This is a genomic window from Pelagibacterium xiamenense (genome assembly GCF_021166475.1).
In the GTDB taxonomy this organism is placed as follows: Bacteria; Pseudomonadota; Alphaproteobacteria; order Rhizobiales; family Devosiaceae; genus Pelagibacterium; species Pelagibacterium xiamenense.
On record NZ_JAJOYS010000002.1, the window covers coordinates 1 to 111,953 of the forward strand.

Consider the following 111,953-nt stretch of genomic DNA (forward strand, 5'->3'; position numbering starts at 1 on the left):
CGAGCTCCAGAAGCTCCTCGTCGTCGACCTGGTCGACCTTGTTCAGGAACACGACAAGCGCCGGAACGCCAACCTGGCGCGCCAGAAGGATGTGCTCGCGCGTCTGCGGCATCGGGCCGTCAGCCGCCGAAACCACCAAGATCGCACCGTCCATCTGCGCCGCGCCGGTGATCATGTTCTTCACATAGTCGGCGTGGCCCGGGCAGTCCACGTGCGCATAGTGCCGCTTCTCGGTCTCGTATTCCACGTGCGCCGTCGAAATCGTGATCCCGCGCGCCTTCTCTTCAGGCGCCTTGTCGATCTGGTCGTACGCCGAGAACGTCGCGCCCCCGGTCTCCGCCAGAACCTTCGTGATCGCCGCTGTCAGGCTCGTCTTGCCATGGTCAACGTGACCAATCGTGCCAATGTTGCAGTGCGGCTTGTTACGTGAAAACTTTTCCTTGCCCATCGCTCACAACCAGTAGGAGTTGAAACTGCTGCGGCGTTTAACTGCTTGAGGTCGGAGAAACAAGTGCTTTTTGGGCACACCGCCAAACGACGTCGTCAAGGGGAGGCCAGGAGGCGGAGATACATCTTCACTCCCCGCCCTCGCCCGGCCGTTAGTCGATGAGGCGGGCGTTGCGCTCACCGTCGACTGAGAAATAGGGGCACTGGATAACGACCGTAATGTCATCGAAATCCCTGTCGGTCCAGGCATAGTCCCGCCAAGAGCCCGAAGCACCGGTTTGTCCCGGAGGACGGTCTTCCCAGCCATAGTACATATACTTGGTCTCGCTCTCGGTGGATTCACAGACTCCCGAAGCCCGTTCGGGTGTGCGGCCGGTTCCTTCCGGCACCACGCCGCCGGCGCTCACTTTCGTACATTCGTCAACCGTATCGCAGAGCACGGTCTCCACAATATCCACCGGCAGGTTGGAGTCGGGATGACGCAGGCCCTCATAGTCTTCGACGCCGTCATCGGTGAAGACGGTATCGGTATAGTAGTTGAACCGGCCCGTATGCCTGTCGCCCTCATTGTTCGTAGGGCTGCCGCTGTCCCAGAACTGCGGCGAATGTCGTGCAAATCGCACATTCTCAAGACGGAAGCTCAAATGCGAGCCATCCTCACAGTTCGGCATGAAATACCGGTAGGTCCGGTCGCCTGTACCCGCCCCGCTCTCCAACCTCCAGATGCCCTGCTCACGGCCATCGAGGCCCTCCTCGTAGGTCGCGATGACTTCGGCATACTCTGCAGCAAGGTAGGGGTCTTTTGGGGGGTCGTCGATACGGTCCTCTTCGTCGACCCCCAGGTCTGCGATAAATTCCGATCCGCCATTATCGGCAATCGGTACCATTTGCGTGCGTTTGGGCCGGTCGGGGTCACCCTCCGGCCGGTCTTCCCAATAGCAATACATCCAGAGCCGATTGTAGTCGCCGGCCTCACTATCGAGAAAGGTACTGACCGGCGCCCCGCGCTTCTCCACGGGCTCGATCAGCCGTGCCGTTGCCGCTACCGCCACCGCCTGGGTATCGGGTATTCCCGGCATCAGCTTGATGAAGGCAAGCGGCACATCGGCGCGCGCGGCAACCCGATAGTCAATCTCGTTCAGACACTCGCCCACCACGAGCACGTTGTCCGCCCATCTTCCATCGTACTGCGCGGCCATGGCGGCGTCGAAAACCGGCTCCCAGAGGTCATTGGGCACCAGACAATCTTCGAGATCGTCCGTGGTCACTCCCACCAGCGCATTGAGCGCCGCCGCATCGACCTGCGCCTGGAGGAAGTCGTGCACGTGCTTGATCCGCACATAATCAACGGCCCAGCCCGCCATGGCAATGAACGGTATCGCCATCAGCGCGAAGATGACGGCAACGACGCCCTGTTCATCGGTCCGGAAATTCGCCATTCAATGCGCCCCGCAAAGTGTCCTGTGCCGACCGAAAAAGCGGCCGGACTCCAGCAAGTCCGGATTCAACGGCGCTTGCCTAAGTACAAGACACTATATCCGCATGTATTTTCGGTAAATTTACACGGGTGAAGAGAATCTCAGCGAAACCCTTAGCCTTACGTTAGGGATAAGGCCGCGCCCGGTCCGCATAATATTGACACGCCGTTTCCACCTCTGCGCGCGACCCGATAATGATGCCCACCCGCTGGTGCAGGTCGGAGGGTTCGATCGAAAGGACCCGCGTCGTTCCCGTCGACGCCGCTCCACCGGCCGCCTCCACGATAAGGCTCATCGGATTGGCCTCGTACATCAGCCGCAACCGCCCCCCGCGCGCCTTCGTGCCTTCGTCTTCGGGGTAAAGAAAAACCCCGCCCCGGCACAAAATCCGGTGCAAATCGGCCACCATCGCCGCACACCAGCGCATATTGTAGGGCTTGCCCAAAGGCCCATCTTTGCCGCTGAGACAGTCCTCTATGAACCCCCGCGTCGGCGCATACCACTGGTGGTAGCGTGACATATTGATCGCGAATTCATTGGCCTCGACCGGGATCTGCACCCCGTCCTCGACAAGGACAAATTCCGCTGCGACCTCATCGAGCCCGAACATGGTGACGCTCTCGCCGGTGGTCAGCACGAGCACAGTCGCAGGCCCGTAAAGGATATAGCCGGCGGCCACTTGCTGTGTGCCCGTCTGCAGCACGTCCTCTTTTGTTACCCCGGCGGCCTTGCCGATATCGAGCACCGAGAAGATCGATCCCACGGCCCCGTTGACCTCGAGGTTGGACGAGCCATCGAGCGGATCGAACACCAGAGCGTATCGCGCATCCGGCCCGGCCGCCTCTACGGGCCAGATGTCCTCGAGTTCCTCGGACACCATCGCCGAAAGCACACCGCTCGCCGCTCCCCGGCGCAGAAAGATGTCGTTGGCGACGATGTCGAGCGCCTTCTGCTCCTCACCTTGCACATTGACGCTTCCGGCCTTGCCGTTCTGCCCGGACGCCGTGGCCACCCGCAGCGCCACCGAAATTTCAATCCCGCAATCGGCGGTCATCGCGAAAATTCGAGCCAGCGGCGCGGGAATGGATTGGGCTTTCATCCAGCTTTCAAGCGTCGTGCGGGCCAAAGTCTCATCCTTTTTGCGTGTAGTCGGACCTCTCTTATGACCAGCCGTCTGCCGCACTGTCCAGAACGACCAAAGTCCAATGCAACCGAAAAACCCCGGCAGGACATCCCGCCGGGGCCCATCCGCCGCAATGGTCGCGTTCAACGGTTCTTGCGGTTCGCGATCAGGTTGTCGACCACCGCCGGATCGGCCAGTGTCGAGGTATCGCCCAGCGCTGAAAACTCGTTCTCGGCAATCTTGCGCAGGATGCGCCGCATGATCTTGCCCGAGCGCGTTTTCGACAGCCCCGGCGCGAACTGGAGCAGGTCCGGGGAAGCGATCGGCCCGATTTCCTTGCGTACCCAATTGCGCAGTTCCGTCGCAAGGTCATCGCTTTCGGTCTCACCGGCCATCAGGGTGACATAGCAGTAGATCCCCTGCCCCTTAAGCGCGTGTGGATATCCGACCACGGCAGCCTCGGAGACCTTAGGATGCGCAACGAGCGCGCTTTCGATCTCAGCCGTCCCGAGCCGGTGCCCGGAAACATTGAGCACGTCATCCACGCGGCCGGTGATCCAGTAATACCCATCTGGATCCCGCCGCACGCCGTCACCGGTGAAATAAAAACCCTTATAGGTCGAGAAATAGGTCTCGACGAACCGCTGATGATCGCCCCAAACGGTCCGCATCTGCCCCGGCCAGCTATCGGCGACAACCAGAACGCCCTCGGCCTCTATCTCGGCAATCTCCTGTCCCTCGGGTGCCAGGACCCGTGTATCCACCCCGAAGAACGGCTTTGTCGCCGAACCCGGCTTTGTCGCGATCACCCCCGGCAGCGGCGTGATCATCGCTCCACCGGTCTCGGTCTGCCACCAGGTATCCACGATCTCGCACCGTCCCCGGCCCACATTGGCGTGGTACCATTGCCAGGCCTCCGGGTTGATCGGTTCGCCGACCGTTCCCAGAAGCCGCAGGCTCGAAAGATCGGCTCCCTCCACAAATGCGGTGCCCGCGCCCATGAGCGCGCGGATCGCAGTCGGCGCCGTATAAAGGATGCTGACCTTGTGCCGGTCCACCGCCTGCCAGAGCCGCGAAGCGTCCGGCCAGTTCGGCACGCCCTCGAACATCACCGTCGTCACCCCGTTGGCCAGGGGGCCGTAGACGATATAGGTGTGCCCCGTGACCCACCCCACATCGGCAGCACACCAATAAATATCATTGGGTTGTGGATCGAAGATCATTTCATGGGTTAAGGACGCCCAGACGAGGTATCCGCCCGAGGTGTGCAGCACACCCTTGGGCTTGCCGGTCGAACCCGAGGTATAAAGGATGAAGAGCGGGGCTTCCGCATTCATCGGCTCGGGCTCGCAGAAGGGTTCGACGCCTGCTGCCGCCTCGTGCCACCAGACGTCGCGCGCCCCCTTCATGGCAACGGAATTGCCCGTATTTTCAACGACGAGCACCTTTTCAACGCCCGGGCAATCCTCGAGCGCCTTATCGACATTGGCCTTGAGAGGCACCGCCTTGCCGCCGCGCCGGCCCTCGTCCGCCGTGATCACCACCCGCGCATCGCAATCGTTAATCCGTCCGGCCAGCGCATCGGGCGAAAACCCGCCGAAGACTACCGAATGGATCGCCCCGATCCGCGCGCAGGCGAGCATCGCATACGCCGCCTCCGGAATCATTGGCAGGTAGATCGTGACCCGCTCACCCTTCCTGACGCCAAAACTCTTGAGCACGTTCGCAAACCGGCACACTTCCTCGTGCAATTGCCGGTACGTGATTACCCGCGCCTCAGCCTTGGGATCGTCCGGTTCCCAGATGATCGCCGCCTTGTCACCGTTGTTTTCCAGATGCCGGTCGATGCAATTGGCCGAAACGTTCAGAACCCCGTCCTCGAACCATTTGATCGAGACGTCGGGGTACGCAAAACGGGTGTTCTTCACCCTGGTATACGGCTTGATCCAGTCCAGCCGCTTGCCTTCCTCGCCCCAAAATCCCTCCGGATCGGCAAGCGCCGCCTTGCTTCTTTTCTCGAACTCCGCCGGCGACAGCCGCGAATGGGTCGCTTTGAGCGGATTGGCGTGAACGTTCATCTCCAACCTCCCGGAAACTGAATTGGATATTAAGGACGCCCCTGCTCCGCACCCCAAGGGGACTGCGCCGCACCGGCGGCCGGGCCGCGTCTGTCGAGGCGCGGCCTTTCCCTCCCCTTCAGGGGGAGGCCTTAGGCATTGGGGGGGCGCCCTTAAATCGCCAGGTACTCGTGCCGCAATTCCGCGTTGTCGAGCACCTCCTGCGCGCTGCCCGAATAGGCAACCTCGCCGGTATCGAGGATCACCGCCCGGTCGGCGAGCTTGAGCGCGGCCACAGCGTTCTGCTCGACGATCACGGTGGTGATCCCCAATTGCTTGATCTCCTGCAAAATCCCCTCGATCTCCTGCACGATCACCGGCGCCAACCCTTCATAGGGCTCATCGAGCAGCAATAGCTTGATGTCCCGCGCCAGTGCCCGCGCGATCGCGAGCATCTGCTGTTCGCCGCCCGAAAGCGTCGTACCCTCCTGCCTGCGCCGCTCGGCGAGCCGCGGGAAATGCCCGTAAATCCGGTCGAGGTCCCAGCCCCCGCCGGGCGCTACCTGTGCGAGCGTGAGGTTTTCCTCCACAGTCAGCCCCTGGATGATCCGCCGGTCCTCCGGCACGAGCTGAATCCCGGCCCGCGAGGCCTCGAACGCCCGCATCCTGTGGACCGGCATCCCGTCGAGCCAGATTTCGCCTTTTTGCAGGCTGGGATTGTCCAATCGCGCCAGCGTCCGCAGCGTCGACGTCTTGCCCGCCCCGTTCCGGCCCAGAAGTGCAAGGATTTCACTGTGCTGGATGTCGAAGGACACCCCCTGCACAATATAGCTCTCCCCATAGTAGGCATGGATATCGCTGACCGCAAAGAACGGCGTGGCCTCTGTAGAGATCGAAACGCCCTCTTCGTTGACCTTTTCAAGTGCGCTCATCAGTGCGCTCCTCCGAGATAGGCTTCCTGCACCCGCGGATCGCCCCGGACAGCGTCCGGCAATCCCTCGGAAATGATACGTCCGCCCGCGAGCACGGAAATCGTGTCCGCAAGCGAGAAGACCACGTGCATGTCGTGTTCGATGATGACCTTGGTCATTCCACGGCTCTTGATCTTCTTCAAAAGCTCGATGGTCGTGTTGGTATCGTGCCGGCTCATGCCCGCCGTCGGCTCGTCGAGCAGCAGCAGCCTGGGTTTCTGGATAAGACACATCGCCAACTCCAGCCGCCGCTTGTCCCCGCGCGAAAGCGCCCCGGCGTGCTCGCCGATCCGCTCGGCGAGCCCGACATCCTCAAGCATCGCCTCGGCTTCCTCCCGGATCGCCGCCTCCCCGTCGAGCGGCCGGGTCATATTGATCCGGAACGCCCCGTCGCGCTTGGCAAAGGCGGGGGTCATGACGTTGTGGAGCACCGAGAGCTCGGGAAAGATCTCCGGTGTCTGAAACACGCGGCTCACCCCCAGCTGGTTGATCTCGTGCGGCTTCTTGCCCGTAAGCACCTCGCCGTCGAACACCACCGCCCCGCTGGTGGGCGGAATGCGCCCGATGATGACGTTGAGGAGCGTCGACTTACCCGCCCCGTTCGGCCCGATGATCGCGTGTGTCTTGCCTTCCTCGACCGCCAGGTCGATATCGGCCAGCGCGTGCAGTCCGCCGAAGTTCTTGTGAACGTCCGCAACGTGCAGGACGACGTTTTCTCGCATGTTCATCGCCAACTACTCCGCTGCCGAGGGGTTGAGTTCGTTACGCCGGTTTCGCCGCGCCGAGGAACCGGAGGGAAAAGCGGCGCGCAAACGCCGAACTCCTTCCATGATCCCGCCAGGCAGGAAAATCACGACCAGCATGAAGACGAGCCCCAGCGTCAAATGCCAGCCTTCCCCGACGAACTTCGAGGCGATCAGCACGACCCATTCTTCGACCCCGTCGGGCAGGAACGAGAAGACCCGATGCAGCGTGCCCTCGTTGAAGGCCGAGAAGATGTTCTCGAGATATTTGATAAGCCAAGCCCCGATGACCGGCCCGATCATCGTGCCGACGCCCCCGAGGATGGTCATCAGCACGATCTCCCCCGACGCCGTCCACTGCATGCGCTCGGCGCCCGCAAGAGGGTCCGTTATCGCAAGCAGCCCGCCCGCGAGCCCCGCATACATCCCCGAGATGACGAAGGCCGCCAGCGCATAGGGCCGCGTATTGAACCCGGTATAGCTCATTCGCGTCTGGTTTGACTTGATCGCCCGCAGCATCATCCCGAACGGCGAGACAAAGATCTTCTGGGCGATAAAGAACGAGACGAGCAGCACCACCGCGCACAGGTAGAAGGCCTCGAACCCGTTGAGGTTTGCCCCCAGAAGGCTCGGCGAGGGCAACCCGGCCCCGGCTTCTCCGAACAACCCATCGATAATGCGCGGATCGGTGCGAGCGAGTTGAAGCGCCGTCTCGCCATTGGTGATCGGTGTTAAAACCGAATAGGCGAGATTGTAGCTCATCTGCGCGAAGGCGAGCGTCAGGATCGAAAAGTAGATCCCCGAGCGCCGCAGGCTCACATAGCCGATCGCCAGCGCGAACACCCCGCCCATTACGACCGCGAAGATCAACGCCGGGATGGCGTCCATGGTCAAAAGCTTGAACGACCACACCGCCGTATAGGACCCCACGCCCAGAAACGCTGCGTGCCCGAAGCTCAGATAGCCGGTAAGCCCGAAGAGGATATTGAACCCTACGGCCAGGATCGCGAAGATCACGAACTTCTGCATCAGCCCCGGATAGGCGGCGCCGAACGGCTGCAGCCAGATCGGCATGGTCAGAACAACCACCGAGAAGACCGCGAAGGTGATGAGGTCCTTTTTCGGAAGGCGAAGAAAATCCATGGTCCTAGCCCTCCATCACGCCACGTCGGCCAAGAAGGCCCCGGGGCATCACAAGAAGAATGATCACCGCGACCAGATAGATGATAATCTGGTCGATCCCTGGAATGAGCGCCTTCACCTGCGTCATCGAAGCGAAGGACTGCAGGATTCCCAGAAGGAACCCCGCCGCCACCGCACCGGGCAGCGAGCCCATGCCTCCGACGACGACAACGACAAACGACAGGACGAGGAAATCCATCCCCAGATGGTAGTTGGGCGGCAACAGCGGCGTGTACATCACCCCCGCGAGCCCCGCGACAACCGCCGCGATCCCGAACATGATCGTGAAGCGCCTGTCGATATTGATACCCAAAAGCCCGACCGTCTCCCGGTCCGCCATGCCCGCGCGCACCACCATCCCGAAGGTGGTAAACCGCAAGAACGCGAACACGGCTCCGATCACGACAACCGAAAACAGAAGATAAACCAGCCGCCACAGCGGATATGTGACCGCCCCGGCCTGCAGGCCGATCCACGCGCCGACATCGGCAGCGCCGCGGAAATCGGCCGGCACGGGTTGCGGCCACGGGTTGGGGCCAAAAAACGTCTTGACCAGTTCCTGGAGCACGATCGCAAGCCCGAACGTCACAAGGATCTGCTCTGCGTGCGTGCGCTTGTAGAAATGCTTGATGAGCCCCCGCTCCATGGCGATACCGATCAGCAGCATCACCGGAATGGCGACCAGAATGGAAATCGGCACCGAATAGTCGACCATCACGGCGCCCCATTCGCCGAACCACTGCTCCGCCATGGGGGTCCGCACCTCCAGGGGTGAGCCCCAGGGAGACAATTGCGTCTCGTCGATGGTCACCGTTTCCATCGTAATGAACGCCCTGAAGGCGACAGCGCAGAACGCGCCGAGCATGAACAGGGCACCATGGGCGAAATTGACGACGCCCAGAGTGCCGAAAACCAGGGTCAGTCCCAAGGCGATCAGCGCATAGGCGCCGCCCTTGTCCAGCCCGTTGAGCAGTTGCGCGAGTATGGCATCCATTGATTTGGCTCCAGAACGATGGTCTTGCCCGGCCGCCGGAGCGGCCGGACAGAAAAGCGGCTAGAATGGCCTTGCGTCAGCACATGCCTGGATCGTAAGGCCCGAGCTCGCCGCCGAAGATCGCCGGGTCGTAGGTGACGCTGTCGCGCGAGGCGGTGTTGACCACTTCGAGCAGGTCGAACTGGTTGGAAGGCTCGGCCTTTCCCTGCACGACATAGACGTCTTTGAAGCACTGGTGATCCGAACCGCGATAAAGCGTCGGCCCGTTGCCCAGCCCGTCGAACTCGTAGTCTTCGAGCGCACGGATGACTTCGGGTGGGTAGAACGTTCCGGCCCGCTCGACAGCATCGGCGTAAAGCAGCGTTTGCACATAGGACGTGTGTGCTGCCTGGCTCGGCGGCTGGCCGTATTTCGCGCCGAACGACGCGGTGAACGCCTTCGAGCCCTCGTCCTGCAGGCTCCAATACCAGTTCGAGGTTCCGTAAACCTCCTGCATCGCATCCCCGGCACCGGCAGCCATAAGATCGGAAACCAGCGGCAGGACGATCTTGAAGTCCTTGCCGTTCGCCTGGCGGTCCTTGAGACCGAACTGCACGGCCTGGGTCAACGAGTTGATGCCGTCAAACCCGTAGTGGTTGAGGATCAGGACGTCCGCCCCGGAGTTCAGAACCGGGGTGATGTACTGCGAGAAATCGCCGGCACCCACCGGAGTACGTACGGTTTCTACGGTTTCCCAACCCTGCGCCTCGGTCGCCGCCATCACCGATTCCTCGGTGGTCCAGCCCCAGGTGTAGTCGGCGGTCAGGTGATAGGCCCGGCGGTCGGGGCCATAAGCGGCACCGAGTTGCGGGCCCAGCCCGACGCCGGTCTGATAGGCGTTGAAGAAGTGGCGGAAGCCGTACCGGCGCTTGTCCTTGCCCGTCGTGTCGTTCGAGTGCGTCAGCGCCGCCATGAAGATGACGCCCATCTCCTGACAAAGCCCTTGCACCGCGATCGCGACGCCGGAGGACGACCCGCCCGAAATCATGACCGCGCCGTCGCGTTCGACCATGCGCCGCGCGGAATCGCGCGCCGCATCCGACTGGGTCTGCGTGTCGCCGGTCACGAATTCGACCCGCTTGCCCAGAATGCCGTTGCCTGTCAGCGTGTCGGACGAAAACGTCGGGATCATGCCTCCGTCGCCCTCGCCATTGAGGTGCTCGACGGCCAGCTCGAACGCGCGCAATTCGTCTGCGCCCTCATCCGCATAAGCGCCCGTCAGCGGCACGTTGAAACCGAGCGTCACCGTATCGCCCGTCGGGGCGTTGCAGAACTCCTGTCCCCATGCTCCCCTGGAGAACATCATGGGTGAAACGCCGGTCGCAAGAATACCGGCCAGGCCGGTCTTCATGACGCTCCGGCGGCTGATACCGCGTTTTTTAAAGCTCATTAATCTCCTCCTTTGTTGCGGAGGCTCGAATCTTCATGCCGATGCTCACCGCTGGGGTGACACTATCCGCTTCCATTAACAGCCGCGCAATATCCCATTGTAAATCCACATAAATTTTGTAAATTATTGCACTCCATTCCGAAGTATGTTGTAAATTCGTTGACACAATGGCGGGAATGGGGAGGTCCATGCGCGCACCGATCGGGCTGAAAATCGCAACACGCCGCAAGGCTTTGGGCATCTCGCAGGCGGCTCTGGCGCGGCAGGTCGAGATATCCCCGAGCTACCTCAACCTCATCGAAGCCAACAAGCGCCAGGTCGGCGGCATGCTCCTCGCGCGCATCGCGGCCGAACTCGAAGTGGACCTCGACGCGCTCACCGGCGAGGCCGAGCACCGCCTGATGCATGAACTCGTAGAGGCCTTCGCCGATCCGGTCCTTGCGGGATCGAACATGGGTCTCGACGAAGCCCGCGCCCTCGTCGCCACCGCTCCGGAAACCGCCCAGCTCATCGCCCGCCTCTACCGCGCCTACGGCACCGCCAACGCCAATGCCGACGCCTATGCCAATCGCCTGCGCGCCGACCCTCTATTGAGCCAGTTGCTCCACCAAATCCTCTCGGGCATCACCGCCGTGCGCGCCGGCGCCGAAATTCTCGAAGATATCGAGGACCTGAGCGGGGAGGAACGCCAGCGCTTTATCGGTTCGATCACCCGCGAGACCAAGGGCCTCTCGGCTGTCGCGCGCAACCTCATCGGCCAGTTCGACCAGGCCAGCAGCGCCCGCCGCAGCGCCTCGATCCGCCGCGAGGTCGACGACATGATCTTCGCCGCGCAGAATTATTTCCCCGACCTCGAAGCCAGCGCGGAGGCCCTGCGCGCCCGGATAGACCGGCACGGCCCGTTTAGCGAAACCACACTGCAGTCCGCGCTCGAGACCGAGGACGCGATCGTTGTCCGTCGGGCCACACGTCTGCCCGCCGAACTCCACGAGGCCGGCCGCGCCTTCGGCTTTGACGAGGAAGCCCGCACGCTCTGGTTCCGCAATACCGTCCCCCAGTCCACCCGCCAGTTCCAGATGGCGCGCCTGTTCGCTCAGTTGAGGGCTCACGAAACCCTCGACGCCATCGCCGCCGGCCCTGCGCTCACAAGCGCGGCCGCTCGCCGCATGGCCCGTCGCTATCTGGGCTCCTACCTCGCCGGCGCCATTGTGTTTCCATACGACGCCTTCCTCGCCGACGCCCGGGCACAGCGCTACGACGTCGATGCACTCGCTGAACGATACAACGCCAGCTTCGAGCAGATCGCTCATCGCCTGGTGACACTCAGACGCGAGGACGACCAGGGCATTCCCTTCGGTTTCCTGCGCGCCGACCCCGCCGGGCGTCTGACCAAACACTTCCCTATCCCCGGCCTGCTGCTTCCGCACACCGGCCATGCCTGTCCGCTTTGGGCCCTCTATTCGGCCTTCCGCACCCCCGGCGCGGTCGTCCGGCAGGTTGCGCGGTTTTCCGACGGCTCGCGCTTTCTCTTCATCGCCAAGGCTGTAACCCGACGTTCCTCGGGTTTCGCCGACCAGGCCTTGCCTCACTCCATCCTGCTGGTCACTGACATCCTTCACGCCGATGAAACAGTCTACGCCGACGGCCTGGACCTCACCGACGCCCAGGCCGACATCCCCGTTGGCCCCACTTGCCGCCTATGTACCCGCTCCGACTGCGCCTCCCGCCAGGAAGACGCCTGGGCTCCGGGCGGCGCCGACCTCCCCGCCCATTCTTTGGCCGCCGTGGCGCCCGACACCGCCGAGTAGTGCGGTAGTCGGGCCGATTCGGCCGCCAGCCAGGCCTCTTGCCCCAAACTTATCCCCGCCTCTCTAACCTCGCCTATGATGCGCGTTACGGACCCGCTTTTATGGGCGCGAGCGCAACGAACGTTTGGGCGGGACCGGTCCGGGTCCGATGGGAGTCGTCCCAGCGGAGGCCCGAACGTCACCGTGGCCAGCCACAGCGATCCTGTGGTCACCGGGGAAACCTGGCGGGGATTGGCCCCAGCCCGAGCGGACGCCAAGCCTAAAATCCCGGATGTATGCGGCGAGGCGGGCCTCGCATCTAAATTATCAGTATGAGGCATCGTCTCGCCGCATACCGTCCACGCTGTTTGACACCGGGGTTTGCAGGCCGCCGGACGAATAGTCATGTCCAGCCGTCCCCTTCGAAACGAACACTTGGCGAACCCCGCCCTTTCCGTTTATGTGAACCATGCGTTCCTTTGGAGGAGGGAACCGGAGGGGGAACATTGGCAGTCGATATTCTTATCGCGGAGGATGAGCCGTCCATTCTCGAAGCTCTCGATTTCGTCCTGCAACGCGCGGGATGGTCGATTGCATCGGTTATGGACGGAGAGGCGGTCATAGACGCGGTGCGCCGCATGCAGCCACGCATTCTGGTGCTCGACATCATGCTGCCCAAACGCAGTGGCTTCGAGGTGCTCAAGCAGATCCGCGGCGATCAGTCGACCCGCGACCTGCCCGTCCTCGTCCTCACCGCCAAGGGTCAGCAACAGGACCGCCGCGTCGCCGAGGAACTGGGCGCCGACGTTTTCGTCACCAAGCCCTACGCCAATGCCGAAGTCGTCGACACTGTCCGCCGCATGATCGGCAACCCCGCCTCCCGGAACACGTCTTAGCGGTATCGATCCGATGACCCGTCGCAAAATCATCGGCGCTTCGCTGTTTTTCACGCTCTTTGGCGCCATCGCCATCTTTCCGCCGGTGATCTGGCTGTTCCAGACTGACGATCCGCTTTTCGGCGTGCCGCTGGAGGTCCTCTACATCTTCGGGCTCTGGATCGCGCTCGTCATCGGCGCCCTTCGCTTTGCCGCCGCCCTGCCCTTCGACGAGCCGTCATCCGTCGAGAGCTGGGACAAGGACCAATGACGCTGACGGCCGACCTCGTCATCGCCACGGCCATCGCCTATGTCGGCCTTCTGTTCCTCATTGCCTATATCGGGGACAGCCACACCCGGCGCCGCGCCGGCAGCTTCCTGCGCTCGCCCTTCGTCTACACCCTCTCGATCTCTGTCTACTGCACGAGTTGGACCTTTTACGGCGCCGTCGGCACCGCCGCGCGCTCGGGGCTGGAATTCGTCACCATCTATCTCGGCCCCACCCTCGTTTTCCTCGGCTGGTGGTTTATCCTGAGGCGCCTCGTCCGCATCAGTCACGACCAGCGCATCACGTCGATTGCCGACCTCGTCTCCTCACGCTTCGGCAAGTCGAGCCGCCTTGCGGTCCTCATCACAATCCTCGCGGTCATCGCCATCGCGCCCTACATAGCCCTGCAGCTTAAGGCCATCACATCCTCGATCGAAGCGATTGCCGGCTCCTCGGAATTTGGCCGCGGCAGCCTCGAGGGGCTCGACGATGTTGGCCTCGCGCTCGGCGTCGCCGCCGGCATGGCGATGTTCACCATCCTTTTCGGCACCCGCAATGTCGATGCCAAGGAGCAGCACCACGGCGTCGTCGCCGCTATTGCCTTCGAGGCCATCGTCAAACTGACAGCGCTGATCTCAGTCGGCATTTTCGTGCTTTATATCGGCGGCGGCATCGACCCCATCTTCGCCAACGCCGCCCGGGCCGGCATCGAAATCAACGAGCGCAACGCCTTCGGCGATCGCTGGGTCGCCATGACGCTGCTCGCCGCCAGCGCAGTCATCTGCCTCCCGCGCCAGTTCCAGGTCACCGTCGTCGAAAACTCCGACGAAAGCCATTTGCGCACGGCAAGCTGGGTCTTCCCCGGCTACATGCTCGCCATGAGCCTCTTCATTCTGCCCATCGCGCTTTACGGGCTCACCTCGATGCCGGCGGGGTCTAACCCCGACATGTTCACCCTGACCCTGCCGCTCGCCGCCGGCCAGGACGGTCTTGCGCTTTTCGCCTTCATCGGCGGGTTCTCCTCGGCGACCTCGATGATCATCCTCGAATCCATCGCGCTCTCGATCATGGTCTCCAACCACATCGTCGTCCCCATCATGCTCCGCATGACCGCCAATACCGGCGTCGACGATGGCCAGGGTGTGCGCGCGATCATCCTCAACGCCCGCCGCTTCTCGATCATCCTGATTCTCTTTTTGGGCTTCGGCTATTTCTACCTGACCCGCGGTTCCGACGCCCTCGCACCCATCGGGCTGATCTCGTTTACCGGCGTCGCGCAATTCCTGCCCGCCATCCTTGCGAGCCTTTTCTGGCGCGACGCCTCGGCAAAGGCCGCGACCGCTGCGATCATCGTGGGGTTCATCGTCTGGCTCTGGTCGAGCTTCATGCCGAGCTTCTCTTCCTCGTCTCAGCTCGTCGCTCAGATCATGACGCAAGGCCCTGCAGGCATAACCTGGCTGCGCCCGCAGGCTCTCTTCGGCCTCGAAAACCTCGACCCTCTCGCTCACGCGGTCTTCTGGAGCCTCTTCCTCAACACCTCCGTGCTGATTATCGGCTCGCTCATAACCAGCCAGTCGGCGCTCGAGCACGTCCAGGCCGCTCTGTTTCTCAACGTCTTCCGCAACCGCCCCGAAAATGCCGGCCCCTTGCGCGGCTCTGCCGCCGCCGACGATCTGTTCCTTGTGGCACGCCGCGTTCTGGGGCACGGCCGCGCCGTTGCGCTCTTTTCGGAAGAGGCCAAGCAGGCCCGCATGCCCTGGTCGAGTCTCGAGCCCAGCCCCGCCTTCATCCGCAAGCTCGAGCGCGAGCTCGCCGGCTCAATCGGCGCCGCCTCCGCTCACGTTATGCTCTCCAAGGTGGTTTCAGGCGATGCCATTTCGCTCGAAGAAGTCATGCAGATGGCCGACGAAACCCAGCAGGCGATCGAATATTCCCAGGAGCTCGAGAAAACCTCGAACGAGTTGCGCGCCACTGCAGAAAAGCTCGAGGTCGCCAACCAGCAATTGCGCAAGGTCGACCTGCAGAAGGATGAGTTCCTGAGCCAGGTCAGCCACGAGGTTCGCACCCCCATGACCGCCATCCGCGCCTTCTCCGAAATCCTCCTCAACGAGGCGGATCTTGAAGACCAATCGCGGGAAAAATTCGTCAGGACAATCCACAAGGAAAGCCTCCGCCTCACCTCCCTGCTCGATGAAATCCTCGACTTGTCCGCATTGGAACGCGGCGAGCGCTCCTGGGAGAACCGTCCCGTCAGCGCCGAGGGCGCGCTCGATCAGGCTCTACGCGTCTGCGATGCATTGGCCCGGCAGAACAACACAAAGCTCGAAGCCTTAGAACGTGCCCGGAATGTCACCGTCCTCGCCGAACCCGACCGGCTGAGCCAGGTTCTCATCAACCTCATCTCGAACGCCATCAAATACAACGGCGCCATCCAGCCCGAGGTCGAGGTCCGCTCCCGCATCGAAAACAATCGCTACGTGGTCGAGGTTTGCGACAACGGCCTGGGGATAGCCGAAGAAGAACGCGCCCGCATCTTCGACAAATTCTATCGCGGGCGGCTGGGAGAAACCGGCCCCTATGCCGGGGCCGGCCTTGGACTTCCCATCTCGCGGGAGATCATCTCGCGCATGAACGGCACGCTCGACCTGATCCCCGGCTGGCTCGAAGGCGCGTGCTTCCGCGTAACGCTTCCGATCATCGCGCGATGAACTACTCCTCGAAAAAGCTCCGGGGCGTTTCGTCGTTGAGGAACTGCTCAGTGAACGTCAGCAGCACATCGGTTTGCCCGATCACTGCGGTATGCGAGGTTGCCGGCAGCACAGCGAGGCGCGACTCCGGCAAGGGTACGCCCATATCACCCATCACTCCGCCGCCAAGCAGCCGGAACAGTTCGACCGTATGTTCGAGCGTCACGACATCGGAGTCGCCGGCAATAAGCAGAACGGGCACTTCGAGCCCCGCCACATCCTCTTCCCAATCCAACGGCTCATGCTCGAGCGCGATCATCTTTTCAATAAACGCCGGATAGCCGTCCGGATTTGGCGACAACGCACGATAGGCGTCCTCCATAGGAGTGCCGACGAAAAAATCGACCGTCATCTGCGGCAGGAATTCATGGTAGGCCGGCTGCAGCCCTTCAACGCTGAACGCAATCCCCGAGACGGCAACAAGCTGGTCGACCTTCACGGGATTGTCGATGGCAAGCCGCAGACCGACGGCCCCACCCATCGAGTAGCCGAAGATGTCGGCATCTTCGAGCCCCACCGCGTCCATGAACGCCGCAACGTCGCCGGCCATGTTCCCGTAGGTGATCGGCCGGTCGATATCGTTTGTACGCCCGTGCCCCTGGAGCTCAACGGCGTAGACCGTATGCGTTGCGGCCAACGCTGGGATGATCTCGCCCATCGAAGGGATGTTCATATGGGCCCCATGCAGAACGATCAGCGGATCGCCCTCGCCCGAAACCTCGTAATACATATCCATCCCATTGACATCGACATACGCGCCGACGGGCTCGGACTGAGCCAGCGCGGGAACCGCGGCAAGAATGGCAGCGGCAGCAATTGCAGTGCGACACATTTCTCTTCCCTTTCGAAAAGGCGGTGCGTTGGTGCCGCTATTCAGCAGGCACTTCTTCCATATTCATGTATGCGGGCTCGAAGATGTGACCGTCCGGATCGGCAAAGGCGCGCGAATACATGAAACCCAGATCCTGCGGCTCACGAACGTCTGCCGTGCCACCCGACGCACCTGCCGCTTGAACAAGCGTATCGACCTCTTCCCTGCTCTCGCACGAAAGCGCCAGCAGCACTTCGGCCGTCTTATGGGAGTCGGCGATCTGCTTGGTCGTAAAGGTGGAAAAGTACGCGTGCTTGAGCAACATGAAGACGATGGTGTCCGACCACACCATCGACGCAGCGTTCTCGTCGCTGAACTGCTCGTTCTTGGTGCACCCGATTGCCTCGTAGAAGCGTATCGACACATCGATATCTTTGACGGGCAGATTCACGAAAATCATCTTGGGCATTGAGGTTCCCCTTGGGTGGTAGCCGTGAGGGGATTTACCCCTCACTCCACCAAAAGACGAACCGCCATTACCGCTTCCGACATCCCCGGCGATTTTTTTGAGGATCGGCGACAGGTGGCCGGCCGCTACCGTGGGACTCCGCTGGAATACCCGACCGGCACATTGTCGATCAACCGCACGCCGTCGAGCCAGGCGGCTGCGAGCAATCGCGCCGGTCGCCCCGGTCGGGTCACGGGAGCTAGCGTCCCGGCATCCCGTAGCTCGAGATATTCAACCTCGGAGAAACCCGCCGCCAATATCTCCGCCTTCGCCCGCGCGATCGCAGCATCTGGCCCCTCTCCCGACGAGATCTGCTGCGCTGCGCCGAACAGGGCATCACTAAGCCGCGACGCAATCGTCCTGCCGTTTGCCGTCAGCCGCAAATTGCGTGAGGACATCGCTAACCCGTCATCTTCCCGCACCGTCGCCCCCCCGACGATTGAAACGGGGATATTGAGATCGGCGACCAACCTTCGGATCACGGCAAGCTGTTGGAAATCCTTCTCACCAAACACTGCGACATCCGGCTGGCTCTGCAACAACAGCTTGGCGACAACCGTGGCTACCCCGTCGAAATGTCCCGGCCGAAACGCGCCGCAAAGCCCTTCGCTCACGCCCGCGACCGAAACGGTCGTCGAAAATCCTTCCGGATACATCTCCTCAGGTTCGGGCGCGAACAGCAAGTCTGCACCGACGCCAGCCAGCTTCCCTGCATCGTCGGCCTCGCTGCGCGGGTAGGCGGCAAGATCGTCGGGTCTGTTGAACTGCTTGGGATTGACGAAAAGTGTCACAACAGTCTTATCCGCATGCTCCTTTGCCAGGCGCACAAGGCTTAGGTGCCCCTCATGCAGCGCGCCCATCGTCGGCACGAGCCCCAGGCGATATCCGGCATGCCGCCACTCGTTAATCTGCTCACGAAGCCCGGCAACGGTTCGGACAATCGAAATGCTCATCCCTCGGTCCCGCTTGGCAGCGCCTTGGGCGAATCCCCGAATACGTGATCGGGCCCGGGAAACCGCCGCGCACGGACGTCGTCCGCATAGGCCGATACCGCGGCCTCTGCTGTCGCGCCGAGCTCGGCGTATCGCTTAACAAATTTCGGAAGGAATTCGGTGAATATGCCCAGCATGTCATCGACCACCAGGATCTGCCCGTCGCACTGCGCGGAAGCGCCAATCCCAATGGTTGGAACGCCGATGGCCCCCGTGATCCGCCGCGCCAGAATGTCGGGAACCTTCTCTATAACCACCGCGAAGGCACCCGCGTCCGCGACGGCTTTGGCATCGGCCAGCACCGCATTGGCGTCCGCTCCCCGGCCTTGAACCTTGTACCCGCCGAAGGCGTTCACCGATTGCGGCGTAAGCCCGACATGCCCCATCACGGGGATCGCACGCGCCGTGAGATACTGGACGGTTTTCGCCATCTGCACGCCGCCTTCGAGCTTGACCGCCGCACATCCGGTTTCACGCATCAGGGTCGCCGCGTTGCGAAACGCCTGTTCCGGCCCCTCCTCGTAAGTCCCGAAAGGCATGTCGACGACCATCAATGCCTTCGAAAGTCCACGCCTCACGGCCTTTCCGTGCATCACCATCATGTCCATGGTGACTTCAAGCGTCGACGCCAGCCCGTGCATCACCATCCCCACGCTGTCCCCCACAAGAACAACGTCGCAATGATCATCGACAAGCCTGGCGATCGGCGTCGTATAGGCCGTAAGGCAAACAAGCGGCATCTTGCCCTTGCGCGTACGAATATCCGGCGGCGTCAGCGCCTTGACCGGCTGGGAATGGCTCATGGCTCGCTCCGCAAACGGGCGTTTGCACCACGCCCTTTTTGTTGCAGATGTCATAAACCAAGCGCCTGACTGAAGAAAGGCCGACTCTCGTATACCTTCCATGCAAACTGGCTCATGCACCGGCCGCATCGCAGTCATGACTTGCAATCGGCCCCGTACCCTTTAAGAGAAAGCTCGAACGGACTCGGCCCCCTCCCGGTCGAGTGGCTTCTCCGGGCGCCCATCCCCCGGTCACCTTCAGCACGCGCAATGCCGCCTCGACGTCAAGCCCCGAACGCCGAACGATTGTGCTGACCGCAAGAACAACCAGAGCAGCATGGATTTCCTCACCCGATATCGCACCGAATGGTTCGGAAACGTCCGCGCCGATATTCTGTCCGGCCTCGTCGTCGCGCTGGCCCTGATCCCCGAAGCCATAGCCTTTTCAATAATCGCCGGCGTCGATCCCAAGATCGGGCTCTATGCCTCGTTCTCGATCGCGGTGCTCATAGCCTTTGTCGGCGGTCGCCCCGGTATGATCTCTGCTGCGACGGCCGCAACGGCGGTCCTGATGGTCACGTTGGTACGTGACCATGGTCTGGAGTACCTGCTCGCAGCCACCGTGCTCGCCGGTCTCATCCAGATCGGGGCCGGCTTCCTGAGGCTCGGCTATGTGATGCGCTTCGTCTCAAAATCGGTCATGACCGGTTTCGTCAACGCGCTCGCCATCCTGATTTTCATGGCCCAACTCCCCGAACTCATCGACGTCACCTGGATCACCTACGTCCTCGTCGCCGGCGGCCTCGCGATCATCTATCTCTTCCCATATCTCACCAAAGCCGTTCCTTCGCCCCTGATCTGCATCATCGTCCTCACGGCAATCTCGCTGACTCTCGGTCTCGACGTCCGTACGGTAGGCGATATGGGCGAATTGCCCGATACGTTGCCGGTATTCCTGATCCCGCAGATCCCGCTTACCTTCGAAACGCTCTCGATCATTCTGCCCTACTCGGCGGCGGTCGCTGTCGTTGGGCTTCTCGAATCGCTAATGACCGCTCAAATCGTCGATGACTTGACCGACACCCGCTCCGACAAGAACCTCGAATGCGTCGGACAGGGCATAGCGAATACCGCAACCGGTTTCATTGGCGGGATGGCAGGATGCGCAATGATCGGCCAATCGATGATCAACGTGAAATCTGGCGGTCGTGGTCGCCTATCGACCTTTCTTGCAGGCGCATTCCTGCTGTTTCTGATCCTCGTGCTCGGCGACCTCGTTTCAATGATCCCGATGCCAGCGCTTGTGGCGATCATGATCATGGTTTCGATCGGCACCTTTTCCTGGAGTTCGATCAAGAACCTCGCGTCCCATCCGAAAAGCTCATCTATCGTTATGCTCGCAACGGTCATTACCGTTATCTATACGCACAACCTCGCGATTGGCGTTCTCATCGGCGTCCTGCTCTCGGGCATCTTCTTTGCCTGGAAAATCGCACAGCTCTTTAAAGTCACCTCAACGGCGACCGAAGATGGCCGCCAGCGTACGTATATCGTGGAGGGTCAGCTCTTTTTCGCATCTACGGACGACTTCACCAACGCTTTTGACTTCAAGGAAGCGCTCGATAGCGTCATAATCGACGTAAGTCGTGCACATATCTGGGACATTTCGAGCGTCCAGGCACTCGACATGGTCATTCTCAAATTCCGCCGCGAAGGAGCGGAAGTCGAGGTTCTCGGAATGAACGCGGCCAGCGAGACGCTCGTTGACAAGCTCGCGATCCACGATAAGCCCGGCGCGCTCGACAGCCTCATGGGGCACTAGTGGCGCTTTCCGAAACGGAGGCGCGTCGGCGACAAGTAGAGACCGGTTCGCGGTTCGAACGCGCGAACAACGAAAAGAAAGAGAAGCACTTTTCCCAAAGCGGAGACGGCTTCAGAATGGGAGGCAATTGTGGGCAGGATCATCGCTTTCATCGACGGCTCGGTCTATTCCGATAGCGTACTCGATCATGCCGCATGGGCCGCGAAACGGCTCGACGTAGGCGTCGACGTTGTCCACGTCATCGGCCGGCGTGATATATCGACGACGACGTTCGACCTCTCAGGCAGCCTCATGCTCGGCGCGCGAACCAACCTTCTCAACGAACTCGCCGAGCTCGACGCCCAAAAAGCCCGCCTCGCTAAGGAACGCGGACGGGTTCTGGTGGACAGCGCCGTCGCGAGACTGAAAGAAGCTGGCGTCAAGGAAGCGCATGCAAGATTGCGCCGAGGCGACATCCTCGACGCGGTGCAGGACCTCGAACCTGATGCCGACCTGATTGTTATCGGCAAACGGGGTGAGGCTGCGGATTTCGCCAAGCTCCATCTGGGCTCGAATCTGGAGCGTGTCGCGCGCGCAAGCACCAAGCCCGTCATTGTCGCATCACGCGGCTTCCAGCCGCCCGAACGCTTCATGATTGCTTTCGACGGGGGCGTGAGCGCGACCAAGGCCGTTGCACACATCGCCCAGGGCAAGCTGTTTCCCGGCCTGGAATGCCATATCGTGATGGCTGGCAAGGACACCGAGGACAATCGTGGCAAACTCGACGCCACGCGCCTCCAACTCGCGAACGCCGGATACAAGGTCGCGACCAAACTCGCCGACGTCGAGCCCGAAGCCCTGATCGCCGACTACGTCATCGACAATGCAATCCAGTTCCTCGTCATGGGAGCATACGGCCATTCGCGGATCCGCACGCTCATCATCGGCTCGACGACGACGGAAATGATCCGCTCGGTAACGATACCGGTTCTGCTGTTCCGCTAGCGCTCAGGCCGGATCGGCGGCAAGGATCGCGTCGATCATTTTTTGATTGCCGTAGGAAAACTCCAGCGGGCAGGCGAACGGTTCACCAGTTCTGACCGACCGGCAGAACGCTTCGATCATCAGTTGATACTGGTCGACGGAATTATAGCTCTGCGACCGGGTGGTGCCGTCGCCAAGACGAATGTCGAGCCGGACGTCGCCATAAAGGTTGGTGTTGAACGGCGCGTTCAGCCGTAGCCAGCCGTCCTCGCCGTGAAATACCATTTCCTGGCGTGCCGCCTGCCGCATGCCGACATAAAAGCTCATCGTGAATTCAGGGAAGTCGGCCCAGACCCGTGCGAACGTATCCACGCCGTTCTCGCGCTGGATGTCCGCGCGCAACCGGGTTGGCTCCGCGCCGGTAACGAAGCGGGCCGTGATCGAAGGATAGACCCCGATATCATAGAGCCCTCCCCCGCCGGTCGCTGCCTGGTTGCGAATGTTGGCGGGATCGAGATTGCGGTACGTGAATGCGCCGTCGATATGCTGCAACTTCCCGATCGCGCCATCCGCGATGAGCGCCCTTGCCGCCTGCCATTGCGGATGATGCACCACCATAAAGCCCTCCGCGGCAAGTTTCCCCGATCGATCCCGCGCCGCAATCAGCGATTTGATCTGCTCGGCATCGAGCGCCAGGGGTTTTTCGCACAGCACATGCTTGCCCGCGTCGAGGGCCCTGAGCGTCCATTCGACATGGAGATGATTGGGCAACGGAATATAGACCGCGTCGACATCGGGATCGTCGAGCAGCGCCTGATAGTCGCCAATGACCCGCAAACCGGGATAGCGAGCCAGAAATGGCGCTGCCTTCTCCCCGCTCGTCGTCGCCAAGGCCGCTAGATGCGCCCCCTCTGCCCGCGCAATCGCTGGCGCTAGCGCGGACCTTGCGATTGCAGCAGCTCCGAGAATTCCCCAACGCAATGTCTCGGTCATGCCGTCCTCCCCCAATGCAATCCGATCCGGGAAGCGTCCTAACATGTCACGAGCGTGTGCGCCAGCGGCCGAGGGGCTTAGTGCTGATGGCCCGCGTGGCTGTGCTGGGTCGCATCGGCTGCCTCGACGGCAACCACGATATCGAGATCGCCGAAATCGAAATCGAGTTCCATTTCGAAGCTCTCGCCCTCGTGCAGGTCCTCGCTAAGCCCGTCGAGTTCGATCGCGAGCCCGTTTGGCCCGAGAACAACGTGACCACCCGCGGCGACCGGCATGCCCGGCAATTCGGCGTAAAGAGGCTCCCCGTCCACAAGCGCAAAACCGACCAGCGTAGCACTGTCCGCGTTCTCGGCCTTGCCACCGACGAGCATTACCTCGGCGTCCGAAGCATTCTCGATCTCTACGAAAACCAGTGCTTGGTTTGCATGCGTCGCGTTGGTCCAGGCATGGACCGCACGTACGCCGTTCGCTTCCGAGACATGATCCTCATCGTCGCCCGCGTGCTCGCCGTGATCGTCATGATGCTCTTCGCCGTGCTCGCCCTCATGATCGTGGTCTTCTTGCGCCAGGACAGGGGTGGCGAGGAGGGCAAGCGACAAGAGAACGACGCGGATCATGAACGGACTCCGATTTAAATGTTATAAGTTAACCGCGGAGATCAGTAACGACCGGGCGTGACAAAGCGATGAAGGCGGGTGTCAGTGCCAGAACAACGGTGACGCTCACAAATGCCGCAACCAGATGAAGCTCGGGCCAGCCCAGGCTCGATCGCACCAGAATATCGGTGCGCGCAGTCACAATTCGTGAAATCGCCTCCGTAGCGGCGAGGCCCACGACAATCCCGAGCACCGCACCCGACCCGATAAGAACGCTCGCATAGCTCCAGATGACCGAGAAAACGAACCGCCGCGGCGCCCCCAGCGCCCGCAGCAGCGCCAGTCGCCGCGCAAAGAGCCGCGTGAGGATCACAAGCCCGGCAAGAACGCCGGCAGTCACAAGTACCTGCGTGACGATCGCCATCACGCTCATCACTTCGCGCACGTCTCCCATCAGCCCGTGCAGACTGGCAAGCACCGCGCCGGGAAAGAACGCCATGGTCTCGTCGGTCGTGAACTGCGACCGCAACGCGTAGTTGGCCCAAAGTTCCTCCGCGCGCACGAGCACCGCAGGGGTCCCCGGGAACTGCTCGGCGAGAAAAGGTGGCCCGATGCGACCTGCGTCGTCCGGCGCGTGCCCGTTAGGCAACCCGTGCACCTCCCAGACCGCCTCGACCGGCACAAGGATTGCCTTGTCCCACGGGCTTCCGGTCGGCTGCATCCGGCCGACAACTTCATATTCGAAATGCGCGTGTGCCGAGTCGTCTGCCGCGCCTGCCACGCCGTGTGCGGGCGAAAATCGGTCGCCCAGGGCAAGCGCGACATTGGCGCCGATTACCGCATCGGTATGCACTTCGAATAACCGCCCATCGGCGAGTTCGTCCGTCATGTGCAAGACAAAATCCGCGGTCGTGCCAACAACCGGCGCCGATCTGTAGCTGTCTCCGAACGCGATCGGCGCCGCCAGCGCAACGTTCTCGGCGTTCGCGATAGCGTTGTATTGCGCCCCGGTCAGCAGCGGCACATCGGAGGGTTGTAGATAGACCGCAGCGAATAGCATGGTGATCTCGCTGCCCGGTGCGGAAACCACGAGATCGAATTTATCGGCAGCCCGTGCAGTTCCCTGCCGCAGGCCGCGTTCCTGGGCGATGAGCCCAACCCCGATTCCGACCGAGACCGCGATCAAGGCGATGAACAGCAGATTAGTCCATTTGAACCGCCACATCATCGCCCGCACGAGCGTCATTGGCCGGAAGCCGAGAACGACAAGAAGTCCGACGAGAACCGCAGGCAGCAGGAGAAGGACGAACAAAAGCGCGTCCTGAGCGGCTACTGGCAGGCCATCCCAAACCATGAATACCGGATCAAGCATAGGTGGTATCGCTCGCAATCTGGCCGTCGATGATTTCGATGACACGGTCCGCACGCTCATGTACCGCTGAATCGTGACTGACCGCGACCAGTGTCTTGCCGTCCGTTCGAGCGAGCCGGACAAGGTCGTCGACGAGCGCATCGGCCGCTTTTCGGTCGAGGCTGGCTGTCGGTTCGTCGGCCAGGATGACGTCGGGATCGCTGGCAAGCGCTCGCGCAATTGCGACCCGCTGGCGCTCGCCACCCGAAAAACTTTCGACCGTGCGTGCGCCCAAAGGCGCAATTCCCAGCCGTTCGAGTACCGATGCAGCACGAAGGCGCATCGCCTTTTGCGCGCCCGCAGGCGCAAAGGCGCCCGGCAATGCGGCGTTGGCGAGCGCGGAAAGCTCCTCGAATAGCAAAAAATCCTGAAAGACCAGTCCGATCGCACTCCGCCTGAACGCCGCGCGCTTTTGTATGCCCAGAGCCAGGATGTCGGTATCGCCCCAGACAATGCTGCCGCTCGCTGTCCCAGCCAGCCCCGCGCAGGCGAAAAGAAACGTCGATTTGCCGGCTCCGGATGGGCCTTTGACGGCAACGCAACTGCCTGGCGCTACCTCCAGGTCCGGAACGGCGAGAAGCGTACGGCTGTCCCGCCCGCTCACAGCGAGCCCTGATATCGCAAGAGCGAGGCCCATGGGATGCTACACGCGCTCCTGGGTAGCGTCGACGACCCGTACACGGCTGACAAAGCCCAACTCGGGATCGGTATAGGTTCCGAGTTCCAGAACGCCGCGGGTCACGATCATGACGTTGAACGGTATCACGTCGACCACGCGCTTGGCGTAAACCGCCAGGATGTCGTTGGGCCATTCGGCCTCGCTTGAACAGAAAGGACAAACCGCCATCGGACGATTGGTCAGCACGTAGAATTGCGATTCGGCCTTGAGCGGTGGCGCCATGAAGCCCTCGATCGCCACGCGTTTACCCTCCTGCTCAAGCGCAAAATCAGTAAACGACATGTCGTTGTTGTAGAGCTCGCGCAGGCGAACCTGCTCTTCATAGGCGTGGGCGGGGCTGGCAACAAAGGGCGCGCAAATGGCCGCGCCGGTAGCCGTGGCGAAAAACGCGCGACGGTTCATGACTGGCCTCCAAGATCGACTGAAACGTGGCCTATACCGCGTATGTGACACTAGGACGAAGGACCCGGATCGCTCCGGGCCCTTCACATTCGTGTATCGGTGAAACGCTTATTCCGCAGCGCCGAAGGCAGCGTGATTCATGACGTGGAAGATCATTTCCTGATCCATCGTGCCGCCAAACAGATGCGCCCAGGGCCCCTTGGCCCAGAGGGCAACGTCGACGCCCGAGTGCGTTTCCGAACCCATCGGGATCAGCGCCTGCTGCAGGTAATCAGGATCCATCGCCGCTTCCTGGGTCACTTCAGGACGCGAACCCGCATACGTGCCGTCTTCCTGCTCGACAAGGACCGAGCCAGCGCCGTTGGTGTAGCTGACAACCGTGTAGGGCATGCCGTCGTCGGCGAGAGCCGGCTCGCCGGAGTGCTCGACCTGTCCGGACGCGACGCCCATACAAAGGCCGGTGATAGGTGTACCGCGACCGCAGTAGCCGTTGAAGCTGATGACGTGCTCGTGGTCGGCAGTGACGATGATGAGAGTATTCTCGTCATCGGTCATTTCGTCGGCCAGCGCAACGGCTTCAGCAAATGCAACACCGTCGGTGAACGCGCGGTACGCGTTGCCGCCGTGACTGGCGTGATCGACGCGGCCGGCTTCAACCACAAGGTAGAAACCTTCCCCGTCTCCGTTGCCTTCGAGCTGCTCAATGGCGGCGGCGGTCAGGTCGGCCAGCGACGGTTCGGTTTCAGGCCGGTCGTACTCGTAGCTCATGTGCGAGCCCGAGAACAAACCAAGGATCGGGGCGCCAGCATCTGCAGCAGCTAGAGTGTCGGCATCGTAAACGAACCTGGCGCCAGCAGCTTGCGCGCGTTCGATCAGGTTCGCATCGTCGGGACGACCACCCGAGCCTACGGCAAGCTCTGTGCCTTCGGGTGCGAAGGCGCTGATGCCGCCACCCAGGGCGATGTCGATCACACCGGCCTCCATCTGTTCAATAAGCTGGGTTGCGATATCCGTGCAGCCCTCAGGAGCTTCGTCTTCCCAATTGCGATTTGCGGTCTTGGCATAGACTGCAGCACCGGTGGCATGGGTGATGCGAGCGGTCGAAACGACACCGACGGACTTGCCAGCGTCAGAGAGCATTTCCGAGAACAGGCGCAGCGGTGATTCCGTCGAGCAGTCGTCGTGAACGACGGTGTCAGCCATATTGATGGTGTTGAAGACCTGCTTGACGCCGGTGTTCATTGCACCGGCCGTCGGCGCAGAGTCAGGGGTCTGAGCGTTGATGTTGTAGGTCTTGATAATCGCCGTATTGGGGTAAAGGTCGTAAACGAGATTATGCTCTTCGCCCAGAAGGCCCATCTGCTGCCCCTGGAACAGGCGGATGCCATAATTGGTGCCCACGCCCATACCATCCGCGACGAACAGGATGATATTGGTCGCCTGGTTGGTGTTGGGCTCACGAGCGATCGCGGCTTCGAGGTTGGCCTGAGCGGCGGTGAAGTATTCGCTGCTTGCCTGCGGCAAATCCTGGGCAATGGCGGTCGACGCGCAGAGCGTCATGGCCATCGCCGTTACAATGGTGCGTTGAAACATTAGTGCCTCCATGGGGTTCTAATGGAAGCGCACGCTAGAGCCCGTCTGTGACGGGTCTTTCAAGGATTTGCGACTATTGCATGACTGTGGATGCCCTGCTTGGCCGGGCCAATCGTCAGATCGCCTTTCCCGTTTCGGGATCGAACGCATGCACATTCTCTGGTGCGATGGCCAGCCCGATCTTGTCCCCGGCGGCTACATCGGTGCGCCCATTGACCACCACCACGATTTCAGGCTCGCCCAGCGATGAGATGTAGGTCGTGGAACCGGTGGATTCGACCGTTGTCACGGAAAGGTGCAGAGCCGCTTCGTCGCCACTGGCGAGCTGGAGAAACTCTGGCCGAAGCCCCACTGTAATCTTGCGTCCCGGCTCCAGCCTTTTACCAATCTGGATCGAAGGTTCGTCGGGTAGCGCCAGCCTGGCGCCCGTGCCACTACCATCGACGGTTCCATCGACAAAGTTCATCGCCGGCGATCCAATGAAGCCCGCTACAAACATGTTCGCGGGCCGGTCGTAGAGCTCCAGTGGCGCGCCCTGCTGCTCGATCACCCCCTCGCGCATGACAACGACATGGTCCGCCATCGTCATCGCCTCGATCTGGTCGTGCGTGACGTAGACCGATGTCGCCCTGAGCCGGTCGTGCAGCGCCCGGATTTCTTTGCGCATATGCACGCGCAGGGCCGCGTCGAGGTTCGAGAGCGGTTCGTCGAACAGGAACGCCTTGGGATGGCGGATGATCGCCCGCCCCATCGCCACACGCTGCCGCTGTCCGCCTGAAAGCTCGCGCGGCAAGCGCCGCAAAAGTTTCTGCAGTCCGGTCGTCGCGGCGACCTCGTTGGCCGCGGCCTCGGCCTCCGACTTGGGCCGGCGCTTCAGCCGCAGCGAATAGGTAAGATTGTCCAGAACGCTCATATGCGGGTAAAGCGCGTAGGACTGGAACACCATCGCGACATCGCGCTTGCGCGGCGGCACACCGTTCATCACGTCCCCGGCAATCTTCATGGTGCCGCCGGAAATGCTCTCGAGCCCCGCGAGCGAACGCAAGAGCGTCGACTTCCCGCAGCCCGACGGCCCGACGAGCGCCACGAACTGCCCGTTCTCAATCGTCAGATTAATGTCCCTGAGCGCGTGGAAAGAGCCATAGTGCTTATCGATATTAGTCAATTCGATCTGGGGCTGTGCGGTCATTTGAGCGCTCCCGAGGTAAGGCCGGCAACAATGCGGCGCTGGAGGAGAACGAAGGCGGCGAGAATCGGTGTCACATAGATCGAGGCGTACGCCATGATATTGTTCCACTCGTTGGTATTGGGCCCCATGAAGGCATTGAGCCCCACACTCGCCGGCTGGAGCGCCGGCGACTGAATGATCGACTTCGAATAGACGTATTCGCCGAAAGCCTGCATGAAGATGAGGATCGCCGAAACGAGGATCCCGTTGCGCGCGAGCGGCAGCGCGATGGCGAAAAACGCCCCGATGCGGGAATTGCCGTCAACCAGCGCTGCCTCTTCGAGTTCGCTCGGAACGCTCATGAACGTCGCGCGTACCAGAACCACGAAGAACGGCATGGTCTTGGCGGTGAGTGCCAGGATCACCGCAAGGCGCGGCGTCTCGAGCAGTCCGAACTGCGAGAACCCTACAAAGATTGGCGTGATCATCAACGAGGCGGGCAGGACCTGCAGCATCAGGATCAAGAAAAGCCCAATATCGATCCACATATTGCGGTACCGCGCCAGCACGTAGGCGCATCCGGTTCCCAGCGCCGCCGTCAGGAACGTGGTCCCCGAGGCGATAATGAGGGAATTCCAGATATAGCTGCCCATGTCTCGCACGGACCAGACATAGGGGAAATTATCCCACTGCGCGTCGCGTGGTACAAAGCCCGGCGGCGTCGCGAAGACTTCGGAACCCGTCTTCAGGCTGGTTACATACATCCAGTAAAGCGGGAAGAGGTAAAGCGCGGCGAGGCCCAGGGCGACGGCCAGGAGCAACCAGTTGCGCAAGCTTGCATTCATGGCCCTACCCCCTCACTTCGTGGCGCGTCGAGCGCACATAGATAACCGAGGCGACCATCACGAGCGCGATCATCAGCACCGAGATCGTCGCGCCCTTGGCGAAATCGTACTGCCGGAACGAGAAGTCCCACGCCCAGTATTGCGCGACATTGGACGAGTTCGCAGGCCCGCCCGAGGTGATCGCGGCAAAAAGGTCGAACTGCTGGAGCGTGAAGATCAGCCCCAGCGAAATCACCGCCCCGATCGTCGCCCGCATCATGGGAAGTGTGATCGTCCAGAACCGCTGCCAGCCGTTCGCACCATCGAGCGCCGCCGCCTCGTAGAGATCGCGCGGGATCGAGGCGAGCCCTACCGACAGGAGGATCATATTGAACGATGTGCCCAGCCAGATATTGGCAATAATCACGGCCCAGAGCGAAAATGCCGTGTCTGAACGCCAGAAGATGTTGTCCTCAATGATCCCCAGCCCAGTCAGAGCAAAGTTGAGAACGCCGAAATCACCGGCCAAAATCCAGTTCCAGATGGCCCCGACAACGAGTCCGGGCATCACCCAGGACACCAGAAAAAGCCCTCGGAGATAAGTTGATCCGGGGAATTTGAGCGTAAAGAACAGAGCCAGTCCGAATCCGATCACGAACTGTCCGCCGATCGAGGCCACCACGAAGACGACCGTATTGCGCATCACGGGCCAAAAGATCGGTTCGGAAAAGACAGCGATGTAGTTGTCGAATCCGACAAACGGTCGCGCGAACGTGCCGAGACTGAACATGTCGACGGCCTGAAAGCTCATTACGACATTGTAGACGAGCGGCAGCCCGGCAAAGATGCCAAGGAACAGAAGTGCCGCACCGACGAGCGCGATGTCGAAGCCCTTCCCGTCTCGGAAGCTGGATATGACGCGGTTCATGAGAACGCTCCGCTATTCGTGCCGTCTCCCGAGCGGGGTGAACAACATTGCCCACCCCGCCCCTCGGGAGGCTTCCGGACAAAGCCCGGAAGTATCAGGACCTGTTATTCGAGTACGCCGTCGACCGTGGCCTGGGCCTGGTCGAGCGCGGCCTGGGCGGTCATCTGCCCGGTCAACGTCGCCTGGATCGCGTCCTGGATGGCGCGCGAAATCTGCGGCCATTCGGGATGCGGACCGCGCGGCTTGGCGTATTGAAGCTGCTCAAGGAACACCTCCAACGCGGCATCCTTGAGCGGCTCTCCGGTTTCCGGGATCTCGATATCCGAACGCGCCGGCAACTGGCCGAATTCAGGGAACAGCCGATCGTCCTGGCTCGCGAAATACTCGATCGCCTGGAAGGCTTCTTCGGGATGCTCTGTGGTCGAGAAGATCGCCCAGTTAAAGTCGCCCATGGCCGAGGACCGTTCCGCGCCTTCTTCAGGCACCGGAAGCAGAGTGACACCCCAATCGAACTGGGCTTCCTCCAGCATACGGTTGATTTCCCAGGGCCCCGAAATGGCCATGGCCGCATTCCCGGAATTGAACGTCCCTGTCGAATCCCATTGCCCACGCGTCAGCGAATCAGGCGATGCAAGCCGCTCGTCAAGAATGGTTTCCCAAATCTCCAGGGCCTCGACGACGCCCGGCGCGTTGAGGTTGTCATACCCGCCGCCGGCCATCTGCGCCCAGGGCAGGAACTGGAACGTGCCTTCTTCGCTCGCCTTTGCCGAAAACGCCAAACCGTAGACATTGTTGTCCGGATCGGTGAGCGTCCGCGCCGCTTCGACAAGTTCGTCCCAGGTCGCCGGCGGATCTTCAGGATCGAGCCCGGCAGCTTCGAACATGTCCTTGTTGTAGTAAAGCGCGATGGTATTGGTCGCCTTGGGGAGACCATAGAGCTTACCGTCCCAGGTCACCGAGGCCAGCGGGCCGGGGAAGTAGTTGTCCGGGTCGATGACGTCGGATTCTGCAACCATATCAGTGATATCGAGGAACGCCCCGCGCGACGCAAAAAGCGCGTGCTCGGGATTGTCCACCGCGATGATGTCCGGCGCCTGTCCTGTCGCGAAAGCGCGCATGGATTCGCTGACCACGTCGTCGAACTGGATCTCGCGGTATTCCACCGTGATGCCGTTGTCCATATCGGAGAACTCTTGCGCCAGATTGAGCGCCGGCTGGTTCTCGTCGTCGAGCGACCAGATCGTGATGGTGGTCTGCGCCTCGGCAGCCCCCGCCAACGCCAGAACCGAGACGCCCGACAGCGCAACGCTTCCCGCTAAACTCTTGAATTTCATCATAGTCCACTCCTCCTCTGTGGCTTTCAGGTTAATGGCCGGGTTCCCGCCCGGACCGAAAAAATCAGACCGCGTCGGCAACGAAATCGCCGCCCCGGCAATGCTTCAGGTAGTTGAGCGCGTGCACCTGCCCGGTCATTTCCAGCGCGTCGCGATAAACCGGGTCGTGCCAGCCTTCGATGTCGATCGATCCGGTCCAGCCCGCGAGCCGTAATTCCGAGATGATATCGGTCCAGTTGCTGTCGCCGAAACCGGGGGTGCGCATGAAGACGAACGGCTCTTTTCCGAAGATGCCGTGCTCCTTGATGACGTCCCAGCGAATGGTCGCATCCTTGCCGTGAACGTGGAAAATCTTGTCCGCCCACTTGCGAATTTGTGGAAGCGGATCAATGAGATAGACCATCTGATGGCAGGGCTCCCACTCAAGCCCGATATTCTCGTCGGGCGTCTCGTTGAAGATGAGTTCCCAGGCGTCGGGGTTGTGGGCGATGTTCCAGTCGCCGCTCTGCCAGTTGCCGTCCATGGCGCAGTTTTCAAAGGCGATTTTGACGCCCTTGTCCGCGGCGCGCCTGGCCAGTTCGGACCAGACCTTCCTGTATTGCGGAAGGCTCTCCTCGATGGGCCTGCCGCGCACGCGGCCGGTGAAGCCGGCAACGCAGTCGGCGCCGAAATGGTGAGCGTTATCAATACATTGCTTCCAGCCCTCAAGCGTATCGCGGTCGAGCGGCTGGTCTTCGAGCGGGTTGCCGAACATACCGATGGTCGAGATCGTGATGTCCCGGTCACCGATCGCGTCGCGGGCGCGTTTGCCCAGTTCGGCGAGGTCCTGGCCCTCTGTCGTTTGCCAGAAAAACGGCTCGAAACTCTCGAAACCCTTGTCCACGATGGCCTCAATGGAACCATCGAGGCCTCCGCCATTGGCTTTGACCATGGTTCCGATGCGGATGGCTTTGGCTGGATCGCTCACTGGAATGTTCCCTAAAGTTCAATGTTTACGCGGGTTTGCGTCCGCGCGCTTTCGATGGCGGCAAGCACCATCGCCAGGCTTTTAAAGTTGTCGGTGGAAACCGTTTCGGGGCTACGATGACCCTCGATGGCTTCGATGAACTCGAAAATGACACTCGCGTGCCCAAGCGTCTGGTCGTCGCTCGAAAGGGGGGGGACGATAACCGGCTTCAGGTCGTTGAGAAACTTCCCCTCGCCCGCCAGGACCCGCGCATCGAAATTTTCCGCGCCGTCCCAGATGAGCGACCCCCTGGTTCCGACGAACCGCCACGCGGCCTCCCAGCTCGTCGGCGCGCCATCGGCGCACCACGAACCGCGATAGGTGAAGGTGACCCCGTCGGAGAATTCGAAAATCGCATTGGCCGAGGCGCCATGCGCATACCAGGAGCCCCTGGGATTGGTTTCCTGCGCATAGACCGCAAGCGGCACCTTGCCGGCCATGAAGCGCGCGGCGTCGAAGGTGTGGATCGCCATGTCGAGGAGCAGCACGTGCTCCATCTCTTCGCGGAAACCGCCGAAATGCGGCGCGAGGAAGAAGTCGCAATGAACGCCGGTCAACTCGCCGATCCCGCCAGAGGCAAGGAACGCCTCGATGCGGCGCACGCCCTCGATGAAGCGGCGGTTCTGGACGATGGCGTGAACCCGCCCTGCCCGCTCGGACGCGGCAATGATCTCGCGCGCATCGGCCAGCGAGGTCGCCATCGGCTTTTCGCTCAGAACGTGGCAGCCATGATCGAGCCCGGCGAGAACCACCGGCTTGCGCGCGGCGGGCGGAACGACGTCGAACAGAAGGTCGGGCTTGAGCGTGCCGAGCGCGCCGGCAAGATCGGTCCCGCACGGAACATCAAGGTTGAACTCGCTCGCGCGGGTCGCAGCAAGGGTCTCGTCAAGGTCGACAAGCCCGACGATCTCTACGCGATTGTCCAGTAGCGGGGCGTGCGTAATCGCTTCGAGCCAGCCTTTCGACATAGCTCCGCACCCGGCCAGAACGGCCGTATATGTCACGGTATTCTCTCCTCTCGGGCTCTTGAGGCGCCTCACTTTGCGCTGGCCCGTAAACGTTTACGATACTAGGATTGAATTCGAAAACGTGTCAATAGGTTTTCGTAAACGATTACGGAGATTGTGGACGACCGTGCGTCGTCACAACATATTGTATGGTTGGAATCAGGCGCTTAGCGCAGCATCTCGACATTTCCATCGGCACGGTTTCGCGTGCGCTGAACGGGCGCCCGGACGTCAACGAGGAGACGCGCAAGCGGGTCCTCGAGGCCGCCGCCGAGCTCGGCTATGCGCCCAACCAGGCGGGGCGCTCGCTGCGGCGCGGCGCGACGAGCGCCGTGGGGTTCATGATCGAATCCAACGACGAAAGCGAATCCAACAGCGACAACTTCTTCCTCGGCGTCATCGGCGGGCTGACCGGCGCGCTCGCCCAGCACAATCTCGACCTCGTCGTCCTGCCCTGCTCGACCAGCGAGGACCCGCACGACTATCTCCAGCGCATCGTCGTGCGGCGGCTGGTCGATGCGGTCATCATCTCCGCGACCCAGCGCAACGACCGCCGCATCCCGCTGCTCAAGAAAGCGGGCATCCCCTTTATCGCGCTGGGGCGCACCGGCGGTGCGGACCAGCACGCCTGGGTCGACCTCGATTTCGAGGGCGTCGCCCACAAGGCCGTCGCGCGCCTCGCGGCCAAGGGGCACAAGCAGATCGCCGTGGCGGTCCCCGATAGCGACATCAATCTCGGCCACGTCTTCCGGAACGCGTTCGTCGACGCGCTGGCGCAAAACGGCCTGCCCTTCGACCCCGATTTCATCATCTGCGCCAAATCGAGCGAACACGGCGGCTACACAGTGGGCGACACGCTCCTGGCCATGAAGAACCGCCCCACGGCCGTCGTGCTCGTCTACGAGATGATGGCCATCGGGCTTTACCGCCGCCTCAGCGAGGCAGGCCTCGTACCCGGACGCGACCTCGCCGTGGTCGGCTTCCGCGAAGGCCCCCTCGCCCGCTTCCTCTCCCCCGCCCTCACCTGCTTCCGCATGTCGCTGCTCGACCTCGGCACCGGCCTCGCCGAAGGTCTCCTCGCCACCATGCCCGCCTTCCCGGACCTCTACCGGGCCGAGCCGGTGCAGAAGCTGTGGCCGATGGAGCTGGTGGAGGGGGAAAGTGATGCGATGGAGGTATAGGGGGACGGCAGGTCGGGAAATGCAAAAAAGCAATCGACAAACCGCCTATCTAGCGGAATTTCATCTCCATGCGCTGCCTGCCGGCTGCTTCGTCGGCTGCGCCAAGTCCACAGGCCGGATTGTAGACACGGCCGAGGCTGTATAGGTTTGGCTGAGCGAACTAAGGGACGATCGCTTTGCGTATATCGAGAATTAGAATCAAGAATTGGCGGAATTTCCGCAGTTCCGAGGTAAGAAATATCTCGGATGTCGTTTACCTGTTGGGGCCAAACGCGTCGGGCAAATCCAACTTTCTTGATGTGATGCGATTTCTTCGCGACCTCGCAAAATCGAAGGGCGGCGGTCTTCAAGAAGCGGTTGAGGGGCGGGGCGGGATCTCTAAGATACGGTGCCTACATGCACGAAAAGATACTGAGGTCCTGATCGATGTAGATGTCGTCGACAAGGATGGGTTGAGCGGCTGGAATTACATTTTAGGTTTCAATATTCCAAGTTCCGGCTTCGAGAAAAGTCGGCGCCCCATCATAACTCAGGAAATTGTAAATCGGATTGAAAATGATGGACAAAAAACATCATTAATAAACAGACCAAACTCAGCCGACGAAAAAGATGAAGACCAGAGACAGCAGACCTATATTGAACAAATTAACAGCAATAAAGAATTTCGAGATTTAGCTGAATTCTTTGGATCTATAACATACTACCATCTCGTCCCCCAGCTTCTTAAATTTGGCGACGAAATAAGTGGCAGGACTGTTGAGGACGACCCGTTTGGTCAGGAATTCTTGTTGCGTGTATCCGCAACGCAAGAACGGACACGGAACTCTCGATTAAGGAAAATTGAAAAAGCGCTCCAATCAATAGTACCACAATTAGAAGACTTGAAATTTTTGAAAGATGAGATCACCGGAAGACCTCATTTGGAAATTAAGTTCAAGCACCATCGTCCGCGCGGCGCACGTCAGAGAGAGGATCAGTTCTCTGATGGAACTCTTCGATTAATTGCTCTTTTCTGGCTACTTCAAGAAACGGGTGACGCGCCATTGCTACTTGAGGAGCCGGAACTTTCGCTTAACGAAGAAGTGGTCCGACAGCTGTCCTATTTGATAGACACGGTGCGACGTAAAAGGTCTGGCGCTTTCGGGCGACAAATCTTCATCTCCACTCACAGCTACGCCCTACTGTCGAATCCGGGGATTGATCCAGACGGTATAATCGTCATCGAGCCATCAGACGATGGCTCGAGCACCAGAAAGGTGAGTCCGACCGAAAAAGCCGCACTGTCGGCTGGCTTGTCCCCGGCAGAAGTCGTGCTTCCGCACGCCCGCGGCATCCCTGTTGGCAGGCAGCTGAAGCTTGATCTATGATTGCGTACTACTGTGTCGAAGACCCTTTGAGTGGTGCCGTCATTGTTCGGTTGCTCAATGATTTACTTGACGAACTGTATTTGACAGAGCTGCAGCCGAATCAAGGTGGCTTTGGCGGGATAAAGAAGAAACTCAGCAACTACTGTACGCTGGCCCAGCACTATGACGTCTTCATTCTAACTGATCTTGATCGTGCGGAATGCGCACCTAGCCTAAGAAGAAAATGGTTTGATTCCGCCAACTTGAACGATCCACTTCCCAAAAAATTTAACTTCAACATTGCCGTCACTGAAGTTGAAGCATGGCTACTGGCAGATCACAATAACTTGAGCAAATATCTTGGCATCCCAACCCACGAGCTGCCAAACGACACTCAAATCGCCGATCCCAAAGAGTACCTGCTACGTTGCGTTCAACTGTACGGAAACCGTCGAGCAAAGGCAGAGCTGCTACCTACCGGTGCCGCTAAAGTAGGCCTCGGCTACAATGCACACCTTAGTCGATTTGCAATGGAATATTGGGATTTTAGAGGTGCCGCCGAGCGGAACGCCAGCCTCCATAGAACAGTCGAGCGGATAGCGGCCGCACGACAGGAAGCTTCATAGCCGCAGGTCGGGGTGCACTTTACACACTAAATTCTTCTGCATGAGGCGGGTGACAACGACAGATTTTCTTGCTGTGCACCCCCCGTGGCGCCGCTGTTCTGGACCGGCAAACCGTGCCAGATCTTAAAGGTTCGGGCGCGTCCTGCCCGAAAGCCAATATCTTGCAAGGGTCGACGGCAGCTTGGGGGGCAGTTGTACTAGACTAGGTCGCGAACCTTCAAACTCATACTACCTCCCCCACCACGGAGACACCCATGATCGTCTGGGGCCGCAAAACCTCGTCCAACGTGCAGGCCCTCATGTGGTGCATCGGCGAGCTGGGGCTCGACTGTGTGCGCCATGACGTCGGCCACATCTATGGCGGCAACGATACGCCGGAATTCCTGGCGATGAACCCGAACGGCAAGGTGCCGGTGCTCAAGGATGGGGATCAGCCGCCGATCTGGGAAACGGGGGCGATTATCCGGTATCTGGCGGCGCGGTATGGGGACGAGCGGTTCTGGCCCACGGACGACGGCGCGCGGGCGCAGGTCGATATGTGGGCCGAATGGGCCAAGATCAACGTCACGCTGGGCTTCACCATGCCGATCTTCTGGCGGGTGGTGCGCACGGCGCCATCGCAGCGCGATGCGCGCGCGATTGCCGAGGCCACCGCGAAGCTCGACGCGGTTCTTGGGATCGCGGAAGCCCGGCTCGCGGCGCACCCGTTTCTGGCCGGCGCGCATTTTACGCCAGCGGATATCCAGTTCGGGCACATTCTCTATCGCTATTTCGATATCGACATCGACCGCCCCGAGCGGCCGGCGCTCGAGGCGTATTATGCGCGGCTGGAGGAGCGGCAACCCTATAGGGATCATGTGATGGTGTCCTACGATGAGCTGCGCGTGCGCGACTGAGGCCGTCCGCGGCTAGCGTTTTCCGCTTTTCTTCGATTTGAGAGCTTCGGGACCGGGATCAAAGTCCGGGCTGGCCAGGGCGCGGTGAGGCGCTTGCGGGGACGTGTGTGCATCAAAGATTTTTTTGATGCACACACATCTCCGTGCGCTATTGCATCACCCAGCCGCCATCGACGTTCATCGTCTGCCCGGTGACAAACGAGGCGGGCGTCCGAGGACAGGAACATCAGGACCGAGGCGATCTCCTCGGGGCGGCCGCGGCGTTAGGCGCCCGATGACTTCACCTGGCCTGTTTTTCCAATGAGGAGAGGCTTAGAAAGACCGAATTGAAACTCTACCCGCCGAGGAAGAGTTTAAGGGCAATTGACCACATCACGAAGGCAATTACCGCCTCGAGAATACGCCAAGCCATGGCGTTCGCGAATATGGGGCGCAGGAGGGCTGCGCCAAAGCCCAAGCCAAAGAAGAATAGGAAGGAACCGGCGACGGCACCGGCGGCAAAAGCTGTTTGCTCTCCCCCGAATTGGGTGGAAACCGAGCCGAGCAGAACCACGGTGTCGAGATAGACATGAGGGTTGAGCCAGGTCAGCGCGAGGCACGTCAACAGCGTTGGTAAAAGCGGGATGGTGTCACCGCGCCCCTGCACGATAAGGGAGCCTTTGGACAGTAGCGCTGACATCCCGCTCTTGGCCCCATACCATATCAGGAACGCCGCACCGCCGATACGCATGACCGGGTCGACCCACGGAAGCCAGCTTGCGATGCGGGTAAAGCTGGTAACCCCAACAACAATGAGAACGGCGTCGGATACAGCACAGGCAAAGCACACCGCCAAGACGTGCTCTCCCCTGAGCCCCTGCCGTAGAACGAAAGCGTTCTGCGCGCCGATTGCCACGATGAGGCTTAGGCCCATTCCAAGGCCGGCAAGAAAAACTGTCAGGTCCATTGCTTCCACCACTGCTGCCCGTTGCGATAAGCCATCGGCCCGTGTTAGAAAAATTAAAGGTCCTTACACAGCATAAGACAGGCTAATCATGCTGGACTATGGTGCTGCATCGGCTGTAGCGATGATTGTCCGCACTGGCAGTTTTGAGAAAGCCGCCAAAGCCCTCCACGTTACACCGTCGGCCATCTCGCAGCGTGTGAAGCAGCTTGAAGAACGCATGGGCACGATTCTGGTAGAGCGCGGGTCGCCTTGTCGTGCGACGGACAAGGGCGCGTGGCTGTGTCGGCACATGGAGCTTGTAGGACAGTTGGAGAACGATCTGTTCGGACAACTGCCTGAGCTTGGCGAGGTAAAGGGCGGAACAGTGACAGTCGATGTTGCCGTCAACGCTGACAGCCTCGGGACGTGGTTCCTGCCAGCCATGGCAGCGTTTGCCCAACACTCGAACGTCATGCTCTCCATAGCGGTCGACGATCAGGATCATACGGCCGAGTGGTTGAGACGGGGCCGGGTTCTTGCAGCCGTTACCTCAATGTCTGAGCCGGTCTCTGGCTGCACGGTCACAGCATTGGGACACTTGCGCTACGTCGCGACCGCCAGCCCGGAATTTTGCCGCAGGTATTTTCCAGACGGGGTCACCGGGAGTGCGCTGAACAAGGCGCCAACCCTCGCCTTCAACCAGAAGGACAGCATGCAGCAGGACTGGCTCGCAGAACACTTTGCATCCAAGGTCGCGCCGCCCACGCATTGGCTGCCTTCGACGCAAGGATTTGTCGAAGCCTGCGTACTTGGAATGGGTTGGTGCCTCAACCCGATCGATCTCGTGCAGTCGCATATTGACGCGGGGCGTCTGGTCGAACTCGTCCCCGGAGCAACAACGGATGTTCCGCTTTACTGGCAGATAAGCCGCTGGGCCGAGGGTCGGTTTCCGGAACTAAAGCATCAGATTATCGACTGGGCCCGAGCCTCGCTTTTTTAGCAGCTTCGAGCGCTCGGACGCAGAAAGCGCCGCGGCGCCGGAACGCCTTGCGGCCCCCGCCTTCAGGAAGGGACTTGCGTTCCTGCTCGACGGGCTGGCCAGGGCGCGGTGAGGCGCTTGCATCTCCATGCGCTATTGCATCACCCAGCCGCCATCGACGTTGATCGTCTGCCCGGTGACAAACGAGGCGGCGTCCGAGCACAGGAACATCAGGACCGAGGCGATCTCCTCGGGGCGGCCGCGGCGTTTGAGGGCCTGGTGGTCGAGAATGCGCCGTTCGTAGGCCTCAAGGTCCGGGTGGATCTTTTCGGCATCGGTGGGAAAGGCGCCCGGGGCGATGGCGTTGGCGGTGATGCCGTAGCGGCCGAACTCGCGCGCCCAGCTGCGCGCCAGCCCAATCAGCGCGCTTTTCGACTGCACATAGGCCGAAAGCCCCTCCCAGCCGCCCGAAACGGTGATCGAGGAGACGTTGACGATGCGGCCCCAGCCTTTCTCCTTCATGTGCGGGAGCGCGGCCATGACGCAGACGATGCCGGCGTCGACATTGATGCGCTGGACGCGCTGGATTTCCGCGAGGGTCATGGCTTCGAACATCTTCGAGGGGTAAATCGCCGCGTTGTTGATGACGATGTCGAAGCCGCCGGTTCGCGCGATGAGGCGGGTGAGGACGCCCCCAAGCGCGTCGAGGTCTGAGAGGTCGGTCTTTTCGACCGTGAGGCCTTCAAGACCGGCCTCGGCAGCGGCGGATGTGAGCGCGGCGATCTTGGCGTCGTCATGGTCGAGGACGACCACGCGCGCGCCTGTGCGCAGCATTTCAAGCGTCGTGGGCAGGCCGAGCCCGCCCGCCGCGCCGGTATAAAGAATGGTCTTGCCCTCGAGCGACCCGAATACGTCCTTCACGCGCGCCTCCTCCCTTGCGATTTGCGACCATCATGCCCGTTGCATCGCTGCCCGCAAAGGAAAAGGGCCCCGCCAAGGGGGCCCTTTGCACGTGATTTTGCGGCGTGGGCGGGCGCTTATTCGATGTCGAGACCGTAGATCTCGACAATATCGTCGAGCATCAGGTTGGCCGCGATGACGCCGCCGGCGGTGTTCCAGATCGCGTCGTTGACCGGCTGGACGTTGCCGGCCTGGACCACTTCGAGATTGGCCCAGAGCGGGTCGGCCATCCATTCGTCCGCGCGGCTGTCGCCCTCGCCGTCGCCGGTCTCATAGACGAAGTAGAACATCCGGTCGCCGTCGAAATCGGGGATGCGCTCCTTGCCGACCTCATCGGCGAACTCGTCGCGATCCTGGATTTCGGGACGCGCGAAGCCGATCTGGTCGAGGATGATGCCCGCGAAGGTGTCCTTGAGGTAAATGCGCGTGCGGCCCGGCATGAAACGGACCAGCGAGATTTCCTCGTTGACCCGGTCGCCCAGCGCCGCGGCGATGGCCTCGACGCGCTCCGCGAAATCGGCGAGCACCGCCTGGCCTTCCTCGTGCTTGCCGACAGCGTCGGCGTAGAATTCGAAATTGATCTGCCAGTCGCCGCGCAGCCGCTCGGACATCACCGTCGGCGCGATGGCCGAAAGCTGCTCGTAGACGCCTTCCTGGCGGGCCTTGTTGCCGATGATGAGATCGGGCTGCAGCGCCGCGATCATCTCGAGATTGACCGCAGACTCCTCGCCAAGCGCGGTGGTATCGGCCAGTGCCTCGCGGGTGTGGTCGTACCACGGATCGCCCGACCAGCCCTTGACGGCGCCGACAGGCGTGACGCCGAGCGCGAGCAGCGCCTCGGTGCCTTCATTGGTGAGAACGACGATACGCGCGGGCGCATCGGGCACCTCGGTCGTTCCCATGGCATGGGTCACCTCACGGGCTCCCGCAAGAGCCGGCGCAACGAGCGCTGCGGCGAGCGAAACGGCCGCGAGAACATGACGAAATGCGGGCATGGCCTATCCTTAATTCTTGACAGTTGCAGTCGGAAAATGGTTTGGGGCAAACAGCCAGAATTTAATCTGACTGTCAATATCAACTTTGTGGAAACCGAACCGCGTGTCCACGCTCAGCCTCGCGCGCACCGACGAGGGCCTCTCGAAGGCCGCCCGATACGCCATCCTCACGGGTGTGCTGGCGCTCGCCATGGCGATGAGCCTGATGCTGGGCTACCGGCAATATACGCCGCTCGACGTGTGGAACGCGTTTACCGCGTTTGACGGCAGCGAGACGGCGGTCGTCATCGTCAACCTGCGCCTGCCGCGCGCGATCATCGCGCCGCTCACGGGCGCGAGCCTCGGGATTGCGGGTGTCGTCATCCAGACCCTCGCGCGCAATCGCATCGCCTCCCCCGATACGCTGGGGCTTAACGCGGGCGCTTCGCTGACGGTCGTCGTCGCGAGCTTCGTTTTCGGGATATCCTCGCTCGCGGGGCTCTCGAGCGCGGCCGCGCTCGGTGCGCTTTTGACGAGCCTTATCGTCTTCGGCATCGCCACGAGCGCGGGCGGGCTCTCCCCGCTGCGGATCGTGCTCGTGGGCGTCACAATCGCCGGGCTCGGCCACGCCATCGTCGAAGTCATCCTCACCTCCAATGAAGCCGAACTCGAACAGCTTCTCTTCTGGCTCTCGGGCTCGTTCATGGACCGGCCCATATCCCTCGCGCTCAACGGCCTGCCCTTCGTTCTGACTGGCGCGGCAATCGCCGTGGCGCTGGCCCGGGCGCTCGATGCGCTCCACGCCGACGATTCGACCGCCGCCAGCCTCGGCGTGCCCATCGTCCTCGTACGGGGCGCGAGCTTCGTGGCGATCTCGATTCTCACCGGCACCGCCGTCGCGATGGCCGGCCCGGTGAGCTTCGTCGGCCTTGTCGTGCCCCACGCCGCGCGAAAAATCGTCGGCCTGCGCCACACGCACCAGATCGCGGCGGCCGCTCTTGTGGGCGCGATCTACACCACCCTTGCAGACGTTCTCGCGCGTTTCGTCATCTATCCAACCGAAGCGCCCGTCGGCGCGCTGACGGCCGTCGGCGGCGGTGTCGTGCTGTTGGCGCTGCTGCGGCGGAGGGCGGCATGACCCGGGCCCGAACCGCACCGGTGCTGATCCCGGCGCTGCTCGCAGCCGCAACGCTGCTCGCGCTTGCGGGCGTCGCCTTCGGGTCGACCTGGATCCCCATCGAGAACGTCGCGATGGTTTTAGTCGGGCTGGGCGACGCGACCCAATCGCTGATCGTCCTGCAATTGCGGCTCCCCCGCGTCGTCATCGCCATCCTCGCGGGCGGCGCGGTGGCCCTGGCGGGCTACCTGCTCCAGCGCGTCACACGCAACGAACTGGCGTCCCCGAGCGTATTGGGCGTCGTCGACGGCGCGGCGCTCGGCGTCGTCATTTTCCTTGCGGCTTTCTCAAACGAGAGCAACGCGCTCATCCTTCCCATCGCCTTCCAGCCGCTTGCCGCCGCTATCGGAGCGCTCGCAGCCATCGCGCTCGTTTTTGTCCTTGCCGGGCAACAGGCCGCGTCGGCCATCCGGCTTTTGCTGTTCGGCATTGCCGTAGCCGCCGTGGCCAAGGCACTGACGACGGTCCTGATGCTGATCGGTCCGATCTACCGCACCAACCAGGCCGCGCGCTGGATCGCCGGGGCTGTCAACGAGATCAGTTGGAGCGAGATCGTTATCGTCGCGGCGGCCCTGGTACCGCTGGTAATTCTTACGGTCGCCGCGGCGCGAAAACTCCCGCCCGCCGATCTCGATGAAATTTCCGCGCGCAGCGTCGGGCTCGACCTGCCGGTGTTCCGCATCCTCATTTTCATCCTCGCCGCGCTCCTGACCGCGGCCGGGGTCGCCTTCGCCGGCGGTATCGGCTTTGTGGGGCTGATGGCTCCGCATCTGGCGCGGCTTGCGCTGGGACGCGGCGTCTATACCGGGCTCATCGGCAGCTTCGTTCTGGGCGCCATGATGCTGGTGGGCGCGGATTTGATCGTCCGCGTCGCCTTCGCGCCGGTCGAAGTGCCCGCCGGCACGGTGACGGCGATCATCGGCGCCCCCTACTTCCTCTTTCTCCTGATGCGAAAGCAACGCAATGACGGATAACCGGATCACTGTCGACGCCCTGACGCTTGGCTATGGCAAGCAAACGGTTCTGAACGCGCTCTCGCTGCCCATCGCGCGGGGGAAGGTGACGGTGCTCGCGGGCCCGAACGGATGCGGAAAGTCGACGCTGCTGCGCGCCATTCGCCGGTTGCACCGGCCCGCGAGCGGGCGCATCCTCCTCGAAGAGATCGACATCGCCAAACTGGGCCATAAGGACATGGCCCGCCAGATCGGGCTTTTGACGCAAAGCCCCTCAGCGCCCGAGGACATGACGGTGGAGGAACTCGTCCGGCTCGGACGCTACCCCCACCAGACGCTGCTCCAGCCCTGGAGCGCCGAGGACGGACGCGCCATCGACAAGGCGATGGCGGGCACAGGTGTGGCGCACCTGCGCGAACGGGCGCTCGGCTCGCTCTCGGGCGGACAGCTCCAGCGCGTCTGGATCGCCATGGTGCTGGCGCAGGAAAGCGACATCATCTGCCTCGACGAGCCGGTCAATCACCTGGACATGGCGCACCAGATCGATTGCCTCAACCTTGTCTCGCAGCTGAACGCGGAGTTCGGGAGAACGGTGGTGCTGGTGCTCCACGACCTCAATCTCGCCGCGCGGCATGCCGACCGGCTCGTCTTTATCAAGGACGGCAGGGTCGAGGCCGCCGGGACGCCCGAAACGCTGATGCACGAAGACATGATCCGGAACGTCTTCGGCGTGCATTCGAAGGTGATTACCGATCCGGTGCATGGGCGCCCAATGTGCATCCCCATAGGCACGGCGCCGTGGCGCAAGATGGTGCCCGTGAGCGACACCTAGGCAGCACCGGCGACGGGCCCGGCAGGCTTCCTGTCCCACCCCCACAAGGGGGCGGGGAATTGAGCCGCGCCAGGCTCTTTCATGCGGCAAACATCACAACATCCCCTTACCCCTGGGACCCGGCTCAACGCGAAGTGACGTGAAGCCGCGCCAACTTGTCGTACCGCCTTCGATTGACACCTCTTGCATTTCGTATCACTTTCGTTTCAGTTTCGGATTTACGGAGTCGCGCCTTGAGCGAAACCACCTACGATATCTTCGTCATCGGCGGCGGCATTAACGGCTGCGGGATCGCGCGTGACGCTGCGGGCCGCGGCTTTTCGGTGTTTCTTGCTGAAATGGACGATCTCGCCAGCGGCACGTCCTCGCGGGCGACAAAGCTCATCCACGGCGGGCTGCGTTATCTCGAACACTACGAATTCCGGCTCGTGCGCGAGGCGCTCAAGGAGCGCGAAATCCTTTGGGCCGCCGCACCGCACATCATCTGGCCGCTGCGGTTCGTCCTGCCGCATCACAAGGGGTTGCGGCCGTCCTGGCTGCTGCGCCTTGGGCTGTTCCTCTACGACAATATTGGCGGGCGCAAGCTGTTGCCGCCGACCAAAGACCTCGACCTTGCGATCGACCCGATCGGCAGAGCCCTCAAGCCGGGCTACGGCAAGGCGTTCGAATATTCGGACTGCTGGGTGGACGATTCGCGCTTCGTCGCGCTCAACGCCCGCGACGCGGCCGATCGCGGGGCGCAGATCCGCACGCGCACGAAGGTTGTCTCAGCCAGGCGCGCCAGCGGCCATTGGGAAATCGAAACCCGGAACACCCGCACCGGAAAAACCGAAACCATCGCGGCAAAAATGCTCGTCAATGCCGCCGGGCCGTGGGTCGATACGGTTCTCGACCAGTCCGTGCACGCGCACGAGAAACACGCCGTAAGGCTCGTCAAGGGCAGCCATATCGTCGTTCCGAAGCTCTACGACGACCCGCGCTGCTTCTTCTTCCAGAACAGCGACGGCCGCATCTTCTTCGCCATCCCCTACGAGGACGATTTCACCTTGATCGGGACGACCGACGAGGATTATTCCGGCGACCCGAGCGATGTCGCGATTTCGGATGCGGAAATCGACTATCTCTGTGCCGCCGCCAGCGAATATTTCGCCCAACCGGTGACCCGCGAAGCGATCGTCTGGACCTATTCCGGCGTCCGTCCGCTTTACGACGACGGCGCCTCCAAGGCGCAGGAAGCCACCCGCGACTACGTTCTCAAGCGCTCGGGCGGCGATGGCGAGCCGGCGCTGCTCAACGTCATCGGCGGCAAGCTCACCACCTATCGGCGGCTGGCGGAATCAGCGCTTGAACATATCGAGGCAGTGCTCGGAAAACGCGGTGGAAAATGGACCGCCGGCGCGCACCTTCCCGGTGGGGACTTCCCCATCGACGGGTTTGCGCGCGAGGTCGGCAAGCTCGGCGCGGATTACCCGTTCCTCTCCAAAGCGGAGGCCAGGCGCCTCGTGCGCCGTTATGGCACGCGCGCCAGTGCGATCCTTGGCGAGGCCAAAGCTGTCGAGGACCTGGGGCAGCATTTCGGCGCCGGGCTCTATGCCGCCGAAGTGCGCTATCTGATGGAAATCGAGTGGGCCCAGACGGCGGAGGACGTCCTCTGGCGGCGCACCAAGCGCGGGCTTGCAGGCACGGAGATCGACGTGGATGCGCTCGAGCGGTTCATGGCGGCGCAGACGCAGGAAGGCGCGGAAAGGGAACGGGCTTAGGCCGGCATCCTCGGCACGCTCGCCAGAAGCTTGCGCGTATAGGGATGCTGCGGGGCGGCAAGGATATCGCGAGTCTTCCCGCTCTCGACGATCTTCCCGCGCTCGAGGATGATGATCTCCTCGCAAAGCGCCGCAACCACGCCCAGATCGTGGGAAACCAGAAGGATCGTCATCGCGTCCGAAAGGGTCTTCAAAAGCTCGACGATCCTGATGCGCGTCGAGAGGTCGAGCGCGCTCACCGCCTCGTCGGCGAGGATCAGCTTGGGGCGCGCGACGATGGCGCGGGCAATGGCGATGCGCTGGCGCTGGCCACCGGAAAATTCGTGCGGATAACGCGAGACGGCGTCCTCGGGAAGCCCGACATCGTGGAGCGCGGCGCGGATCGCACGCTTGTGGTCGCCGGGGATGCGGAGCGATCGCAGCGGTTCGGCAACGATGTCCTCGACCTTCTGGCGCGGATCGAGCGAGGAATACGGATCCTGAAAGACCGCCTGAACCGATTGGCGGTAGCGCCGCATGAAGGTGCGGTCGCGGGCGTCGAAGGTCTCGCCTTCGAACCGGATCGCACCGCTTGAGGGACGCGCGAGCCCGAGGAGCAGCTTCAAAATGGTCGACTTGCCCGAACCGGACTCGCCCACAAGCCCGACATTGGTGCCGGACCGCACGGAAAAGGATACGCCATCGAGCACCTGTTGATCGCGGGCGTATGCGAAATCGACGTTTTCGACGGAAATCAGGCTCATCGCGCGGCCCCCAGCGCCCTGTCGAACGCATCCGCCGCCGCGACGAGCGTTCTGGTGTAGTCGTGTTCGGGCCGGGCCAGAACCGTGCCGACCGGGCCGCGCTCGACCACCTCGCCCCGGCGCATCACCGTGACGTCGTCGACGATCCGCGCGACGACCGGCAGGTCGTGGCCGATAAAAAGGAGCGCCATGCCCTCCTCGCGCACGAGGCCTGCCATGAGATCGAGGACTTCGGCCTGGGTGGTGACGTCGAGCGCTGTCGTCGGCTCGTCCGCAATCAGCAGCTTCGGATGGCACGCCAACGCCATGGCGATGGCGACGCGCTGCCGCTGACCGCCGGAGACCTCGAAGGGATAGGCGTTGGCGATCCGGTCGGGATCGGGCAGCGCCACGCGTTCGAGGAGACGCCTGACTTCGGCCTCGATGTCCGCGCGGGCAGCCGGCTCGCCCGCGCGCCGGCGGCGGCGCAGCACGGGCTGGTAGATCTGACTGCCCATTCTCATCAGCGGGTCGAGCGCGGTGAGCGGTTCCTGAAAGACGGTTGCGACGGCGCTGCCGCGCAGCGGCACGAGATCGGCATCGCGCGCGCCGATGACCTCCGTGCCGTCGAGGACGACGGAGCCTGTCGCGGTGAGGCCGGGCGGCAGCAGGCCGGTCGCGGCGAGCGCGGTCAGCGATTTGCCCGAGCCGGATTCGCCGATCAGCCCGACGCGGGCGTTCTCGCCTATGGTCAGGTCGAGATTCGAGACCAGCAGCGTTTCACCAGACCGCACGGAGAGGTTTTCGATCTCCAGCACCGCACTCATCGCGACCGCCTCCGCGTTGGATCGCCGATATCGCGCAGCCCGTCCGCAAGCATATTCATGCCGATAACCAGCGTCACGAGCGCAAGGCCGGGCGCGATGGCGCCGAAGGGGGCGGTATAGACCGTTCCCTGCGCCTCCTGCAGCAGCCGCCCCCACGAGGCATTCGGTGGCGGCGCGCCGAGCCCGAGATAGGAGAGCGAGGCTTCCGCGATGACCGCGAGGCCGAATTGCAGGGCGAAATTGACCAAAAGCGTGGGCCAGATATTGGGCAGCAGATGGATGAAGACGATGCCCGCCCATGAGGTGCCCGCGGTGCGTGCGGCGGTGATGTAGTCCATCTCGAGCACGCGCTTGGCGAGGATGCGCGTGAGGCGTCCGACGATGGCGGAAATCGCAAGGCCGAGCGCGAGGATTGCCGAAAAAAGGCTGGCGCTGTCGGTCGCGGCGACGACCAGCATGGCGAGCAGAAGCGTTGGAAACGCAATGAGGATGTCGAAGGCGGCGGCGAGGACGTCGTCGAGGAACCGGGTGGCGAACGCGGCGAGGATGCCCAGCGTCACCCCGATAAGGGCGCCGATGCCGACAGCCCCCGCGCCGACGGTGAGCGCGATGCGCGAGCCGATCATGATCTGGGTGAAGAGGTCGCGCCCGAGCCGGTCGGTCCCGGCCCAGTGCGCGAGCGAGGGGCCTTCGAGGCGGCCGCCGGCCATGCCGGCGGGGTCGTAGGGCGTCCAGACGAGCGTGAGGAGCGCGACGACGACGTGCAGTCCGACGAGCACGATGCCGACGCTGAGCGTCAGCGAGGCGCGCATGCGGCGCGGTTCGGTTGCGGCGACGGCGGTCATTTCTGCACGCTCCCATGCGGATCGCGCAGGCGCGGGTCGATGAAACGCTGGGCCAGGTCGGCGAAAAAGCCGATCAGGAGCACGAGCAGCGTCGAGATGAAGAGGACGCCCTGGACGTTGGGATAATCGCGCTGCTCGATGGCGAGCAGCAGCATGGACCCAAGCCCCGGCAGCGCGAAGACGCGTTCGATGACGACGGCGCCGAGGAGTGCCGTGGCGAGCTCGATGCCGAGGATCGAGACGACGGGCACCGCGCCATTGCGGATCCCGTGGCGGACGAGGGATTCGGAGAACCCCGCCCCCAACGCCCGCGCGGTCCTCAAATAATCGCTGCCCAATACGTCGAGCGTCGCCGAACGCACATAGCGCAGGAGCGAGGCGGCCATGACGATGGCGATCGTGGCAATGGGGAGGGTCAACGCCCGCAGCGCCGCAACGGGATCACCCCAGCCTTGCGGCGGAAAGCCGCCCGATGGCAAAAGGCGCAGGTTCACCGCGAAAAGCGTTACGAGCAGGATGCCGACCCAGAAGACGGGGATGGCGATGCCGAGCTGGGAGACGACGGAGATCGCCGCGCCATACCATTTGTCCGCCTTGACCGCCGCGACGATCCCCAGAGGAACCGCGACGGCAATGGCCAGCGCGAATGAGAGGAGCGTCAGCGGGATGGTAAGCGTCAGCCGCGTCAGAACCTCCTCGAGCACGGGCGCGCGGCTGACAAAGGACGTGCCGAGGTCGAGCCGGACGAGGCTCGAAAGGAAATGAATGAATTGCTCGAAAAGGGGCAAATCCGACCCCACCTGCCGCCGCGCTGCGGCGATCTGTTCGGGATCGGCGCCGACGGAAATGAGCGAACTCGCCGGGTCGCCCGGCAAGAGCCGCAGAAGGATGAAGAGCACCACCACCGCCACGAAGAGCGAAATGACGAGGATGGCGAGCCGGCGGAAAATATAGGCGAGAATGGGCTTCCTCCTTTCCGCCGGCTGATCCTGGAGCGCTCCCGGAAATCAATGACGACCGGGAACGCGACCCTTGAGACGAACGTCAGTTCGTCTTGACGATATCGTAGGCGTAGAACTGCGAGTTGAGCCCGTTGATGGGGTAACCCGTTACGTTGGCCGCCGATACCACGATCTGCGGGTAAAGATAAAGCCAGTCGCTCGCCGCTTCCTCGGCGATGATGATGTTGGCCTGCCGCAGCTTTTCGTTGCGCTCCTCGACCGTGGCACTGGATTCCGCCGAAGCGATCAGTTCGATCACCTCGGGGTTGTCATAACCCCAATAGAAGTCGGGATTGCCGTAAAAGACGATGTCGCGGTGGTTGACATGCTCTTGCAGCGTCGCCTCGAAGTCCTGCGCCTGATAGATCTTGGTGTACCACTCATTGGCCGTGATGATGTTGATTTCGACGTCGATCCCCACTTCGGCCAGTTCGTTCTGGATGAACTGGGCGACAATCGGGTGCGGGTCGTAGTTCGGCGTATCGAGGGTGAAGCTGAAGCCGTCCGGATAGCCGGCTTCCGCGAGCAATTCGCGGGCACTCTCTGGGTCGTAGGCGTTGACGTCGGTGAGGTCGACATACCATGGGTCGGTGGGCGGGACGAACGAGCCGATCAGCGTGCCATAGTCGCCCCAGATGGCCTCGAGCAGCTGCTCATCGTTGATCGCCCGCGCGATGGCCTGACGGACCTTCACGTTGTTGAACGGCTCGATACGGTCGTTATAGGCCATCAGTTCCTTGGTCGTGGAGGCACCCTCCGTGACGGTAAAGCTCGGATTATCGGCGAACTGCGCCAGAGAATCGGGGCTCTGGACCGAGGTGATGATGTCGACCGCGCCAGTGAGCAGCGCATTGTTGAGCGCCGTGGCTTCGGTGAAATAGTTGAAGACCACGCCGCCATTGCTCGGCGCCTCGCCCCAGTAGTTTTCGTAAGGAACGAGGCTCAGGCTCGAACCGCGGCGCCAGTCGTCGAGCCGATAGGGACCGGTACCGTCCTCGCTCGCCGTGATATCGACCGCCGCGTCGTTGACGATCCAGACATAGCTGAGGTTGTAGGGCAGCGAGATCGAGCGCTCCGACAGCGTGACCTCGACGGTCAGCTCGTCGATGGCTTCGACCGATTCGATCGTCGCGAGGCTCGACTTGCGCGAGCTCTGCGAGGTTTCCGCCGTCACGCGCTCGATGCTGTAGACAACGTCCTCGGCGGTCAGGGGATCGCCGGAGTGGAAGGTGACGTCCGGCTGCAGGGAGAATGTGTAGGTGAGACCGTCTTCGCTGATCTCGTAGTCCGTGACCAGCTGTTCGGTGACCTCGCCCTCATCCTGAAGCTGGAACAGCGCTTCGTAGACGTTGCCGTTGAAGGCCTCGTTGATGCCCTGCCCTGCGCCGGCGGTGTTATCGAGGTTCTGCGGCTCGTAAAGCGAACCGATGCGGATGACCGCATCGGGGTCCGCGCCCTGCGCCACGGCGGCGCCCGGCACGAGCACAAGCGCCGCCGCCAGCGTCAGGCCTTTGAAAAGATGTGTCATATCATCTTGCTCCTTATAGATGTGCGCGACGATCGGGGTTCCGCCGCCGGGCGTATCCGTTGCCACACCTTAGCGCCGGAAACGGCGCGGCAACATCGCTAGCATGTCAGTCCGGTTGCTTTTTTGAACCCGGGCGCGGAATGGCTTTTGCCGGTTTGGCAAATGCTTACAATGTCCTTCCAAAGAGAAGTCCGCAATATTGCCCCGGCACCCGCCGCGCCCTATCTCGATCGCTCGGCCGGTTCAGAAAAAAGGAAGCTCAGCCATGGTCAAGATCGTCACCCGCCCCACAACCGTCGGCGCGACACTGCCCGGCAAGGGTCAGGGGAAGGTAAAGGCCCGCGCGGGCGCCGAACTCGAAATCGCCGGAACGGCGGGAGAGACCGGCATGACGCCGGTCGAAATGATGGACGCCGCGCTCGCAGGCTGCCTCGTCCTCTCGGTCCGTATCGCGGCCCGCCAGCGCGGTTGGCAGGACCGGCTGGTTTCGGTCGACGTGGACGTCCAGCACGAAAAGGCCGCCGACGGTCCATCCCGCGTCGCCAAATTCCGCAGCGCGTTCAAGATCGAAGGCGATTTTAGTGAATCGGAACGCGAGGCACTGATCGCCGACGCCCATGCGCTCTGCACGGTCGGCAATACACTCGAGCGCGGGGCGGAGATCGTGGACGTGCCCGAGATCGAGGAATAGGTCAGCCGCGCGCGGCCCAGACCAGGCCCCGGGTGAGGATCGTGCGGATCTGCGGGATCTCCAGTTCGTCCGCGGTATGCCCCAGCGACGAATAGAAGACGCGGCCCTTGTCGTGCGTGGTGGTGAAGACCACCGGCATTTCGACATTCCTGCGCCAGGGATGGAACTCCCCGGAAAAGGTCGTGGTGGCGAGAACTTCGACGGCCGGGTCGTAGTTGAGGTAGTACTGTTCGGACGTGTGCTCGAAGCTTTCGATGCCGGCCATGATCGGGTGGTCGGGGCGGGTAACATCGACACGGTAGGTGATGATGTTGCCCGGGTGGGAAACCCAATAGCAGCTCGCCGCGTAGCGGAACGGGACGCTGGCGCGGAAACTGGTGGCAAGGCCCATATGGTAGCCCGCAAGGCCCGTGCCGGCCTGGATCGCCTCGACAAGATTGGTCATCTTGTCTTTGGCCAGTTCGCCATCGGTGATGACGGGGACGACGAGATCGTAGGTGCCGACATCGGAAGCGCCGAGCGCGTCGTAATCGTCGGTGACGGTGACGGTAAAATTCTCGCCCGAAAGGATGTCACCGACCGTCTCGGCGCCGCGCTTGGGCGTGTGGAGTTCCATGCCGCCGTAAACGACGAGGGCCTTGCGCTGGTTTGCCATGCTATTGCCTCCTGATAATCCGGTACGTGGGGGCGACCTAAAGCCCCAGTCCGACCGCCTGCGTCCGGTGCACGCCCCTGGGTACGAAGGCGAATGCATCGTCCAGTTTCAAGAGCTTCGCCGCCAGATGCACGACCGAAAGCCACATTTCGGTGCCCTGCAGGCTCGGCGCCTGCCCGTCGGCGAAGGGGAACCCCTCATTGTCGATCCATCGCGACGGCGCGCGGCGTATGATGGCTTCGGCGACCGCCTCGGCCTCGGCGCGGCGATGGTCCGTCTGCCCGAGGCACAGGAGGAGCGGGTGGATCGTGTCGAGGAGATTGCAGGCCGTGTAATCGGCGCCCGAAAAGCCATCATGGTTGCGATAGTTGGCCAGCACCGAGTTGATCGCGGCCTCCGGATGGGGAACCGGCAGGCCGAACTGGGCATAGGTGCCCCGCGTCAGGCGATAGAATCCATTGACCGGTTGCAGCAGGCCCTCCGTTGCGGTCGGAGCGCCCCAAAGCCCGGTTGTTCTGTCGGCATGAAGCGCGAGCCATCCGAAAAGCGCCTCACGCGCACGGCCGGTCTCGAAATAGCGTGCGTTGAAATAAAGCGCCGTGCCGATGGCATCGACGGCGGCGCCGGCGCTCCAGGCGCGGTCCCGCCACGGCAGGGCTTCGAGCCAGGCACAAAGCGCGGGCGCATCGAGCTCGGCGGCCGCGATCCTGCGGGTCGGATGGCTGCCCAGAAGTTCGAGCGCATAGCCGGCCGAAAGGACGTTATAGAGCGCGAGCCCATCCTCGCGCAGCGGCGTACCGGGTTCGGGCAACCGGTAGGGATCGGGAAACAACCCGCTCCGTTCGTCCTGTACTGCGCGCAGGCGTTCGATGGTTGCGCCCACGTCAAGACCGTCCGGAAGCCCGCCGAAACCGGCTGCGATCTCGATGGCATCGCATAGGTGCCTGATGCTCGGGCGCACCGCGCCATCGCCCTCCCGCGACAGAAACGTCCCCTCGTGGCGGTTCTCCTCCAGGATTTGCCGCCACTGCGACTGTGCCCTGCCACCCAGTTCCGCGAGCAAAACGTCGAGGGGACGCGCGATGGGCTGCATCTTTTCCCCGCGCTTGCGGATCGGCTTGGCCGGTACGCCGCCGACGATTGTATAGGGCGGCACGTCGCGCGTGACTGTCGCGCCCGCCGCGATGACGGCGCCCTGCCCTATTGTGACGCCGTCGACAATGACGGCGTTGGCACCCACCCAAACATCGTCGCCTATGGTGATGCCCAGCGATTCATGGGGCTGCTTGTGGATCGGCGTATCCGGATCTTCAAAGCCGTGATTGAATCCCAGGATCGACGCATGGGAGGCGATCCGGACGTGATCGCCGCACCGGACCTTGCCCGCAATGCACGCAAAGGCGTTGACCGTGCAATGGGCGCCGAATTCGAGATCGCCCCGCACCAGCGCGTAGCCGGCGATATAGGAGCGCGCACCGAGCACCATCCGTTCGGTGAAGACCGCCGCCTCCGCCGCGATATAGGCCGTATCGTCGATCGCGGCCCCCGCGTAGCGGACCAGTTCCGCCTTGCGCGCTTTAAATTCGGGCGCGTCGATGTCCGCCTGCGTACGGTCCCACGTGAGGAACTGCAACCGCTGCGCGTGCCGATGCGGCGGCTCTTCGTCGAAATCCCCATGCGCCAAACTCATGCCAGCCGCTCCAGCAAATCCGGCTCGATGGCGTGCTGCAACGGTTCGCCTGAAACGAACCGCTCGATTTCGGCGATTGTCATCTCGCCAAGCCGTAGCCGCTCGGTCCCCCCGGCGCCCGCGACATGGGGCGTCAGAAAGACGTTGGGCAGTGAATAAAGCGGCGACCCGTCTGCGGGAATTTCCGGGTCGGTGACGTCGATGATCGCGTTGATGCGGCCGGTTTCAAGCTCGGCGACGAGCGCCGCCTCATCCACGAGCATCCCGCGCGCCGTGTTGATGAAGGTCGCCCCATCGCGCATCAGCCGCAATTGCCGTTCGCCGATCATGTGCCGGGTCGAGGGCAAGGCCGGTGCGTGGAGCGAAACGATGTCGGATTCCGTGAGCAGCGTTTCGAGATCGACAAGCCGCGCGTGACGGGTCACGGGATCGGATTTGGCGACATAGGGATCGGCCAGGAGCACGTCGACTTCCAGAATCTGGAGGAGCTTTGCGACCTTGCGCCCGATCCGCGAGGCGCCGATAAGCCCGACCGTGCGCCGATAATTGCCGATGGGCTCGTCCATGAGCGCCCATGTCGAGCGCCGGGTGTGGTCGGCCCGATAGAGGTCGCGCAGTTCGAAGACGCGCTTGTTGGCGAAAATGATCGCCGCCAGCGTGAATTCGGCTACGGGAACGGCGTTGGCGTCCGCCGCGTGCGTCACCGCGATGCCCGCGGCATAGGCGGCCGGGTCGATCGTGTATTTCACCGTTCCGGCGGCGTGGGCGATCAGCTTGAGCCGCGGCGCCTGCCGCAAGACATCGGCCCCGACATAGGGCGCCCCCCAGCCGGTGACCAGAATGTCGGCTTCGGCCAGAAGCGCGCGCGCCTCGGGGGTGCTGAAATCCTCGATCGGGGCGCGCGAAAGGATGTCGCAACTCGCCGCGAGCCGGTCGAGCGACCGGTCGTTGAAGACATGAAGGGTCTTTTCCGCCGCCATGGCGAGGACTACACGCGGCCGCATCAGAAACGCTCCGGAACGTCGATGGCGCTCACCGTTACGCCCTCGCGCGCAAAAAGCGCCTCGAGTTCGGAAAGGTCCGGTGCCACGGGCGGATCGCCCGGATCGGTCCCCGCCGGTGCGGCGGCGACGGCGGTTGCGAGCACTGTTGTGCCTGGAGCAATCTCGCCGAGCAGTTGCGGCACGATCGTCTTGCCAACGATGAGGTTGGTGTTGGGCAGCGCGCGCTGGTTGCGCCCCTGCCGCCGATTGCCCTCCGAGAGGTCGTGGATGAGGCTGACGTCGGTCGCCGAGCGCGCCTCGGCCAGCCCGGACCCCTCCTGGCACACATCCGCATCGAGATCCGCCCGCCCGATTGCGAACCCGCCCTCGGTGGTGTGCAGGGCCCGCGGCGTTTCGATCCGGTGTATCCGCACGTGCCAGTGCACCGCGGGCACGAGCCAGGTTTCGACCGTAACGTCGTCCCACGGCTTCCACCGCGCGTAGAGCGTCTTGTGCGCGATTTGCGCGACCTCGTTGCTCTCGCGCACCCGGTAGTGGCGCATGTCGTCCGAAAGCGCCAGCATGCCGTCGAAGGCGCCGCTTAGATACGCGCGCTCGTCCGCCTCGACGGAAAACCCGTAGCGCGAGGAGTAGACGAACTTCGCGTATTTCTCCGCACCGTGCCGCATCTGGTAGTTCTGTTGCCCGGACGAGAGCGCGACCACGTTGCCCTTCTGCTGCATCATCACCATCCCCGGGTGCTTGAGCGGAACCGGCGGCTTGACCGCCTCCGCCGGCGTCTCATCGGCCTGCCAGAACGGATGGTCTTCGGAGAGCGCCAGCGGCAGGAACGCCTTGAGTGCCCAGTAGGGGGAGCCGGCGGAATTGTAGCTCTCGCTCATCAGCAGGTTCGGATAGCCGTAGCCGATCGAGAGTACGCCGTCGCGGTCCGCGATCGGATGGCGTGACCACCACCGCAAATGGCGCAGGAAGTGCCCCTTGATCTCGCCCCAGGGCAACGCCTCGAGATCGGCGAAAGCGAGTGCGGCCCATATGCCGCCACAGGCGAACCGGTAGGTGAGACTGCGTCCGAAGGCCAGCGTTCCGCCCTCGTCGTCGAACCAGTGCCTGATGTCTTTGGCAAAGAGCGCGGCGCGTTTGCGATAGGCGGCCGCGCGCGGATCGCCGGGCTTGGCGAGCTTGGCGTAGATGAGGCCGTAAAAATGCATCGCGAAGGGGATGTAATGGTCGATCCGGCGGACGTTGCCGTCGCGGTACCAGCCATCACCGAGGTAGAACCCGTCGAGTTCGTCAAGATATTGCTCGGTGAGGCTTCTATCGAAGTCGACGCCGACGCGCTCGAGACCCATGTCGACAAGAATGCGGAAGAATTTCCAGTTGTTGTCGGCGTAGGGATATTGGCGGATGCCCTTGAGGTACGTGGCGATGTTGTCCTTGGCGCGCTGGGGCAACGGGTCCCAGACGTGCTCGGGCACCATCCGCAAGGTGAACCCGATCGCGGCCATTTCGACCATGCGCTGGTCGGTGCGTTTGACCTCGCCCCAATATTCGGGGTGTTCGGGGTCCATGCCGTTGGCGAGGCCCTCGCGGTAGCGGTCCCAATGATCGAACGCGCCGCCGCCGGCCGCAAAGGGCGTCACGCCCCAAAGCGGGCGCGCGAAGCCTTCGACGTCGGCGGCGATCCGGTCGAAATGCGCAGCGGTACCGCTCAGGCGGACCCGCGCATGGCCTTCCGAAAAGTAGGGGAGAAGCGGATTGAACAGGTCGTTGAGCGCCTTTGCAACGTCTGCCCGCGTCTTGAGCGGGTTGCCGGTAAGGGGATTGGCGCTGGCGGGATCGTATATCATCTAGGCGTATGTTCCTGTAGCGGGCGCGGGTCCGTAGGCGCCCTTGAGGTCAAGCGTTTCGGCGAAATGGCATGCGGCGTGGGTTTCCCCGCCGTTGATCGGGCGCAGCGCGGGTTTTTCGGTCCGGCAGCGGTCCTCGGCGAATTTGCAGCGCGTGTGGAAGGGGCAACCCTTTGGGCGATTCCCGAGAAACGGGATTTCGCCCTTGACCGCCTCGTGGCGCCGGCTGCGACGGGTCGGGTCGGCAATCGGCAGCGCTTCGAGGAGCACCTCGGTATAGGGGTGCCGCGGGCGCTCGAACAGCGCCTCGGTGGGCGCGGTTTCGACGATGTGCCCCAGATACATCACCACAACCCGGTCCGCGAGGTAGTTCACGACGCCCAGATCGTGGCTGATGAAGATGTAGGTGAGGCCGAAATCGGCCTTGAGGTCTTCGAGCAGGTTCAGGATCTGCGCCTGGATCGAGACGTCGAGCGCCGAAACGGCCTCGTCGGCGATCACGAGCTTGGGGTCGAGCACGAGCGCCCGCGCGATGCCGATGCGCTGGCGCTGGCCGCCCGAGAACGCGTGCGGGAACCGCTGCAGCGCGTCGCGCGGGATGCCGACCTTTTCGAGCGTCGAGACGACACGCCGTTCGAGCTCGGCACCGCGCGCCGCCTTATGGATGCGCAGGGGCTCGGCGACGAGATCGAAGACGCGCATATAGGGGTTGAGCGAGGACATCGGGTCCTGGAAGATCATGCGAATGTCGCGCCGCCAGGGCTTGAGCTCGCGCTTTTTGAGCGCGGAGAGCTCGACATCCCTGCCCGGCTCGGGGGTGTAGGTCACCCGCCCTTCGGTCGGTTCGAGCGCCCGGACGATGCAGCGGCCCAGCGTCGTCTTCCCGCATCCGCTCTCGCCGACGATCGCGAGCGTTTCGCCCGCCTTGACGGTGAGGTTGATGTCCGAGAGCGCTTCAAGCGACATGATCTCGCCAAAGAGCCCCGATCGCAGGGTGAAGGTTTTCGAGAGGTCTTCGACCTTGAGGAGCGTTGTCATGCGCGATCTCCCTCGATTGCGGGCACGCCCGGCTGAAGGATGCCTTCGACCCTCGGCGCGTCCTCGTGGGTCAAAAGGTGACAGCGGGCCCAATGGCCCTCGCCCGCTGGCGTGCGCCCGGGGTGAACGCTGGAACACGGGGCAAAGGCATGCGGGCAGCGCGTGGTGAAGGCGCACCCTTCGGGTCTGTTCCGGGGGGACGGCACGTTGCCCTGAATGGGATTGAGCCGCTCGCGCTGCGCGCGCCGCGTCATGCGCGGGATCGAGCTCATCAGCGCGCGGGTATATGGGTGCTGGGGGGCGCGGAAGACGTCGAAGACGTTTCCCTGCTCCACCACGTCGCCCAGATACATGACGGCCACCTCGTCCGCGATCTCGGCCACGACGCCGAGGTCGTGGGTGATAAAGAGCATGGCCATGCCGTATTCGGCCTGCAGCGCGCGCAACAGATCGAGGATCTGCGCCTGGGTCGTGACGTCGAGCGCGGTCGTGGGCTCATCGGCGATCAGAAGATCCGGCTTGCACGCGAGCGCCATGGCGATCATGGCGCGTTGCCTCAGCCCGCCCGAGAGTTGGAACGGATAGGAATCCGCGCGCTGGCGCGGACCGGGAATGCCGACCTGGTCGAGGAGTTCGACGGTCCGCTCGCGGGCCGACTTCTGCTCGACGTCGTCGTGCAGCATGATCATCTCGTCGATCTGATCCCCGATGGTGTGAACCGGCGAGAGCGAGCTCATGGGCTCCTGAAAGATCATCGAGATCCTGTTGCCGCGGATAGACCGCATCGCCTTGCTGTCGGATCCAAGCGCGGCGATATCGGTCGGCTCCCCGCCATCGGCGGAAAAGAGAATCCGGCCGTGATCGATGCGGGCGTTCTTGTCCAGAAGCCGCAGGATGGCGCGCGCGGTGACCGATTTCCCGCATCCGCTCTCACCCACCAGCGCGAGGGTCTTGCCGCGGGTCAGGGTGAAATCGACCTGCCTTACCGCCTCGATGTCGGCTTCGTCGGGGGACGAGAAAACGATGTTGACGTTTTCCATCCGCAGGAGGGTTTCATTAGCGTCCATAGGGGTCAGCGGCGTCACGGAGGCCGTCTCCTAGAAAGTTCATGGCAAGGATTGCGACAACAACGACGATGCCCGGAGACAGGAGCCACGGCGCACCCGCAAGGGTCCGGATGTTCTGGGCGTCCTGCAACAGCGTGCCCCAGCTCACGATCGGCGCCTGGAGGCCGAGCCCGAGGAACGACAGCGCCGTCTCGGCGAGGATCATGCCGGGGATGGCCAGCGTCGTGGCGGCGATGATGTGGCTCATGAACGAGGGCACCATGTGCCGCACGATAATGCGGTAGTCCGACGCGCCGTCGAGTTGCGCCGCGGTGACGAAATCCTCGGTCCTCAGCGCAAGGAAGCGGCCGCGCACGACGCGGGCGAGTTCCGTCCAGCCCAACAGCGAAAGGATCAGGGTGATCGCGAAATAGGTCTGAAGCGGCCCCCAGTCCCGCGGCAGCGCGGCGGCGAGCCCCAGCCAGAGCGGGATCGTGGGCAGTGAGCGGATGAATTCGATGACCCGCTGGACCGCGCCGTCGAACCAGCCACCGTAATAGCCAGAGAACCCGCCGATTATGACGCCGAACACAAGGCTCAAAACCACACCCACGAGCCCGATCGAGAGCGAAATGCGGGTGCCGTGGATCAACCGGCTCAACTGGTCGCGCCCGAGCCGGTCGGCGCCGATCACATAGAGCGGCGCGTCGGGTTCCACGGTGCCGAAGAGCTTGTGCTGCATCGGGATGAAGCCCAGGAGCCTGTACGGTTCGGATTCGACGAAGAAACCGAGCGGATGGCGCACTTCGGGATCGATGGTGAAGACGCGACGGAGCGCTTCGGGGTCGATCTCGGTCTTGTAGCCGTTGACGTAGGGCCCGAAATGCCAGCTTCCGTCCGGGTCGACCGCCACGAAATGGATACCCTGAGGCGGCGCGTAGGTGTAGCGCGGGTTATAGGTGCTCGCATCCATCGGCGCGATGAATTCCGCGAAGACCGCCACGAGGTAAAAAAGCACGACAATCCAGAGACTTACGAAAGCAAGCTGATGTTGCTTGAAGCGGCGCCAGGTCATCCGCACCTGGGACTCCCGGCCTGTCGGGGCGCGCCTTTCTGCGCTCGCTTCCGGCTCGGCGGCAACGGGAACGTGGGTTGTGACGGCCATCTTAGCGCCCTCCATACCGAATGCGGGGGTCGATCCAGGCAAGGATCAGGTCGGAGATGAGCGTGCCGATGACCGTGAGAATGCCCAAAAGCATGATGATCGCGCCGGCCAGATACATGTCCTGCGTGGTCAGTGACTTGAGCAGCAGCGGCCCGGCGGTCGGCAGGTTCATGACCACGGAAACCACGACCGAGCTCGAAACGAGAGTCGGCAGCAGCCAGCCAATGGTCGAAACCAGCGGATTGAGCGCCACGCGCACCGGGTATTTGAGGATGGCCCGCCATTCGGGCAGGCCCTTCGAGCGCGCCGTCACGACATAGGGCTTGGTCAACTCGTCGAGCAGGTTGGCGCGCATCACACGGATGAGCTGCGCGGTACCCGCCGTCGCCAGCACCAGCACCGGCGCCCAGGCATGGGCAAGGAAATCGAGAATGCGCTCGAGGTTCCAGGGACTGCCCTCGAGATCGGGGGAAAAAAGCCCACCGAGTGTCTGCCCGAAATAGACGTACCACAGGTACATCAGAACGAGCGCGAAGAGGAAATTGGGGATGGCGAGGCCGATGAACCCGCCAATGGTCGCGAGATAATCGCCCAGCGAATATTTGCGCACCGCAGCATAGATGCCGATGGGCAGGGCGACGAGCCACATCACGAGAATGGCCAGCCCCTCGAGCAGGATCGAATTGCCCAGCCGCCCCCAGATGAGATCGGTCACCGGCGCTTTCCACTCGAAGCTTTCGCCGAAATCGCCCTGAACAATGCCGCCGATCCATTTGAAATACTGGATGACATAGGGATCATCGAGGCCATAGCGCTCGCGCAAGGCGGCGATGGTTTCCGGGTTGATCCTGTCGCCCGCGGCGCTCAGTGACGCCATATAGCTTGTGAGATAGTCGCCCGGCGGCAACTGGATGATGGCGAATGCCACGAACGACACCGCCCAGATGGTCAACACCATCGCAATGAGCCGTCGAAAGAGAAAGCTGAGCATGGCTCTTATGGACTCCCGCACATCCGGTTCGTTTTTGATTACGGACATCCAGCAGGCGGCGCGCCGGATCGCTGCCGGTTGAGGGCGCTGCCTTGCCTGATCCCCGTCGATGCCTTCCCAAGGTCCCCCCGCGGCCCGAAGACCGCGAAGGGCACTCCCGGGAGGAGAGTCGTTACTCGAAATACCACTGGAACGGATCGTACGGCGCCGGTGTGGGGAACAACCACGCCTGCTTCATCTCGTCAGGGACATTCCGCAGGTTGTTTTTGGCGATGTAGTAGCCGTTCGGCACAAGGCTCACCCCGACCAGCGGGAACTGTTCCTTGGCAATGTCGAGGATCTCGACCATCAGGCGTTCCTGTTCGGCGGGATCGCCGGACGCCTTGAGCTGGTCATAGAGCTCCATCTGCTCGCGGGCCCACTCGGCCGGCTCCTCGGCAATTTCCGGATCCGTACCGTTGTACCAGGCCTGCCAGGCAAAGGCCCAGACGGACTCGGCGTTGGCGGGGAAATAGTAGCGTGGCTCCTGAACGACATCGAGACCGCCATCGCCAGCCCAGACCTGCGCGTCGAAGTCGAGGCTCGGGCGCTTGTCGTAAAACAGCGTCCTGTCGATATTGTTGATCTCCATGTCGATGCCGACTTCCGCAAGCTGGAGCTGCATGAGTTCGAGAATATCGAGCCATTCCGGCTGCAGGGCAGAGATGACGTCGACGGCAATCGACACCGGCTCGCCATTGCTCATCAGTCGAATACCCTGCCCGTTGGTCTCGGTCAGCCCCGCCGCTTCGAGGTGCTGAACGGCCAGTTCGGGATCGTATTCGGTGTACTGCTTGGCCATTTCCTCATCGTAGAACTGCGATTCGGGACGCGGCGCGGGCTGGAACGGCTCACCCTGGCTCGTGAACACCGCATCGATGATCTCCTGGCGGTTGAGCGCGTGCGAGAGCCCGATCCGGAAATCGCGGTTATTGAAGAGCGCGTTCATCTCGGGATCGGGATGATTGAGGTTGAGCTGCAGCACAAGCGAGGTCGAGCGCGACTGCACTTCGGTGCCCAGCCTGTAGTCCCCCGCTTCCTGACCGTCGAAAAAGATCGGGCGGTTCGCTACGGTCGCGATGTGGCGATCGGTAAAATCGATCTCGCCGTTGAGCGCCATGAGCGTGATTTCCTCGGTGCTCTCGCTCACCCGCATCTCGAGCCGATCGATGTAGGGAAGCTGGTTCCCCTCGGTATCGACCTTCCAATAGTAGGGATTGCGCTCAAAGACGACGCGGCTTGCGGTGCCCGTCCAGGGTTCGGTCACCACCCAGGCGTTCATGAACGGCAGATCGAGATTGGCCCAGCGCTGGGTTTCCTGACCCCAGGCACATTTGTCCTCCATCATGAACGCCCAGCCCTCATAGCCCTCGTCGGCCGCCATTTGCTCGGCCTCGGGATTGTAGGGGGGGTAGAATTGCGAGCAGTACGCTTTTTGAAGCGATACGAGCGTCGAACCATTGACGCTGGCAAGTTCGTCGAGCAGCAAGCCCTTGGGGTTTTCGAATGTAAACGTGAACGTTGTTTCGTCGACGACCTCAACGGTCATCGGATTGCCCGGATCGGTCATGAACGTGCCGCCCACCGGATAATCGGGGTCCTGCACAAGTTCCACGGCAAAGGCGATATCCGCGCTTGTGAACGGCGTACCGTCCGACCATTTGAGCCCTTCGCGCAGATGGAAGGTATACTGGGTCGCGTCGTCATTGACCTCCCAGCTTTCCGCAAGGTTGGGAATGACCTCGTCCCATGCCCGGTTGTAGCGGACCAGCCCGTCATACATCACCGTGCGCGCGATCCAGGCGTTATCGCCGGTCCCGCGCAAAGCGGATCGCCAGGTACCCCCGTACTCCCCCACGTTGTCGACCGGTTCGACGACCAGAGGATTGTCCGGCAGCCGCTCCTCCACAGGCGGCAGCGTGCCATCCTCGACCAGAGCGTCAAGCATGGGCGCCTGCTGCTGCGCATAGGCAGGCGCCGCAATAAGCGCAACCGCAGTGGTCATGACCGCGGCGAGCCGGAACGCGTGGACGCCCCTGCGCGAACGCGGGTTGAAGAGATATGTCATGTCGTATTCCTCCCTCGAGGCCATGGCTGGGCCTCACTCCGTTTACGAACGTCGCAAACGCTAGTTGCAAATTTGCGGGATTTCAACCTTATTGCACAAATTTGCGTTTTTTGCGCACTTATTCACACTCCAGCGATCACGCCGGGCGGATGACCAGCGTAACCGCGCCAGCCTGGCGGTGCTCCCTCGGGGAGAAAACGATCCGCGTCACATCCACCGGCGGCTTGGACTGCTTTTCGATGCCGGAGTGCCGGTCGAAAGCCACGTTCAACGCTTCGGAGTCGAAGCTCACGCGAAGTTCGGCGCCGTTGCGCCATACCTTGACGCATCCCTCCTCAAGCGCCGCGTCGCCGGTCGTGATCAGCACGCTCTCGAAACCGCCCACCCCATTCCGATACCCGTAGCGGTCTGTGAGCGTCAGACTTCCCTTGCCATCGCGCGCGAAAACGAACTCGCGCTCGAGCCTCTCAAGCCCGGCATCGGGCCCGTACGCACCGGAAAGATCGAGAACGAGCCGGTCCACGTCCGTGCCGGCCGCGTGCTCGAGCACCCGGGCCGCGTGCTCGATGCCCGGGAGTTGCGCCTTTCCGTCAATCGCCGGCACGGAATGTCCCAACGATGAATTGGTCAGGAACTCATAGCGTTGCGGACCGAAGTAGGCTTTCGAATACCGGCCGCGCCCGAGATCGGTCAGCACCACTTCCCCGTTATGCGCAACGACGAAGCTCCCCACATCGTTCTGATTGTGCATCTCGGCGTTGTGGCCGCCCTTGGCCGCGAACTGAAGGGCATCGGGATCGCGCGGATCGCGCCGCGCGATCATCACCTGCATCTCCTCGAACCAGTCATGTCCGGACGGCGTGTGCGCGGGGACATCTTCGCGTAACGGCCAGAGATACTGGCGCAGCAGCCAGACAAATTGATTAACGTGATCAATATGATAGTCGTTCGTGACCCCCATGCCCTCGAGCCCGGGCAAGTCCAGGCGCTGCGAAAGCATGCGCAAAAGCGCCGGGAGGAAGGAGGGCCGCTCGTCACTGTCGGAAAAACTGATCCAGAGCCCGGGCCCGACCATCGTCCGCAACGGAAACTGCGCCGCTTCGCGCACGATGGCGGGCGCATAAAGATCGATCTTTCCACCCGTCCGAGCCTCTAGCAACTGGGCTAGAACCACATAATTCCCAAAGCCGTAACTCCAATAGTCCGGCCCCTCGGTCGACCCGCCCTGGTTGTCGAATGTCTCGAGATACTCCGCCAGCCCCGGCATGCCGCGGGCGATGATCTCGGCCAGCCGGTGGCTATCGGCTTCAAGAAAGCACGCCGCGCCGACGACCCCGGCGACGCACACTGCCGTCCAGTTGTTGAGGGGCCGATCGTTCCGCGACGAGAGCCACCAATGGTCGTGCCGGGCAAGGAACGGCGTGAAGCATCGCCGGTCGATCTCCGCCCGGATATGCCGGCGCAGCATAGGATCGAGCTTGTCCCCGAGCAGATAATCGATCTCGGCAAGATCCAGGGCCGTCATCGCCGCCGCAAGGTCGATCCGGGGGCTGTCGGGCGGGTCCATATCCCCAGCATGCGCGGGCCAGGCCCAGTTCGTTTCCTCCAGCCGGGCCCAGATGATGTCGCTCAACGGGTCCAGATTGTCCCCCTGCCAGCGGATGCACTCGTCTATCGTCATGCGGTAGAGCCGGTTGCGCCGCGCGCGCAGCGCATCCTCGTAGCCCTCGCGCCGTCCGGTGCGCTTGAAGTCGAAGTAGAGGCTGGCCGGCAGGGCTTCGAGCGGCGTGTCGCGATCCTGCGCGGCCAGCATTGCCATCCTGTCGACCGCCTCGCGCCCCGCAACCCCAGCGATTCCAGCCCAGGCCGCCCGCTCGGAGCCCGGCGGATAAGGCGCGAACGCCCCCTGCCCTTCGAGCGCCTCGGCCACCCGCCGCACACTGTATTGCCGCAAATCCGTCATCGCCGCCTCCCTCTGCTGATCCGCGGGGACAGACTAGGTCGCCAATGAAAATTTGCAAATAACTTCGCAATTTTTGCGTAATTTGCGTTTACCCGACGGTCTGCACCGTACCGCCGGCAACCAACGACACGCCGATCTCGAGCTGCTGGACGACCGGCTCTCCATCCATGTGCTGCATCAAAAGCCGAACCGCGCCCCGGCCGATGGCCTCGCGTTCGACGTGGATTGTGGTGAGACGCGGCGCGGTCATGCCCGCGAGCGGCAGATCGTCGAACCCGATGATCGAAAAATGCGCCGGCATCGCCGCCTCTTCCCCGCGCAGGCCCTCGATCAGCTCGACCGCGGCGATGTCGTTCCAGCAAAACAGCGCCGTGACGCCGTACCGGTTGGCCAGAATACCCTCGCACAACTCGCCGATGCTGCACGTTTCGGTGTTGAGGATGACCCCTTCCGCACCGTCGCTCTCGGCGATCGCAGCCTCGAACCCACGCCGGCGCTCGCGAATGGTTGGGCGGAACTGATGCGTATAGTGCAGGATCCGTCGGTGCCCGGCATCAATGAGATAATTGGTCGCAAGGTAGGCGCCGTAGAAATTGGCCGGGGAAACCGAACTCATCCGCATGCCCGGATCGCTGCCGTTGACGAGGACCGCCTGGACATCGTTTTCCGCGCACCACGCAACAAGCTCGTCCCAGGCGTCGATTCCCGCGAGCAGCACCGCGCTTGCGGCAGCCTGCGAAACATAGCGTTTGACGAGATCGAGCGTCACCGCTTGCTCGTTGATGAGCCGGACGTCGAGATCGAGCCCGACAGCGGTGGCCTCTAGGCGCATCGCCTCGACGATACCGACGTAAAAGCCCGAGAGCCCGCCCGTCGCGCCACCCAGCGGCACGAGCGCCACCGCGCGGCGGTTGAAGCCGCCTGCGGGCATGACATGCTTGCTGCGATACCCCAGACTCCGCGCGACCCGGTGCACGTCGAGCCGCACCGCCTCGCTGATCCCCGCCTCATTGGCCAGCGCGCGCGAGACCGTGCTGACGGAAACCCCCAGCTTGGCGGCGATATCGGCCTGGTTGGGACGGCGGGCGGAGGTGCTCATGGGCGCGTGGCAATCCTTGTCGAGATCATGCCCTTCTGCCTTACGCAATTTTTGCGTTTTTTGAAAGCACGGAAATGCCGATGTCCAGCGAAATGGTGAACGTGCGGAAAACCGGCTGCCCTTGAGCGCTAGCGGCGAAACGGTGTTTCGCCTATGCCCTGCCAGGGCACATCCACCGCGAAAACCGCGCCGGACAGATCGGCTCCGGCCCCGGCTCGACGCATCGAAGTGATGTAGAGGGTCCGCAAATCCGCGCCGCCGAAGCACAGATTGGTCGGGTTGGACGTCGGCACCGCCACCTCTGCGTCGACGCGCCCGCCGGGCGTGAGCCGCACCACGCGCCCGGAATCGCTGGCCGCGATCCAGTAGCAGCCATCGGTATCCACCGTCGCCCCGTCGGGACGCCCGCCGATTACCGATTTGTCGGCGAAGTGTCTCCGGCCCGATATATGCCCCGTGTCCCGGTCGAGATCGAAGGTCCAGATGCACGCGACGGTGGGATGGGAGTCCGACACATAGAGCCGCCTGCCGTCCGGACTGAACGCGAGCCCGTTCTGCACGAGGAGACCGCCGCACTGCGGCGTGGGACGGGAACCGCCGAGGCAATAAAGCGCGCCGCGGGGCGTTTCCGGATCGACCGGCTCGGCGAGCGACCCGGCCCAGAACCGGCCGTCGCGATCGAGCGCGCCGTCGTTCATGCGCATGTCCGGCACACCATCGAGAACCGCCGCGAGCGATGTTTCGACAAGTGTCTCGCCATCGACCTCAAGCAGCGAGAACCCCGCCTCGGTCGCAGCGACAAAGCCGCCGGCCTGTGCCGGTGCGATTGCGCTCACGCGCCCCCCGCAAAGGAAAGCCGTATGCTGTCCGTCCTTGAGCCGGTGCAGCCGCGCCTCGGGGATATCGACCCAGTAGAGCGCGTCTTCGCTGGCCACCCAGACCGGCGATTCCCCGAGGCTCGCGCGGACATCGGCGATCGCTTCGGCGCGCACCGCCCGTTACCGCCCGCGCCCGACGGGGTCGAGACCGTTGGCCTGAAACAATCCGGCGATATACCCGAAGCAGAAAGCGAACGCCGTTTCCATTGGCGCGGCACCGTCGATATGGGGGACGTGGTCGGGCATGATCATGTAGCGGTAACCCACCTCCTCGTAGACCTTGAACGTGCGCGCCATATCCATGTCGCCCTCGTCGGGAAAGGTCTCGGAGAAGCCGTAGCGGCCACCGCGTATGTTGCGGAAATGGACGTTGAAGATTTTCCCGCGCGTCCCGAACCAGCGGATGACCTCGTCGATCTCGGCGTCCGGATCCACAAGGCTCTCGGCGACCGTGCCCTGGCAGAAATTGAGCCCGTGCACAGGGCTCTCGCAGATCGAGACGAACGTCTTGAGCCCGGCAACGTCGCCCAGCACGCGGGTCACGCCGCGATATCCCGGAGGCGTGAGAGGATCGTGAGGGTGGCAGGCGAGCTGCACATTGGCGCTTTCGGCCACGGGAACGACACGCTCGAGAAAATACGTGATGCGCTCCCAATACGCATCGGCATCGACGCAGCCTGCAGGTCCTGGTCCCGGATCGACGGCCTTGTCGCGGAAAAAACTCGACTGCCGGCTCCCGCCGCGCCCGAGTTCGTCCGCGGTGCGCGGAATACCGATAAGATTGAAATTGTACTTTGCGGCGCGCACGCCCAGGCTCCCGAGCAACTCGATGAGCCGGCAGATCGCGTCGATCTGACGATCACGCTCGGGACCGTCCTGCCCAAGGCGAATCGCCTGGCTTTCCGACTTTTCGACAGGGTCCGAACTCATCGGCAATTGCACCATATCGAGATGCAGCCCGATCCTGTCGAGCGTGTCGATATGACGAACAAGCGTGTCGCGCGTCCACGCGTAAGGGCTTCCGACAGGATCGACACACACGTGATGAACGCCCAACTGTGCCAATTGCCTGAGATACCGCTCGCCCAGCGCCTCGTATTGCTCCCCGTGCAGCTGCGTCCCGACATACATGGCTTGACCCTCCTCCCGCGCTGACCGCGCGAAGTCAAACCGGCGGGCCGGAAAAGATCAAGTGTCAAACGCAGACTGCGGCAACCGTGCCGCTGAGGGAAGAGCCTCTAGAAGGCTCATCTGCAATGAGAGGAGAAAATGGAGCGGGTGAAGGGAATCGAACCCTCGTCGTAAGCTTGGAAGGCTTCTGCTCTACCATTGAGCTACACCCGCCCGAGGGTGAATCGCCATTCGGAGAGACATTGCCCCGGATTGGCCCGGACGGCAAGGACGATTGGTGGTGGAGGGGGCTGGATTCGAACCAGCGTAGCCTAAGGCGTCAGATTTACAGTCTGATGGATTTAACCACTCTCCCACCCCTCCCCAATCGTCGAATCGGCGAAGCGATGTGACGATCCGCACCGTTCCCGGCGCGCATCACGGCCCGGTTTATGCTGGCCCGGACCTCCTGTGTCAACTGCTATCGGGAAGGAATTTTGACGCTTTTTTCAAATGCGCTTGCCGCTTGCCGCCATTGGCCGAAACCGGTACCGGTTGGAGCGCTTTCAACAAAAGCAGCAGCCGCTTTCGGATCGAAGGCGCGACAAGCAAAAGAGCGATGAGCAAAAACAAGTTCCCACCCAAGAAGCGCCCGGCCGTCGACCCCGACAATGGCCCCGTCTATCTTTACGGCCTGCACACCGTCCGCGCAGCGCTCGACAATCCGCAGCGCAAGAAGCGCGTGCTTCTGGCGACGCCGAACGCGCTCAACCGCCTGGGCGAGAGCGGGCCGATCCCCGACCTTCCGATCCACGAGAAGACCCCGCGCGAGCTCGACGCCCTGCTTGGTGCCGATGCCGTGCATCAGGGCGTGGCGCTCGAGGTCGATCCTGTCGACCGCCCCAGGCTGCAGGACGTGGAAAAGCTCGACCTCGTGATCGCACTCGATCAGGTGACGGACCCCCACAATGTCGGCGCAATCCTGAGAACGGCCTGCGCATTCGGCGCCGACGCGGTCATCACCACCGCCCGTTATGCGCCCCGCGAAACCGGCGTTTTGGCAAAGTCGGCCTCGGGCGCCCTCGACCTGATCCCGCTCGTTGAAGTCCGCAACCTCGGGGAAACGCTCGAAACGCTCAAGAAAAACGGGCTTTTATGCCTCGGCTTTGATTCCGAAGCTGAAGGGCTCCTGAGGCCGCGGCCGTCCGGCCAGAAGCTCGCTATTGTCCTGGGTGCGGAGGGTAAGGGCCTGCGCCAGAAGACGCGCTCGCTCTGCGATGAAATGGTCCGGCTCGACATGCCCGGCCCCATCAAATCACTCAACGTCTCCAATGCCGCGGCGATCGCGCTCTTTGCCGCGACCGCAGGGCGCTCATAGCGCGTCGAAATCGATTGGCAGTTCCGCGGTGATCAGTTCGTTCTCGAAGACGCTCGCGGGCCGCGAGCGCAGGGTGACAACCGAATAGCCGCGCTCGCCCAGCTCGCGCAAAAATTCCGGCAGCATCGCGACGGTCCGCGCATGAATGTCGTGGAACAGAATAACGCCCTGCCCCTGCGCATCGAGCCGCGCCAGCGTACGCGCAAGCACCTCGGCGGACGTCTCCTTGTAGTAATCCTTGGAGTCGACATCCACGTCGAGAACGATGAAGTCGCTCTCGATGGCGCTCGTTCGAATGAGCCCGGTCTGCGCGAGATAGGGAAAGCGGAAGAACCGGGATGGCGCCTGCCCAATGTCGTCGAGCGCAGATGCGACCGCATCGTAACCCGACTGCATCTCGCCCATCGCGGCGCTGAGGCTGAGCGTCGTGAGGTCCGTGTGGCTGAACGTATGGGTCCCGATGGTATGCCCGCGTTGAGCGACGACACGGACAAGCTCCGGGTGCCGCTCGGCGGCCTCCCCGAGCATGAGGAAGGTCGCATGCACGCCGAACGCGTCGAGCGTATCGAGAATGGTTTCGGTCTTGCCGGGCCGCGGGCCGTCGTCAAACGTCAAAACGACCTCGCCCGGCGCCAGCGCGAGCTCGGCATCACTGGCGACGCTCAGGACCCGGCCAGCCAAGGGAGCCGCGGCAAGTCGCGGCGGTATCGATTGCGGCATCTCACCCACCTCCTCGACGAAATCTACAATAACCGCCGAGGTGGTGAAAGGATCTGTGTCCTGCGCGTAGGCGGTCAGCTGCGGCCCGGCTGAGGGGGCCTTTGCACAGCCGGCGACGAGCGCCGGAACCAGAAGAATAATCCAGAGCCCGCGCACACCACCCTCATTGAGCAAGACAATTGAAAGACCTGCCCAATGTTAGCGATTATGGTTAACAAGCCGTTCGACTTGCGAAGATTTATGGTTAACGAAGTATTACTTGGGCCGGTTCGCGCCGGCGTGATTGACAAGTCTTTTGGCCCGGAACACCGTCTCATCGAACTTCTGCAGGAAATTCGTACGATCCCGCTGCGAAAAGGCGGGGTTGTGTCCGTTGTGCTCGCCAACCTCGCGCAGATGCTGTTTAAGCTCGCGCATGGCAAGCGCCACGCCGATCGAATGGTCGGTGAAAGGCTCACCCGTTGGCCCCAGGACGTGGGCCCCCTTCTCGAGGACGCGGCTGGCCAGGGGAATGTCGGCGGTGACCACCACATCATTGTCCCGCACATGCTCGACGATCCAATCGTCCGCCGCGTCGGCGCCCTGGGGCACCATGACGTTGGTGACCATCGGGTCGCGCGAGGGCCGCAGACCGAAATTGGCCACATAGATCACCGAAAGTTGGTGCCGTTCGGCCACCCGCGCGATTTCGGCCTTGACCGGGCAAGCGTCGGCATCGACGAGAATTTGCGGCGATCTGCTATCGCTCAATGCTCATGACCTCGCAAATAAGCGCCAGACGTTCGGCAACGGGCGCCATGGGTAACTCGATCAGCCTATATCCCAAATCCTCATAGGCCTGTGCAATGGTCTCATAGGTTTTCACAGCCTCGGCCCAGTCCTGCTTGCGTTCGGCATCGTTGGCGTAGATGGCCCGCCATGGCGGCGCCACGAACACGCTGCGATTGTAGCGAAACCGCTGCGCCGCTCTATAGATATGGTCCGTTCCCGCCAATCCGCAAAGGCGCGCGTACCCCACAAGATCGGGAACGCCGCGATCAAAGAGCGCAACGACGCCCCGCCTCGCATATGTCTGGTGGTTCTGAATGTCCCGGTCCAGCATGAGTTCGGCATAGGTGGCCCGGTCGTCCCAATGAACGGCCCGGCCGCCGATCTCGACCTGCAATTGAGTGATTGCGCGGCCGGTTTCAGGAACGGTGGCAATTCCCGATGCCGCAGCCGCCTCGAGCAGCGTCGTCTTGCCCGCACCGGGACCGCCGGTCACGACAAAAAGCATGTCGGGCGCGCTGGGCGCACCCGACGATTCGCCGTGAGACGGCGCTGTGTTGGTCTTATGCATCCTGGGTCTCGCGATTTGAAAGAGGATGGCGCAACGCGCGAAAATCCCACGCGTCGGCCGCGTTCCTCACCAGGCGCAAGCCCGGTGCGCCTACTCCCGCATCGCCCCCGGCCCGGGCACGGCGCCCGGCGGGCATTTTCCCAGAATGATCATGCCGAGCACTTCATCCTTGGTGACATCGTCCGTCTTCGCGGTCCCGACGACCTGCCCGTTCTTCATGACGCAAACGCGGTCGGCGAGGTCGAAGACGTCGTGGATGTCGTGGCTGATGAGGAAGATGCCGATGCCCTCGGACTTGAGCTGGGTGATGAGATCGCCCACCTGCTTGGTTTCCTGAGGCCCAAGCGCCGCCGTCGGCTCGTCCATGATGAGGACGCGGGCATTAAACAGGATCGCCCGCGCGATGGCAACCGACTGCCGCTGCCCGCCCGAAAGCGCCTTTACCGGCTCCTTGAAGCGCCGGAAATTGGGGTTGAGCCGCCCCATCACCTCACGCGCCTTGGCTTCCATCGCGACGTCGTCGAGCGTGCCGAGCGCCGTGACCAGTTCACGGCCAAGGAACAGATTGGCTGCCGCATCGACGTTATCGGCCACAGCGAGGGTCTGATAGATCGTCTCGATCCCATAGGCCTTCGCATCGCGCGGATTGTTGATCGTGGCTTCCTCGCCGTCGATCCGGATGGTGCCGGAATCGCGCTTGTAGGCCCCCGAGAGGATCTTGATGAGCGTCGACTTTCCGGCACCGTTATGGCCCAGGAGCCCGACGACCTCGCCAGGATAAAGATCGATAGAAGCCCGGTCCACCGCGTGGATGCCTCCGAACGCAATGGAGATGTCGCTGAGTTCGACGAGCGGCGTCACCGCCGCCGTTGCTACTGCTGCTTGTGTCATGTCCGGCAAACCTTTACTGCGCCCGGTTGCGATAGAGGGTGTCGAGCCAAACGGCAAAGACAAGGACAAGCCCGACGACGATCGATTGCAGCGGGCTGTCGAGCCCCATCAGCACCATGCCCGACTGCAGGGACTGCATAACGAGCGCGCCCATCATGGCGCCGACAATGGTACCGACACCGCCGCCCAGCGACGTGCCGCCGATCACCGCCGCCGCGATGACGTAGAGCTCGTCGAGCGTCCCCAGGGCGTTGGTCGAGGCGTTGAGCCGCGCGGTCGCGATCGAGGAGGCGATGGCGACCAGCGCCCCCATGAGCATGAAGATCTTGACCGTCACCCAGCGGGTATTGATGCCCGCCAGTTCCGCCGCCTCCGGGTTGCCACCCATGGCGAAGACGTAGCGTCCGAACCGGGTCCGGGTGGACAGGAAAGTCATGACGACGCCCACACCGATCGCCATGAGCACGGGGATGGCGATCCCGTGCGAGATGAAAAGACCGCCTTCGGGTACGGGAATGCCGTTCGCTTCCGCGTAGCGCGCGGCGATACGCGTCGGCCAGGGGTAGGCGTTAAAGACCGCAACCGCCGCGATAACGACGCCGCACCCCATTGCCGCCAGCGCAGCCTCGGCCCAGATCGGCCGCAGCGGGAAATTGAAGCGTTTGCGCTGGACGCGGGCGTAGTAGAGGTAGGCGCCGATGCCGATACAGGCCACGGCCGCGAACGCCCAGCTGGCCGCAAAGCCGATCGCGCCGTCCGGACCGCCCCCCATCAACTGGAACGTCGGATCGAGCGGCGCCACCGTGCGCCCGCTCGTCACCCACCACGCCGCGCCACGCCAGACGAGAAAGCCGCCGAGCGTTACGATGAAGGCGGGAACCTTGAGGTAGGCGATGATCGATCCCTGCGCGGCGCCGATAAGGGCGCCGATGACAATCCCGACGGCCAGCGTAATGACCCAGATGAACGGATGGCCGAACCCCAGTATGCCCGGAAGCACCTCCACCTGAACCACGCCCATCACCATACCGACGAAACCGAGCGCGGAGCCGACCGAAAGGTCGATATTGCGGGTGACGATCACCAGCACCATACCCGTCGCCATGACGGCGATCGAGGCGGTCTGAACCGAAAGGTTCCACAGGTTGCGCGGGGTGATGAACAGCCCGCCGGACAGTATGTGAAAGCCGACCCAGATCAGCAGCAAAGCGCCGATCATACCCAGGAGCCGCGTATCGAGCTCGGTCGCCTTCAGAAATCGGACGAGCGCATTGCCGCCGGATATGTCGATTGTGTTGCGCGTAGCGGAAATGGCGTCGTGATCGGCCATTCAGTAACCTCCACCCATAAAACCCGCCGGAAGCTTCCGGTGGATGCAGGACGATGCCGCGGCGACCCGCCGCGGCATCCCCGGTTTTTTAATGATAACAGATTAGTCGCAGGCTGCGACGGTGCCCGGTGCGACGCCTTGGCACGCAACGTCCTTGCTGACCCATCCCGCGTCGATGACGACGTCGAGGTTGTCCTGCGTGATCGGAACGGGATCGAGCAGCAACGAGGTCATCTCGACGCCGTTCGGGCCATCCGAAAAGACTTCCGAACCCTGGATGTCCGAAAGCGCAGCGCCATTGGCCAGCTCCACGGCAATCGACGCGGCCGTCGAACCCAGATCGCGCGCGTCCTTCCAGACAGAGACAGTCTGCGTCCCGAGCGCGATACGGTTGAGCGCAGCGTGATCGCCATCCTGACCGGACACCGGCACGGCGCCGTCGAGACCTTGCGCGGAAAGCGCCGCAACGACGCCGCCGGCGGTGCCGTCATTGGACGCCACAACCGCGTCGACCTCGTTGTTGTTCGCCGTCAGGAACTGCTCCATGTTCGCCTGTGCGTTCGAGGGCAGCCAGCCGTCGGTATAGGCTTCGCCGACGTTGACGATATCGCCCGCATCGATCGCGGACTGCAGAACCTCCATCTGCCCTTCGAACAGGAAGTCGGCATTGGGATCGGCGCTCGAGCCCTTGATGAAGACGTAGTTGCCCTCGGGCTGCACCTCGAAGACCGCCTGTGCCTGAAGCCGTCCAACTTCCTTGTTGTCGAACGTCAGGTAGAAGACGTCGGGATTTTCAATCAGGCGGTCATAACCGACAACCGGAATACCCTCGGCAACAGCGGCGGAAATGGCGGGGCCGATCGCATCGGAATCCTGCGCCAGAACAATCAGCGCGTCCGCGCCCTGGGCGATCAGGCTTTCGATGTCGGTAAGCTGCTTGGCTGGCGAAGACTGGGCGTCCGCAGAAATGTAGTTCGCGCCGAGTTCCTCGAGCCGGGCCTGAATAGCCGCTTCGTCGGTCTTCCAGCGCTCTTCCTGGAAGTTGGACCAGGAAACGCCAACTGTGATGTCGTCCTGCGCGAAGGCAACGCCCCCTGCACTGAACAGAACGGTCGTGCCGAGCAGGACCGCAGCCAGATTTTTCATATTTCTCCTCCCGCAGGCACAAGCGGTGCCTGCACATAGCTAACTGTTAGAGATTCAAGTCTCCAAGAGCGGGCACTCCTCCGGAATCATCCGCTCGCCGGGTATTTATTTCAGTACCCGAAAAAATAATTGGCACGTAGCCCCCACTGTGTCAACGTCGATTTTTACGACACCTGAACAAATACCTGCGTTCACTGCCGGACGGCTTGAACGTGCGCCGAGGGTGCCGGCCGAAGGAATGGGAGGAACCGCGTGGCGCGTGGCGTTGCGGACACCGAAATGATCCGGCGAACCAATCGCGAGCGGGTGCTTGACGTCATCCGCCGCGAGGGACCGATGTCGCGCACCCGCATCGCGAACCTCACCGGCCTGTCCAACGCGTCCCTCTCGGCCATCGGCGCGGACCTCGTGGCGCAAGGCATATTGAGCGAAGTCGAGGATACCCAGCAGGAAAACAAGGGGCGCGGGCGTCCCGCCATCGGGCTCGGACACAACCGGGCGGCCGCCTACGTCATTCTCATCGAACTCGACGTCAACCGTTGCCGCCTGTCGATGCTCGACTATGGCGGCATCCTCGTCGATCGCGTGGAAACACCGCTCATGCCCGACCAGTTCCATGCGCGCCGCCCGGATGACTACCTGCTGGAAAGAATCGAAACCATGGCGCAGCGCAACGAAGCCGAAATGGAGCGGCTGGGCGCTGTCGCGCTCTCCGTCCAGGGCATGCTCGGACCGATGAGGCGCGGGCTCAAATGGTCGCCGATCCCCGACCTGGCGGGCGTCGACCTGCTGGGTCCTATCGCCACGACCTATGGCGTCCCCACCCATCTCTACAAGCGCGGGCACCTGATGGCCGACGGCACGCGCTGGCTCCATCCGGCGCTGGCGCATGCCACATATGCAACGATCTTCATCGGGGCGACGGTGGGCATGGGGCTATCCTTTCCCAGCGAAGGCCCCTTGCCCGCAGACATCGGCACGGAGTTCGGCCATATGAACCATATGCCCGACGGCGCGCTATGCCGGTGCGGCGCACACGGCTGTATCGAAGCCTATGCCGCCGACTATGGAATTCTGCGCGCGGCCTATTCGGTGCCCGAACACACAACCCCCGCAAATGCCGTGCCCCCGGGCGACTTCCAGCAGATTATCGCCAGGGCCCGTGCGGGCGATCGCAATGCCATCCACGCATTCAACAATGCCGGCCGCGCACTGGGCTTCGGCATCAACAGGCTGATGTCGGTGGTCGAAATCTCCCACATCGTGCTGCTCGGCCCCGGAACGGCAGCGTTCGACCTCATGCGCCCGGCCCTCGAAGACGCCACCCTGGCCTCGCTTTCGGGCCGGATCAACGGCGTGCCGCAAATCATCCTGACCGCGGATGCGGGCGAACCCATCTATCGCGGCCTGATGATGAAGGCCCTCACCGCGCTCGACCACGATCATTTCGCCCCGATGACTGGCACCGCGGCGCGCAGCATCGCGGAATAGCCGGGCCAATCCGCTTGCATGCGGTCCGTCCCGATGCTAGCTAGCGCGTGCTGCCGGTATAGCTCAGTTGGTAGAGCATCTGATTTGTAATCAGAGGGTCGCGGGTTCAAGTCCTGCTGCCGGCACCACCGCTCACCGTCCTGGTATCAGCCGGCACGCCGTTCCAGAAACCCCAGCACCATCTCCTCGGCATGCGCGCGATACCGCTCGCGCCATTCCGGATCGTTGATCCGTGCATCGAAGACTGCGCCCAGCGTATACCCGTTCGAGAGGGGGAAGAAGAACAGCGAGGCCGTCATCACATAGAGTTCCACCGGTTCGACGTCCGAACGGAACAGTCCGGCCTTGCACCCGCGCTCGAGGATCTTCGCAATGTGGTTGATAAGCGGCGACTGCAGGCTGGCGATATCGTCCATGTGCTGGATCGTCTGTCCGCGGCGCAGGTTCTCTGTGGTCAGAAGCCGCAGGAACCAAGGCGATTCAAGGAAGTGCCGCATGGTGAACGCGATAAGCGCGCGTATCGCGTCGCGCGGCGCCAGCGCGTCCAGATCGAGCGCACGTTCGCCCGAACGGATTTGCACGTAGGCTTCACGTAGCGCTTGCTCGTAGAGCCCCTCCTTGTTGCCGAAATACGAATAGATGAGCGCCTTGTTGGCGTTGGCCCGGTGCGCGATGCGGTCGATGCGCGCGCCGGTGTCGCCGTACTCGGAGAACTCATGTATCGCCGCCAGAAGGATGTCGGTCTTGGTCCGCTCGGCATCGCGCCGTGGCCGCCGCTTGAGCTGATCCACGTTCATCACCCGCCCGCCCGAAAAATGGGGCGGATCGGACTGGATCGAAGAAACGGCTGCTGTTTTCGGCACGGCTCTCACGCAATCAGTGCGACGCGGCCCTGGCCGGACTCGCGGTTTCCGGTACCCAGCCCCTGTAAAGGGAATGGGCACCATCAAGCGGCAGCGACACGATCCTCTCGTTGCGTTGCGAATCGTAGATCGCGGTGATCAGCTCCATCGCATGGCGCGCCGCGGCGATATCGCCAAGCAGCGGCACATCTTCGCCGTGAAGGGCACGATGAACCGCCTCATAGAGCCCGGCATAGCGCGAATACCCGTCATCGACCGCCGCGCAGGCCGCGTCGATCTCGCGCTGCAGTTCGGGCGTTTTCGCAACAAACGTCCAGTTCCCCTGGCTGATCGTATAGGGTTCGAGATCGCTCTGAATGGTGGCGTTCTCGAAACAGAACCGCATCCGCGACATGTCCTCCGCCGCCCCAAGCGTCATCGACGACGTCACCAGCGCGCCGCTGCCGGTTTCAAGGCTCACTGCCGCGCAGTCCTCTGTCTCGATCGGATTGCACCGTGTCTGCAGGAACGCCGCGACGCGCTTGACCCCGCCCAGGGCGTGCGCCATCAGGTCGTGAATGTGGATCGCGTGGCTCACGATGACCCCGCCGCATTCCCCCGCCCAGGTACCGCGCCAAGGGGTCGCATAATAGGCTGCTTCACGCCGCCAGTGCGTTTCGAGCGTCGCCGTATAGGCTTTCCCGAGCAGCCCGGATTCGATGAGGTGCATGAGCTTGCGATAACCTGGCCCGAACCGGTACTGGAAGACGGGGAAAAGCCTGGTCGAAGCCTTCGCGAGCGCATCCTCGACGCGGTCGACGTCCGCCAGCGACGTTACGAGCGGCTTTTCGCCCATGACGTGTTTTCCGGCCGCAAGCCCGTCGATGATCGCCTGATAGTGCATATGCGGCGGCAGGCACATGGAGACGATGTCGATATCGGGGTCGTCGAGCACCGCTTGCATATCGGCCTCGACCCGGGCGCCGGGAAATTCCTTCGCGACACTCGCTGCGCGCTCGGTGTTGATGTCGCAGATCACCGCGATGTCATAAAGATGCGGCAGCTCGGCAATGCCCCGGGCGTGGCCTATGCCGACCCCGGCCCCGATGATCGCGATTTTGAGTTTCTTATGTTCGGTCACTTTCCGATCCTTTTTGCATCCCGCTGCGCAACGAGCGCCAACCGGGTCGCGGCAAACGCATGCTGCTGGCGCATGGCGGATTCTTCTCGCGTACGGACGTCCTCGAGAAACTGGGCGAAGAACGGAGTTCCGACCCCGCTGCAATCGATCCGCTGCGGCGCCTCGCCGTTGACGAGGAACAAATGGTCGGTGCCCGGCGCGCCGGCGATGTCGATATACTTGCGCAACTCGATATAGCCCTTGGTCCCGAGGATCGTCATGCGCCCGTCCCCCCAGGTGCCGAGCCCATCCGGCGTGAACCAGTCGACGCGCGCATACCCACTCGCATGCGGACTGCGGATCAGCGCCTCACCGAAATCCTCGAACCCGTTACCCTCATGCGCTCCGAACCGCCCTGTCGCACTGCTGACGACTTCGGCGTCGGTCGACCGCGTGAAGTGGAGGAACTGGTCGAACTGGTGTGCCGCGATGTCGGTGAGAATGCCGCCATACTGCTCCCTGTTCCAGAACCAGTCCGGCCGCACGTCAGCCCTGAGCTGGTGCGGCCCCAGGCCGATCGTCTGGATCACGTCGCCGATGGCGCCCTCACTGATCAGCCTGTCGGCCATCGTCGCCGAAGGGACGCCCAGACGCTCGCCGAAAAAGACGATCCATTTCCGGCCCGTTTCGGCGACGGCGTTCTCGATGCGCGCCAGATCGTCGAGCGACGTGCACCCCGGCTTGTCGACCAGCACATCCTTGCCCGCTTCGAGCGCCTCGAGTGCGAACGCCGCGCGCTCGGAATTGATCGCTGCGATAACGACAAACTCGGTTTCGGGATCATCGAGCAGCCGGCGGCGGTCATCGAAACGCACGAGATCCGGGAACTGGCCAGCGAACTGCTTTGCCCCCTCCGTGTCCCCCCGCGTCCACCACCCTTTGCAGGCGGCACCGGCGCCAATGAGCCCGCGCGCCATGCCAATGGCATGGCCGTGGTCAACCCCGATGACCGCAAACTTCTGTCCGCTAGAACTCACGCGACACCTGAAAGACTAGAGATATGACACGACGGCGGTCATTGCACGGCGCCGTCGCCGCTTTCCACGCGCTGGCCCTGGGCGTCGAAATAATGCGCGAAGGCGGGATCGAACGAGACGGTTGCCGTTTCGCCCATGCGCAGCTGCGCGCGGCCCGACGCGTGAACCACCAGGATTTGCCCGGAAGCCATGCGCACATGCGCATAGATTTCGCTCCCGAGATATTCCACAAGGCTGATTTCCCCCGTCGCGGTGAACGGGCCGTCGGAACCGAAGCTCAGATGTTCGGGGCGCACGCACACCGTGATCGTTTCGTCGGCAGTCGGCAGCGCGCCGGGAACGACGGTGCCGAAATCGTCCAACGCGATTTCCGAACCGGCGCCTGCGTGTGTCGCCTTCCCTTTGAGCATATTGATCTTGGGCGAACCGATGAACCCGGCGACGAACAGGTTCCGCGGACGGTTATAGAGTTCGAACGGCGTACCGACCTGTTCGATAATCCCTTTGTTGAGCACGACGATACGCGTTGCCATCGTCATCGCCTCGATCTGGTCGTGCGTCACGTAGATCATCGTCGTACCGAGACGCTTGTAGAGGCTCGCAAGCTCCACGCGCATCTGCACGCGCAGTTCGGCGTCGAGGTTCGACAAAGGCTCGTCAAAGAGAAACAGCTTGGGTTCGCGCACGATGGCGCGGCCGATGGCGACGCGCTGTTTCTGGCCGCCCGAAAGCTGGCGCGGACGCCGCTCGAGCAGAGGTTCGATCTGCAGGATCTGCGCTGCGTCGGCGACGCGTTTTTCGATCTCGTCCTTGGGCATCTTGAGATTTGTGAGGCCAAAGGCGAGATTTTTCCTGACACTCATGTGCGGATAGAGCGCATAGGACTGAAACACCATCGAAAGCTCGCGCCGTGCGGCAGGCAGTTCATTGACCACCCTGCCCCCGATCGAGATCGTTCCGTCGGTGATCTCCTCGAGCCCGGCAATCATCCGCAACAAGGTGGATTTCCCACACCCGGACGGACCGACGAGCACAAGGAACTCGCCGCTTTCGATATCGAGGTTGAGATCGTCGATCACCTCGACGGCACCGTAGCTCTTTTTGACGTTTCTAAGGCTCAGACCAGCCATTTTTCGTACGCCTTTCCTACTTGAGACCGCTCATCGCGATACCGCGGATGATGAGCTTTTGGAAAATAATGAAGAAGACAATGACCGGCACGATCGAGAGCACGCTCATCGCGAACATCTGTCCGTACGCCGACTGGCTCTCCTGATCGATGAACAGGCGCAGCGCGAGCGGCACGGTGTAGTTCTGGATGTCGTTGAGATAGATGAGCGGGGCCAGGAAGTCCTCCCACACCCAGATGAACGAGAAGATCGCGGCCGTCGCCATCGCCGGAAGCGACAACGGCAGGATGATGGCCCAATAGATCTTGAAGGGTGAACACCCGTCGATCATTGCCGCCTCGTCCAGTTCGCGCGGAAGCTGCCGGAAGAACTGGATCATCAGGAAGGTGAAGAACGCATCCGACGCCAGGAATTTAGGCAGGATGAGCGGCCAATAGGTGTTGACCATGTTGAGCTGGTCAAAGAGCACATATTGCGGGATCAGCACCACATGATACGGGATCATGAGCGTCATCATCATGAGCGCGAACCAGAACCGGCGCCCCGTGAATTCGAGCCGCGCGAACGCATAGGCCGCGAACGAACACGAGAGCAGGTTTCCGATAACGCTCACAACGGTCACGAACGCCGAGTTGAGATAGAACCGGGAAAAGCTGACCCTCAGCGCATTCCAGCCCTCGGAATAATTGCTCCAATGGAATTCCGACGGCCACAGGGAAAGCCTGCCGAAAATCTCGTCGTCCGGCTTGAGCGAACTCGCCAGCATCCACAAGAGCGGATAGATCATGATGAAGGCGAAGATCAGCAGGAAGACATGCTTCAAAAGCCGCGAACGTGCTTCGCGCTTGCGGCGGCGGGCCCTGATGCCGGCGGCGACTTCGCGCGCATCCTCGCCCTGTTCGTATGAGACGGTAGCCTGGGTCATGATCAATCCCTCTCGTTCTCGTAGTAGACCCAGTAGCGGGAGCTGAAAAAGGCGATCGCCGTAAAGAGCGCAATCACGATCAGAAGTACCCAGGCGAGCGCCGAGGCGTAGCCCATGCGGAAGTATTTGAAGGCTTCTTCATAGAGATAGATCGTGAAGAACAGCAGCGAATCCGCCGGAGCGCCGTTGCCGCCGGAAATCACGAACGCATTGGTGAAGATCTTGAATGCGTCGATGGTCTGGAGCACCAGATTAAAAAAGATCACCGGGCCCAGCAGCGGCAGCGTTATGGCGAAGAACTTGCGGGTTTTCGACGCCGCGTCGATTTCGGCGGCCTCGTAAAGATCATTCGGAATGGCACGCAATCCGGCAAGGAAGATCAGCATCGGCGCGCCGAACTGCCAGACCGCCAGCGTCACGATGGTGTAGAGCGAATAGTCCGGATTGCCCATCCAGTGCGGGCCGGCAATGCCGAAGATCGCGAGGATGGAATTGATAACGCCGTTGGCCTCGAACACCTGACGCCACAGGATGGCGACTGCGATGCTCGCGCCCAAAATCGACGGAAGGTAGTAGACCGCCCTGTAGAGCCCGATGCCTCGGATACCCTTGTCCAGCGCCATGGCGATGCCGAGGGCGAAGATCAGCTTGGCGGGCACGGACAGGAAAACGAACGTGAACGTCACCTTCATGGACTGCCAGAAGCGGTCGTCCCAGGTGAACATATACTCGTAATTCTCGAGCCCCGCCCATTGCGGCGGCGTCAGTATGTCGTACCGCGTGAACGAAAGGTAGAGCGAGGCCAGGATCGGGCCGAGGGCCAACGCGAAAAAGCCAATAAGCCAGGGAAACAGGAATGTATATCCCGGCAGATTGCGCCGAATGAACTTGTTCATGACGTTTCGTCCGTACCAAAAAAACCGCCGCCGGGACGGGAGGTCCCCGGCGGCGGCAGGTGAGTGGAACTAGCCCGCCCGGCGGCGAATGGCGTTCGCCTGCCCGACGAACTCCGCAGCGGCGTCGCTGATCGACTGGCGGTCGAGCAGCACCTCGGTACCGATGCGGACGAATGCATCCGTGACCTCGCCAGCGGCCGGCGGCGGCGGCGGCGGCAACTCGCCGACATGCTTCTGCGCCTCGCTGAAATACCCCACCGAAAGCCGCTCGGCCTCCGTGAATTCGGGCGAGAGCGCCTCGCGGACCTCGGGAACCGGCGGAATGCCGCGCTCGAGTCCGAGAACCGCCGTCATCGCAGGGTCGTTGACCCAGTCGCTGATGAACTTGGCCGCAATCTCGGGATGTTCGGTGTTGGCGGACATCGCCAGGAACATCGAGGGTTTGACGTACTGCCCCGGGACACCACCCGCCTTCTGCGGATACATCGCCGCGCCCAGAACGTCGGACGAAAGCGACTGTGCCCCCACGATCTGGTTCGACCATAGATAGGACATCGCCGTATTCTGGGTAATCAGACCCAATTCGTTCATGCCCGACCCGATCAGGCTTGCGCTCTGCTCTGCGGGCGGCACAACGCCGGCTTCGCGCATCGAACGCCAGAACTCCCAGAACTCGCCGACAACCTCTTCATTGGTCCCGATGCTGCCGTCGGCTGCGAAAAGCGGTGCCTGGCTCTGCCGGGCAAACGTTTCGAAGGCCTCGTACGCGAGCGTGTTGTCGTCGGTCCCGTAGGTGCTGCCACCGGTCGCCTCGGTAATTTCCGTGGCGATGCGCTTGAGGTCTTCAAGCGTGTATCCATAGGGGTCGAAGGCGATGCCGACCTCGTCGAAAATCCGCGCATTGAAGAGCGCGACCTGGGTATTCGACCCGATATTGATGGCATAGAGTTCGCCGTCCACCATACCACCGGCCAGCGGACCTTCCTCGTAGGTCGAGAGATCGAGGGCACCGCCGCGGAATTCCTCAAGCGAATGCAGCGCCCCGCGGCTGACATATTCGTCTAGATAGCGATAGTCCATCTGCACGATGTCGGGCATATTCCGGCCCGCCGTCTGCGTGGCGAGCTTCGTCCAATAGTCGCCCCAGCTTACCGTCTCGCCATCGATCTGGACGCCGGGATTGGCCTCCTCGAACAGATCGATCACGGTGAACGTGCGTTCGTCGCGGCTGGGGTTACCCCACCAGTAAAGCCGCAGCCGGGCTGCATCCTGCGCAAAGGCAGAGCGCGAAAACATCGGCAAGGTTGCGGCCGCGCCGGCACCCGCCATCAGCGACCCTACAAATCGCCTGCGATTCATTCGTGGCATATATCATCCTCCCAAAAAAGATGGCTCCCCTGATCGGGGTATCCACCGGCCGGGCCTCCTCCGCCCCACCGGCACGTAAAACCAACACGGCAAACGCGCACTTGTCAATGAACTAAACAGTTAGGTACAAAAATTTATCATATCAGTCTCCGTGATATGGAGATGCTGATCATACCGGCCCGGCGGCGGCGGAATGTCCGAATCTACCTGCAAAACCGGTAGGAAGCCAATGATATAAAAAGACAATGCAGGACATGAAAATGTCTGGCCGATGCCGCCAACCAACCGGCATCATGAAAGCTATCATACATCTTTGCCACGACAATACCAGTGTTGACCGCCGGTGTTGCGGCGGGGAAAACTCGGCGTTGGCGTGGTTGCGTTGCGCGTGCTAAACGGGCTGGACGTCATAAAGCTGGGCGGGAGGCGTTAAAGCCTTGGCACTATATACCGATGGCAAGGTCGCCTTCGTCGCGTCCAACACCCCCGAAGCCCAGGAAGCGCGCGACGCGCTCGCCCGGCGCCACGGCGATGCGGCGCTCAGTGACGCGAGCATCATTGTTGCGCTTGGGGGTGACGGGTTGATGCTTGAAACGCTTCATCGCGTCATGGACAAGGGCATCCCCGTCTACGGCATGAATTTCGGTTCGGTCGGGTTCCTGATGAACGAGTTCAGGACCGAGGCGCTCGACGTCCGCCTGCGCGCGGCCCTGCCAACCACCATCCACCCGCTCAAGATGGACGTCGTTCAGGCGGACGGGACAACCGCCAAGGCGCTCGCGCTCAACGAGGTCTCACTGTTCCGTTCGACCTACCAGGCCGCCAAGATCGAGATCAAGATCGATGGCGAGGTGCGGCTCGATGAGCTGACCTGCGACGGCATCATCGTCGCAACCCCGGCGGGCTCCACGGCCTATAACCTTTCCGCACACGGGCCTATCCTGCCCATCACCGCGCCCCTTCTCGCCCTGACGCCGATTTCACCATTCCGACCCCGCCGCTGGCGCGGCGCGATTCTGTCCAACCGCGCCAATATCCGGTTCCGCACGCTCGAAGCCCAGAAGCGCCCGGTGAGCGCGGTGGCCGACAATGTGGAGTTCGAAGACGTCCGCGAGGTCCACGTTCAGGAGGACCGCCGCCATTCGGTGACGCTGCTGTTTGACCCCGGCCACAGCCTCGACGAACGGATCCTCGTCGAACAGTTCCGGTATTAGGCGGCCGGCAGCGTGAGGCGGTTAGGACGATCGTCCGGCACCATGACAGCATCGGGCACTTCGGCCGCGAAAGCCGGCATCACCCCGCGCGCGGCGGCGCGGGCAAGCGCGATGTTCTGTTCGTTGAGGTAGGCGAATACCTCATCGAGCGTGCCGGGAATATCGCCCTCGTGTTCGGTGATCAACTCTTCGATCAGAAGCGAGACGATGAAATGGCGTGCCGCCAGATCGTCAGCGAGATCAGCGGTCCGGGCGTGCGAAACCATGCGCGCGAGGAGATTGCGCACCGGAGCGGAGAATCCGCAGCGCGCAAAAAGCGCGTTGAGCGCCGCGCGGCTGCCACCGTCGAGGATGGTGAATACCTTGGCGCGCGGGGTTTCGGCGAGCTCGGCAAGGCAATCGGCGAAAAACAGCACCTGCCCGTGCACGAGTGCGTGCAACATCAGCCGGGCATTGACCGCGTCAGCTTCGATCAGCGCCTTGGCGTAGTGCACCCTGCCCCGCCCCGCTTCGCGCTCGCCGATGGATGTCGTCGCCGTATCGCAAGCGTCGCGCATCAATCGATCGAGCCGGCGCGGCTGGATCGCGCCTTTGACGATCCGCGTGCCCATCAGGGCCTCGCGCACCTGCCCTACAAGATGACGGCGGGCGAGGCCGGGCAAATCCTTGCGCTTTAAAAGCGCGCCACGCGTCCGCGCATCCTCGCCCCAGCGCTCCGCGAGAACCATCAGTTCGTCCTCCGGCAACGCAATATCGTCGCGCGCGAGGACGCGGATACAAAGGTCCGGATCCTCGATCCGCACGAGCGCGAGCGCCACACGTGTGCTCAGGGCCGGACGCATCGTCATCACCGCCAGCATATCGGGGTCGCCCGAGCGGATGATGCCGATAAGATCGGCGTCGAGCAGAACGGGCGAGAATTGAACCACCGCGCGGGAGATGACCGGCGCATCCTGCGCCAGTGCCAGCATGATTGGACGCGGCGCGTGTTCCGAATGCAAAAGCCCGTACGCAAGCGCTGCGCGCACCTTCACCGAGCGGTCGTCGAGGAAATTCATAAGCGCCGCGTAAAGCGCGGCCTGTTCGTCGGCGGGCCCACGATGCCCCAGATACGCCATCGCCGCGATATGCGCGGCCTGCCCGCGCTCCTCGCTGTCGCAAGACTGACTCAACTGAACATAACGCTGATAGGCGACCATACTCATCCCCGGTACTGATCCGGTCACCCTAAAGCGCAAGATTTAAGGATTGGTTCACTATAACCGGGTGCGCGAAACGGGGGCGTTATTCGTCCCCGTAAAGCCCCGAAAACAAGGGGCGCCCGCCCCCGCCGGAGACCTCTGTATTGAGCGGCGACCCGGTCGCACCCTCGACCTGGGTGCTGAAAAGCGAGGTGAACGAAACGCCCTCTGGCATGACCGGCCCCTCGATCTCGAACCGCGAAGGCAGCGGTTCGGCGCTCGCCAATTGCTGGGTCGCAAATTGAGCATTGGGCAGGCTGGTTCCGTTGTGACGCGCAACGAGCGCCTCATAGACCTCGCGCACGGTTCGCGGCTGGCCGTTCTCATAGAAAATGGCCCTGTTTGCCGCGGCGGGGCGGGGGAAAAGCTCGGCGGCGATGGCATTGGGCTGGCTCAAACCAGCTTCGAAGAACCGCTCCGCGCCGCGCGCTCCGAGAAAATGCGCGATGTAGAGTTCGCCCGGACTGGGCATGCGCCCGAACTTCTGCTGCAGATAGTCGCCATTGCGCCGGGTGAACGCCGCAGCCATATCCGCCGCGACTTCCGGATTACGGCGCAGGTCCAGGATCTGTTCGCGCACGTTCGGGTCGCGCACGAACAATTCTCCGTCCTCGCCCTCGATATGCGCGGCGAGATCGGCATAGCCCAAACGCGGTCCCTCGTACTTCATCACCTCGAGCCAGGTGCTCTCGATGAACTGGAACAGCCCTGTCGCAGAGGAGGTCGAAGCTTCCGCGTTGGGATTGAGGCTGCTTTCGCGAATGGCCGTCTGCACCAGATAGTCGAAATCCACGCCATTGCGCTGCCCTGCCCTGTCGATGGCGTAAGCGAGCGGCGGCGGAATGGAGGAGACGGATAACGGCATGACCTGAGCACGATTCGAAGTAAAGTTTATGGTTAATAAAACCCTACCGGGGTTAATCCGCGGTTAACCTTCCCATTTCGAGGTGATCGCGGCGACGTCGGGACGATCACGCTCTTCGAGCCGCGCCTGCGGCGTGCCGATATGGACGAAGCCCACGAAGCGCTCGCCTTCTTTGGCCCCAAGCATGGCGGATGCCTCCTCGTCGTATGAGAACCAGCGCGTCACCCAATGCGCGCCGAACCCCAGCGCGTTGGCGGCATGGCACAGATTGAAGCAGGCATTGCCGGCGGCAAGCAATTGTTCGAACTCGGGGATTTTGACATGCGGTGCGGCGGTGCTGACGACCCCGACAGTAACCGGCGCCGGCAGAAACTGCCCGCGTTCGAGATCGAGTTGGGCCTGGGAAATTTCCGGGTTCTTCCGCCGGGCGATCTCGGCGAGTTTTTCACCGGCCTTGTCTCGCGCATCGCCCTCGAAAACGATGAAGCGCCACGGCGCAAGCTTGCCGTGATCAGGCACACGGCTGGCGATCGTGAGCATCTCGGTGAGCTCGTCGGCGTCCGGGCCAGGTGCCTCCAGGAACGGTGCGGTGACCGTACGGCGGGACGAAAGATATGCACGCAGGGCCGCATTAACGCTCATTGGTCTAGAATCCTTTGCTGCTTGCTCTATTTGTCCCCTTATGACACAGCTTTTCCGCAATCCAAGATTAGGAATCGCGCCTGACGCGTACGAAACGAAAGCGAAGTCGACCTGCCAATGCGGCCTACCCTGCTCATTGCTCCGATCCTTGCCGCCGTGATCGCCGCCCCGGCGATGGCGCAATCGGACGGGGATGACGCCGCGCCGGTGCCCCCGCCGCGCCCGCCCCAGCTCGGCGGCGAGCCGCTGACCGGAGAAGGCGGACCGGACGCCTATCAGCCACCGCTTTCCGAACTCGGGGCCGAAGAGACCGGGCCGTTCTCGCGCGCGATTGCGAACATCACCGAACCGCAGCCGGTGACGCTGTCCGCACGGATATCGGACAACGGCCCTTTGATTCCGGACGGCCTCGTCTGGCGCGTCTTCGACAGCCGCGTGGACGACAGCGGCGAACTCGCAATGGTTGCCAAATCCGAAGAGGCCACCGCGAGCTTCAGCCTGCCGCCGGGCGAATACGTCCTGCATTTGGCGTATGGACGCGCCCAGGCAAGCGACACCCTGTTCGTCGAACCGGGCCCCAACAACCACACGATGACCTTCGAGGTCGGCGGGCTCAAGCTCGACGCCATGATTTCTGGCGACGTCGAAATCCCCGACGCGCTTTTAAGTTTCGACATCTATTCGAGCGGCCCCAATGGCCGCGTCGAGGTCGCGACCGGCGTCGCACCCGGTGACCTTGTCCGCCTCAACGCCGGCATTTACACGATCGAATCCCATTTCGGTGGCGTCAACGCGGTCATACGGACGGAAATCCGGGTCGAGCCGGGACAGATCACCGAAGCCACGCTTTACCATCACGCCGCCCAGGTGGCGCTCAAGCTCGTCTCCGAAGAAGGCGGCGAGGCGATCGCGGACGTCGAATGGACAATCAAATCCCAGAACGGCGACACGATCTTCACCGATATTGGCGCGTTCCCGGCAACCGTTCTTGCCGAAGGCGACTACCTCGCGCTCGCCAAGCTGGGCGACAACGTCTACAACCGCGAATTCGAAGTCGCCCCGGGCGGCCCGCGCGAAGTGGAAATCCTCACATCGGTCTATTGAGGCGCGGCTGGCGCGGCCGACGCTTCCCAGTTCCCGGCAAGGCGAGCAGGAGGCGGCGAGACGTGAGCTTACGCCGTCCCGCCGGCCCGATTACTCCGCAGCTAGCGAAATTTTGCGCTTGAGGTCCGGCGGGGTGACGTCGGATGCAAGCGTTTCGATCGCCTCGTGCAACGGCTTGACCGTCTGCCCCTGGCTGCCGAGCTGACGGATCGCCACGGTCTTTTCCTCAGCCTCGCGACGCCCCACCACATAGATGAACGGCACCCGGCCCACCGAGTGTTCGCGCACCTTGTAGCTGATCGACTCGTTGCGGGTATCGAGTTCGGCCCGAATGCCGCGTGCCGCAAGCTGGTGCACAACCTCCTGGGCATAGCCGTCCGCGTCCGAAACGATGGTCGCGACGACGACCTGTGTCGGCGCGAGCCAGAGCGGCATGCGGCCGGCATAGTTCTCGATCAGGATGCCGATAAAGCGCTCCAGCGAGCCGAGGATCGCACGGTGCAACATGACAGGTCTCTGGCGCGATCCGTCCTCGGCGATGTAAGAAGCGTCGAGTCGCTCGGGCATCACGAAATCGAGCTGCAGAGTGCCGCACTGCCAGGACCGGCCGATCGCATCCTTGAGATGGAATTCGAGCTTGGGGCCATAAAACGCCCCCTCGCCTTCAGCGATCTCGAAATCCCGACCCGTTGCACGCAGCGCATCCCCAAGACTCTTTTCCGCAAGGTCCCAGACCGCGTCCTCGCCGGCCCGGACATCCGGGCGGGTCGCGAGCAGGATCTTCACCTCGGTAAATCCCATATCCTCGTAAACCGAGTCGAGGAGCGAACAGAACGCCTCGGTCTCGGACTGGATCTGATCGGTCCGGCAGAAGATATGCGCATCGTCTTGCGTCATCTGCCGCACGCGCATGAGACCATGCAGAGCGCCATGCGCCTCGTTGCGATGGCAGCAACCGAATTCCGCAAGCCGTAAAGGCAGATCGCGGTAGGACTTGATTCCCTGGTTGAAGACCTGAACGTGCGCCGGGCAGTTCATCGGCTTCAAAGCCAGGAAATTGGCATCCGGCGAAATCTCGGGCTGATCGCCCTCGGTCGTGGGCGTCTCGTCGGGTACGACGAACATGTTTTCGCGAAACTTGCCCCAGTGCCCCGATTTCTCCCACAGCTTGTTGTCGAGCAACTGCGGGGTCTTGATCTCCCTGTAGCCCGCCCCGTTGAGACGGCGACGGATGTAGGTCTCCATCTGGTTGTACATGACATACCCGTTTGGATGCCAGAATACCGAACCCTGCGCTTCGGGCTGGAAGTGGTACAGGTCCATCTCCTGCCCGATCTTGCGGTGATCGCGCTTTTCGGCCTCCTCGATCATATGTAGATACTGATCGAGCTGCTCCTTGCTCGCCCAGGCCGTGCCATAGATGCGGCTGAGCACGGGATTGTTCGAATCCCCACGCCAATAAGCGCCGGCCACCTTGGTCAGCTTGAACGCCTTGCCCACATCCTTGGTCGACCGCATGTGCGGGCCGCGGCAGAGGTCGAACCATTGCCCCTGCTTGTAGATCTTGACGTCCTGGTCCTCGGGGATCGCGTCGATCAGTTCGACCTTGAAGTGCTCGCCCTTGGCGGCGAACACCTTCTTGGCCTCCTCGCGGTCCCAGACTTCCTTGGTGAACACCGCGCCGCGATCGACGATCTCGGCCATTTTCGCTTCGATCTCGCGCAGTTCGTCTTCCGTGAACGGCGTCTCGCGATGGAAGTCGTAGTAGAACCCGTTCTCGATCACCGGCCCGATGGTGACCTGCGTGCCCGGCCAAAGCTCCTGCACCGCCTCGGCGAGAACGTGTGCGGCATCGTGGCGGATCAACTCGAGCGCCGCTTCGTCGTCACGCAGGACGAACTGGAGCGTACCGTCACCCTCGAGCGGGTCGGCGAGGTCCGAGAGCACACCGTTCCAGCGCATCGCGACCGTCTTCTTGGCCAGCGACTTGGAGATACCCTCGACGACGGTGGTCCCGGTGGTGCCTTTGGCGTATTCACGCACTGCACCGTCGGGGAACGTCACCTTAATCATCGTCATATCTCCTGTGGCTGGCCAAAATCGGCCGTTGGCAACTCAACATCGGGTTGAATTGAGGCGGGTTGATTAGCACGAACAGGCGAGATTTCCAGCCCCTTTACCGCCAGCGCCCGTAGCGCCAGGGCAAATACCAGAGCGCCCGGTCGGGCAGCGCGTCGGGCACCGGATCGTACCCGTGCGTGCCGCGTGGCCGGCACCGCCAGATGCGGGCCGCACCCATCCAGCCGCCCGGCCAGAAGCCGTGCTTCAAAATGGCGTCGCGGGTGAACTCCGAACAGGTCGGCAGATGCCGGCAATTGCGGCCGACAAAGGCGGACAGCGTATAGCGGTAGGCTTGTATGAGGATATAGGCCGCCCATTTGAAGGGAAAATCGATAACGGCCCAGAACCGGGCAATCATGCCCCGGCCTTTTCGAGCGCTTCGGCCACCGCATCGAAGACCAGAAGCGTCGAGGCGTGCCGCGCCGGATAGCCGCGCACCGGCTCGAGATATTTGAGGTCGTCCCACTTGCCATTGGGCGGTGGGCCGCCCGATTTGAGCATGGCGGTCATTGTTTCGCGCAGCGCACGCAGTTCGTCGGGGGTCGAGCCCAGGATGTGGTTGGCAACGATGGCGGCGCTGGTCTGCCCCAGCGCGCAGGCGTTGATATCCGCCCCATAGGCCGAAACGGCGCCATCTTCGAGCGCGAGATCGACCTCGACGACCGAGCCGCACACCCGCGAGACTTTTCGGGCCGTCCCCTGTGGCGCAGCGAGGCGCGGCATCGGCGTCGCGTTGCCCGCGATCTCGAGAATTCGGGCGCTGTAGAGGTCGGAAAAGTCCATTGTCCATGCGTCCCTTCTAGGGCACAATATGTCTTCGTTCGCTGTTTGCGGCCAATGTGTTTTCTTGTCGGAGGCCACTCCCGCCCTATATAAGGGGCGTTGCCCGGACCTGCAAAAGTTATAAGTCCGTCCGATACCCCACGGCACTTGGCCGCAAAGCGGTCCGCCGGCATCGAAGGGATGCGCCAGAATATGGACATGACCGCCAAGCCCAAGATCGTTTCCGCCAACGACGCTGAGACGGTCGTTTCCCGCCCTTCCCGCGAAGAGGCCGAGGCCGCCGTACGTACCCTCATCGCATGGGCCGGCGACAACCCGACGCGTGAAGGGCTCATCGATACGCCCCGCCGCGTGGTTGAGGCCTATGGCGAGTTTTTCTCGGGCTACGATCAGGATGCCGGCGAGATTCTCAGCACCACCTTCTCCGATGTCGGCGGCTACGACGATATCGTGCTGGTCCGCGACATCCCGTTTTATTCGCACTGCGAACACCACATGGTGCCCTTCGTGGGCAAGGCGCACATCGCCTACCTTCCCCATGACGGGGTCGTGGGCCTCTCCAAGCTCGCGCGCGTGACCGACGTTTTCGCGCGGCGGCTCCAGACCCAGGAACACCTCACCATCCAGATCATCGACGCGGTCAACGAGGCCATCAACCCGCGCGGCGCCGCCGTGATGCTCGAGGCCGAGCATATGTGCATGTCCATGCGCGGGGTGAGAAAGCACGGTTCCTCGACGATCACCCACCGGTTCACAGGCGTTTTCGCCGAGGACCGGCAGGAGCAGGACCGCTTCTTCGCCATGGTCGCGCGCCACTAGACGGCAGTCCTCCCATGCAGTTTGCCGATCCCAAAACGCTTTCCAAGGCGGAGCTCGAATCGGGCTCCATCTTTGCGCCACGCTTCGACGCCGCCGGGCTCGTTACCGCGATCACGGTCGACTCAGCGAGCAAGGACGTGCTGATGGTCGCTCACATGAACGCCGAGGCGATCGCGGCGACGCTGGAGACAGGGCACGCGCACTACTGGTCTCGCTCGCGCGGCGAACTGTGGAAAAAGGGCGCCACCTCGGGGGAACTCCAGGAAGTGGTCGAAATGCGCACCGACTGCGATCAGGACGCGATCGTCCTCGTCGTCAACCAGACCGGCCACGGCGCCGCCTGTCACACCGGGCGCAAATCGTGCTTTTTCCGAACGGTCGAGCGCGACGGCCAGGGCGCGACGCTGGCGGACACCGGCATGCCGAAGCTGTTCGATCCCGAGGACGTGTATAAGGGTACCTAGCGCCCCGCGCCGGCCCGCAGCCGGCGGTCGAACGCCGCCGGCAGCAGCAGTCCGGCTATGAAACCGCCGATATGCGCGTCCCATGCGATGGGCACATCGACGCCCATCACGAGCGGCGCGAAGCCGACGACGAGGTTGCCACCCAGCCAGAAAATGATGAACACCCGGCTGCGCACGTTTGTGAACAGCTCGGCGAACGTCGCGGTGCGCCGGCCCATCACGACCGCCTCCCCGGTCTCCGGATCGCGCTTGACGATCAGGGGCTGGAAAATGAACCGCAGCGCCGCTCCAGTAAGCGCGGAAACCCCGCCGGACGCCCCGATCAGGACCACGAATTGGTTAACATCGATGAGTTGATGAAGGGCGTTTAACAGCGCACCGGCCAGCGCGCCGAGAAGAAAAACGGCCAGCGTCGCGCCACTCCCGTAGCGCCGCGCCACCGGAGTTCCGAATACGGCAAGCCACGCGGAATTGACGATCAGGTGCATGACGTCGACATGCAGGAAGGCATGCGTGAACCCGGTCCACAAGAGCGGCCAGAAGCCACCCGGGAGAAGCTCCGGTGCCACAAAGCGGAAGGGGATAAAACCGAACCAAATCCGCAGGTTATAGAGGCCTTCGGAATCAAGAACCAAGCTCGCGCCGAGGTGAACCGCCCACAGCGCCCCCACAAGCGCGGTGACGACGCCCGGCACGAGAAAAACGGGCTGACGGGCCGGCCCCGTCTCTTCTTTTCCCCCCTCGCTCATCGGAAAAATCCCTTTGATCGCTGCCGCTTGCCGGCGCCTCATCACAATATCCACATTGCCAGCGTGGAAATTAACCTTAATGATTGTTTAAGGGCGATTTCCGATGCCGGATTTGAGACTGTGTGGCTAGTCGATTTAGCGGGCAGTCGCAAGCGGCGCCAAGCCCTGCCGCAGAGGAATTTGGACAAAATGCAGCAAGCCAGCACACGGACGCTTTACGCCTACTGGAACGAAATTCGCGGCGCTCGCAGCGCTCCCGAACGCCGCGATATCGATCCGACCCGCATCCGCGATGCGTTGGCTTACACCTTCATCCTCGAATCCGCCGACGGCGTCGAGTTCGATTTCCGCCTGGCAGGTTCGCACCTGTGCGCCAGCTACTGCCGCGAGCTCAAGGCACGCCCCTTCTCCGCCCTCTGGGGCGCCAAGGACCGCGACGCCATCGACACGCTTATGCGCGCCGTGACCGAAGACCACGCCGTCGCGCTCGTCACCTATGAAGGGCAGTCCGACCGCGGTGAAAAACTCAGCTTCGAACTGGCTCTGTTTCCGCTTCGCCACAACGGCGTGACAACCGCTCGTGTCATGGGCGGACTGACCGCGCTCGACACGCCCTACTGGCTCGGCATTCATCCGATCACCAGCCAGCGCATCACCGCGTTGCGGCTGATCTGGCCCGACGACCGCGACACCCGCGCCGGCGCACCCTATTCGGACGCGGCCTTCGGCGAAATGGCCGCGACGGTCCGCCAGGCCCGCACTGAAACGGAGGCCGCGCACGCGCCTCTCCAGGCGACGGTTGCCGGGCTTTCCGCCCGCCGCTACGCGCATCTGGCCGTGATCGACGGCGGCAAAAACTGACGCCCCGAGGGCGAAATACATACCAAAATTTGACTAGGTTCCTTACCAAGCATTAACGCAAAACCCCCTATAGTTCTGCTGTTTCATTGAATGATTGCGGCAGGACGCAGCCAATGCTCGACGGAAATACAGCCTACGACGTCTACGGATCGCAGGGCATGGGCGAGGATGACCCTGACCGATTCCAGAGCGTCAAGGTTTCCGTTCTCGGCCGCTACATGCTTGCCGACCGCCGGGAATTCCCTTGCCAGGTCATCGAAATGTCCCCCGGCGACGCGCTTGTCGTCGCGCCGATCTCCGGCAGCGCCGGCGAACGGATCGTTATCTATCTGGACCATGTGGGACGCATCGAAGGTGTGATTCGCGACGTCGTCGACGGCGGCTTCCGGCTCAACCTGATCGCGTCTGCCCGCAAGCGCGACAAGATGGCAGCGCAGCTCACATGGCTGACCAACAAGGACATTCTCGACCTCGCCGAGGATCGCCGTCATGAACGTGTCGTTCCCGACATCCGCCATTCCTCGATCCTGCTCGAGGACGGTCGGCGCTACAACTGCAAGATCACCGACATTTCGCTTTCCGGGGCCGCGGTCGAACTCGACGTCCGTCCGGCGCTGGGAACGCCGGTCACCCTCGGCCGCATGCGCGCGCGGGTCGTGCGCCATTTCCACGACGGCATCGCAGTCGAATTCGCCTCGGTGCAGGAAATGCTCACTGTCGTCCAGCAGAACCTGCGGATGAACTGACGACTGTGCGTTCCCGCCCGTATCAGGAAGGTGAACGCGGCGTTAACCCCGTTATGGCAAGTTTCGCTATCCGGGCGTCCGGCTTTCCGGCCGCTACCGTGCGTTTCTGCTCATCGGAACGGTTGTGTGCGATGCGACTTCTCAAAAAAGCCCTGCTGGCCGCCACCACGATGGCGCTTGTTCTGCCCCTTTCGGGCTGCCTGACACTGGGCGGCTGGTTTCAGACCAAATCGTCCCACGAATGCATGACACGCGTGATGTATTTCGAATCCAACCGTTCCAGCCCCGAGGGCATGCTTGCGGTTGGCACGGTGGTGATGAACCGCGTCGACTCACCGCAATTCCCCAATGATATCTGCGGCGTCGTCGGGCAGAAAAACCAGTTCGCCTCAGGTGTCCTGGCGCGGCCGATGACCGAACCGCGCAGTGTGCAACTCGCCGCGTCTGTCGCCCAACAGGTCCTGCGCGGCCAGCGGCACCCGGGCGTGCGCAGCGCGAAATACTTCCACACCGCTGGTCTGAGCTTTCCCTATTCCAACATGCACTACGTGCTGGTCGCCGGCGGAAACGCGTTTTACGAGCGCCGCTAGCCGCATAAAATTTATGCACCGGCGTTCGACCACGTCCAATTATTGGACACAATCCCACTGCCGCGCGGTATACAATCGGCATTTCCCATAGGAAATCAACGTATGACCGCTCTGGCACGGAAGTTGCTGCCCCAAGCGCATCACAAGGCGCAAACAGGGGACTTCCGCATATGCACAGACGCTCATTCATCACGCTGGCGACGCTGGTCGCTGCAACCATCGGCCTCGCCGTCCCGGCACAGGCCGACGCCCTCGCCGATATCGAAGCGCGCGGCACGATCAAGATCGCGGTGCCGCAGGACTTTCCGCCCTTCGGCAGCGTCGGCACCGACCTGCAGCCGGTCGGCTACGACATCGACATGGCCGAACTGATCGCTGAAAAGCTCGGCGTCGAGCTCGAACTGGTGCCGGTGACGAGCGCCAATCGCATCCCATACCTTCAGACCGGCATGGTCGATCTGGTCATCTCCAGCCTCGGCAAAAACCCCGAGCGCGAAGCCGTCATCGATTTTTCAGATGCCTACGCCCCGTTCTTCAATGGCGTCTTCGGCCCTGACACCGTCACCGTCGCCGCAATCGAAGATCTGGGCGGCTATACGCTCGGCGTCACCCGGGGTTCGGTCGAAGATCTCGAACTGACCGAACTGGTCGGCGACGACGTCACCATCCAGCGCTACGAGGACAACAACGGCACGATTTCCTCGTTCCTTTCCGGCCAGGTCGAACTGATCGCCACCGGCAACGTCGTGGCCGCCGCCATTCTCGAGCGCAACCCGCCGATCCGCCCCGAGCTCAAATTCCTCGTCAAGAATTCCCCCTGCTATATCGGGATGAACAAGGATGAGCCCGAACTGATGGCCGCGGTCAATGCGATCATCGCCGACGCCAAGGCCGACGGCGCTCTTGAAGCCATCTCCATGGAATGGCTCGAACAGCCCCTGCCCGCAGACCTTTAACCCCGAGCCGGCGCCGGCACGTCCTTGCCGGCGCCCTTCCACCCACGTCCGGGGTCATTCGTCCACCATGGGCTATCAACTGAATTTCGGCTGGCTGCCGCAATACCTGCCCGTCCTTATCGACGGCATCGGCGTCACCATCTACCTCATGGCCGTCGGCGCCGTCCTTGGCTGCCTTCTGGGCACGGTATGCGCATGGACGCGGGCGCTCGGCCCCAATTGGGCGCGGCCCGTTGTCGTCGCCTATGTCGAGCTGATCCGCAACACGCCGTTCATGATCCAGCTCTTTTTCATCTTTTTCGGCCTGCCCTCGCTGGGCGTGCAGATGAGCGAACTCGAAGCCGCGACCCTCGCCATGATCGTCAATCTGGGCGCCTATAGCTGCGAGATCATCCGCGCGGGTATCCAGGCCACGCCACGCGGGCAGTTCGAGGCCGGCGCGAGCCTCGCCATGACGCCGTTCGAGACCTTCTACCACGTCGTGCTGATCCCCGCGCTCCAGCGCATCTGGCCCGCGCTCTCCTCGCAGATCGTCATCGTCATGCTCGGTTCGGCGGTCGTTTCGCAGATCGCGGCGCAGGACCTGAGCTACGCGGCCAATTTCATCCAGTCGCGCAATTTCCGCGCCTTCGAGACCTATATCGTCTCGACGTTGATCTATCTCGTGCTCTCGATCCTCCTCCGGCAGGTGCTCGCCGGTATTGGCTGGGCGCTCTTCCCCAAACGAAAGGCCGCGCGATGATCGAGTTCACCCTCTGGGACATCCTGCGCAACCTTCTGCTCGCGACACGGTGGACGATCCTGCTCTCGCTCGTCTCATTCGTGGGCGGCGGCATTGTCGGGCTCGTCGTCATGTTCATGCGCATCAGCGCCAATAAAGCCGTCGCGACGGCAGCGCGCGCCTATATCGAGCTCTTTCAGGGCACACCGCTGCTGATGCAGCTCTTCCTCGCCTTTTTCGGCCTCGCGCTTCTGGGCATGACGGTGCCAGCGTGGCTGGCGGCGGGGCTCGCGCTCATCCTCTGGACCGCGTCCTTCCTCGCCGAGATCTGGCGCGGCTGCGTCGAGGCGATCGCAAAGGGCCAGTGGGAGGCATCCGCGAGCCTCGGCATGGGGCGCATCCAGCAATTGCGCTACGTCATTCTCCCCCAGGCCCTCCGCATCGCCATCCCGCCCACGGTTGGCTTTTCAGTCCAGGTGGTAAAGGGGACCGCGCTCACCTCGATCATCGGCTTTGTCGAACTCACAAAAGCCGGCACCGCGGTGACCAACGCGACCTTCCAGCCCTTCACGGTCTATGGCCTCGTCGCGCTCATCTATTTCGCCCTGTGCTGGCCGTTGTCCAGGACCAGCCAGGTCCTCGAAAGGAAGCTCAATGTCGCTCATCACAATCACTGAGGTCAAAAAGCGCTTCGGGGACAACGAGGTGCTCAAGGGCATCAATCTCGACGTCGACAAGGGCGAGGTGATCGCCATCATCGGCAAATCCGGCTCGGGCAAATCGACGCTCCTGCGTTGCGTCAACGGACTGGAGACGATCAACGACGGCTCGATCTCGGTCGCCGGCGCGCAATTGCTCCCCGGCGAGGCGGCGCTTAAGGCGCTAAGGCTGAAGATCGGCATGATCTTCCAGTCGTTCAATCTCTTCCCGCATTTGAGCGCGGGGCGGAACGTCATGCTCTCGCAAATGGTGGTCAAGAAGACCCCAAAACCCCAAGCCGAGGAGATGGCGCGCAGAATGCTCGACCGCGTCGGGCTTTTGCACAAGTTCGACGCCTATCCCGACGAGCTTTCCGGCGGCCAGCAGCAGCGGGTCGCCATCGCCCGCGCGCTCGCGATGGAGCCGCTGGGATTGCTGTGCGACGAAATCACCTCGGCGCTCGACCCCGAACTCGTCAACGAGGTGCTTGCCGTGGTCAAGGAACTGGCCTCCGAAGGCATGACGCTCCTGATGGTCACCCACGAAATGCGCTTCGCCCGCGACGTCTGCGACCGGGTGGTCTTCATGCACGAGGGTCGCGTGCACGAGATCGGCGCCCCCGATACCGTGTTTTCGAACCCGCAAACGCCGGAACTCAAGCAGTTCCTGGGGATGCTCTAGACCGGCGTCAACTCCACCACGACCGGCCGGTGATCGGACGGCATGAGGTCGCGCTCGTGCAGGCTTGAATCGTCGATCACCTGCGCCTCGTATTCGTCGACCGGCACGCGCCCCTGCCAGGTGAACCGTCCCGTGATGCCGCGGCTCAGCCCGATATGGTCGATCACGAGCTCGTTGAGCCGCTTGTCGATAAAGTCGAAGAACTTCGCCGTGTAATCGGTCGAACCGCCATGCAGCAGCACATGCGTGAGCTGCCGCTCGACGTGAAAGATCGATCCGAAAACGCGATCCACAACCGAATGGGTGAGGAAGTTCGCCTCGAAAAAATCGCTCCCCGGCCCGTCATTGAGGTCGCCGCACACGAGGATGTTGGCGGCGGGGTCGCCTTCGAGAACGGCGTCGAGATACATGCGCAACCGGTACGCCTCGCCGCTGATGCGCCGGCGCGCCTTAAGCGCTTCGGCAAAGAACAGCAACCGGTCCTCGCCGCCGGCGTTGAACAGCGCCTCGCCCTGGTTGACGAATTTCGATTTGAGGTGGTTGTTGATGAGAACGAAGGGCTGTCCGTGCGCCACAAAGCGCACGATTTGGGGCACCCGCGCGAAATCGACCGTGTCCAGATGCAAGTCGGCGTCGACGTCCGCTGTAAATGGCCCGGAGATATCGATCTCCCCCACAGAGGTCACCCCCGGCGTGAAATCGGTGATCCCGCGATCCTGCCGCACGACCACCAAAAGCGCCTGCGCCCCACCCGCGCCGCGCAGAACCTGCCACGTCCCGCCGACGAAAGTGGTGAGGAAGTGCTGCATCTCGGGAACGCCCGGGCCTTCCTGGATCGCGATGACGTCCGGGTCAACCGCCTGGATCACCGCTCCCACGCGCGTCGCCAGCGCGGGCACGTCGGTGATGGCGGGGGAGAACGTATTACCCGCGAACGTATTGCGCATCACCGGCGGATTGGCGCTGCCGCCCTCCCACCAGCTGTTCATATGCTCGATGTTCCAGTTCATCAGCCGCATGTCGGGCCCTCCCCGTGCTGTCCCTCGGAGAGCTTAGCAGCACGGATGTGACGCGCATATTGCGGGTATCCGGGAGCTTTAAGCCCGGCCGGGGGAAATGAACCCGCCGATCCAGTCCCAAACCGACGCCTGGGCTTGGCGGACGCGCCCCGTATGGCTGTCGAGCAGCCAGACCGGGCAGTCGGTTCCCCCCTCGGCGAGAACGAACCACGGCATCTCGCCATTGCGCGCGCCGATAAAGAACGCCGCCTCGGGCACTTCGGGGTCGTGCCCGTCCTCGGCCCAGGCCTCGAGCGCCCAGCGGGCGCCAGCGTTTATCTGAGCAAGCTGGTCGTAGTAGAATTCGCATTCGGCCTGCTCGGCCAGACGGCCGGCGCCGTGCCCGATTGTGCGCAGAACCGCGCGATAGCTTCGCGGCAGCGGGCCGTATTGGCGCTCGAGCGCCGCAATCTCCTCAGACGAGCAGCCGACAATATTCCCGGGCCCGGCGAGCCCGGAAGCAATGAGGTTCTGTTTGAGCCGGTTCGAATCCATCTCACCCGAATCTCCACATGCGATTTTATGGCTAACGGGCTGTAAATCCAGAGGATAAAACTCGATTCAAAACTGCATTGCAGTTTTCGGACCGGCGAAATTCGCCCCGCCTATCGTGGTCTCCATCGGGGAGATCACGATGATGAAAACGAAAAACATCCTAGTTGCAAGCCTTGTCGCCGCCATGACGCTTCTGGCCGCCGCCATGCCCGCTTCGGCCGATCAGGGCTTGCTCCACCCCGCTTTTGCCAGCGCAACCAATGTGACCTCGATCCCCGTGGGCCACGCCGAATTCTGCGCCCGACGCTCCGCCGAATGCCAGCCTTTCGCCAATCCGATCGAAAACGTCAGCCTGACCGAAGGCTTGTGGGCCGAACTTCAGGACGTCAACAACCGCTTCAACACGAGCGTGACCCCGGCCAATGACGGCGACCTTTACGGCATCTCCGAATTCTGGACCTTCCCCTCGAACGGCTATGGCGACTGTGAGGATTTCGTTCTCGCCAAGCGCGCCGCTCTGATCGAGCGCGGCTGGAACCCCTCGACGCTGCTGATCACCGTCGTGCGCCAGTCCAACGGCGAAGGCCACGCGGTCCTGATGGTCCGCACCGACCGCGGCGACCTGATCCTCGACAACCAGGAAGCGCTGATCAAGGTCTGGACCGACACGCCCTATACCTACCTCAAGCGCCAGAGCCAGGCCCATGCCGGCCAGTGGGTGAATATCCTGGACAACCGCTTTGAGGATGTCGCGGTCACCGCGGCTCACTGACACCGATACGGCAAAGCCTCAGATCGCTCCCCCGGGCGATCACTCGGGACCGGTCTAGAGCGAGGGCCGGTCCCTTTTTTAAGCGCCGGCCCTGATGACCGCGACATAGCTGCCGAGCACCATCAGTCCGGTAAAGAAGCTCCAGCCGAACGCGATAAACGAGGCCAATAGCACGTTGACCGTCGAAAGCTGCCCGCCCCCCTCCGGCCGCCATCCCATGCGCAGGATAATATAGGGTCCGCAGATAAAGCTCACGAACAGGTTGAAGATCCCCCCGAAGATCGATTCCCCCTCCAGGCGGAACCCGGCCGGCTGGCGCGCCAACCCCTGATAGAGGTGCGTAGCCATGCCCGCGACGCTGAGCCCGATGCCGATTATGTAAAGCGCAAGCATCAGTTCCGGCATGAACGTCCCCACATCCCAGTTTTCGCGGCACAAACGTGCCCGACGTTAATCCTTTATTAAGCATATGCCACCCCATTCTGGCTGTCATGCCGGCGTAGCGAAAATGGTTAATTTGAACAGTGTGGGTTCACCCATGGCGTTGAACGAGGCGCGCGATACCTCCCGGGGCGGAATTTTCTATCCGCTCGCGGTCGTAACGCTGGTTGTGCTGGTCGTGGGGCTGGCAGCCGCCTACGGCGCGACGCTCTGGATCGATGGCGCCCTGCGTGAAAAAGCGATGGACGTGCCGACATCCACGCACATCAAGACCGTCGGAGCCCAGCCCTATCTCGTTCCCGCCGCACTGATGCCCAACGCTGCGCAGCATACCGACGGCTTCGCCGACCGGATGGACATGACCCTGGCCCTGCCGCTCGGCCCCGGCGGCGTGCTCGTCGATGTCGTCGTTACCGTTCAGCCCAGAGGCCGTACGCGCACGAGCGCCGCGTTGCTCGACACCGTCTACTTGCACCAGTTCGGCGCCGACCAGACCGAGGGCGTGCCCGGGCTCATCGGCAAACCGCTCGGAGGCGATGCGGGCGTATCCGGGGAAACGGTCTGGTACGACCCCCTGAGCCCGAACCCTTTTGTCGCCAAATGCATGACGCCGGTCGAGCCGAACGCGGCGCGGGGCACGTGCCTGCGCACATTTCAGCTTTCTGACCGCAACACCGCGATAGTCACGTTCGATCCTGCAGCATTGGCGAACTGGCGTCAGTTCGACGCCGTGGTCGAGGCATGGCTCGAGACCCTGCGCCAGTAACGGCCGCAAGATCCCCGACGCGCATCAATGAACGGGATTGAGCCGCCAGATGGCGAAATTAAGCACTGAAGCGAAACCGACCCACAACGCGTAAGGCACCATCAAAAGAGCGGCAACCATGCTGATGGGCCAGAAGAGCACGATGGTGAGCATGATCGCCAGCCAAAGCAGGACGATCTCCGCCAACGCGAGGTCCGGCCGGTGCAACCCAAAAAACAGCACGCTCCACGAACCGTTGAGCAGGAGTTGCACGGCGTAGACAAAGAGCGCCCCGGTAGCCCCCGAAAACCCGGCCTCGCGCCAGACGAGCCATCCTGAGACCGCCATGGCTATATAGAGCACGGTCCATACCGGCCCGAAAAGCCAGTTCGGTGGACGCCAATCAGGCTTGACCAGGGTTTCGTACCACGTCCCCGGCCGGAAAAACGCACCGGTGGCAGCAGCCAGAAAACAGGCGCCGAGAAATGCGAGCAGGACGAAAATTGACATGGATTCCAAAAAGAATCTCCGAGACAAGGCTGCCCGCATCGTCCGACGCGGGCAGATGAGATTCACTGGAGGTTATGGCCAACCGGCTCACGAACCCCATGAGTTCGACGAAAGAGACGCCGGACGATTAGCGACCGCCTACAGTCGCTGACGTGCCGTCGCCCTTGAGGGCAGCCATGAATGGAACCAACTGCCAGACGGCCGACGCGCCGACGAGAATATAGACGATCCGTGCGAGGATCGATCCCGCACCGAATATCGCGGCAACCAAGTCGAAGCCGAAAAGACCGACAAGACCCCAGTTGAGACCGCCGATGATAACCAGCGCGAGAGTAACAAGGTTAAGGTACTTCATAATCGTACACCTTTGTCAGGACTAGAATTCGCCGCGTCGAGTTAGTGGCTCGGCGGAAGGAGTACGGCATCGATTACATGTATGACGCCATTACTGGCTTCAATGTCAGCGACTTCCACCTGAGCATTATTGATCTTTACCGTATCTCCGTCGATGGAAATCTCGATCAACTCTCCGTTAAGTGTTTCTGCCTCACTCAGTTCCACGACATCGGCCGCCATGACTTCTCCGGGAACGACGTGATAAGTAAGGATCGCGGTAAGCTGATCCTTGTTCTCGGGCATCAACAGTGTGTCGAGCGTACCCTCCGGCAACGCGGCGAACGCCGCATCGGTCGGCGCAAAGACCGTGAACGGCCCCGGCTCCTTAAGCGCATCCACCAAACCGGCGGCCGTGAGCGCCGCAGCCAGCGTTTCGAACTGACCCGCCGCAACAGCGGTATCGACGATATCCATATCGGCGGCCTGCGCACCGGTCGTACCGGCGAAAAGGCCCGTGACGACGGCACCGGCGGCCGCCAGACTCTTGAGTGTGTTCATAACCGTATCTCCTCTGCATGGGATTGGGTTGACCCTGGGCCGACCCGATCTATCGCCGCCTTATGCTTGCGACTGAATTTTCATTACGCTAAAATCAGTTTTACTGACAGTAACAAACCCGTGATAATCCATTGATTTTTCACGATAATAGAATACAGCTCGAAATATTGAACACGATGAAAACGAAGTGGCGAACATGCTCTCGGACACGTTGAACAAGGGTCTTGCCGAGTACGGAATCGGCGCAAAGATCCGGTCACTCCGGCTAGGCAAGAAGCTTGGACTGGTAAAACTCGGCGAGCACACCGGCCTGTCGCCGGCGATGCTGTCCAAGATTGAACGCGGCCAGGTCTACCCGACCCTGCCGACACTTCTGCGCATTGCGTTGGTTTTCGGCGTCGGGCTCGAGCATTTCTTCTCAGAACCGGAAGAACGGCCGACGCTCGCCGTCGTGCGGCGAAAGGACCGCATCCGCTTGCCCGACCGCCCGGGCGCGGAACCGCCGGCCTATGTCTTCGAAAGTCTGGATTTCACCGCTGCCGACCGGCAGATGGAGGCCTATCACGCCGACTTCTCCCCGGGCGCGCCCGCCTCCGCGCCGCACACGCACAACGGCGCCGAAGTGCTGTACATCATCCGCGGCCAGCTGAGGCTCGACATGGGAGGGGAAATCGTGACGCTTGGCGAAGGCGATGCCGCCTATTTCGATTCCAGCGTACCGCACAGTTATTGCGGCTATGGAGACAAGGGCGCTTCCGCCCTCGTCGTTGTCACGTCAGGAGAGGCGGCTCAGGAAGCGCCCTGACGGCTGCCAGCCGTATCAGAGGGCAGGCTGCGCCCGCGAGGCCTTAGCTAACCTCGTCCAGGTCGATATCGAGGATCGAGATTTGCACCATGTAGGATTTCTCGCCCTCGTCCTCATCGACATAGATAAGGCCGATGAATTCGTCGCCCAGGTAAAGTTCAACCGAATCGTCCTGCTTGGGGCGCGGGCGCACGTCGATTGACCGGTTGCCGAATTTCTTCTGCAGATACTTCTGCAACAGGATGATTTCTTCGTGCTTCACAAATTCTCTCCGCTGGGCGCGTTCGCTTCAGGGGCACTATCGCCCCGTCGGTACCGATAACGCAAGAAATGCCGATTGGTGCCGCGAGACTTACCCGCCGCGCGACAGCGTTTCAATGCCGGGGAGACGATTTCTCCACACGTGGGGAAGATGGCGGCTCAGTGCCTGGCCGGAACCGTGATCATCTGATCCATGACGAGCGCCGGCTGCGCGCACCCGGCTTCGCCGATCACCTTGGCCGGAACGCCCGCGACCGTCTTGCGCGGCGGCACTTCCTTAAGGACCACCGAGCCGGCGCCGATGCGCGAGCATTCCCCGATGCGGATATTGCCCAGGACCTTGGCGCCAGCGCCGATGAGCACGCCATTGCCGATCTTGGGGTGCCGATCCTCCTCGGCCTTGCCGGTCCCTCCGAGGGTTACGTTCTGGAGGATGGAGACATTATCGCCCACCACAGCGGTTTCGCCGATGACAAGTCCCGTGCCGTGGTCGAGCATGATGCCCCGCCCCATCGGCACCGCCGGATTGATATCGACCTGGAAAACCAGGCTCGCGCGGCTCTGGAGGAAATATGCAAAATCCTTGCGCCCGTCCTGCCACATCGCGTGGGCGAACCGGTGCGTCTGGATCGCTTGATAGCCCTTGAAGAACAGGAACGGGTCGATCGCCCGGTGGCAGGCCGGATCGCGCTCGAGCGTTGCGGCGAGGTCGGCGCGGGCACCCTGACCGATCTCGGGATGATCCTCGATGATTTCGGCAAACCCCTGGCGGATGAGATCGGCCGGCATATCGTTGCCATCGAGCCGGGCGGCGAGCCTGTGCGCCAGCGCCGCTTCAAAATTGGGCTCGTTGAGGATCGTCGCGACCACAAGCTGCGTGAGCGAAGGTTCATTCTCGCAGATCGCCTCGGCGTCGGTTCGAACCGCCTCCCACACGGGATCTACAGCGGATAACGCCTTTTGCGACTTTGCGCTTGTGGTCATGGGATCCTCCGGTGAGGGTTTTCCAAAGAAAGCCCTCTATATGGCATCGGTCGTAGCCAGACAAAGCCCTTGCGGCCCGTTTGGTTCACATTTGTCTTACCCTACAGGATAGACGCGGGAGAGAAAATCCACCGCGCCGCGCTTGAACTGCGGGTCTCCGGTCGCGCGCATGTGGTCGCGCCGCTCGATGACAAGCGCCTCACCTTTCTCCATCAGGTCGGCCAGGGCGTTAGGATCGCCGCCGGTTTCGTCCTCGCTCCCGACGGCAACGAGCACCGGTACGCTGATCTTCCGGACATCGTCCTCGGCGACACGCGTGCGCGACCCCGCCATGCAGGCCGACAACGCCTTGAGGTCGCTCTTGGTGTGCTCGGCAAAGATCCTGAACTGCCGCCCGGTCGGGTGCTTCACTTGCGAGAGCGACGGCGCGTTGAGGGCTGCGATGATCTCGTCGCTATCGAGCATGGGCCGGATCATGTTGCCGCCCAGCCCACCGAAAATCGCACACGCAACCTTGTCGGGGTTTTGCAGGCAGACGAAGGCGGAGATCCGGGCGCCCATCGAATACCCGATCAGCGCAACTTTTCCGTGCCCCAGATGATCGATGAGATTGGCCACGTCGCGCGCCATATCCTCGGCGCCGTAGACCGAGGCGTCGTAGATCTTATCGGACTTTCCGTGCCCGCGGTTATCGATGGCGATCACCTGATAGCCGGCGCCGTTGAGCGTTTCGACCCAGCCGGTCGAAACCCAGTTGATCTGCCCGTTCGAGGCGAACCCGTGGACCGCGACGACCGGCGGCCCCTCGCCATATATCTCATAGGCGATTTCAAAACCTTCGGATTCAAAGACGGGCATAAGCGATTCTCACGGCAGGTGATTTTGGCCCGTCTTAGCAGCATTGGGTCAGGTGGCCAACGCGAACGGCCCTGCAAGGACCAGCGCGACCATATCCCCCCTTCTCATCGTCCACCCTCTTGGGTATGGTCCGCCCGACTTTTCCCCGCGAGGATCGAACGCAAGATGGCACAGCACACCATTCCGCACTTCCACAACACCGAAGGCCTCGCCCGGATCGACATCGGCGCCAAGGAATTCCAGTGCGTCGGTGCCAAGCCGCCCTTCGATCACCCCCACGTTTTCCTCGACATGGGTGCCGACAACGAAGTCGTCTGCCCCTATTGCTCGACGCTTTACGTATACGACCCCAAGCTCCCGGCTGGTTCGGCCAACCCCGAATCCGCGATCTTCCACCTCGAAGACGCCTAATCGGATCGCCCTCCCATGGGCACCCAGCGCACAGTCTACATCGCCGGGGCCGGAATCGCCGGCCTGACGCTGGCGCTGGCCCTCGCCAAATTCGGCACCCGTGTCGTCGTCATCGAGCGCAACGCGCAGATCGCCGAGTTCGGCGCCGGCCTGCAGATCAGCCCCAATGCCCGCCACGCTTTGGACGCGCTGGGGCTAACGGATGCCCTATCTGAAAAGAGCTTCGAACCTGAGGGAATCGATATCTACCCCGACGGCCGGACGGAGCCCCTCCAGACACTGACGCTGGGTAAGATCGCTACGGCCCGCTATGGCGCGCCCTATGTCGTTATGCACCGCGCCGACCTCGCCGAGGTGCTTGCGGCGGCGGCCAGGCGGTTTGCCAATATCGAAATCGTCTTCGGCGTCGAAAATTTTGCCGTTACGCAGAAGGACAAGGGCGTCGCCGTCACCTTCACCGAGGCGGGGAGCATCGACCGCAAGGGTACAGGCTTCGCTTTCGTCGGCGCGGACGGGGTCAACTCGGCAACCCGGACGAACGTGCTGGGGGGGCCTGCCGCCGTCTATTCCGGCAAGATCGCCTGGCGCACGCTCGTGCCCCCCGCCGCGCTTTCGGGCCTCCTCGATCTCGGCCGCACAAGCATTCTCATGGGCGCGCACCATCACCTCGTCGTCTATCCCCTTCCCCACCGCGATGCGGTCAATCTCGCCCTGTTCACCGACGCGCGCGAACGCGATCTCGACGCCGCAATGCTCCGGCAGACGCCCGGGCTCAAGGCGGGCCCGGACCGGCGCCTTGCCACGATCCTCGAGCGTGCGGGGGAAACCTGGACGCCCTGGGTGCTCTCGACCGTCAGAACGCCTCTCTGGCACGAGGGCCCGGTCGGGATTATCGGCGACGCTGCGCATGCCATGCTGCCGTTCCAGGCGCAGGGCGCCGCAATGGGCATCGAGGACGCTGCAATCCTGGCGCCGCTTCTGGCATCGTCGCCAGACGCCGGGCACGCCTTCACCCGCTTCCTCGCCCTGCGCCGGGAGCGCGTGGACAAGGTGCAGGCCCTCTCGGCGGCCAATGGCCGCATCTTCCATATGCGCTGGCCTGCAACGCTCGCCCGCAACGCGGTGATCCGCGCACAAGGGCCGCTGGGCCACTTCCGCCGGCTCGACTGGCTCTATGGCTACCGCACGCACACCGACCCCAAGTCATAAGGCCCGGACGGAGGCCCCTTTATTCTTGCCATCATCGCACCCTATATGGCAGTTGAAGCGAGCCCTTACGCAGCCCAATGAGCCCTTATGCGCGTTAACCCCCAGTCGCGGCTGACACTCGTCTTTATCCTGCTGACCGTGTTCCTCGACATCGTCGGATTGGGCATCATCCTTCCGGTTCTGCCCGACCTGATCGTCGAAGTCACCGGCGAAGCTGTGACCAATGCCGCGGTGACCGGCGGCTATCTGGTCTTCGTCTACGCCACCATGCAGTTCCTGTTTTCGCCCATCCTGGGCAATCTCTCGGACCGCTGGGGGCGCCGGCCCATCCTCTTGCTCTCGCTCGTGGGGCTGGCCGCCGACTACATGGTGATGGCCTGGGCGCCGACGCTCCTGTGGCTCTTTTTCGGCCGCACGCTCTCGGGCATCTGCGGAGCCGCAATGGGCACCGCGACCGCGTATGTCGCCGACATCACACCCCACGAGAAGCGCTCGGCGCGCTTCGGACTCATCGGCGCGGCGTTCGGGCTGGGCTTTATCGTCGGGCCGGTGATCGGCGGCGAACTGGGCGAATTCGGCACCCGCGCGCCGTTCTTCGTTGCAGCGTGCCTGGCAGCCGCCAACGCGGTCTTCGGCTTCTTCGTGCTGCCCGAATCGCTTTCGAAATTCCGCCGCCGCCGCTTCGACTGGCGCCGCGCCAATCCCCTTGGAGCCATCCTCGCGTTCAAGAAGACCCCGATCGTCATGGTGCTTTTGGGATCGCTCTTTCTTTTCGCGCTGGCGGCGCAGAGCTACCCCAATGTCTGGAACTTCTTCACCATCCACCAGTTCGACTGGACCTCGTCGCAGGTCGGCCGTTCGCTGGGGATTTTCGGCGTTTTGTTCGCATTCAGCCAGGCCGTTCTCGTGGGGCCGTCGATCAAGCGTCTTGGCGTGACCGCCACCGTGCTCATCGGCTTTTTCCTCGCGACCACCGCCTTTGTCGGCGTTTCGCTCATACACACGGAACTGGGACTCTGGACGTTCCTCGTGATCGGCGCCTTTTCCGGCGCCGCGATTCCCTCGCTCACGGGGCTTCTGGCCAACAATGTGAAGTCCAACCAGCAAGGCGAACTCCAGGGCGCGGTCAACGCCACCAACTCGCTGACCGCCATCATTGCGCCGGTCGCCGCCACGCAGCTCTTTGCCTTTTTCACATCGTCGGCAGCGCCGATCCATTTCCCCGGCGCGCCGTTCTTTGCCGCCGGCATGCTGGTTCTCCTCGCCGGCGGCCTCTTCATTTATGCGGCGTTGCGGTTCGACCTTTCGCACCGGCCGTTCGACGCGGCGCGCGACAAGCCGTCCATGACCCCGCCAAGCGGCCAGGCCGTCAACCGCCCGGGCACCGATGATCTGCCCGAGGACGAGAACGGAGAGGACGTACGCACCGGTGCTGAAGCGGAAACACCGCGCAAGCCGGCACGCGGCCGCGGCTGAGGCGCAGCCGTTAAAATCTGCAATCCCGGAGAATTATCGCCATGGCGGCATCCCGCCATGGCGTTTTCATTTGCGGCGCTACTGCGGCGCCACGAGGCTCGGCCACTCGTGGTGGAAGTCGCCTTCCTCATCGAACCGCTTGAACCCATGTGCGCCGAAGAAATCGCGCTGGCCCTGGGTGAGATTGGTCGTGCCACGGCCCTGCCGGTAGGCATCGAAATAGGCAAGCGCCGATCCAAGGCACGGGGCGGGCAGTTCCGCCATCGCGCAGTCGGCAACGACCTGTCGCAGCGCGCCGTGGCTGTCTTTCATCATCTCGACGAAATCCGGCTGGGTCAAAAGGTTCGCCGCGGTGCCGTGCGAGAAAGCCTGAGACATCTGGTCGAGCAAGCGTGAGCGGATGATACAGCCGGCGCGCCAGATCTTGGCAATCCGGTCGAGCGGCAGGTTCCAGCCGTTTTCCTCCGACGCCTTGGCCATCACCGCAAAGCCCTGCGCGTAGGCCGCGATTTTGCCCGCCAGCAGGGCCTGTTCAAGAGTCTTGAGGTCGACTTTGGCCTTGCCCTTGGGCGCTGCGCCATAAAGCTTCTCGCCCGCGATACGCTCTTCGCGCATCGCCGAAATCGACCGCGCGGCCACCGCGCCCTCGATCGTCGTCGCCGAAACCCCAAGGCTCAGCGCCTCGATGGCGGACCAGCGGCCCGTGCCCTTCTGCCCGGCCTGATCGACGATGACTTCGACGAGCGGCTTGCCGGTCTTTTCGTCGACCGCATCGAGCACATGGCTCGTGATCTCGATGAGGTAGCTGTCGAGCGGACCCTGGTTCCATTCCCGGAACACTTCGGCGCACTCGGCCGGGCTCATTCCAAGCCCGTCGCGCATCACGCCATAAACCTCTGCGATCATCTGCATGTCGGCATATTCGATGCCGTTGTGGATGGTCTTGACGAAGTGCCCGGCGCCGCCGGTGCCGAGATAGTCGCAGCACGGTTCGCCGTTGAACTTCGCGGAAATGGCCTTGAGGACCTCCTCGGCATTCTGCCATTCCTTGGGCGACCCGCCGACCATGATCGAAGGCCCGTGCCGCGCACCTTCCTCGCCGCCCGAAACGCCGATCCCCAGATAGCCGATACCGGTACCGTCGAGCTCGGAGAAACGCCGGACCGTGTCGTGATAATTGGCATTGCCCGCATCGATGATGACATCGCCCTTTTCGAGCAGAGGCCGCAGTTCCGCGATCACATGATCGACGGGATCGCCGGCCTTGACCATGATGATCACCGAGCGCGGCGCCTTGAGCATGGAGACGAATTTGGCCAGGTCGCCGTCGCCCATGACGTTCGGCGCCAGGTCCCCGGCATTGGCGAGGAATTCATCGACCTTGGAGGCCGTCCGGTTGTAAACAGCCACCTTGTAGCCATTGTCGGCG

At 62.5% G+C, this 111,953-nt stretch carries 109 protein-coding genes, 3 tRNA genes, 2 pseudogenes and 1 other annotated feature (1 of these 115 running past the window's edge); of the genes and pseudogenes, 36 read left to right on the forward strand and 78 right to left on the reverse strand.

The window, feature by feature from the left end; translation table 11 throughout:
• The 9 genes from LSG43_RS07920 to LSG43_RS07960 form a co-directional block, all read right to left on the reverse strand.
• A partial coding sequence (locus LSG43_RS07920) for a GTP-binding protein (RefSeq protein ID WP_231802876.1) occupies positions 1–448 on the reverse strand: 448 nt, incomplete at its 3' end.
• 151 nt (positions 449–599) lie between these two features.
• Positions 600–1,886, reverse strand: a complete 1,287-nt coding sequence (locus tag LSG43_RS07925) for a TadE/TadG family type IV pilus assembly protein (RefSeq protein WP_231802878.1) — start codon at positions 1,884–1,886, stop codon at positions 600–602.
• 163 nt (positions 1,887–2,049) lie between these two features.
• On the reverse strand, positions 2,050–3,051 hold the full coding sequence (locus LSG43_RS07930; RefSeq protein ID WP_231802880.1) for a class 1 fructose-bisphosphatase: 1,002 nt from the start codon (positions 3,049–3,051) through the stop codon (positions 2,050–2,052).
• Between the two features lie 140 nt (positions 3,052–3,191).
• Positions 3,192–5,126 (reverse strand): acetate--CoA ligase, encoded by a 1,935-nt coding sequence (acs, locus tag LSG43_RS07935; RefSeq protein ID WP_231802882.1) that lies wholly within the window; start codon positions 5,124–5,126, stop codon positions 3,192–3,194.
• A gap of 152 nt (positions 5,127–5,278) precedes the next feature.
• A complete protein-coding gene (locus LSG43_RS07940) occupies positions 5,279–6,037 on the reverse strand; it encodes an ABC transporter ATP-binding protein (protein ID WP_231802884.1) in 759 nt (252 codons plus the stop codon).
• Positions 6,037–6,804: an ABC transporter ATP-binding protein gene (locus tag LSG43_RS07945; protein ID WP_231802886.1), complete on the reverse strand. Its 768-nt coding sequence runs from the start codon at positions 6,802–6,804 to the stop codon at positions 6,037–6,039. Before LSG43_RS07945 ends, LSG43_RS07940 begins: the two co-directional genes overlap by 1 nt.
• A gap of 6 nt (positions 6,805–6,810) precedes the next feature.
• Positions 6,811–7,962, reverse strand: coding sequence for a branched-chain amino acid ABC transporter permease (locus LSG43_RS07950; RefSeq protein WP_231802888.1), 1,152 nt, complete (start codon positions 7,960–7,962; stop codon positions 6,811–6,813).
• Positions 7,963–7,966: 4 nt separating this feature from the next.
• Positions 7,967–8,995, reverse strand: coding sequence for a branched-chain amino acid ABC transporter permease (locus LSG43_RS07955; RefSeq protein WP_231802890.1), 1,029 nt, complete (start codon positions 8,993–8,995; stop codon positions 7,967–7,969).
• 76 nt (positions 8,996–9,071) lie between these two features.
• The gene (locus tag LSG43_RS07960; protein ID WP_231802893.1) at positions 9,072–10,424 is read right to left on the reverse strand and encodes a substrate-binding protein; all 1,353 of its coding nucleotides are present in this window, start codon (positions 10,422–10,424) and stop codon (positions 9,072–9,074) included.
• A gap of 188 nt (positions 10,425–10,612) precedes the next feature.
• Between LSG43_RS07960 and LSG43_RS07965 the strand changes: the two genes are divergently transcribed.
• From LSG43_RS07965 to LSG43_RS07980, 4 genes are all read left to right on the forward strand, one after another.
• Positions 10,613–12,232 (forward strand): helix-turn-helix domain-containing protein, encoded by a 1,620-nt coding sequence (locus LSG43_RS07965; RefSeq protein WP_231802895.1) that lies wholly within the window; start codon positions 10,613–10,615, stop codon positions 12,230–12,232.
• 485 nt (positions 12,233–12,717) lie between these two features.
• On the forward strand, positions 12,718–13,107 hold the full coding sequence (locus tag LSG43_RS07970) for a response regulator transcription factor (RefSeq protein WP_231802897.1): 390 nt from the start codon (positions 12,718–12,720) through the stop codon (positions 13,105–13,107).
• Between the two features lie 13 nt (positions 13,108–13,120).
• Positions 13,121–13,357, forward strand: coding sequence for a hypothetical protein (locus LSG43_RS07975; protein ID WP_231802899.1), 237 nt, complete (start codon positions 13,121–13,123; stop codon positions 13,355–13,357).
• Positions 13,354–16,062, forward strand: coding sequence for a sensor histidine kinase (locus tag LSG43_RS07980; RefSeq protein ID WP_231802901.1), 2,709 nt, complete (start codon positions 13,354–13,356; stop codon positions 16,060–16,062). Before LSG43_RS07975 ends, LSG43_RS07980 begins: the two co-directional genes overlap by 4 nt.
• A gap of 1 nt (position 16,063) precedes the next feature.
• On the opposite strand, the gene LSG43_RS07985 is transcribed toward LSG43_RS07980, so the two are convergent.
• From LSG43_RS07985 to panB, 4 genes are all read right to left on the reverse strand, one after another.
• The gene (locus LSG43_RS07985) at positions 16,064–16,933 is read right to left on the reverse strand and encodes an alpha/beta fold hydrolase (RefSeq protein ID WP_231802903.1); all 870 of its coding nucleotides are present in this window, start codon (positions 16,931–16,933) and stop codon (positions 16,064–16,066) included.
• A 37-nt stretch (positions 16,934–16,970) separates the two neighbouring features.
• Positions 16,971–17,381 carry a VOC family protein gene (locus tag LSG43_RS07990; protein WP_231802905.1) on the reverse strand — a complete coding sequence of 137 codons (411 nt, stop codon included), beginning with the start codon at positions 17,379–17,381 and terminating at the stop codon, positions 16,971–16,973.
• A 125-nt stretch (positions 17,382–17,506) separates the two neighbouring features.
• Positions 17,507–18,373, reverse strand: a complete 867-nt coding sequence (gene panC, locus LSG43_RS07995; protein ID WP_231802907.1) for a pantoate--beta-alanine ligase — start codon at positions 18,371–18,373, stop codon at positions 17,507–17,509.
• The gene (gene panB / locus LSG43_RS08000) at positions 18,370–19,215 is read right to left on the reverse strand and encodes a 3-methyl-2-oxobutanoate hydroxymethyltransferase (RefSeq protein WP_231802909.1); all 846 of its coding nucleotides are present in this window, start codon (positions 19,213–19,215) and stop codon (positions 18,370–18,372) included. The genes panC and panB overlap by 4 nt, the downstream gene beginning before the upstream one ends.
• A gap of 177 nt (positions 19,216–19,392) precedes the next feature.
• Positions 19,393–19,452, forward strand: a sequence feature (sul1 is cis-regulatory element that is thought to sense ions involved in sulfur or methionine metabolism; They are found in Alphaproteobacteria).
• 79 nt (positions 19,453–19,531) lie between these two features.
• On the opposite strand from panB, the gene LSG43_RS08005 reads away from it, so the two are divergent.
• Together LSG43_RS08005 and LSG43_RS08010 are read left to right on the forward strand one after the other, a co-directional pair.
• Positions 19,532–21,016 (forward strand): SulP family inorganic anion transporter, encoded by a 1,485-nt coding sequence (locus tag LSG43_RS08005; protein WP_231802911.1) that lies wholly within the window; start codon positions 19,532–19,534, stop codon positions 21,014–21,016.
• Positions 21,017–21,145: 129 nt separating this feature from the next.
• Entirely contained in the window at positions 21,146–22,000 is an 855-nt protein-coding gene (locus LSG43_RS08010; RefSeq protein ID WP_231802913.1) for a universal stress protein, read from the forward strand.
• Between the two features lie 3 nt (positions 22,001–22,003).
• On the opposite strand, the gene LSG43_RS08015 is transcribed toward LSG43_RS08010, so the two are convergent.
• The 12 genes from LSG43_RS08015 to LSG43_RS08070 form a co-directional block, all read right to left on the reverse strand.
• Positions 22,004–22,972 (reverse strand): Gfo/Idh/MocA family protein, encoded by a 969-nt coding sequence (locus LSG43_RS08015; protein WP_231802915.1) that lies wholly within the window; start codon positions 22,970–22,972, stop codon positions 22,004–22,006.
• 77 nt (positions 22,973–23,049) lie between these two features.
• Entirely contained in the window at positions 23,050–23,589 is a 540-nt protein-coding gene (locus LSG43_RS08020; RefSeq protein ID WP_231802917.1) for a copper chaperone PCu(A)C, read from the reverse strand.
• Positions 23,590–23,617: 28 nt separating this feature from the next.
• Entirely contained in the window at positions 23,618–24,940 is a 1,323-nt protein-coding gene (locus LSG43_RS08025; protein ID WP_231802919.1) for an ABC transporter permease family protein, read from the reverse strand.
• A complete protein-coding gene (locus tag LSG43_RS08030) occupies positions 24,933–25,616 on the reverse strand; it encodes an ABC transporter ATP-binding protein (RefSeq protein ID WP_231802921.1) in 684 nt (227 codons plus the stop codon). Before LSG43_RS08030 ends, LSG43_RS08025 begins: the two co-directional genes overlap by 8 nt.
• A 6-nt stretch (positions 25,617–25,622) precedes the next feature.
• Entirely contained in the window at positions 25,623–26,060 is a 438-nt protein-coding gene (locus LSG43_RS08035) for a hypothetical protein (protein WP_231802923.1), read from the reverse strand.
• Between the two features lie 108 nt (positions 26,061–26,168).
• On the reverse strand, positions 26,169–27,653 hold the full coding sequence (locus tag LSG43_RS08040; protein ID WP_231802925.1) for an alkaline phosphatase: 1,485 nt from the start codon (positions 27,651–27,653) through the stop codon (positions 26,169–26,171).
• A gap of 115 nt (positions 27,654–27,768) precedes the next feature.
• The gene (locus tag LSG43_RS08045) at positions 27,769–28,842 is read right to left on the reverse strand and encodes an ABC transporter ATP-binding protein (RefSeq protein WP_231802927.1); all 1,074 of its coding nucleotides are present in this window, start codon (positions 28,840–28,842) and stop codon (positions 27,769–27,771) included.
• Entirely contained in the window at positions 28,839–29,666 is an 828-nt protein-coding gene (locus LSG43_RS08050; protein ID WP_231802929.1) for a carbohydrate ABC transporter permease, read from the reverse strand. Before LSG43_RS08050 ends, LSG43_RS08045 begins: the two co-directional genes overlap by 4 nt.
• 4 nt (positions 29,667–29,670) lie before the next feature.
• The gene (locus LSG43_RS08055; RefSeq protein WP_231802931.1) at positions 29,671–30,573 is read right to left on the reverse strand and encodes a carbohydrate ABC transporter permease; all 903 of its coding nucleotides are present in this window, start codon (positions 30,571–30,573) and stop codon (positions 29,671–29,673) included.
• A 104-nt stretch (positions 30,574–30,677) separates the two neighbouring features.
• On the reverse strand, positions 30,678–31,907 hold the full coding sequence (locus LSG43_RS08060; RefSeq protein ID WP_439652033.1) for an ABC transporter substrate-binding protein: 1,230 nt from the start codon (positions 31,905–31,907) through the stop codon (positions 30,678–30,680).
• Between the two features lie 64 nt (positions 31,908–31,971).
• Positions 31,972–32,874, reverse strand: a complete 903-nt coding sequence (locus LSG43_RS08065) for a sugar phosphate isomerase/epimerase family protein (protein WP_231802935.1) — start codon at positions 32,872–32,874, stop codon at positions 31,972–31,974.
• An 11-nt stretch (positions 32,875–32,885) separates the two neighbouring features.
• Positions 32,886–33,917: a Gfo/Idh/MocA family protein gene (locus LSG43_RS08070; RefSeq protein WP_231802937.1), complete on the reverse strand. Its 1,032-nt coding sequence runs from the start codon at positions 33,915–33,917 to the stop codon at positions 32,886–32,888.
• Between the two features lie 152 nt (positions 33,918–34,069).
• Between LSG43_RS08070 and LSG43_RS08075 the strand changes: the two genes are divergently transcribed.
• The 4 genes from LSG43_RS08075 to LSG43_RS08090 all read left to right on the forward strand — a co-directional run bounded on the left by LSG43_RS08075 (position 34,070) and on the right by LSG43_RS08090 (position 37,969).
• A complete protein-coding gene (locus LSG43_RS08075; RefSeq protein ID WP_231802939.1) occupies positions 34,070–35,101 on the forward strand; it encodes a LacI family DNA-binding transcriptional regulator in 1,032 nt (343 codons plus the stop codon).
• A gap of 176 nt (positions 35,102–35,277) precedes the next feature.
• Positions 35,278–36,468, forward strand: a complete 1,191-nt coding sequence (locus LSG43_RS08080; protein WP_369412465.1) for an AAA family ATPase — start codon at positions 35,278–35,280, stop codon at positions 36,466–36,468.
• Positions 36,465–37,073, forward strand: a complete 609-nt coding sequence (locus LSG43_RS08085; protein ID WP_231802943.1) for a DUF4276 family protein — start codon at positions 36,465–36,467, stop codon at positions 37,071–37,073. Before LSG43_RS08080 ends, LSG43_RS08085 begins: the two co-directional genes overlap by 4 nt.
• Before the next feature lie 254 nt (positions 37,074–37,327).
• Complete coding sequence (locus LSG43_RS08090; protein WP_231802945.1) at positions 37,328–37,969, forward strand: glutathione S-transferase family protein; 642 nt, start codon at positions 37,328–37,330, stop codon at positions 37,967–37,969.
• 334 nt (positions 37,970–38,303) lie between these two features.
• Here LSG43_RS08090 and LSG43_RS08095 read toward each other — a convergent pair whose 3' ends face one another.
• Positions 38,304–38,915, reverse strand: a complete 612-nt coding sequence (locus LSG43_RS08095) for a LysE/ArgO family amino acid transporter (protein WP_231802947.1) — start codon at positions 38,913–38,915, stop codon at positions 38,304–38,306.
• Positions 38,916–39,003: 88 nt separating this feature from the next.
• On the opposite strand from LSG43_RS08095, the gene LSG43_RS08100 reads away from it, so the two are divergent.
• Positions 39,004–39,894, forward strand: coding sequence for a LysR family transcriptional regulator ArgP (locus LSG43_RS08100; RefSeq protein ID WP_231802949.1), 891 nt, complete (start codon positions 39,004–39,006; stop codon positions 39,892–39,894).
• 132 nt (positions 39,895–40,026) lie between these two features.
• On the opposite strand, the gene LSG43_RS08105 is transcribed toward LSG43_RS08100, so the two are convergent.
• The gene (locus LSG43_RS08105; RefSeq protein WP_231802951.1) at positions 40,027–40,794 is read right to left on the reverse strand and encodes an SDR family NAD(P)-dependent oxidoreductase; all 768 of its coding nucleotides are present in this window, start codon (positions 40,792–40,794) and stop codon (positions 40,027–40,029) included.
• A gap of 116 nt (positions 40,795–40,910) precedes the next feature.
• Positions 40,911–41,828: an ABC transporter substrate-binding protein gene (locus tag LSG43_RS08110; RefSeq protein ID WP_231802953.1), complete on the reverse strand. Its 918-nt coding sequence runs from the start codon at positions 41,826–41,828 to the stop codon at positions 40,911–40,913.
• 103 nt (positions 41,829–41,931) lie between these two features.
• On the opposite strand from LSG43_RS08110, the gene LSG43_RS08115 reads away from it, so the two are divergent.
• From LSG43_RS08115 to glpD, 4 genes are all read left to right on the forward strand, one after another.
• Positions 41,932–42,945, forward strand: coding sequence for a FecCD family ABC transporter permease (locus LSG43_RS08115; protein ID WP_231802955.1), 1,014 nt, complete (start codon positions 41,932–41,934; stop codon positions 42,943–42,945).
• Positions 42,942–43,958 carry a FecCD family ABC transporter permease gene (locus LSG43_RS08120; RefSeq protein WP_231802957.1) on the forward strand — a complete coding sequence of 339 codons (1,017 nt, stop codon included), beginning with the start codon at positions 42,942–42,944 and terminating at the stop codon, positions 43,956–43,958. Before LSG43_RS08115 ends, LSG43_RS08120 begins: the two co-directional genes overlap by 4 nt.
• Positions 43,948–44,769, forward strand: a complete 822-nt coding sequence (locus LSG43_RS08125; protein WP_231802959.1) for an ABC transporter ATP-binding protein — start codon at positions 43,948–43,950, stop codon at positions 44,767–44,769. The genes LSG43_RS08120 and LSG43_RS08125 overlap by 11 nt, the downstream gene beginning before the upstream one ends.
• Positions 44,770–45,002: 233 nt before the next feature.
• Positions 45,003–46,529: a glycerol-3-phosphate dehydrogenase gene (gene glpD, locus LSG43_RS08130; RefSeq protein ID WP_231802961.1), complete on the forward strand. Its 1,527-nt coding sequence runs from the start codon at positions 45,003–45,005 to the stop codon at positions 46,527–46,529.
• On the opposite strand, the gene LSG43_RS08135 is transcribed toward glpD, so the two are convergent.
• The 5 genes from LSG43_RS08135 to LSG43_RS08155 form a co-directional block, all read right to left on the reverse strand.
• The gene (locus LSG43_RS08135) at positions 46,526–47,272 is read right to left on the reverse strand and encodes an ABC transporter ATP-binding protein (RefSeq protein WP_231802963.1); all 747 of its coding nucleotides are present in this window, start codon (positions 47,270–47,272) and stop codon (positions 46,526–46,528) included. The two genes, glpD and LSG43_RS08135, sit on opposite strands and share 4 nt — an antisense overlap.
• Positions 47,269–48,078 carry an ATP-binding cassette domain-containing protein gene (locus LSG43_RS08140; RefSeq protein WP_231802965.1) on the reverse strand — a complete coding sequence of 270 codons (810 nt, stop codon included), beginning with the start codon at positions 48,076–48,078 and terminating at the stop codon, positions 47,269–47,271. The genes LSG43_RS08135 and LSG43_RS08140 overlap by 4 nt, the downstream gene beginning before the upstream one ends.
• Positions 48,075–48,923: an ABC transporter permease gene (locus tag LSG43_RS08145; RefSeq protein WP_231802967.1), complete on the reverse strand. Its 849-nt coding sequence runs from the start codon at positions 48,921–48,923 to the stop codon at positions 48,075–48,077. The genes LSG43_RS08140 and LSG43_RS08145 overlap by 4 nt, the downstream gene beginning before the upstream one ends.
• A complete protein-coding gene (locus LSG43_RS08150) occupies positions 48,920–49,873 on the reverse strand; it encodes an ABC transporter permease (protein ID WP_369412483.1) in 954 nt (317 codons plus the stop codon). Before LSG43_RS08150 ends, LSG43_RS08145 begins: the two co-directional genes overlap by 4 nt.
• Positions 49,874–49,967: 94 nt before the next feature.
• The gene (locus LSG43_RS08155) at positions 49,968–51,452 is read right to left on the reverse strand and encodes an ABC transporter substrate-binding protein (protein ID WP_231802969.1); all 1,485 of its coding nucleotides are present in this window, start codon (positions 51,450–51,452) and stop codon (positions 49,968–49,970) included.
• A gap of 265 nt (positions 51,453–51,717) precedes the next feature.
• Here LSG43_RS08155 and LSG43_RS08160 point away from each other — a divergent pair, with 265 nt between their 5' ends.
• Complete coding sequence (locus LSG43_RS08160; protein WP_231802971.1) at positions 51,718–52,143, forward strand: OsmC family protein; 426 nt, start codon at positions 51,718–51,720, stop codon at positions 52,141–52,143.
• Position 52,144: 1 nt separating this feature from the next.
• Here LSG43_RS08160 and LSG43_RS08165 read toward each other — a convergent pair whose 3' ends face one another.
• From LSG43_RS08165 to LSG43_RS08235, 15 genes and pseudogenes are all read right to left on the reverse strand, one after another.
• Positions 52,145–52,798 (reverse strand): ThuA domain-containing protein, encoded by a 654-nt coding sequence (locus LSG43_RS08165; RefSeq protein ID WP_231802973.1) that lies wholly within the window; start codon positions 52,796–52,798, stop codon positions 52,145–52,147.
• Between the two features lie 1,102 nt (positions 52,799–53,900).
• Positions 53,901–54,056, reverse strand: a pseudogene (locus LSG43_RS16680) (DapH/DapD/GlmU-related protein); the annotation flags it as partial.
• Between the two features lie 428 nt (positions 54,057–54,484).
• Positions 54,485–55,495 (reverse strand): hydroxyacid dehydrogenase, encoded by a 1,011-nt coding sequence (locus LSG43_RS08175; RefSeq protein WP_231804624.1) that lies wholly within the window; start codon positions 55,493–55,495, stop codon positions 54,485–54,487.
• The gene (locus LSG43_RS08180; protein WP_231802977.1) at positions 55,492–57,339 is read right to left on the reverse strand and encodes a DUF2264 domain-containing protein; all 1,848 of its coding nucleotides are present in this window, start codon (positions 57,337–57,339) and stop codon (positions 55,492–55,494) included. Before LSG43_RS08180 ends, LSG43_RS08175 begins: the two co-directional genes overlap by 4 nt.
• Complete coding sequence (locus LSG43_RS08185; protein ID WP_231802979.1) at positions 57,340–58,377, reverse strand: ABC transporter ATP-binding protein; 1,038 nt, start codon at positions 58,375–58,377, stop codon at positions 57,340–57,342.
• Complete coding sequence (locus LSG43_RS08190; protein ID WP_255714172.1) at positions 58,374–59,444, reverse strand: ABC transporter ATP-binding protein; 1,071 nt, start codon at positions 59,442–59,444, stop codon at positions 58,374–58,376. Before LSG43_RS08190 ends, LSG43_RS08185 begins: the two co-directional genes overlap by 4 nt.
• Entirely contained in the window at positions 59,434–60,588 is a 1,155-nt protein-coding gene (locus LSG43_RS08195; RefSeq protein WP_231802983.1) for an ABC transporter permease, read from the reverse strand. Before LSG43_RS08195 ends, LSG43_RS08190 begins: the two co-directional genes overlap by 11 nt.
• 1 nt (position 60,589) lies before the next feature.
• Positions 60,590–61,579 (reverse strand): ABC transporter permease, encoded by a 990-nt coding sequence (locus LSG43_RS08200; protein WP_231802985.1) that lies wholly within the window; start codon positions 61,577–61,579, stop codon positions 60,590–60,592.
• A gap of 172 nt (positions 61,580–61,751) precedes the next feature.
• On the reverse strand, positions 61,752–63,686 hold the full coding sequence (locus LSG43_RS08205; RefSeq protein WP_304622647.1) for an ABC transporter substrate-binding protein: 1,935 nt from the start codon (positions 63,684–63,686) through the stop codon (positions 61,752–61,754).
• 136 nt (positions 63,687–63,822) lie between these two features.
• Entirely contained in the window at positions 63,823–65,649 is a 1,827-nt protein-coding gene (locus tag LSG43_RS08210) for a heparinase II/III family protein (RefSeq protein WP_231802987.1), read from the reverse strand.
• Positions 65,650–65,737: 88 nt separating this feature from the next.
• On the reverse strand, positions 65,738–66,748 hold the full coding sequence (locus tag LSG43_RS08215) for a LacI family DNA-binding transcriptional regulator (protein WP_231802989.1): 1,011 nt from the start codon (positions 66,746–66,748) through the stop codon (positions 65,738–65,740).
• 128 nt (positions 66,749–66,876) lie between these two features.
• On the reverse strand, positions 66,877–67,740 hold the full coding sequence (locus LSG43_RS08220) for an SMP-30/gluconolactonase/LRE family protein (protein WP_231802991.1): 864 nt from the start codon (positions 67,738–67,740) through the stop codon (positions 66,877–66,879).
• A gap of 6 nt (positions 67,741–67,746) precedes the next feature.
• Positions 67,747–68,757, reverse strand: coding sequence for a mannonate dehydratase (locus LSG43_RS08225; protein WP_231802993.1), 1,011 nt, complete (start codon positions 68,755–68,757; stop codon positions 67,747–67,749).
• Positions 68,758–68,896: 139 nt separating this feature from the next.
• Positions 68,897–68,970, reverse strand: a tRNA-Gly gene (locus LSG43_RS08230).
• 65 nt (positions 68,971–69,035) lie between these two features.
• Positions 69,036–69,120 (reverse strand) — tRNA-Tyr (locus LSG43_RS08235).
• A gap of 235 nt (positions 69,121–69,355) precedes the next feature.
• On the opposite strand from LSG43_RS08235, the gene rlmB reads away from it, so the two are divergent.
• Positions 69,356–70,114, forward strand: coding sequence for a 23S rRNA (guanosine(2251)-2'-O)-methyltransferase RlmB (gene rlmB, locus LSG43_RS08240; RefSeq protein WP_231802995.1), 759 nt, complete (start codon positions 69,356–69,358; stop codon positions 70,112–70,114).
• Here the strand turns inward: rlmB and LSG43_RS08245 are convergent.
• The 6 genes from LSG43_RS08245 to xylF all read right to left on the reverse strand — a co-directional run bounded on the left by LSG43_RS08245 (position 70,109) and on the right by xylF (position 75,540).
• Complete coding sequence (locus LSG43_RS08245; RefSeq protein WP_231802997.1) at positions 70,109–70,990, reverse strand: polysaccharide deacetylase family protein; 882 nt, start codon at positions 70,988–70,990, stop codon at positions 70,109–70,111. The genes rlmB and LSG43_RS08245 overlap by 6 nt on opposite strands.
• A 99-nt stretch (positions 70,991–71,089) precedes the next feature.
• Complete coding sequence (locus LSG43_RS08250) at positions 71,090–71,584, reverse strand: YaiI/YqxD family protein (RefSeq protein ID WP_231802999.1); 495 nt, start codon at positions 71,582–71,584, stop codon at positions 71,090–71,092.
• Positions 71,574–72,173 (reverse strand): AAA family ATPase, encoded by a 600-nt coding sequence (locus LSG43_RS08255; RefSeq protein WP_231803002.1) that lies wholly within the window; start codon positions 72,171–72,173, stop codon positions 71,574–71,576. Before LSG43_RS08255 ends, LSG43_RS08250 begins: the two co-directional genes overlap by 11 nt.
• Positions 72,174–72,263: 90 nt before the next feature.
• Positions 72,264–73,064, reverse strand: coding sequence for an ATP-binding cassette domain-containing protein (locus LSG43_RS08260; protein ID WP_231803004.1), 801 nt, complete (start codon positions 73,062–73,064; stop codon positions 72,264–72,266).
• Between the two features lie 13 nt (positions 73,065–73,077).
• Entirely contained in the window at positions 73,078–74,394 is a 1,317-nt protein-coding gene (locus tag LSG43_RS08265; protein WP_231803006.1) for a sugar ABC transporter permease, read from the reverse strand.
• A 102-nt stretch (positions 74,395–74,496) separates the two neighbouring features.
• Complete coding sequence (xylF, locus tag LSG43_RS08270; protein WP_231803008.1) at positions 74,497–75,540, reverse strand: D-xylose ABC transporter substrate-binding protein; 1,044 nt, start codon at positions 75,538–75,540, stop codon at positions 74,497–74,499.
• Positions 75,541–75,792: 252 nt separating this feature from the next.
• Between xylF and LSG43_RS08275 the strand changes: the two genes are divergently transcribed.
• Positions 75,793–77,031: an ROK family transcriptional regulator gene (locus LSG43_RS08275; protein WP_231803010.1), complete on the forward strand. Its 1,239-nt coding sequence runs from the start codon at positions 75,793–75,795 to the stop codon at positions 77,029–77,031.
• Between the two features lie 52 nt (positions 77,032–77,083).
• Positions 77,084–77,159, forward strand: a tRNA-Thr gene (locus LSG43_RS08280).
• 18 nt (positions 77,160–77,177) lie between these two features.
• Here LSG43_RS08280 and LSG43_RS08285 read toward each other — a convergent pair.
• The 7 genes from LSG43_RS08285 to LSG43_RS08315 form a co-directional block, all read right to left on the reverse strand.
• Positions 77,178–77,894 carry a TetR/AcrR family transcriptional regulator gene (locus LSG43_RS08285; protein WP_231803012.1) on the reverse strand — a complete coding sequence of 239 codons (717 nt, stop codon included), beginning with the start codon at positions 77,892–77,894 and terminating at the stop codon, positions 77,178–77,180.
• A gap of 13 nt (positions 77,895–77,907) precedes the next feature.
• Positions 77,908–79,014: a Gfo/Idh/MocA family protein gene (locus tag LSG43_RS16610; protein WP_231803014.1), complete on the reverse strand. Its 1,107-nt coding sequence runs from the start codon at positions 79,012–79,014 to the stop codon at positions 77,908–77,910.
• Positions 79,011–79,970, reverse strand: a complete 960-nt coding sequence (locus tag LSG43_RS08295; protein ID WP_231804628.1) for a Gfo/Idh/MocA family protein — start codon at positions 79,968–79,970, stop codon at positions 79,011–79,013. The genes LSG43_RS16610 and LSG43_RS08295 overlap by 4 nt, the downstream gene beginning before the upstream one ends.
• Before the next feature lie 98 nt (positions 79,971–80,068).
• Positions 80,069–81,160 carry an ABC transporter ATP-binding protein gene (locus LSG43_RS08300; protein WP_231803016.1) on the reverse strand — a complete coding sequence of 364 codons (1,092 nt, stop codon included), beginning with the start codon at positions 81,158–81,160 and terminating at the stop codon, positions 80,069–80,071.
• A gap of 16 nt (positions 81,161–81,176) precedes the next feature.
• Positions 81,177–82,085 carry a carbohydrate ABC transporter permease gene (locus LSG43_RS08305; RefSeq protein ID WP_439652017.1) on the reverse strand — a complete coding sequence of 303 codons (909 nt, stop codon included), beginning with the start codon at positions 82,083–82,085 and terminating at the stop codon, positions 81,177–81,179.
• 2 nt (positions 82,086–82,087) lie between these two features.
• The gene (locus LSG43_RS08310) at positions 82,088–82,981 is read right to left on the reverse strand and encodes a carbohydrate ABC transporter permease (protein ID WP_231803018.1); all 894 of its coding nucleotides are present in this window, start codon (positions 82,979–82,981) and stop codon (positions 82,088–82,090) included.
• Positions 82,982–83,050: 69 nt separating this feature from the next.
• Positions 83,051–84,349: an ABC transporter substrate-binding protein gene (locus tag LSG43_RS08315; RefSeq protein ID WP_231803020.1), complete on the reverse strand. Its 1,299-nt coding sequence runs from the start codon at positions 84,347–84,349 to the stop codon at positions 83,051–83,053.
• 437 nt (positions 84,350–84,786) lie between these two features.
• Here LSG43_RS08315 and LSG43_RS08320 point away from each other — a divergent pair, with 437 nt between their 5' ends.
• Entirely contained in the window at positions 84,787–85,563 is a 777-nt protein-coding gene (locus LSG43_RS08320) for an NAD kinase (protein ID WP_231803022.1), read from the forward strand.
• On the opposite strand, the gene LSG43_RS08325 is transcribed toward LSG43_RS08320, so the two are convergent.
• The 3 genes from LSG43_RS08325 to LSG43_RS08335 form a co-directional block, all read right to left on the reverse strand.
• On the reverse strand, positions 85,560–86,768 hold the full coding sequence (locus tag LSG43_RS08325; RefSeq protein WP_231803024.1) for a DUF2336 domain-containing protein: 1,209 nt from the start codon (positions 86,766–86,768) through the stop codon (positions 85,560–85,562). The two genes, LSG43_RS08320 and LSG43_RS08325, sit on opposite strands and share 4 nt — an antisense overlap.
• 79 nt (positions 86,769–86,847) lie before the next feature.
• Entirely contained in the window at positions 86,848–87,669 is an 822-nt protein-coding gene (locus LSG43_RS08330; protein WP_231803026.1) for a transglycosylase SLT domain-containing protein, read from the reverse strand.
• A gap of 63 nt (positions 87,670–87,732) precedes the next feature.
• Positions 87,733–88,311, reverse strand: coding sequence for a nitroreductase family protein (locus LSG43_RS08335; RefSeq protein ID WP_231803027.1), 579 nt, complete (start codon positions 88,309–88,311; stop codon positions 87,733–87,735).
• Positions 88,312–88,428: 117 nt separating this feature from the next.
• Here LSG43_RS08335 and LSG43_RS08340 point away from each other — a divergent pair, with 117 nt between their 5' ends.
• Positions 88,429–89,415, forward strand: a complete 987-nt coding sequence (locus tag LSG43_RS08340; RefSeq protein WP_231803028.1) for an RgsD C-terminal domain-containing protein — start codon at positions 88,429–88,431, stop codon at positions 89,413–89,415.
• A 90-nt stretch (positions 89,416–89,505) separates the two neighbouring features.
• Here the strand turns inward: LSG43_RS08340 and thrS are convergent, their stop codons facing one another.
• From thrS to LSG43_RS08355, 3 genes are all read right to left on the reverse strand, one after another.
• Positions 89,506–91,488 carry a threonine--tRNA ligase gene (gene thrS, locus LSG43_RS08345; RefSeq protein WP_231803030.1) on the reverse strand — a complete coding sequence of 661 codons (1,983 nt, stop codon included), beginning with the start codon at positions 91,486–91,488 and terminating at the stop codon, positions 89,506–89,508.
• A gap of 103 nt (positions 91,489–91,591) precedes the next feature.
• On the reverse strand, positions 91,592–91,894 hold the full coding sequence (gene yidD / locus LSG43_RS08350; RefSeq protein ID WP_231803031.1) for a membrane protein insertion efficiency factor YidD: 303 nt from the start codon (positions 91,892–91,894) through the stop codon (positions 91,592–91,594).
• Entirely contained in the window at positions 91,891–92,319 is a 429-nt protein-coding gene (locus tag LSG43_RS08355; protein ID WP_231803033.1) for an iron-sulfur cluster assembly scaffold protein, read from the reverse strand. The genes yidD and LSG43_RS08355 overlap by 4 nt, the downstream gene beginning before the upstream one ends.
• A 192-nt stretch (positions 92,320–92,511) precedes the next feature.
• Between LSG43_RS08355 and folE the strand changes: the two genes are divergently transcribed.
• Positions 92,512–93,138 carry a GTP cyclohydrolase I FolE gene (gene folE / locus LSG43_RS08360; protein ID WP_231804632.1) on the forward strand — a complete coding sequence of 209 codons (627 nt, stop codon included), beginning with the start codon at positions 92,512–92,514 and terminating at the stop codon, positions 93,136–93,138.
• Between the two features lie 14 nt (positions 93,139–93,152).
• Positions 93,153–93,602, forward strand: coding sequence for a phosphoribosyl-AMP cyclohydrolase (hisI, locus tag LSG43_RS08365; RefSeq protein ID WP_231803035.1), 450 nt, complete (start codon positions 93,153–93,155; stop codon positions 93,600–93,602).
• Here the strand turns inward: hisI and LSG43_RS08370 are convergent.
• On the reverse strand, positions 93,599–94,351 hold the full coding sequence (locus LSG43_RS08370) for a rhomboid family intramembrane serine protease (RefSeq protein ID WP_231803037.1): 753 nt from the start codon (positions 94,349–94,351) through the stop codon (positions 93,599–93,601). The genes hisI and LSG43_RS08370 overlap by 4 nt on opposite strands.
• A 189-nt stretch (positions 94,352–94,540) precedes the next feature.
• Here LSG43_RS08370 and LSG43_RS08375 point away from each other — a divergent pair, with 189 nt between their 5' ends.
• From LSG43_RS08375 to LSG43_RS08405, 7 genes and pseudogenes are all read left to right on the forward strand, one after another.
• Positions 94,541–95,212, forward strand: coding sequence for a PAS domain-containing protein (locus LSG43_RS08375; RefSeq protein WP_231803039.1), 672 nt, complete (start codon positions 94,541–94,543; stop codon positions 95,210–95,212).
• A 158-nt stretch (positions 95,213–95,370) separates the two neighbouring features.
• A complete protein-coding gene (locus LSG43_RS08380) occupies positions 95,371–95,958 on the forward strand; it encodes a PilZ domain-containing protein (RefSeq protein WP_231804634.1) in 588 nt (195 codons plus the stop codon).
• Positions 95,959–96,206: 248 nt separating this feature from the next.
• Positions 96,207–96,545: pseudogene (locus tag LSG43_RS08385) on the forward strand (cell wall hydrolase); the annotation flags it as partial.
• Positions 96,546–96,718: 173 nt separating this feature from the next.
• Positions 96,719–97,504: a transporter substrate-binding domain-containing protein gene (locus tag LSG43_RS08390; protein WP_231803041.1), complete on the forward strand. Its 786-nt coding sequence runs from the start codon at positions 96,719–96,721 to the stop codon at positions 97,502–97,504.
• Between the two features lie 67 nt (positions 97,505–97,571).
• Complete coding sequence (locus LSG43_RS08395) at positions 97,572–98,246, forward strand: amino acid ABC transporter permease (protein WP_231803043.1); 675 nt, start codon at positions 97,572–97,574, stop codon at positions 98,244–98,246.
• Complete coding sequence (locus LSG43_RS08400; protein WP_231803045.1) at positions 98,243–98,902, forward strand: amino acid ABC transporter permease; 660 nt, start codon at positions 98,243–98,245, stop codon at positions 98,900–98,902. Before LSG43_RS08395 ends, LSG43_RS08400 begins: the two co-directional genes overlap by 4 nt.
• Positions 98,880–99,605, forward strand: a complete 726-nt coding sequence (locus LSG43_RS08405; RefSeq protein WP_231803047.1) for an amino acid ABC transporter ATP-binding protein — start codon at positions 98,880–98,882, stop codon at positions 99,603–99,605. The genes LSG43_RS08400 and LSG43_RS08405 overlap by 23 nt, the downstream gene beginning before the upstream one ends.
• Here the strand turns inward: LSG43_RS08405 and LSG43_RS08410 are convergent.
• Together LSG43_RS08410 and LSG43_RS08415 are read right to left on the reverse strand one after the other, a co-directional pair.
• Positions 99,602–100,624, reverse strand: a complete 1,023-nt coding sequence (locus tag LSG43_RS08410; protein WP_231803049.1) for an endonuclease/exonuclease/phosphatase family protein — start codon at positions 100,622–100,624, stop codon at positions 99,602–99,604. The two genes, LSG43_RS08405 and LSG43_RS08410, sit on opposite strands and share 4 nt — an antisense overlap.
• A gap of 78 nt (positions 100,625–100,702) precedes the next feature.
• Positions 100,703–101,158 carry an SMI1/KNR4 family protein gene (locus LSG43_RS08415; protein WP_231803051.1) on the reverse strand — a complete coding sequence of 152 codons (456 nt, stop codon included), beginning with the start codon at positions 101,156–101,158 and terminating at the stop codon, positions 100,703–100,705.
• A 139-nt stretch (positions 101,159–101,297) separates the two neighbouring features.
• On the opposite strand from LSG43_RS08415, the gene LSG43_RS08420 reads away from it, so the two are divergent.
• On the forward strand, positions 101,298–101,930 hold the full coding sequence (locus LSG43_RS08420; RefSeq protein ID WP_231803053.1) for a transglutaminase-like cysteine peptidase: 633 nt from the start codon (positions 101,298–101,300) through the stop codon (positions 101,928–101,930).
• A gap of 78 nt (positions 101,931–102,008) precedes the next feature.
• On the opposite strand, the gene LSG43_RS08425 is transcribed toward LSG43_RS08420, so the two are convergent.
• Positions 102,009–102,335, reverse strand: a complete 327-nt coding sequence (locus LSG43_RS08425; RefSeq protein WP_231803055.1) for a DUF6949 family protein — start codon at positions 102,333–102,335, stop codon at positions 102,009–102,011.
• A gap of 133 nt (positions 102,336–102,468) precedes the next feature.
• Here LSG43_RS08425 and LSG43_RS08430 point away from each other — a divergent pair, with 133 nt between their 5' ends.
• Entirely contained in the window at positions 102,469–103,137 is a 669-nt protein-coding gene (locus tag LSG43_RS08430) for a hypothetical protein (protein WP_231803057.1), read from the forward strand.
• Between the two features lie 24 nt (positions 103,138–103,161).
• Here LSG43_RS08430 and LSG43_RS08435 read toward each other — a convergent pair whose 3' ends face one another.
• The 3 genes from LSG43_RS08435 to LSG43_RS08445 all read right to left on the reverse strand — a co-directional run bounded on the left by LSG43_RS08435 (position 103,162) and on the right by LSG43_RS08445 (position 104,520).
• Positions 103,162–103,626, reverse strand: coding sequence for a TspO/MBR family protein (locus tag LSG43_RS08435; RefSeq protein WP_231803059.1), 465 nt, complete (start codon positions 103,624–103,626; stop codon positions 103,162–103,164).
• 127 nt (positions 103,627–103,753) lie between these two features.
• Entirely contained in the window at positions 103,754–103,981 is a 228-nt protein-coding gene (locus LSG43_RS08440) for a DUF378 domain-containing protein (RefSeq protein WP_231803061.1), read from the reverse strand.
• Positions 103,982–104,022: 41 nt separating this feature from the next.
• The gene (locus tag LSG43_RS08445) at positions 104,023–104,520 is read right to left on the reverse strand and encodes a fasciclin domain-containing protein (protein ID WP_231803063.1); all 498 of its coding nucleotides are present in this window, start codon (positions 104,518–104,520) and stop codon (positions 104,023–104,025) included.
• A gap of 196 nt (positions 104,521–104,716) precedes the next feature.
• Here LSG43_RS08445 and LSG43_RS08450 point away from each other — a divergent pair, with 196 nt between their 5' ends.
• On the forward strand, positions 104,717–105,325 hold the full coding sequence (locus LSG43_RS08450) for a helix-turn-helix domain-containing protein (RefSeq protein ID WP_231804636.1): 609 nt from the start codon (positions 104,717–104,719) through the stop codon (positions 105,323–105,325).
• Positions 105,326–105,368: 43 nt separating this feature from the next.
• On the opposite strand, the gene LSG43_RS08455 is transcribed toward LSG43_RS08450, so the two are convergent.
• From LSG43_RS08455 to LSG43_RS08465, 3 genes are all read right to left on the reverse strand, one after another.
• Positions 105,369–105,587 (reverse strand): DUF3126 family protein, encoded by a 219-nt coding sequence (locus LSG43_RS08455; protein WP_231803065.1) that lies wholly within the window; start codon positions 105,585–105,587, stop codon positions 105,369–105,371.
• Between the two features lie 158 nt (positions 105,588–105,745).
• On the reverse strand, positions 105,746–106,570 hold the full coding sequence (gene cysE, locus LSG43_RS08460; protein WP_231803067.1) for a serine O-acetyltransferase: 825 nt from the start codon (positions 106,568–106,570) through the stop codon (positions 105,746–105,748).
• Positions 106,571–106,666: 96 nt separating this feature from the next.
• Entirely contained in the window at positions 106,667–107,428 is a 762-nt protein-coding gene (locus LSG43_RS08465) for an alpha/beta fold hydrolase (protein ID WP_231803069.1), read from the reverse strand.
• A 165-nt stretch (positions 107,429–107,593) separates the two neighbouring features.
• Here LSG43_RS08465 and LSG43_RS08470 point away from each other — a divergent pair, with 165 nt between their 5' ends.
• The 3 genes from LSG43_RS08470 to LSG43_RS08480 all read left to right on the forward strand — a co-directional run bounded on the left by LSG43_RS08470 (position 107,594) and on the right by LSG43_RS08480 (position 110,524).
• Positions 107,594–107,839 carry a zinc-finger domain-containing protein gene (locus tag LSG43_RS08470; RefSeq protein WP_231803071.1) on the forward strand — a complete coding sequence of 82 codons (246 nt, stop codon included), beginning with the start codon at positions 107,594–107,596 and terminating at the stop codon, positions 107,837–107,839.
• A 15-nt stretch (positions 107,840–107,854) separates the two neighbouring features.
• A complete protein-coding gene (locus tag LSG43_RS08475; protein WP_231803073.1) occupies positions 107,855–109,048 on the forward strand; it encodes an FAD-dependent monooxygenase in 1,194 nt (397 codons plus the stop codon).
• Positions 109,049–109,135: 87 nt separating this feature from the next.
• Complete coding sequence (locus tag LSG43_RS08480) at positions 109,136–110,524, forward strand: TCR/Tet family MFS transporter (RefSeq protein ID WP_231803075.1); 1,389 nt, start codon at positions 109,136–109,138, stop codon at positions 110,522–110,524.
• A gap of 78 nt (positions 110,525–110,602) precedes the next feature.
• Here LSG43_RS08480 and gnd read toward each other — a convergent pair whose 3' ends face one another.
• Positions 110,603–111,953 carry the 3' portion of an NADP-dependent phosphogluconate dehydrogenase gene (gene gnd, locus LSG43_RS08485; RefSeq protein ID WP_231803077.1) on the reverse strand. Its footprint extends 65 nt past the window's final position, so the window shows 1,351 of its 1,416 coding nt (coding positions 66–1,416); its start codon lies off the right edge, out of view; its stop codon occupies positions 110,603–110,605.

What these genes read in the sequence shown, in the direction of transcription:
- LSG43_RS08090 (WP_231802945.1), top strand. Translation starts at nt 37,328, where the DNA reads ATGATCGTCTGGGGCCGCAAAACCTCGTCCAACGTGCAGGCCCTCATG.
- LSG43_RS08155 (WP_231802969.1), bottom strand. Translation starts at nt 51,452, where the DNA reads ATGACACATCTTTTCAAAGGCCTGACGCTGGCGGCGGCGCTTGTGCTC.
- LSG43_RS08450 (WP_231804636.1), top strand. Translation starts at nt 104,717, where the DNA reads ATGCTCTCGGACACGTTGAACAAGGGTCTTGCCGAGTACGGAATCGGC.
- LSG43_RS08025 (WP_231802919.1), bottom strand. Translation starts at nt 24,940, where the DNA reads ATGCTTGATCCGGTATTCATGGTTTGGGATGGCCTGCCAGTAGCCGCT.
- LSG43_RS08440 (WP_231803061.1), bottom strand. Translation starts at nt 103,981, where the DNA reads ATGAAGTACCTTAACCTTGTTACTCTCGCGCTGGTTATCATCGGCGGT.
- LSG43_RS08445 (WP_231803063.1), bottom strand. Translation starts at nt 104,520, where the DNA reads ATGAACACACTCAAGAGTCTGGCGGCCGCCGGTGCCGTCGTCACGGGC.
- LSG43_RS08110 (WP_231802953.1), bottom strand. Translation starts at nt 41,828, where the DNA reads ATGCCCGCATTTCGTCATGTTCTCGCGGCCGTTTCGCTCGCCGCAGCG.
- LSG43_RS08050 (WP_231802929.1), bottom strand. Translation starts at nt 29,666, where the DNA reads ATGAATGCAAGCTTGCGCAACTGGTTGCTCCTGGCCGTCGCCCTGGGC.
- LSG43_RS08200 (WP_231802985.1), bottom strand. Translation starts at nt 61,579, where the DNA reads ATGCTCAGCTTTCTCTTTCGACGGCTCATTGCGATGGTGTTGACCATC.
- LSG43_RS08045 (WP_231802927.1), bottom strand. Translation starts at nt 28,842, where the DNA reads ATGACCGCACAGCCCCAGATCGAATTGACTAATATCGATAAGCACTAT.
- LSG43_RS07980 (WP_231802901.1), top strand. Translation starts at nt 13,354, where the DNA reads ATGACGCTGACGGCCGACCTCGTCATCGCCACGGCCATCGCCTATGTC.
- LSG43_RS08225 (WP_231802993.1), bottom strand. Translation starts at nt 68,757, where the DNA reads ATGTATGTCGGGACGCAGCTGCACGGGGAGCAATACGAGGCGCTGGGC.
- LSG43_RS08325 (WP_231803024.1), bottom strand. Translation starts at nt 86,768, where the DNA reads ATGAGTATGGTCGCCTATCAGCGTTATGTTCAGTTGAGTCAGTCTTGC.
- xylF (WP_231803008.1), bottom strand. Translation starts at nt 75,540, where the DNA reads ATGAAAAATCTGGCTGCGGTCCTGCTCGGCACGACCGTTCTGTTCAGT.
- LSG43_RS08465 (WP_231803069.1), bottom strand. Translation starts at nt 107,428, where the DNA reads ATGCCCGTCTTTGAATCCGAAGGTTTTGAAATCGCCTATGAGATATAT.
- hisI (WP_231803035.1), top strand. Translation starts at nt 93,153, where the DNA reads ATGCAGTTTGCCGATCCCAAAACGCTTTCCAAGGCGGAGCTCGAATCG.
- LSG43_RS08195 (WP_231802983.1), bottom strand. Translation starts at nt 60,588, where the DNA reads ATGGCCGTCACAACCCACGTTCCCGTTGCCGCCGAGCCGGAAGCGAGC.
- LSG43_RS08185 (WP_231802979.1), bottom strand. Translation starts at nt 58,377, where the DNA reads ATGACAACGCTCCTCAAGGTCGAAGACCTCTCGAAAACCTTCACCCTG.
- LSG43_RS08435 (WP_231803059.1), bottom strand. Translation starts at nt 103,626, where the DNA reads ATGTCAATTTTCGTCCTGCTCGCATTTCTCGGCGCCTGTTTTCTGGCT.
- LSG43_RS08315 (WP_231803020.1), bottom strand. Translation starts at nt 84,349, where the DNA reads ATGCCACGAATGAATCGCAGGCGATTTGTAGGGTCGCTGATGGCGGGT.
- LSG43_RS08005 (WP_231802911.1), top strand. Translation starts at nt 19,532, where the DNA reads ATGGATTTCCTCACCCGATATCGCACCGAATGGTTCGGAAACGTCCGC.
- LSG43_RS08470 (WP_231803071.1), top strand. Translation starts at nt 107,594, where the DNA reads ATGGCACAGCACACCATTCCGCACTTCCACAACACCGAAGGCCTCGCC.
- LSG43_RS08430 (WP_231803057.1), top strand. Translation starts at nt 102,469, where the DNA reads ATGGCGTTGAACGAGGCGCGCGATACCTCCCGGGGCGGAATTTTCTAT.
- LSG43_RS08295 (WP_231804628.1), bottom strand. Translation starts at nt 79,970, where the DNA reads ATGGCGCGCGGGCTCATTGGCGCCGGTGCCGCCTGCAAAGGGTGGTGG.
- LSG43_RS08395 (WP_231803043.1), top strand. Translation starts at nt 97,572, where the DNA reads ATGGGCTATCAACTGAATTTCGGCTGGCTGCCGCAATACCTGCCCGTC.
- LSG43_RS08415 (WP_231803051.1), bottom strand. Translation starts at nt 101,158, where the DNA reads ATGGATTCGAACCGGCTCAAACAGAACCTCATTGCTTCCGGGCTCGCC.
- LSG43_RS08075 (WP_231802939.1), top strand. Translation starts at nt 34,070, where the DNA reads ATGGTTGGAATCAGGCGCTTAGCGCAGCATCTCGACATTTCCATCGGC.
- LSG43_RS08145 (WP_231802967.1), bottom strand. Translation starts at nt 48,923, where the DNA reads ATGACCGCCGTCGCCGCAACCGAACCGCGCCGCATGCGCGCCTCGCTG.
- LSG43_RS08335 (WP_231803027.1), bottom strand. Translation starts at nt 88,311, where the DNA reads ATGAGCGTTAATGCGGCCCTGCGTGCATATCTTTCGTCCCGCCGTACG.
- LSG43_RS08020 (WP_231802917.1), bottom strand. Translation starts at nt 23,589, where the DNA reads ATGATCCGCGTCGTTCTCTTGTCGCTTGCCCTCCTCGCCACCCCTGTC.
- LSG43_RS08085 (WP_231802943.1), top strand. Translation starts at nt 36,465, where the DNA reads ATGATTGCGTACTACTGTGTCGAAGACCCTTTGAGTGGTGCCGTCATT.
- LSG43_RS08305 (WP_439652017.1), bottom strand. Translation starts at nt 82,085, where the DNA reads ATGACCCAGGCTACCGTCTCATACGAACAGGGCGAGGATGCGCGCGAA.
- LSG43_RS08260 (WP_231803004.1), bottom strand. Translation starts at nt 73,064, where the DNA reads ATGACACAAGCAGCAGTAGCAACGGCGGCGGTGACGCCGCTCGTCGAA.
- LSG43_RS08475 (WP_231803073.1), top strand. Translation starts at nt 107,855, where the DNA reads ATGGGCACCCAGCGCACAGTCTACATCGCCGGGGCCGGAATCGCCGGC.
- LSG43_RS08400 (WP_231803045.1), top strand. Translation starts at nt 98,243, where the DNA reads ATGATCGAGTTCACCCTCTGGGACATCCTGCGCAACCTTCTGCTCGCG.
- LSG43_RS07945 (WP_231802886.1), bottom strand. Translation starts at nt 6,804, where the DNA reads ATGAACATGCGAGAAAACGTCGTCCTGCACGTTGCGGACGTTCACAAG.
- LSG43_RS08425 (WP_231803055.1), bottom strand. Translation starts at nt 102,335, where the DNA reads ATGCCGGAACTGATGCTTGCGCTTTACATAATCGGCATCGGGCTCAGC.
- folE (WP_231804632.1), top strand. Translation starts at nt 92,512, where the DNA reads ATGGACATGACCGCCAAGCCCAAGATCGTTTCCGCCAACGACGCTGAG.
- LSG43_RS07955 (WP_231802890.1), bottom strand. Translation starts at nt 8,995, where the DNA reads ATGGATGCCATACTCGCGCAACTGCTCAACGGGCTGGACAAGGGCGGC.
- thrS (WP_231803030.1), bottom strand. Translation starts at nt 91,488, where the DNA reads ATGATTAAGGTGACGTTCCCCGACGGTGCAGTGCGTGAATACGCCAAA.
- LSG43_RS08380 (WP_231804634.1), top strand. Translation starts at nt 95,371, where the DNA reads ATGGGCGAGGATGACCCTGACCGATTCCAGAGCGTCAAGGTTTCCGTT.
- LSG43_RS08040 (WP_231802925.1), bottom strand. Translation starts at nt 27,653, where the DNA reads ATGTTTCAACGCACCATTGTAACGGCGATGGCCATGACGCTCTGCGCG.
- LSG43_RS08265 (WP_231803006.1), bottom strand. Translation starts at nt 74,394, where the DNA reads ATGGCCGATCACGACGCCATTTCCGCTACGCGCAACACAATCGACATA.
- LSG43_RS08140 (WP_231802965.1), bottom strand. Translation starts at nt 48,078, where the DNA reads ATGAGTGCGGTGCTGGAGATCGAAAACCTCTCCGTGCGGTCTGGTGAA.
- LSG43_RS08120 (WP_231802957.1), top strand. Translation starts at nt 42,942, where the DNA reads ATGACCCGGGCCCGAACCGCACCGGTGCTGATCCCGGCGCTGCTCGCA.
- LSG43_RS08375 (WP_231803039.1), top strand. Translation starts at nt 94,541, where the DNA reads ATGCAGCAAGCCAGCACACGGACGCTTTACGCCTACTGGAACGAAATT.
- LSG43_RS08030 (WP_231802921.1), bottom strand. Translation starts at nt 25,616, where the DNA reads ATGGGCCTCGCTCTTGCGATATCAGGGCTCGCTGTGAGCGGGCGGGAC.
- LSG43_RS08480 (WP_231803075.1), top strand. Translation starts at nt 109,136, where the DNA reads ATGCGCGTTAACCCCCAGTCGCGGCTGACACTCGTCTTTATCCTGCTG.
- LSG43_RS07940 (WP_231802884.1), bottom strand. Translation starts at nt 6,037, where the DNA reads ATGAGCGCACTTGAAAAGGTCAACGAAGAGGGCGTTTCGATCTCTACA.
- acs (WP_231802882.1), bottom strand. Translation starts at nt 5,126, where the DNA reads ATGAACGTTCACGCCAATCCGCTCAAAGCGACCCATTCGCGGCTGTCG.
- yidD (WP_231803031.1), bottom strand. Translation starts at nt 91,894, where the DNA reads ATGATTGCCCGGTTCTGGGCCGTTATCGATTTTCCCTTCAAATGGGCG.
- LSG43_RS08035 (WP_231802923.1), bottom strand. Translation starts at nt 26,060, where the DNA reads ATGAACCGTCGCGCGTTTTTCGCCACGGCTACCGGCGCGGCCATTTGC.
- LSG43_RS08060 (WP_439652033.1), bottom strand. Translation starts at nt 31,907, where the DNA reads ATGAAATTCAAGAGTTTAGCGGGAAGCGTTGCGCTGTCGGGCGTCTCG.
- LSG43_RS08205 (WP_304622647.1), bottom strand. Translation starts at nt 63,686, where the DNA reads ATGACATATCTCTTCAACCCGCGTTCGCGCAGGGGCGTCCACGCGTTC.
- LSG43_RS07990 (WP_231802905.1), bottom strand. Translation starts at nt 17,381, where the DNA reads ATGCCCAAGATGATTTTCGTGAATCTGCCCGTCAAAGATATCGATGTG.
- LSG43_RS07960 (WP_231802893.1), bottom strand. Translation starts at nt 10,424, where the DNA reads ATGAGCTTTAAAAAACGCGGTATCAGCCGCCGGAGCGTCATGAAGACC.
- LSG43_RS08210 (WP_231802987.1), bottom strand. Translation starts at nt 65,649, where the DNA reads ATGACGGATTTGCGGCAATACAGTGTGCGGCGGGTGGCCGAGGCGCTC.
- LSG43_RS08125 (WP_231802959.1), top strand. Translation starts at nt 43,948, where the DNA reads ATGACGGATAACCGGATCACTGTCGACGCCCTGACGCTTGGCTATGGC.
- LSG43_RS08015 (WP_231802915.1), bottom strand. Translation starts at nt 22,972, where the DNA reads ATGACCGAGACATTGCGTTGGGGAATTCTCGGAGCTGCTGCAATCGCA.
- panB (WP_231802909.1), bottom strand. Translation starts at nt 19,215, where the DNA reads ATGAGCCATTCCCAGCCGGTCAAGGCGCTGACGCCGCCGGATATTCGT.
- LSG43_RS07925 (WP_231802878.1), bottom strand. Translation starts at nt 1,886, where the DNA reads ATGGCGAATTTCCGGACCGATGAACAGGGCGTCGTTGCCGTCATCTTC.
- LSG43_RS08340 (WP_231803028.1), top strand. Translation starts at nt 88,429, where the DNA reads ATGCGGCCTACCCTGCTCATTGCTCCGATCCTTGCCGCCGTGATCGCC.
- LSG43_RS08215 (WP_231802989.1), bottom strand. Translation starts at nt 66,748, where the DNA reads ATGAGCACCTCCGCCCGCCGTCCCAACCAGGCCGATATCGCCGCCAAG.
- LSG43_RS08330 (WP_231803026.1), bottom strand. Translation starts at nt 87,669, where the DNA reads ATGCCGTTATCCGTCTCCTCCATTCCGCCGCCGCTCGCTTACGCCATC.
- LSG43_RS08405 (WP_231803047.1), top strand. Translation starts at nt 98,880, where the DNA reads ATGTCGCTCATCACAATCACTGAGGTCAAAAAGCGCTTCGGGGACAAC.
- cysE (WP_231803067.1), bottom strand. Translation starts at nt 106,570, where the DNA reads ATGACCACAAGCGCAAAGTCGCAAAAGGCGTTATCCGCTGTAGATCCC.
- LSG43_RS08160 (WP_231802971.1), top strand. Translation starts at nt 51,718, where the DNA reads ATGGTCAAGATCGTCACCCGCCCCACAACCGTCGGCGCGACACTGCCC.
- LSG43_RS07985 (WP_231802903.1), bottom strand. Translation starts at nt 16,933, where the DNA reads ATGTGTCGCACTGCAATTGCTGCCGCTGCCATTCTTGCCGCGGTTCCC.
- LSG43_RS08390 (WP_231803041.1), top strand. Translation starts at nt 96,719, where the DNA reads ATGCACAGACGCTCATTCATCACGCTGGCGACGCTGGTCGCTGCAACC.
- LSG43_RS08100 (WP_231802949.1), top strand. Translation starts at nt 39,004, where the DNA reads ATGCTGGACTATGGTGCTGCATCGGCTGTAGCGATGATTGTCCGCACT.
- LSG43_RS08190 (WP_255714172.1), bottom strand. Translation starts at nt 59,444, where the DNA reads ATGGACGCTAATGAAACCCTCCTGCGGATGGAAAACGTCAACATCGTT.
- LSG43_RS08410 (WP_231803049.1), bottom strand. Translation starts at nt 100,624, where the DNA reads ATGCGGCTGATGAACTGGAACATCGAGCATATGAACAGCTGGTGGGAG.
- LSG43_RS08300 (WP_231803016.1), bottom strand. Translation starts at nt 81,160, where the DNA reads ATGGCTGGTCTGAGCCTTAGAAACGTCAAAAAGAGCTACGGTGCCGTC.
- LSG43_RS07975 (WP_231802899.1), top strand. Translation starts at nt 13,121, where the DNA reads ATGACCCGTCGCAAAATCATCGGCGCTTCGCTGTTTTTCACGCTCTTT.
- panC (WP_231802907.1), bottom strand. Translation starts at nt 18,373, where the DNA reads ATGAGCATTTCGATTGTCCGAACCGTTGCCGGGCTTCGTGAGCAGATT.
- LSG43_RS08055 (WP_231802931.1), bottom strand. Translation starts at nt 30,573, where the DNA reads ATGAACCGCGTCATATCCAGCTTCCGAGACGGGAAGGGCTTCGACATC.
- LSG43_RS08355 (WP_231803033.1), bottom strand. Translation starts at nt 92,319, where the DNA reads ATGGACTTTTCCGACCTCTACAGCGCCCGAATTCTCGAGATCGCGGGC.
- LSG43_RS08255 (WP_231803002.1), bottom strand. Translation starts at nt 72,173, where the DNA reads ATGCATAAGACCAACACAGCGCCGTCTCACGGCGAATCGTCGGGTGCG.
- LSG43_RS08310 (WP_231803018.1), bottom strand. Translation starts at nt 82,981, where the DNA reads ATGAACAAGTTCATTCGGCGCAATCTGCCGGGATATACATTCCTGTTT.
- rlmB (WP_231802995.1), top strand. Translation starts at nt 69,356, where the DNA reads ATGAGCAAAAACAAGTTCCCACCCAAGAAGCGCCCGGCCGTCGACCCC.
- LSG43_RS08180 (WP_231802977.1), bottom strand. Translation starts at nt 57,339, where the DNA reads ATGATATACGATCCCGCCAGCGCCAATCCCCTTACCGGCAACCCGCTC.
- LSG43_RS08135 (WP_231802963.1), bottom strand. Translation starts at nt 47,272, where the DNA reads ATGAGCCTGATTTCCGTCGAAAACGTCGATTTCGCATACGCCCGCGAT.
- LSG43_RS08420 (WP_231803053.1), top strand. Translation starts at nt 101,298, where the DNA reads ATGATGAAAACGAAAAACATCCTAGTTGCAAGCCTTGTCGCCGCCATG.
- LSG43_RS08370 (WP_231803037.1), bottom strand. Translation starts at nt 94,351, where the DNA reads ATGAGCGAGGGGGGAAAAGAAGAGACGGGGCCGGCCCGTCAGCCCGTT.
- LSG43_RS08095 (WP_231802947.1), bottom strand. Translation starts at nt 38,915, where the DNA reads ATGGACCTGACAGTTTTTCTTGCCGGCCTTGGAATGGGCCTAAGCCTC.
- LSG43_RS07950 (WP_231802888.1), bottom strand. Translation starts at nt 7,962, where the DNA reads ATGGATTTTCTTCGCCTTCCGAAAAAGGACCTCATCACCTTCGCGGTC.
- LSG43_RS08165 (WP_231802973.1), bottom strand. Translation starts at nt 52,798, where the DNA reads ATGGCAAACCAGCGCAAGGCCCTCGTCGTTTACGGCGGCATGGAACTC.
- LSG43_RS07965 (WP_231802895.1), top strand. Translation starts at nt 10,613, where the DNA reads ATGCGCGCACCGATCGGGCTGAAAATCGCAACACGCCGCAAGGCTTTG.